Source organism: Caproiciproducens sp. NJN-50 (assembly GCF_004103755.1).
GTDB lineage: Bacteria > Bacillota > Clostridia > Oscillospirales > Acutalibacteraceae > Caproicibacter.
The window spans coordinates 2,175,666-2,288,241 of sequence record NZ_CP035283.1; the positions used below are offsets into that span (position 1 = coordinate 2,175,666).

120 protein-coding genes, 5 pseudogenes, 3 riboswitches and 2 other annotated features (2 of these 130 only partly in view) are annotated in these 112,576 nt (G+C 51.3%); of the genes and pseudogenes, 37 read left to right on the top strand and 88 right to left on the bottom strand.

Annotated elements, in window-relative coordinates; genetic code table 11:
- The 28 genes from EQM14_RS10425 to EQM14_RS10555 all read right to left on the bottom strand — a co-directional run.
- Positions 1–309: the beginning of a penicillin-binding transpeptidase domain-containing protein gene (locus tag EQM14_RS10425; protein ID WP_128742912.1), read on the bottom strand. 1,902 nt of this gene lie to the left of the window's left edge; the window shows 309 of its 2,211 coding nt (coding positions 1–309); the start codon lies at positions 307–309; its stop codon lies off the left edge, out of view.
- Positions 310–455: 146 nt separating this feature from the next.
- Positions 456–950, bottom strand: coding sequence for a hypothetical protein (locus EQM14_RS10430; RefSeq protein WP_128742914.1), 495 nt, complete (start codon positions 948–950; stop codon positions 456–458).
- 2 nt (positions 951–952) lie between these two features.
- Positions 953–1,900: a 16S rRNA (cytosine(1402)-N(4))-methyltransferase RsmH gene (gene rsmH, locus EQM14_RS10435; RefSeq protein WP_128742916.1), complete on the bottom strand. Its 948-nt coding sequence runs from the start codon at positions 1,898–1,900 to the stop codon at positions 953–955.
- Positions 1,901–1,912: 12 nt separating this feature from the next.
- On the bottom strand, positions 1,913–2,332 hold the full coding sequence (gene mraZ / locus EQM14_RS10440; RefSeq protein ID WP_128742918.1) for a division/cell wall cluster transcriptional repressor MraZ: 420 nt from the start codon (positions 2,330–2,332) through the stop codon (positions 1,913–1,915).
- 235 nt (positions 2,333–2,567) lie between these two features.
- The gene (locus EQM14_RS10445; protein WP_128742920.1) at positions 2,568–3,041 is read right to left on the bottom strand and encodes an ATPase; all 474 of its coding nucleotides are present in this window, start codon (positions 3,039–3,041) and stop codon (positions 2,568–2,570) included.
- On the bottom strand, positions 3,038–3,532 hold the full coding sequence (coaD, locus tag EQM14_RS10450; RefSeq protein ID WP_128742922.1) for a pantetheine-phosphate adenylyltransferase: 495 nt from the start codon (positions 3,530–3,532) through the stop codon (positions 3,038–3,040). Before coaD ends, EQM14_RS10445 begins: the two co-directional genes overlap by 4 nt.
- Positions 3,533–3,535: 3 nt before the next feature.
- Positions 3,536–4,081 (bottom strand): 16S rRNA (guanine(966)-N(2))-methyltransferase RsmD, encoded by a 546-nt coding sequence (gene rsmD / locus EQM14_RS10455; protein WP_128742924.1) that lies wholly within the window; start codon positions 4,079–4,081, stop codon positions 3,536–3,538.
- Positions 4,082–4,103: 22 nt separating this feature from the next.
- Positions 4,104–5,999 carry an excinuclease ABC subunit UvrC gene (gene uvrC / locus EQM14_RS10460; RefSeq protein ID WP_128742926.1) on the bottom strand — a complete coding sequence of 632 codons (1,896 nt, stop codon included), beginning with the start codon at positions 5,997–5,999 and terminating at the stop codon, positions 4,104–4,106.
- Between the two features lie 46 nt (positions 6,000–6,045).
- Entirely contained in the window at positions 6,046–6,501 is a 456-nt protein-coding gene (locus tag EQM14_RS10465; protein ID WP_128742927.1) for a GNAT family N-acetyltransferase, read from the bottom strand.
- Between the two features lie 194 nt (positions 6,502–6,695).
- On the bottom strand, positions 6,696–6,959 hold the full coding sequence (locus EQM14_RS10470; protein WP_128742929.1) for an HPr family phosphocarrier protein: 264 nt from the start codon (positions 6,957–6,959) through the stop codon (positions 6,696–6,698).
- A gap of 311 nt (positions 6,960–7,270) precedes the next feature.
- Positions 7,271–8,020, bottom strand: coding sequence for a tRNA (guanosine(37)-N1)-methyltransferase TrmD (gene trmD, locus EQM14_RS10475; protein ID WP_128742931.1), 750 nt, complete (start codon positions 8,018–8,020; stop codon positions 7,271–7,273).
- A complete protein-coding gene (gene rimM, locus EQM14_RS10480) occupies positions 8,010–8,525 on the bottom strand; it encodes a ribosome maturation factor RimM (protein ID WP_128742933.1) in 516 nt (171 codons plus the stop codon). Before rimM ends, trmD begins: the two co-directional genes overlap by 11 nt.
- Before the next feature lie 21 nt (positions 8,526–8,546).
- Positions 8,547–9,095 (bottom strand): folate family ECF transporter S component, encoded by a 549-nt coding sequence (locus tag EQM14_RS10485; protein WP_128742935.1) that lies wholly within the window; start codon positions 9,093–9,095, stop codon positions 8,547–8,549.
- A 57-nt stretch (positions 9,096–9,152) separates the two neighbouring features.
- A riboswitch (THF riboswitch) is annotated at positions 9,153–9,249 on the bottom strand.
- Positions 9,250–9,264: 15 nt separating this feature from the next.
- Positions 9,265–9,498, bottom strand: a complete 234-nt coding sequence (locus EQM14_RS10490; protein WP_128742937.1) for a KH domain-containing protein — start codon at positions 9,496–9,498, stop codon at positions 9,265–9,267.
- A 20-nt stretch (positions 9,499–9,518) separates the two neighbouring features.
- Positions 9,519–9,761 carry a 30S ribosomal protein S16 gene (gene rpsP, locus EQM14_RS10495; RefSeq protein WP_066647822.1) on the bottom strand — a complete coding sequence of 81 codons (243 nt, stop codon included), beginning with the start codon at positions 9,759–9,761 and terminating at the stop codon, positions 9,519–9,521.
- A gap of 62 nt (positions 9,762–9,823) precedes the next feature.
- Positions 9,824–11,152, bottom strand: coding sequence for a signal recognition particle protein (gene ffh, locus EQM14_RS10500; protein ID WP_128742939.1), 1,329 nt, complete (start codon positions 11,150–11,152; stop codon positions 9,824–9,826).
- An 11-nt stretch (positions 11,153–11,163) separates the two neighbouring features.
- Positions 11,164–11,526 carry a YlxM family DNA-binding protein gene (gene ylxM, locus EQM14_RS10505; RefSeq protein WP_128742941.1) on the bottom strand — a complete coding sequence of 121 codons (363 nt, stop codon included), beginning with the start codon at positions 11,524–11,526 and terminating at the stop codon, positions 11,164–11,166.
- Between the two features lie 84 nt (positions 11,527–11,610).
- Positions 11,611–12,270 (bottom strand): hypothetical protein, encoded by a 660-nt coding sequence (locus tag EQM14_RS10510; RefSeq protein ID WP_128742943.1) that lies wholly within the window; start codon positions 12,268–12,270, stop codon positions 11,611–11,613.
- Positions 12,271–12,393: 123 nt separating this feature from the next.
- Positions 12,394–14,772 carry an endonuclease MutS2 gene (locus tag EQM14_RS10515; RefSeq protein ID WP_128742945.1) on the bottom strand — a complete coding sequence of 793 codons (2,379 nt, stop codon included), beginning with the start codon at positions 14,770–14,772 and terminating at the stop codon, positions 12,394–12,396.
- A 129-nt stretch (positions 14,773–14,901) separates the two neighbouring features.
- Positions 14,902–15,429, bottom strand: coding sequence for a GNAT family N-acetyltransferase (locus tag EQM14_RS10520; protein ID WP_164919039.1), 528 nt, complete (start codon positions 15,427–15,429; stop codon positions 14,902–14,904).
- Positions 15,430–15,433: 4 nt separating this feature from the next.
- The gene (recO, locus tag EQM14_RS10525) at positions 15,434–16,198 is read right to left on the bottom strand and encodes a DNA repair protein RecO (RefSeq protein ID WP_128742949.1); all 765 of its coding nucleotides are present in this window, start codon (positions 16,196–16,198) and stop codon (positions 15,434–15,436) included.
- Entirely contained in the window at positions 16,149–16,313 is a 165-nt protein-coding gene (locus tag EQM14_RS16365; RefSeq protein WP_164919040.1) for a hypothetical protein, read from the bottom strand. The genes recO and EQM14_RS16365 overlap by 50 nt, the downstream gene beginning before the upstream one ends.
- 133 nt (positions 16,314–16,446) lie before the next feature.
- On the bottom strand, positions 16,447–17,370 hold the full coding sequence (gene era, locus EQM14_RS10530; RefSeq protein WP_128742950.1) for a GTPase Era: 924 nt from the start codon (positions 17,368–17,370) through the stop codon (positions 16,447–16,449).
- Positions 17,371–17,382: 12 nt separating this feature from the next.
- Complete coding sequence (locus tag EQM14_RS10535) at positions 17,383–17,868, bottom strand: diacylglycerol kinase family protein (RefSeq protein WP_326974590.1); 486 nt, start codon at positions 17,866–17,868, stop codon at positions 17,383–17,385.
- 2 nt (positions 17,869–17,870) lie between these two features.
- Positions 17,871–18,380 (bottom strand): rRNA maturation RNase YbeY, encoded by a 510-nt coding sequence (ybeY, locus tag EQM14_RS10540; RefSeq protein WP_128742954.1) that lies wholly within the window; start codon positions 18,378–18,380, stop codon positions 17,871–17,873.
- 2 nt (positions 18,381–18,382) lie between these two features.
- Positions 18,383–19,342 (bottom strand): PhoH family protein, encoded by a 960-nt coding sequence (locus tag EQM14_RS10545; RefSeq protein ID WP_128742956.1) that lies wholly within the window; start codon positions 19,340–19,342, stop codon positions 18,383–18,385.
- A 102-nt stretch (positions 19,343–19,444) separates the two neighbouring features.
- The gene (locus EQM14_RS10550; RefSeq protein ID WP_128742958.1) at positions 19,445–20,623 is read right to left on the bottom strand and encodes a sporulation protein YqfD; all 1,179 of its coding nucleotides are present in this window, start codon (positions 20,621–20,623) and stop codon (positions 19,445–19,447) included.
- A gap of 9 nt (positions 20,624–20,632) precedes the next feature.
- The gene (locus EQM14_RS10555; protein ID WP_243112494.1) at positions 20,633–20,881 is read right to left on the bottom strand and encodes a YabP/YqfC family sporulation protein; all 249 of its coding nucleotides are present in this window, start codon (positions 20,879–20,881) and stop codon (positions 20,633–20,635) included.
- Between the two features lie 106 nt (positions 20,882–20,987).
- On the opposite strand from EQM14_RS10555, the gene EQM14_RS10560 reads away from it, so the two are divergent.
- Both EQM14_RS10560 and EQM14_RS10565 read left to right on the top strand, forming a co-directional pair.
- Positions 20,988–22,049, top strand: coding sequence for a sporulation protein (locus tag EQM14_RS10560; RefSeq protein WP_128742960.1), 1,062 nt, complete (start codon positions 20,988–20,990; stop codon positions 22,047–22,049).
- Positions 22,050–22,097: 48 nt separating this feature from the next.
- The gene (locus EQM14_RS10565; RefSeq protein ID WP_128742962.1) at positions 22,098–22,319 is read left to right on the top strand and encodes a hypothetical protein; all 222 of its coding nucleotides are present in this window, start codon (positions 22,098–22,100) and stop codon (positions 22,317–22,319) included.
- 65 nt (positions 22,320–22,384) lie between these two features.
- Here the strand turns inward: EQM14_RS10565 and EQM14_RS10570 are convergent, their stop codons facing one another.
- Positions 22,385–23,563 (bottom strand): HD-GYP domain-containing protein, encoded by a 1,179-nt coding sequence (locus tag EQM14_RS10570; protein ID WP_128742964.1) that lies wholly within the window; start codon positions 23,561–23,563, stop codon positions 22,385–22,387.
- Between the two features lie 210 nt (positions 23,564–23,773).
- On the opposite strand from EQM14_RS10570, the gene EQM14_RS16370 reads away from it, so the two are divergent.
- The 4 genes from EQM14_RS16370 to clpB all read left to right on the top strand — a co-directional run bounded on the left by EQM14_RS16370 (position 23,774) and on the right by clpB (position 28,921).
- The gene (locus tag EQM14_RS16370) at positions 23,774–23,947 is read left to right on the top strand and encodes a hypothetical protein (RefSeq protein ID WP_164919041.1); all 174 of its coding nucleotides are present in this window, start codon (positions 23,774–23,776) and stop codon (positions 23,945–23,947) included.
- Between the two features lie 333 nt (positions 23,948–24,280).
- Positions 24,281–25,261 (top strand): D-2-hydroxyacid dehydrogenase, encoded by a 981-nt coding sequence (locus EQM14_RS10575; protein WP_128742966.1) that lies wholly within the window; start codon positions 24,281–24,283, stop codon positions 25,259–25,261.
- 339 nt (positions 25,262–25,600) lie between these two features.
- Entirely contained in the window at positions 25,601–26,275 is a 675-nt protein-coding gene (locus EQM14_RS10580) for a CopG family transcriptional regulator (RefSeq protein ID WP_164919042.1), read from the top strand.
- A gap of 33 nt (positions 26,276–26,308) precedes the next feature.
- Positions 26,309–28,921 (top strand): ATP-dependent chaperone ClpB, encoded by a 2,613-nt coding sequence (clpB, locus tag EQM14_RS10585; protein ID WP_128742970.1) that lies wholly within the window; start codon positions 26,309–26,311, stop codon positions 28,919–28,921.
- An 86-nt stretch (positions 28,922–29,007) separates the two neighbouring features.
- Here clpB and EQM14_RS10590 read toward each other — a convergent pair whose 3' ends face one another.
- The 14 genes from EQM14_RS10590 to EQM14_RS10655 form a co-directional block, all read right to left on the bottom strand.
- Positions 29,008–29,583, bottom strand: coding sequence for a TetR/AcrR family transcriptional regulator (locus tag EQM14_RS10590; RefSeq protein ID WP_128742972.1), 576 nt, complete (start codon positions 29,581–29,583; stop codon positions 29,008–29,010).
- Positions 29,584–29,765: 182 nt separating this feature from the next.
- Positions 29,766–30,233 carry a MarR family winged helix-turn-helix transcriptional regulator gene (locus EQM14_RS10595; RefSeq protein WP_128742974.1) on the bottom strand — a complete coding sequence of 156 codons (468 nt, stop codon included), beginning with the start codon at positions 30,231–30,233 and terminating at the stop codon, positions 29,766–29,768.
- Between the two features lie 143 nt (positions 30,234–30,376).
- Positions 30,377–31,216, bottom strand: coding sequence for an Mrp/NBP35 family ATP-binding protein (locus EQM14_RS10600; RefSeq protein WP_128742976.1), 840 nt, complete (start codon positions 31,214–31,216; stop codon positions 30,377–30,379).
- Between the two features lie 69 nt (positions 31,217–31,285).
- The gene (locus EQM14_RS10605; protein ID WP_128742978.1) at positions 31,286–32,239 is read right to left on the bottom strand and encodes an NAD(P)H-dependent glycerol-3-phosphate dehydrogenase; all 954 of its coding nucleotides are present in this window, start codon (positions 32,237–32,239) and stop codon (positions 31,286–31,288) included.
- A gap of 99 nt (positions 32,240–32,338) precedes the next feature.
- The gene (gene cysK / locus EQM14_RS10610; RefSeq protein WP_128742979.1) at positions 32,339–33,265 is read right to left on the bottom strand and encodes a cysteine synthase A; all 927 of its coding nucleotides are present in this window, start codon (positions 33,263–33,265) and stop codon (positions 32,339–32,341) included.
- A 180-nt stretch (positions 33,266–33,445) separates the two neighbouring features.
- A complete protein-coding gene (gene leuB, locus EQM14_RS10615; protein WP_128742981.1) occupies positions 33,446–34,519 on the bottom strand; it encodes a 3-isopropylmalate dehydrogenase in 1,074 nt (357 codons plus the stop codon).
- A gap of 24 nt (positions 34,520–34,543) precedes the next feature.
- Positions 34,544–35,026: a 3-isopropylmalate dehydratase small subunit gene (gene leuD, locus EQM14_RS10620; RefSeq protein ID WP_128742983.1), complete on the bottom strand. Its 483-nt coding sequence runs from the start codon at positions 35,024–35,026 to the stop codon at positions 34,544–34,546.
- A 1-nt stretch (position 35,027) separates the two neighbouring features.
- Positions 35,028–36,302 carry a 3-isopropylmalate dehydratase large subunit gene (gene leuC, locus EQM14_RS10625; protein WP_128742985.1) on the bottom strand — a complete coding sequence of 425 codons (1,275 nt, stop codon included), beginning with the start codon at positions 36,300–36,302 and terminating at the stop codon, positions 35,028–35,030.
- Positions 36,303–36,315: 13 nt separating this feature from the next.
- Positions 36,316–37,854, bottom strand: a complete 1,539-nt coding sequence (locus EQM14_RS10630; RefSeq protein WP_243112495.1) for a 2-isopropylmalate synthase — start codon at positions 37,852–37,854, stop codon at positions 36,316–36,318.
- Positions 37,855–37,930: 76 nt separating this feature from the next.
- Positions 37,931–38,181 (bottom strand) — a binding site (T-box leader).
- Between the two features lie 75 nt (positions 38,182–38,256).
- Positions 38,257–39,072, bottom strand: coding sequence for an ABC transporter ATP-binding protein (locus EQM14_RS10635; protein WP_442861461.1), 816 nt, complete (start codon positions 39,070–39,072; stop codon positions 38,257–38,259).
- Positions 39,050–39,955 carry an ABC transporter permease gene (locus EQM14_RS10640; RefSeq protein ID WP_128742987.1) on the bottom strand — a complete coding sequence of 302 codons (906 nt, stop codon included), beginning with the start codon at positions 39,953–39,955 and terminating at the stop codon, positions 39,050–39,052. Before EQM14_RS10640 ends, EQM14_RS10635 begins: the two co-directional genes overlap by 23 nt.
- Positions 39,956–39,985: 30 nt before the next feature.
- Positions 39,986–41,044: an ABC transporter substrate-binding protein gene (locus EQM14_RS10645; protein WP_128742989.1), complete on the bottom strand. Its 1,059-nt coding sequence runs from the start codon at positions 41,042–41,044 to the stop codon at positions 39,986–39,988.
- A 119-nt stretch (positions 41,045–41,163) separates the two neighbouring features.
- On the bottom strand, positions 41,164–42,546 hold the full coding sequence (locus EQM14_RS10650) for a TrpB-like pyridoxal phosphate-dependent enzyme (RefSeq protein ID WP_128742991.1): 1,383 nt from the start codon (positions 42,544–42,546) through the stop codon (positions 41,164–41,166).
- Positions 42,547–42,601: 55 nt separating this feature from the next.
- Positions 42,602–42,853: a binding site (T-box leader), on the bottom strand.
- 36 nt (positions 42,854–42,889) lie between these two features.
- Positions 42,890–43,285 (bottom strand): MmcQ/YjbR family DNA-binding protein, encoded by a 396-nt coding sequence (locus EQM14_RS10655; RefSeq protein ID WP_128742993.1) that lies wholly within the window; start codon positions 43,283–43,285, stop codon positions 42,890–42,892.
- Between the two features lie 149 nt (positions 43,286–43,434).
- Between EQM14_RS10655 and EQM14_RS10660 the strand changes: the two genes are divergently transcribed.
- The 4 genes from EQM14_RS10660 to EQM14_RS10675 all read left to right on the top strand — a co-directional run bounded on the left by EQM14_RS10660 (position 43,435) and on the right by EQM14_RS10675 (position 46,203).
- The gene (locus EQM14_RS10660; protein ID WP_128742995.1) at positions 43,435–44,070 is read left to right on the top strand and encodes a cytidylate kinase-like family protein; all 636 of its coding nucleotides are present in this window, start codon (positions 43,435–43,437) and stop codon (positions 44,068–44,070) included.
- Between the two features lie 53 nt (positions 44,071–44,123).
- The gene (locus EQM14_RS10665) at positions 44,124–44,645 is read left to right on the top strand and encodes a DUF1540 domain-containing protein (RefSeq protein WP_128742997.1); all 522 of its coding nucleotides are present in this window, start codon (positions 44,124–44,126) and stop codon (positions 44,643–44,645) included.
- 179 nt (positions 44,646–44,824) lie between these two features.
- Positions 44,825–45,730 (top strand): GDSL-type esterase/lipase family protein, encoded by a 906-nt coding sequence (locus EQM14_RS10670; protein ID WP_128742999.1) that lies wholly within the window; start codon positions 44,825–44,827, stop codon positions 45,728–45,730.
- Between the two features lie 5 nt (positions 45,731–45,735).
- The gene (locus tag EQM14_RS10675) at positions 45,736–46,203 is read left to right on the top strand and encodes a DUF4358 domain-containing protein (protein ID WP_164919043.1); all 468 of its coding nucleotides are present in this window, start codon (positions 45,736–45,738) and stop codon (positions 46,201–46,203) included.
- Between the two features lie 56 nt (positions 46,204–46,259).
- Here the strand turns inward: EQM14_RS10675 and EQM14_RS10680 are convergent, their stop codons facing one another.
- The 3 genes from EQM14_RS10680 to EQM14_RS10690 all read right to left on the bottom strand — a co-directional run bounded on the left by EQM14_RS10680 (position 46,260) and on the right by EQM14_RS10690 (position 49,485).
- Positions 46,260–48,041: a DUF6020 family protein gene (locus tag EQM14_RS10680; RefSeq protein WP_128743003.1), complete on the bottom strand. Its 1,782-nt coding sequence runs from the start codon at positions 48,039–48,041 to the stop codon at positions 46,260–46,262.
- 98 nt (positions 48,042–48,139) lie between these two features.
- Positions 48,140–48,991: a Cof-type HAD-IIB family hydrolase gene (locus EQM14_RS10685; RefSeq protein ID WP_128743005.1), complete on the bottom strand. Its 852-nt coding sequence runs from the start codon at positions 48,989–48,991 to the stop codon at positions 48,140–48,142.
- Positions 48,970–49,485, bottom strand: coding sequence for a flavodoxin domain-containing protein (locus tag EQM14_RS10690; protein WP_164919044.1), 516 nt, complete (start codon positions 49,483–49,485; stop codon positions 48,970–48,972). Before EQM14_RS10690 ends, EQM14_RS10685 begins: the two co-directional genes overlap by 22 nt.
- Before the next feature lie 321 nt (positions 49,486–49,806).
- Between EQM14_RS10690 and EQM14_RS10695 the strand changes: the two genes are divergently transcribed.
- The 3 genes from EQM14_RS10695 to EQM14_RS10705 all read left to right on the top strand — a co-directional run bounded on the left by EQM14_RS10695 (position 49,807) and on the right by EQM14_RS10705 (position 53,524).
- Positions 49,807–50,781 carry a DMT family transporter gene (locus EQM14_RS10695; protein ID WP_128743008.1) on the top strand — a complete coding sequence of 325 codons (975 nt, stop codon included), beginning with the start codon at positions 49,807–49,809 and terminating at the stop codon, positions 50,779–50,781.
- A gap of 208 nt (positions 50,782–50,989) precedes the next feature.
- A complete protein-coding gene (locus tag EQM14_RS10700; RefSeq protein ID WP_128743010.1) occupies positions 50,990–52,471 on the top strand; it encodes an MBOAT family O-acyltransferase in 1,482 nt (493 codons plus the stop codon).
- Between the two features lie 12 nt (positions 52,472–52,483).
- The gene (locus EQM14_RS10705; RefSeq protein ID WP_243112496.1) at positions 52,484–53,524 is read left to right on the top strand and encodes a hypothetical protein; all 1,041 of its coding nucleotides are present in this window, start codon (positions 52,484–52,486) and stop codon (positions 53,522–53,524) included.
- A 6-nt stretch (positions 53,525–53,530) separates the two neighbouring features.
- Here EQM14_RS10705 and EQM14_RS10710 read toward each other — a convergent pair whose 3' ends face one another.
- The 4 genes from EQM14_RS10710 to EQM14_RS10725 all read right to left on the bottom strand — a co-directional run bounded on the left by EQM14_RS10710 (position 53,531) and on the right by EQM14_RS10725 (position 58,617).
- On the bottom strand, positions 53,531–54,787 hold the full coding sequence (locus EQM14_RS10710) for an Nramp family divalent metal transporter (protein ID WP_128743014.1): 1,257 nt from the start codon (positions 54,785–54,787) through the stop codon (positions 53,531–53,533).
- Between the two features lie 262 nt (positions 54,788–55,049).
- Entirely contained in the window at positions 55,050–55,739 is a 690-nt protein-coding gene (locus EQM14_RS10715; RefSeq protein WP_128743015.1) for a hypothetical protein, read from the bottom strand.
- A 228-nt stretch (positions 55,740–55,967) separates the two neighbouring features.
- On the bottom strand, positions 55,968–57,770 hold the full coding sequence (locus EQM14_RS10720) for a polymer-forming cytoskeletal protein (protein ID WP_128743017.1): 1,803 nt from the start codon (positions 57,768–57,770) through the stop codon (positions 55,968–55,970).
- Positions 57,771–57,963: 193 nt separating this feature from the next.
- The gene (locus EQM14_RS10725; protein ID WP_128743019.1) at positions 57,964–58,617 is read right to left on the bottom strand and encodes a superoxide dismutase; all 654 of its coding nucleotides are present in this window, start codon (positions 58,615–58,617) and stop codon (positions 57,964–57,966) included.
- Positions 58,618–58,837: 220 nt separating this feature from the next.
- Between EQM14_RS10725 and EQM14_RS16705 the strand changes: the two genes are divergently transcribed.
- From EQM14_RS16705 to EQM14_RS10750, 4 genes are all read left to right on the top strand, one after another.
- Positions 58,838–59,857, top strand: a complete 1,020-nt coding sequence (locus EQM14_RS16705; RefSeq protein ID WP_243112497.1) for a CAP domain-containing protein — start codon at positions 58,838–58,840, stop codon at positions 59,855–59,857.
- Between the two features lie 649 nt (positions 59,858–60,506).
- Entirely contained in the window at positions 60,507–61,466 is a 960-nt protein-coding gene (locus EQM14_RS10735) for a hypothetical protein (protein WP_128743021.1), read from the top strand.
- A 174-nt stretch (positions 61,467–61,640) separates the two neighbouring features.
- Positions 61,641–61,910, top strand: a complete 270-nt coding sequence (locus EQM14_RS10740) for a helix-hairpin-helix domain-containing protein (protein ID WP_128743023.1) — start codon at positions 61,641–61,643, stop codon at positions 61,908–61,910.
- A 564-nt stretch (positions 61,911–62,474) separates the two neighbouring features.
- Positions 62,475–62,801 carry an LPS biosynthesis protein gene (locus EQM14_RS10750; RefSeq protein WP_128743025.1) on the top strand — a complete coding sequence of 109 codons (327 nt, stop codon included), beginning with the start codon at positions 62,475–62,477 and terminating at the stop codon, positions 62,799–62,801.
- A 143-nt stretch (positions 62,802–62,944) separates the two neighbouring features.
- Here EQM14_RS10750 and EQM14_RS10755 read toward each other — a convergent pair whose 3' ends face one another.
- The 5 genes from EQM14_RS10755 to EQM14_RS10770 form a co-directional block, all read right to left on the bottom strand.
- Positions 62,945–64,003, bottom strand: coding sequence for a sensor histidine kinase (locus EQM14_RS10755; protein ID WP_243112498.1), 1,059 nt, complete (start codon positions 64,001–64,003; stop codon positions 62,945–62,947).
- Positions 63,978–64,331, bottom strand: coding sequence for a hypothetical protein (locus EQM14_RS16710; protein WP_243112499.1), 354 nt, complete (start codon positions 64,329–64,331; stop codon positions 63,978–63,980). Before EQM14_RS16710 ends, EQM14_RS10755 begins: the two co-directional genes overlap by 26 nt.
- Positions 64,332–65,024, bottom strand: coding sequence for a response regulator transcription factor (locus EQM14_RS10760; protein ID WP_128743027.1), 693 nt, complete (start codon positions 65,022–65,024; stop codon positions 64,332–64,334). It abuts the gene before it with no gap.
- Between the two features lie 324 nt (positions 65,025–65,348).
- Positions 65,349–67,472, bottom strand: coding sequence for an urease accessory protein UreH domain-containing protein (locus EQM14_RS10765; RefSeq protein ID WP_243112500.1), 2,124 nt, complete (start codon positions 67,470–67,472; stop codon positions 65,349–65,351).
- A gap of 147 nt (positions 67,473–67,619) precedes the next feature.
- Positions 67,620–68,303 (bottom strand): class I SAM-dependent methyltransferase, encoded by a 684-nt coding sequence (locus EQM14_RS10770; protein WP_128743029.1) that lies wholly within the window; start codon positions 68,301–68,303, stop codon positions 67,620–67,622.
- A gap of 286 nt (positions 68,304–68,589) precedes the next feature.
- Between EQM14_RS10770 and EQM14_RS10775 the strand changes: the two genes are divergently transcribed.
- From EQM14_RS10775 to EQM14_RS10800, 6 genes are all read left to right on the top strand, one after another.
- Positions 68,590–68,862: a metal-sensing transcriptional repressor gene (locus tag EQM14_RS10775; protein ID WP_128743031.1), complete on the top strand. Its 273-nt coding sequence runs from the start codon at positions 68,590–68,592 to the stop codon at positions 68,860–68,862.
- 121 nt (positions 68,863–68,983) lie between these two features.
- Positions 68,984–70,840, top strand: a complete 1,857-nt coding sequence (locus tag EQM14_RS10780) for a heavy metal translocating P-type ATPase (RefSeq protein WP_128743033.1) — start codon at positions 68,984–68,986, stop codon at positions 70,838–70,840.
- 523 nt (positions 70,841–71,363) lie between these two features.
- Positions 71,364–72,527 (top strand): amidohydrolase, encoded by a 1,164-nt coding sequence (locus tag EQM14_RS10785; protein ID WP_128743035.1) that lies wholly within the window; start codon positions 71,364–71,366, stop codon positions 72,525–72,527.
- Positions 72,524–73,549: a methionine ABC transporter ATP-binding protein gene (locus EQM14_RS10790; RefSeq protein ID WP_128743037.1), complete on the top strand. Its 1,026-nt coding sequence runs from the start codon at positions 72,524–72,526 to the stop codon at positions 73,547–73,549. Before EQM14_RS10785 ends, EQM14_RS10790 begins: the two co-directional genes overlap by 4 nt.
- Positions 73,549–74,226 carry a methionine ABC transporter permease gene (locus EQM14_RS10795; RefSeq protein ID WP_128743039.1) on the top strand — a complete coding sequence of 226 codons (678 nt, stop codon included), beginning with the start codon at positions 73,549–73,551 and terminating at the stop codon, positions 74,224–74,226. The genes EQM14_RS10790 and EQM14_RS10795 overlap by 1 nt, the downstream gene beginning before the upstream one ends.
- A gap of 26 nt (positions 74,227–74,252) precedes the next feature.
- The gene (locus EQM14_RS10800) at positions 74,253–75,137 is read left to right on the top strand and encodes a MetQ/NlpA family ABC transporter substrate-binding protein (protein WP_128743041.1); all 885 of its coding nucleotides are present in this window, start codon (positions 74,253–74,255) and stop codon (positions 75,135–75,137) included.
- Between the two features lie 211 nt (positions 75,138–75,348).
- Here the strand turns inward: EQM14_RS10800 and EQM14_RS17010 are convergent, their stop codons facing one another.
- The 4 genes from EQM14_RS17010 to EQM14_RS10820 form a co-directional block, all read right to left on the bottom strand.
- Positions 75,349–75,723 (bottom strand): heavy-metal-associated domain-containing protein, encoded by a 375-nt coding sequence (locus EQM14_RS17010; protein ID WP_128743043.1) that lies wholly within the window; start codon positions 75,721–75,723, stop codon positions 75,349–75,351.
- Between the two features lie 235 nt (positions 75,724–75,958).
- The gene (gene feoB / locus EQM14_RS10810) at positions 75,959–78,091 is read right to left on the bottom strand and encodes a ferrous iron transport protein B (RefSeq protein WP_128743045.1); all 2,133 of its coding nucleotides are present in this window, start codon (positions 78,089–78,091) and stop codon (positions 75,959–75,961) included.
- A gap of 56 nt (positions 78,092–78,147) precedes the next feature.
- Complete coding sequence (locus tag EQM14_RS10815; RefSeq protein ID WP_128742000.1) at positions 78,148–78,369, bottom strand: FeoA family protein; 222 nt, start codon at positions 78,367–78,369, stop codon at positions 78,148–78,150.
- 21 nt (positions 78,370–78,390) lie between these two features.
- Positions 78,391–78,603: a FeoA family protein gene (locus tag EQM14_RS10820; protein WP_128741999.1), complete on the bottom strand. Its 213-nt coding sequence runs from the start codon at positions 78,601–78,603 to the stop codon at positions 78,391–78,393.
- 198 nt (positions 78,604–78,801) lie between these two features.
- Here EQM14_RS10820 and EQM14_RS10825 point away from each other — a divergent pair, with 198 nt between their 5' ends.
- Positions 78,802–79,176: a metal-dependent transcriptional regulator gene (locus EQM14_RS10825; protein WP_128743047.1), complete on the top strand. Its 375-nt coding sequence runs from the start codon at positions 78,802–78,804 to the stop codon at positions 79,174–79,176.
- 39 nt (positions 79,177–79,215) lie between these two features.
- Here the strand turns inward: EQM14_RS10825 and EQM14_RS10830 are convergent, their stop codons facing one another.
- The 3 genes from EQM14_RS10830 to EQM14_RS10840 all read right to left on the bottom strand — a co-directional run bounded on the left by EQM14_RS10830 (position 79,216) and on the right by EQM14_RS10840 (position 80,887).
- On the bottom strand, positions 79,216–79,644 hold the full coding sequence (locus tag EQM14_RS10830; protein ID WP_128743049.1) for a flavodoxin: 429 nt from the start codon (positions 79,642–79,644) through the stop codon (positions 79,216–79,218).
- Between the two features lie 32 nt (positions 79,645–79,676).
- Complete coding sequence (locus tag EQM14_RS10835) at positions 79,677–80,246, bottom strand: DUF3793 family protein (protein WP_128743051.1); 570 nt, start codon at positions 80,244–80,246, stop codon at positions 79,677–79,679.
- Between the two features lie 278 nt (positions 80,247–80,524).
- The gene (locus EQM14_RS10840) at positions 80,525–80,887 is read right to left on the bottom strand and encodes a VOC family protein (protein WP_128743053.1); all 363 of its coding nucleotides are present in this window, start codon (positions 80,885–80,887) and stop codon (positions 80,525–80,527) included.
- Positions 80,888–81,156: 269 nt separating this feature from the next.
- Between EQM14_RS10840 and EQM14_RS10845 the strand changes: the two genes are divergently transcribed.
- Together EQM14_RS10845 and EQM14_RS10850 are read left to right on the top strand one after the other, a co-directional pair.
- The gene (locus EQM14_RS10845; RefSeq protein ID WP_128743055.1) at positions 81,157–81,714 is read left to right on the top strand and encodes a MarR family winged helix-turn-helix transcriptional regulator; all 558 of its coding nucleotides are present in this window, start codon (positions 81,157–81,159) and stop codon (positions 81,712–81,714) included.
- A 99-nt stretch (positions 81,715–81,813) separates the two neighbouring features.
- The gene (locus EQM14_RS10850; protein ID WP_128743057.1) at positions 81,814–82,230 is read left to right on the top strand and encodes a metal-dependent transcriptional regulator; all 417 of its coding nucleotides are present in this window, start codon (positions 81,814–81,816) and stop codon (positions 82,228–82,230) included.
- A gap of 175 nt (positions 82,231–82,405) precedes the next feature.
- Here EQM14_RS10850 and EQM14_RS10855 read toward each other — a convergent pair whose 3' ends face one another.
- The 4 genes from EQM14_RS10855 to EQM14_RS10870 form a co-directional block, all read right to left on the bottom strand.
- A complete protein-coding gene (locus tag EQM14_RS10855; RefSeq protein WP_243112502.1) occupies positions 82,406–83,581 on the bottom strand; it encodes an MFS transporter in 1,176 nt (391 codons plus the stop codon).
- Positions 83,582–83,593: 12 nt separating this feature from the next.
- Entirely contained in the window at positions 83,594–84,130 is a 537-nt protein-coding gene (locus EQM14_RS10860; protein WP_128743059.1) for a Chromate resistance protein ChrB, read from the bottom strand.
- Positions 84,131–84,358: 228 nt separating this feature from the next.
- A complete protein-coding gene (locus tag EQM14_RS10865; protein WP_205703165.1) occupies positions 84,359–85,219 on the bottom strand; it encodes a DUF362 domain-containing protein in 861 nt (286 codons plus the stop codon).
- Positions 85,220–85,306: 87 nt separating this feature from the next.
- Positions 85,307–85,570: a hypothetical protein gene (locus EQM14_RS10870; protein WP_128743063.1), complete on the bottom strand. Its 264-nt coding sequence runs from the start codon at positions 85,568–85,570 to the stop codon at positions 85,307–85,309.
- 390 nt (positions 85,571–85,960) lie between these two features.
- On the opposite strand from EQM14_RS10870, the gene EQM14_RS10875 reads away from it, so the two are divergent.
- The 4 genes from EQM14_RS10875 (at position 85,961) to EQM14_RS10890 (ending at position 88,965) form a co-directional block, all read left to right on the top strand.
- Positions 85,961–86,182 (top strand): hypothetical protein, encoded by a 222-nt coding sequence (locus EQM14_RS10875; protein ID WP_243112503.1) that lies wholly within the window; start codon positions 85,961–85,963, stop codon positions 86,180–86,182.
- A gap of 700 nt (positions 86,183–86,882) precedes the next feature.
- A complete protein-coding gene (locus tag EQM14_RS10880) occupies positions 86,883–87,221 on the top strand; it encodes a PadR family transcriptional regulator (RefSeq protein ID WP_164919130.1) in 339 nt (112 codons plus the stop codon).
- Positions 87,196–87,873: a hypothetical protein gene (locus EQM14_RS10885; RefSeq protein WP_128743067.1), complete on the top strand. Its 678-nt coding sequence runs from the start codon at positions 87,196–87,198 to the stop codon at positions 87,871–87,873. The genes EQM14_RS10880 and EQM14_RS10885 overlap by 26 nt, the downstream gene beginning before the upstream one ends.
- 136 nt (positions 87,874–88,009) lie before the next feature.
- A riboswitch (ZMP/ZTP riboswitch) is annotated at positions 88,010–88,086 on the top strand.
- 92 nt (positions 88,087–88,178) lie between these two features.
- Positions 88,179–88,299, top strand: a riboswitch (THF riboswitch).
- A gap of 63 nt (positions 88,300–88,362) precedes the next feature.
- Positions 88,363–88,965 (top strand): folate family ECF transporter S component, encoded by a 603-nt coding sequence (locus EQM14_RS10890; protein WP_128743069.1) that lies wholly within the window; start codon positions 88,363–88,365, stop codon positions 88,963–88,965.
- A gap of 42 nt (positions 88,966–89,007) precedes the next feature.
- Here the strand turns inward: EQM14_RS10890 and EQM14_RS16885 are convergent, their stop codons facing one another.
- The 5 genes from EQM14_RS16885 to EQM14_RS10905 all read right to left on the bottom strand — a co-directional run bounded on the left by EQM14_RS16885 (position 89,008) and on the right by EQM14_RS10905 (position 94,309).
- Positions 89,008–89,298 carry a GNAT family N-acetyltransferase gene (locus EQM14_RS16885; RefSeq protein WP_326974605.1) on the bottom strand — a complete coding sequence of 97 codons (291 nt, stop codon included), beginning with the start codon at positions 89,296–89,298 and terminating at the stop codon, positions 89,008–89,010.
- 507 nt (positions 89,299–89,805) lie between these two features.
- The gene (locus EQM14_RS10895) at positions 89,806–91,239 is read right to left on the bottom strand and encodes a DUF4417 domain-containing protein (protein ID WP_164919046.1); all 1,434 of its coding nucleotides are present in this window, start codon (positions 91,237–91,239) and stop codon (positions 89,806–89,808) included.
- 318 nt (positions 91,240–91,557) lie between these two features.
- Positions 91,558–92,361, bottom strand: a complete 804-nt coding sequence (locus tag EQM14_RS10900) for a hypothetical protein (RefSeq protein WP_128743072.1) — start codon at positions 92,359–92,361, stop codon at positions 91,558–91,560.
- A gap of 258 nt (positions 92,362–92,619) precedes the next feature.
- On the bottom strand, positions 92,620–92,784 hold the full coding sequence (locus tag EQM14_RS16380) for a hypothetical protein (RefSeq protein ID WP_164919047.1): 165 nt from the start codon (positions 92,782–92,784) through the stop codon (positions 92,620–92,622).
- 313 nt (positions 92,785–93,097) lie between these two features.
- Positions 93,098–94,309: a hypothetical protein gene (locus EQM14_RS10905; protein WP_128743073.1), complete on the bottom strand. Its 1,212-nt coding sequence runs from the start codon at positions 94,307–94,309 to the stop codon at positions 93,098–93,100.
- 306 nt (positions 94,310–94,615) lie between these two features.
- Here EQM14_RS10905 and EQM14_RS10910 point away from each other — a divergent pair.
- Positions 94,616–95,988, top strand: a pseudogene (locus EQM14_RS10910) (IS1182 family transposase).
- A gap of 217 nt (positions 95,989–96,205) precedes the next feature.
- Here EQM14_RS10910 and EQM14_RS10915 read toward each other — a convergent pair.
- From EQM14_RS10915 to EQM14_RS10945, 7 genes and pseudogenes are all read right to left on the bottom strand, one after another.
- A pseudogene (locus tag EQM14_RS10915) lies at positions 96,206–96,340 on the bottom strand (Maff2 family mobile element protein); the annotation flags it as partial.
- Positions 96,341–96,378: 38 nt separating this feature from the next.
- Positions 96,379–96,633 (bottom strand): annotated as a pseudogene (locus EQM14_RS16720) (VirD4-like conjugal transfer protein, CD1115 family); the annotation flags it as partial.
- A gap of 194 nt (positions 96,634–96,827) precedes the next feature.
- Positions 96,828–98,150, bottom strand: coding sequence for an SIR2 family protein (locus EQM14_RS10925; protein ID WP_164919049.1), 1,323 nt, complete (start codon positions 98,148–98,150; stop codon positions 96,828–96,830).
- Positions 98,140–99,498 carry a hypothetical protein gene (locus EQM14_RS10930; RefSeq protein ID WP_128743076.1) on the bottom strand — a complete coding sequence of 453 codons (1,359 nt, stop codon included), beginning with the start codon at positions 99,496–99,498 and terminating at the stop codon, positions 98,140–98,142. The genes EQM14_RS10925 and EQM14_RS10930 overlap by 11 nt, the downstream gene beginning before the upstream one ends.
- On the bottom strand, positions 99,495–99,923 hold the full coding sequence (locus EQM14_RS10935; RefSeq protein WP_128743077.1) for a hypothetical protein: 429 nt from the start codon (positions 99,921–99,923) through the stop codon (positions 99,495–99,497). Before EQM14_RS10935 ends, EQM14_RS10930 begins: the two co-directional genes overlap by 4 nt.
- Positions 99,916–100,485: a hypothetical protein gene (locus EQM14_RS10940; protein ID WP_128743078.1), complete on the bottom strand. Its 570-nt coding sequence runs from the start codon at positions 100,483–100,485 to the stop codon at positions 99,916–99,918. Before EQM14_RS10940 ends, EQM14_RS10935 begins: the two co-directional genes overlap by 8 nt.
- Before the next feature lie 167 nt (positions 100,486–100,652).
- Positions 100,653–101,408, bottom strand: coding sequence for a DUF4368 domain-containing protein (locus EQM14_RS10945; RefSeq protein WP_128743079.1), 756 nt, complete (start codon positions 101,406–101,408; stop codon positions 100,653–100,655).
- Positions 101,409–101,452: 44 nt separating this feature from the next.
- Here EQM14_RS10945 and EQM14_RS17015 point away from each other — a divergent pair, with 44 nt between their 5' ends.
- Positions 101,453–102,418: an IS30 family transposase gene (locus EQM14_RS17015; RefSeq protein WP_128741414.1), complete on the top strand. Its 966-nt coding sequence runs from the start codon at positions 101,453–101,455 to the stop codon at positions 102,416–102,418.
- Between the two features lie 132 nt (positions 102,419–102,550).
- On the opposite strand, the pseudogene EQM14_RS17020 reads toward EQM14_RS17015, so the two are convergent.
- From EQM14_RS17020 to EQM14_RS10985, 8 genes and pseudogenes are all read right to left on the bottom strand, one after another.
- Positions 102,551–103,390: pseudogene (locus tag EQM14_RS17020) on the bottom strand (recombinase family protein); the annotation flags it as partial.
- A gap of 12 nt (positions 103,391–103,402) precedes the next feature.
- Positions 103,403–103,576 carry a hypothetical protein gene (locus tag EQM14_RS16725; protein ID WP_164919050.1) on the bottom strand — a complete coding sequence of 58 codons (174 nt, stop codon included), beginning with the start codon at positions 103,574–103,576 and terminating at the stop codon, positions 103,403–103,405.
- On the bottom strand, positions 103,573–103,752 hold the full coding sequence (locus EQM14_RS16730; RefSeq protein WP_128743080.1) for a hypothetical protein: 180 nt from the start codon (positions 103,750–103,752) through the stop codon (positions 103,573–103,575). The genes EQM14_RS16725 and EQM14_RS16730 overlap by 4 nt, the downstream gene beginning before the upstream one ends.
- A gap of 175 nt (positions 103,753–103,927) precedes the next feature.
- Positions 103,928–105,361: a MobQ family relaxase gene (mobQ, locus tag EQM14_RS10965; protein ID WP_128743081.1), complete on the bottom strand. Its 1,434-nt coding sequence runs from the start codon at positions 105,359–105,361 to the stop codon at positions 103,928–103,930.
- Positions 105,362–105,556: 195 nt separating this feature from the next.
- Complete coding sequence (locus EQM14_RS10970; RefSeq protein ID WP_205703167.1) at positions 105,557–105,790, bottom strand: DUF3847 domain-containing protein; 234 nt, start codon at positions 105,788–105,790, stop codon at positions 105,557–105,559.
- Between the two features lie 8 nt (positions 105,791–105,798).
- Positions 105,799–106,230, bottom strand: coding sequence for an RNA polymerase sigma factor (locus tag EQM14_RS10975; protein ID WP_128743083.1), 432 nt, complete (start codon positions 106,228–106,230; stop codon positions 105,799–105,801).
- Between the two features lie 90 nt (positions 106,231–106,320).
- A complete protein-coding gene (locus tag EQM14_RS10980) occupies positions 106,321–106,746 on the bottom strand; it encodes an RNA polymerase sigma factor (protein WP_128743084.1) in 426 nt (141 codons plus the stop codon).
- 440 nt (positions 106,747–107,186) lie between these two features.
- A complete protein-coding gene (locus tag EQM14_RS10985) occupies positions 107,187–107,444 on the bottom strand; it encodes a hypothetical protein (protein ID WP_128743085.1) in 258 nt (85 codons plus the stop codon).
- A 118-nt stretch (positions 107,445–107,562) separates the two neighbouring features.
- Here EQM14_RS10985 and EQM14_RS10990 point away from each other — a divergent pair, with 118 nt between their 5' ends.
- The 5 genes from EQM14_RS10990 to EQM14_RS11010 all read left to right on the top strand — a co-directional run bounded on the left by EQM14_RS10990 (position 107,563) and on the right by EQM14_RS11010 (position 110,355).
- A complete protein-coding gene (locus tag EQM14_RS10990) occupies positions 107,563–108,042 on the top strand; it encodes a hypothetical protein (protein ID WP_128743086.1) in 480 nt (159 codons plus the stop codon).
- Positions 108,043–108,161: 119 nt separating this feature from the next.
- Positions 108,162–108,791, top strand: coding sequence for a hypothetical protein (locus EQM14_RS10995; RefSeq protein WP_128743087.1), 630 nt, complete (start codon positions 108,162–108,164; stop codon positions 108,789–108,791).
- A complete protein-coding gene (locus EQM14_RS11000; RefSeq protein WP_128743088.1) occupies positions 108,791–109,321 on the top strand; it encodes a hypothetical protein in 531 nt (176 codons plus the stop codon). Before EQM14_RS10995 ends, EQM14_RS11000 begins: the two co-directional genes overlap by 1 nt.
- Positions 109,322–109,444: 123 nt before the next feature.
- Positions 109,445–109,810, top strand: coding sequence for a hypothetical protein (locus EQM14_RS11005; RefSeq protein WP_128743089.1), 366 nt, complete (start codon positions 109,445–109,447; stop codon positions 109,808–109,810).
- Positions 109,811–109,962: 152 nt separating this feature from the next.
- Positions 109,963–110,355 carry a hypothetical protein gene (locus EQM14_RS11010; protein WP_128743090.1) on the top strand — a complete coding sequence of 131 codons (393 nt, stop codon included), beginning with the start codon at positions 109,963–109,965 and terminating at the stop codon, positions 110,353–110,355.
- Positions 110,356–110,691: 336 nt separating this feature from the next.
- On the opposite strand, the gene EQM14_RS11020 is transcribed toward EQM14_RS11010, so the two are convergent.
- Together EQM14_RS11020 and EQM14_RS11025 are read right to left on the bottom strand one after the other, a co-directional pair.
- A complete protein-coding gene (locus tag EQM14_RS11020; protein ID WP_128743091.1) occupies positions 110,692–111,045 on the bottom strand; it encodes a TnpV protein in 354 nt (117 codons plus the stop codon).
- 121 nt (positions 111,046–111,166) lie between these two features.
- Positions 111,167–112,576, bottom strand: a pseudogene (locus EQM14_RS11025) (VirD4-like conjugal transfer protein, CD1115 family) (its annotated part continues 132 nt past the right edge of the window); the annotation flags it as partial.

The window sequence follows — 112,576 nt, forward strand, 5'->3', positions numbered from 1 at the left end:
GATTTTGGCAAGCCCGGCTGCAATCAGGTCCCGGTTTTTGTCGGTGATATAGGCGGGTTCCAGAACAACCTGCCAGACCGTCGCACTCTGCGCCAGGACTTTCATGTTTTGGTCATAGATCGTCCCGCGCTGAGCGGTCAGAACCGTATCCTTGACCTGGTTGTCGACAGCGCGCATCTTGAGCGTTTCGCCCTCGACAATCTGCAGCCGGACCAGGTTGAAAACAACGGCTCCGAACCCGGCCAGGATCATCATCAACAGAACAAAGACCGTCCTGTGCCACATTCTTATGGTTGTTCCCTTTGCCATGCCTTGTTCCTCCAGTTGCCTGAAAAAAGAATCCGAATCCAAAAATGAGAGTCAAGAACTTTTTCTCAACTCTCCTTTTATCAAACGGCGGAAGGCCTCACAGACGCCCGAACACGCTATTAATACTTATTGAACAGCCGCCTTCTTTATGACAGAAAGCGGCGCACGGAGTTGAGCAGCCGGGAAAACCAACCGTCGTTTTTGACCGGCAGCAGAATCTGCGTCTTGTCCCCGCTGGAAAGCGCTATGTTTTTCACTTGCTTCTGGTTGATTTTTTCCATGCCGAGCTTGTCCGCCGCATAGTTTTCCACAGCCTCAAGAGAGGTCTGCGCTTCCGATTTCATATTCATCTGCGTGTATACGCTCTGGTCTTCAGACAGCTGCTTTGTGACGGTTCCAAGGGAATCCGAAAGTTCGGCCAGCTGAACCTGGCCGTAAATGTAAGTGCCGGCCATGCCCGCAACAATCAGAAAGGAAAGGACGGTGGAAAGCATCTTCCAGCGGCTGTATTTCGGCCGGCGATTCTCTTCCAGCCGTTCCCGCGGAAGCTCAATGACATTATTTTTCCGCGCCGGTTCCTGCTCCGCGCGGCGTTTTGGTTCAAACATCCCAAAATCGTAAGCTGTGCCGCTGTTTGCCATGATCAGTCCGCTCCTTCCGTTTCTTCAAGTTTTATGCAAACTCTCAGCCGCGCGCTGCGGCTCCTTGGATTCTCTTCCAGCTCCTGCTCCGACGGGGAGATGCCCTTCTTATAAAGCAGTTCCGCCCTCGGCTTTTTTCCGCAGACACACACCGGGAAATCCGGGGGGCAAGTGCACCCGGTGCACCAATCCGCCATTCTTTTCTTTACCATGCGGTCCTCCAGCGAGTGAAACGTGATCACTGCCAGACGGCCGCCCGGCTTCAGGATGGAGAACGCCGCGTCCAGCCCCTCCGAAAGCCTGTCCAGTTCCCCGTTCACCCTGATCCGCAGCGCCTGAAAGGTTTTGCGGGCCGGATGCCCCGGTTTCCGGCGCACCGCGGCCGGAACGGAATTTTTGACAATGTCCGCGAGCTGCAGCGTCGTCTCGACCGGGGCCTCTTCTCTCGCCTTCACGATGCCGGCGGCAATTCTCCGGGCGTTGCTTTCCTCCCCGTATTTGTACAGAATCTCTTCCAGTTCCCTCTCGGAAAGGGAGTTGACCAAATCCCGCGCGGAAACCCCTTCCCGGCTCATCCTCATATCCAGAGGAGCGTCGGAATGATAGGAAAATCCGCGCGCCGGGTCGTCAAGCTGAAAAGAAGAAACCCCGATATCGAGCAGGACCCCGTCCGCCGGGACCAGTCCGAACCTTCTGGCCGCCTTGTCCATCAGTGAAAAATTAGTGCGGTAAACCGTTGCGCAGGGGTAATCTTTCAGGCGCCCGCCCGCCGCCTTGACAGCGTCCGGGTCCTGATCGATCGCCAGCAGCTTTCCGGTCTTCAGGCGTTTTGCAATCGCAAGGGAATGGCCGCCGCCGCCCGCCGTGCCGTCAATATAGATCCCGTCCGGGCGGATATTCAGGCTTTCGATGGTTTCATCAAACAGGACCGGTTTATGATAAAATTCCATAGCCGCGCCTCTTTACAGTTCCAGAAGGTCCATCGCCTCGGCGATGTTATCCTGCGTTAAAGTCGAATTGAAGCTGACCCAGCGGTCGGTATCCCAAATTTCAGCACGGCTGGAGGCGCCGATAAAAGTGACGTCTTTTGCCAGCTGAGCGTAATCACGAAGCGCCTGGGGCAAAAGGACGCGCCCCTGGCGGTCAGGCTGCGCTTCCACGGCCCCGGAAAAGAAAAAACGCTGAAGGCCGCGCGCTTTGGAAATCGGCATGGCGCTGATTTTCTCCTGGAGCCGGTCCCACTCTTTCGGCGAAAGGACAAAAAGGCAGCCGTCAAGGCCTTTTGTGACATAGAAATTATCCCCCAGGTCCTCGCGGAATCTGGCCGGAACAATCACGCGCCCCTTCGGGTCTATTGTATGCTGGTACTCTCCGATCAACATAATAGACGGTCCTCTTTTAAGCAAAAAGCAGAAATGGAAACCACATTCTGCTACTTGCCCCCACCTTTCACCACTTTGTTTTGATTATATCCTACCCGTTACAAAAATGCAACCTATTTTTTTGCTTTATGTCAACCGCAGATAGATTTTATTCAAGCATTTTGTATTTTGAGCGCTGCGAATAAAAAAAACGCCACAAAATCTTGTGGCGTAAAATTTTTCCTTTTTTATAAATCTATTCCATTTTATCCTGTCCGGACCGCTGGGAAGCACGGATATTCTGCCTGGTCCGCCGGAGTTCCGCCAGGATCTGGGCCAGGCTGTCGTCGGTGCGCTTCATCAGGTCGTCGATATAGTCGTTGCTGGCCTTTCTCATTTCCCGGATCTTTGCCTGGGACTGCGCAGTGGTCTCGTTCGCCTTCTGCTGCGCCTGCCGGACGATCTCGTCCTGCGCGATCAAAGCCTTTGCGCGTTCCTGAGCGACATGCACAACGGTTTCCGCTTCACGGCGGGCGTCGTCGAGAATCTGCGTGCGGTCCGCGACGATCGCTTTGGCCTGATGGATTTCCTTCGGCAGATTCTCCCGGATTTCATCCAGCACCTGTTTGACTTCCTCACCGTCAAGGACCGCACGGCCGCGGCTCAGCGGCAGACTCCACGCCTTGTCGACCATATCGTAAAGCTCGTTAATTAAGTCGTCCACGCTCATTTTCGTTTTCCTCCCACACACAAACGCTGTTCAATATCCTGCAAGATGCATTCAGGAACGAAATTGGAAATATCCCCGCCAAAGCAGGCCACCTGTTTCACGCCGCTGGAGCTTAAAAACATGTTTTCCGCCGTCGTGTTCAGATAGATCGTTTCCAGCTCGGGGTTCAGTTTTTTGTTGAAAAGGGCCATCTGAAATTCGTACTCAAAATCGGACATGGCACGGAGCCCCTTTACGATCGCCGCAGCGTCGCGGATTCTCGCGTAATCCGCGATCAGCCCGTCGAACCCGACGACCTCCACATCCTTCATGTCTCTGGCGCAGCGCTTCAGCATATTGATGCGTTCTTCCACCGTAAAAGCGGTATGCTTTTCCGGGTTGACCAAAACGGCGACAATGGTGTGGTCGAAAAGTTTTCTGGCCCGATTGATAATATCCATGTGCCCGAGCGTGACGGGATCGAAGCTGCCCGGACAAATTGCTATTTTCATGGCTTATGTCACGTCCTTGTGTTTATATAGGGTCAGCGCGATTTTGCCATAGCGATAGGAACGTCCCCGCACAAACTCCCCCGCCGACTCCGGGAGGGGTTCGTCGGTTGGATTTTCACAGACAATGGTGCCGCCCGGGTTCATATGACCGGCGACAGCGGGAAGGGCCCGCTGAAGCAGCCCGGTCCGGTAGGGAGGGTCAAGGAAAGCCAAATCAAACATCCCGCAGTCGCTCGAAAGGTAAAAAGCAAAGTCCATATGCCAGACCCTCGCCCGGTCTGAAAGGCCGGTGCCTTCCAGATTTTTTGCCACGACGGAGGCGGGCCGGCTTCCCGCGTCGACAAAGACCGCCTCCCGCGCGCCGCGGCTCAGAGCCTCGATGCCCAGCTGCCCCGAACCCGCAAACAGATCCAGGACGCGTCTGCCCTCGACCTGAAACTGAACAATGCTGAACAGCGCCTCCTTGACGCGGTCCGGAGTCGGCCGGACCGCATCACCCGCGCATACGGAAAGCTTTTTTCCTCTGGCGGAACCGGTAATGACTCTCATAGATCCTCCACCTCGATCCGACTTATTTTTTTATTATCCCATGAACCGGCTCGTCTGTCAATGCAGTTCGCACAGGTTCTTCCGGATGAAACGCAAAATATACCTTTTGCGCCGCCGGTTTCGTCATGCCGGGCGCGGCGGCAAGCTCTTCAACCGCGGCGTTCCGCACTGCGGCGACGGTTTTGAAATGCTTCAGGAGCGCCCTTGCCCTCGTGGGACCGATCCCCTCAATCATCGTAAGAGAAGAAGCAATAGCCGCTTTTTTCCTCGCCTGGCGGTGATATCCAATGGCGAACCGATGCACTTCCTCCTGAATGGAGGAAACCAGCGTAAACGCGCTCCGGCTGGAATTGATGGAAATTTCACCGCCGTCTTTCGCAATGGCGCGGGTGCGGTGCCTGTCGTCTTTTACCATGCCGAATAATGGGATCCGGAGACCGGCCTCTTCCAGCACGGGACGAACGGCGGAAACCTGCCCTTTGCCCCCGTCCAGAAGGATCAGGTCCGGCAGACGGCCGAATCCTTCGCCCGTTTCTTTGTTCTTCCAATATTCTTCCACGCGGCGGGTCATCACTTCCCGCAGACTGGCATAGTCGTCCTGCCCCGTGACAGAACGGATTTTAAATTTGCGGTAGGCAGACCGAAGGGGCCTTCCGTTTTCAAACACAACCATGCCCGCAACGTTTTCCCCGCCGGCCAGATTGGAAATATCATAGGACTCAATATAGGCGGGCGGCTCGGAAAGCCCGAGCAGACGGGCAAGCTCATCCAGCGCGGAGGCTTCCCTTCCGGTCCGGCCCATGGTCTGGGCGAGCTGTTCCGCCGCGTTGCTGCGGCACATTTCGACCAGCCGCGCCTGCTCCCCCTTTTGAGGGACCGTGACCGTTACCTTTCTGCCCGCCTTTTCCGTCAGCCATTGGGAAATCAGCTCGGCGTTTTCCACAGGACCGTCCAGCGCAATGCGGGGCGGGATCCGGCTGCGCATGGAATAGTACCGCTCCAGGAATTCGCTTCGCGCCTCTTTTGCGCCTCCGGTTTCCCCCATCAGAAAGGTTTCCCTGTCGCACAGCCTTCCATTCTGAAACCGGAACACTTCGAAGCAGCTTTTTTCCGCGCTTTGCGTCAGCGCGACGACATCCTGCTCCTTTACGCGGGAGGCGACGACCTTTTGCCTGTCGCTCATTTTCCGGATCGCCGCGATCCGGTCCCGCAGGCGGGCGGCGCGTTCAAATTCAAGACGCTCCGCCGCCTCGTTCATCTTTTCCGTCAGGGCGCGTATGCTTTTCGCGCTGCCGCCGCGCAAAAATTCCAGGGCCTCCGCCACAAATTCCCGGTACTCCGCCTCGCTGACTTTCCCGCGGCAGGGCGCGCAGCATTGCTTGATGTAGTAGTACAGGCAGGGACGGCCCTTGCCGATTTCCTGCGGGAATTTTCTTGTGCAGGACGGCAGACGGAAGATCTTGAGCGCCTCGTCCACCGACTGTTTCACAGACCAGGAACTGACGTACGGCCCGATGTACTCCGCGCCGTCGTCCGCGATCTGCTTCGCTTCCGAGATTCTCGGCCATGGGCCGGAACTGACGCGGATGTAATGATAGCCCTTGTCGTCCTTGAGCAGGATATTGTATTTCGGCGAATGCTGCTTGATGAGGCTGCATTCCAGCACCAGGGCCTCAAATTCGCTGTCCGTCAGGATATATTCAAAAGTATCGACGCTGGCAACCATGCGGCGCACCTTGGCGTCGTGATTTTTTTCGGAGCCGAAATACTGGCTGACCCGGTTTTTCAGCGCCTTGGCCTTGCCGATATAAATAATTTTACCTGACTTATCATGCATCAGGTAGACGCCCGGGCTCAGCGGCAGGCGCATGGCGCGGGCCCTGAGTTCCTTTTTATGTTTTTCCTGATCGGTCGGCATGCCCGCACCTCCTTTTTCGGTTCCTCCGGACCAATACGCACATGAATTACAGAATGGTTTTTTGCATACAGACTGAATCGGCCATATTTTTGTATGGCCCGTAGTTGTCAATCATTTCAAATCCTGTTTTTTGATACAGCCCCATCGCAGCCTTCAGCGGTTTTCCAGTTTCCAAAATAAGGCTATGATATCCCTTTTCCTTTGCTTTTTTCTCAAGAGCAGATAGTAACAGTATGGATATGCCTTTGCCTCGGTACTCTTCGCGGAGGAAAACACGCTTTACCTCGGCAACGCCCGCTTTATAATACTTAAGGCCCGCACAAGCTATGGGTAACACACCATCATAAACCAGTACAACGTCATGAATCTTTTCTAATGTGTTATATTGTGCATACTGGTTGCGCTGTTTTTCTCCCCCGACAATTTCATTTAGATAATCGTCCAGCATTTCACATAACAGAATGAAATCTTTATTTCTCCCATCCGCATATTTAAATTCCATTGTTCCTCTCCCTTTGACGTTATCAAGCAGCAAAACAGGTACGGTTTAACAGTTTTTCTTACGTATTTTCCCATACAAGTCGGCATTAGGACTGGAAAAGGCCCAACTTTCGCCAAACCGATCCGGTCGGCAGAATAAGGCTCTGCATACAAAAAAGGCACCGCACTCCAGCGGCGCCATGACGTTGCAACTGCTTATTCAGAAAAACCGGACTGCACCAGCTGAACCAAACCGTCCACAGCTTCCTGCTCATCCGCCCCGTCCGCAATAATCCTGATGTTTGTTCCGCCGACGATTCCGAGAGAAAGGACCCCCAGCAGGCTTTTCGCGTTAACGCGCCTCTCCTCTTTCTCCACCCAAATGGAAGACTTATACTCATTTGCCTTTTGAATGAAAAAAGTGGCCGGACGGGCGTGCAGACCCACCTGGTTCTGAACCAGAACTTCTTTTACATACATTCTAAATCCACTCCTACACAAAATATCCGAATGCACTCCGGACAGCAGAACACTTCCAATAGTTATCCTTATTATATCACGTTTGGACGAGCCGTCAACGCAATTGAAAAACTTTGGATTGATTGCCCATTGCAGCGTGCCGGGCTGGAACTCCTTTGTGCAATATAACGTAATTGTTGAAAGTTTTTGTTCTGTCTGCCGATTTCCGCATCCGAGCATGTTCAAAAGTAACGGCGGATGCCGGAAATTCCACCACAACACGGACACAAAACGTTCGCGCGAATATGCTCTCATATTTTATGCAGAAGAATTTACAATGTTTCTCCGGCGCCAGATCCGGAGACGGACTGCAAAAATTCCCGATCCTCCCCCGTCAGATCCGCGGAAGAAAGAAGCTCCGGACGTCTGACCGCCGTTCTTGCAAGCGATTGTTCGCGCCGCCAACGGCGGACCCTCTCGTGGTCCCCGCTGAGCAGGACCTCCGGGACCCGGCGGCCCCGCCAGTCCGCCGGACGGGTGTACTGCGGATACTCCAAAAGAGAATGGAAATGACTCTCTTCCGTGTAGCATTCGACGTCCGACAAGACACCCGGAACCATGCGGCAAACGGCATCGGCCAGCAAAAGGGCGGGCAGTTCCCCTCCGGTCACAACGTAGTCCCCGGCGGAGATCTCCTCATCGGCATAGGCCTCCAGCACACGCTCGTCCACCCCTTCGTAGTGCCCGCAGAGCAGCACCAGTCCATCCAGTTCCGAAAGCTCGCGGACCCGGTTTTGCGTCAGGGTTTTCCCTTGAGGAGAAAGATAGACGGTGTGCGGTTTTTTGCCCAGATGCGCGATCAGGTCGTCCATGCACAGGGCGATCGGCTCCGCTTTCAGCAGCATTCCCATCCCGCCGCCGAACGGGGAATCATCGACCGTGCTGTGCTTGTCCAGCGCATAATCCCGGATCTGGTGGCAGCAAACCTGCACCGCGCCCTTTTTGCGCGCCCTCCCTATGATGCTCTCCGCCATGACGGTTTCGCACATTTCAGGGAACAGCGTCAGCAGATCAATCCTCATCGTCAAAAATCCCCTTGATTGGCCGGATCATCATTTTTCCCTTCCCCAGATCAATTTCCCGAATGAACTCCGGAACCGCCGGGATCAGATAATTTCTATGGTCCTGAGCGGTAATCTGGTAGACGTCGTTGGCACCCGTGCGCATCACGCAGGTCAGCGCGCCGTAATACAGAAATGTGTCGGCATCGTAGACATCCAGCCCGATCAGGTCCTGCATGAAATAGCGGCCATCGGGGAGCGATACGTCATTCCGGTCCAGGTACAGGACCCTGTTCCGGTACGTATCCGCTTTTTCGACGGAGTCCACCCCTTCCAGCACCATGAGAAGGAGCTGTTTGTGCACGCGCGAGGAAATCACCCTGACCGGAATTTCCCCTTTGTCCAGATACAGGTTGGAAAATCGCATCAGAAATTCGGCGGAATCGCACCATGGCTGAACGCGGAGTTCTCCCTTCACGCCGTGCGTGCCCACGATTTTTCCGGCCTCCAGAAATTTCTTTTGCATAACTCCTCCCAAAATAAAAATTTATGTTTTTCTGATATGGAACAGCGCCTCTTTTTCCATTGCCTTCATCAATCCGTACAGCAACAGGATATCGATGGGCAAAAGGATCAGATTTGTCACAATGCGGGCGGACAAAACGGCAAAAAAAGCTTTTGAGTACAAGATAGAAAGCCAAAGCGGAGTCAAAAGAAGACTGGTCGCAATCGTGACGGCTGTTTTAGCCAGAAATGCTTTCAAAAGCGTGACATGCTTTTGATAAAGGAATATGCCATATAAAAAACCTGAAACAAATCCATTGATAGTAAACCCCGGAAAATACGGTCCCGTCGGGCTGATAAAATAGGACACGATATCTCCCAGCGCGCCGACCGCCCCGCCCGCCACTGGGCCGAACAGCATGCCTGCCGCCGCCACGGGAAGGAAGGAAAAACCGATCTTCAAAATCGGCGATACATTGAGGGTAAACATACCGAGGACCACTTCAAGCGCAAGAAGCATGCCGCACCCGGCAAGCAGCAGGACACCCGTGTGTTTTTGAGTCAGTTTGGCGGAGTTAAAAAAATTCTTCAAAGAAAAGACCTCCTTTTGTATTCACGCTACATAAAGGAGGTTTCCCCCAAACTATGTAGCAGCGGGATGCGGACTCTGCATCGCAAGTTTCCTTTTCGTCCGTCCGGCAACTCCCTGTCCGGTCGGCACTTAACGCGCAAAATCCTACTCTGCATTTTAAAAATCTGGATCAGTCGATTTCGACGGCCACCTTGCTGCCGTCCCGGGTAGCGGCGGCCCTCATTACGACGCGGATTGCCTTCGCGATCCGGCCCTGCCTGCCAATCACCCGGCCCATGTCGTTTTCCGCGACATGGAGATGATACACGACCGTTCCGTCCTCGGATGGTTCGTCAGCATCCACGCTGACAAGTTCCGGGGCCTCAACAAGGCCCTGGGCAATGGATAACAGCAGTTCCTTCATGGCAGCCACTCCTCCGTTTCTTAAAGCACGCCGTGCTTTTTAAACAGAACCTTAACGGTGTCGGTGGGCTGTGCGCCGTTGGCGATCCAGGCCTTGGCCTTCTCGGCGTCAACCTTCACGACGGACGGCTCTTCCAGCGGATTGTAATACCCGATTTCCTCGATAAAACGGCCGTCGCGCGGGAAGCGGGAATCCGCCACCACGATGCGGTAGAACGGAGCCTTTTTGGCGCCCATTCTGCGAAGTCTGATTTTCACTGACATTTGTTTCACCTCCACGAACCTTGCATGTATCTTCACCGGCCCGAAAGCCGGATGAATTCCACTTAAAACGGCAGTCCCATGCCGGCAAAGCGCCGGCGCGCGCCCTTCTTTTTGAATTGTTTCATCAGCTTCCGCGTCTGCTCAAACTGTTTTAAAAGCCGGTTGACGTCTTCCACCTTCATGCCGCTCCCCGCAGCGATGCGCCTTTTGCGCGACGGATTCATCAGTTCGGGCTTTTCCCGCTCCTGCGGCGTCATGGACAGCAAAATCGCCTCCGTACGGTCAATCTGGCGGTCGTCGATCTGCACGTCCTTGATTTGCTGGCCCAGGCCCGGCATCTTGCTGATGACGTCCTGGATCGGACCCATCTTCTTCATCTGGCGGATCTGGTCGAGCAGATCATTCAGATCCATCCGGTTCTGCATCATCTTTTCGGCCGCCTTTTGCGCGGCCTTCTGATCGAGATTCTTTTGGGCGTCTTCGATCAGCGTGAGAACGTCTCCCATCCCAAGGATGCGGGATGCCATGCGGTCGGGGTGAAAAACTTCCAAATCGGAAAGTTTTTCACCCGTCCCGGCGAATTTGATCGGCCGGCCGGTCACGGCCCGGACCGACAGCGCGGCGCCGCCTCTCGCGTCGCCGTCCAGCTTGGTGAGGACGACGCCCGTGATATCGAGCAGCTCATGGAACGACTTCGCCACATTGACCGCTTCCTGTCCGGTCATGGCATCCACGACCAGCAGGATATCGGTGGGAGACACGGCTTCCTTGATCCGGCGCAGCTCGTCCATCAGCGCCTCGTCGATCTGCAGGCGGCCGGCGGTATCGATCAGCACAAAATCGTTGCCGTAATCCCTCGCATGTTTGACGGCCTCCCGGCTGATTTTCACCGGATCGCCGGCACCCTGCTCAAAGACGGGGACTTCCGCCTGGCCGCCGAGGACCTGCAGCTGCTGGATCGCGGCGGGCCGGTACACGTCGCACGCAACCAGCAGAGGGCGGTGGCCCTGATTTTTCAGCATCAGCGCCAGCTTCGCGGCATGGGTCGTCTTGCCGGAACCCTGAAGGCCGCAGAACAATACCACCGCCGGCGGAGAAGACGGGCTGTTGAGGCGGGCCTCCCCGCCTCCCATCAAAGCCGTCAGTTCTTCGTTGACGATTTTGATGACCATCTGGGCCGGCGTCAGGCTTTCCATGACCTCGTTTCCGACGGCACGCTCGCTCACCTTCGCGACAAAGTCCTTCGCCACTTTGTAGCTGACATCCGCCTCCAGAAGGGCCAGGCGGACTTCCCGCATGGCTTCCTTCACGTCGGACTCGCTGAGTTTGCCCTTGGAACGCAGGCGTTTGAACGCCGCCGAAAGCTTTTCCGAGAGATTTTCAAACGCCAAGACAGTTCCTCCTATTCGCAGAGCCGGCGGGTAATTTCAAGAATCTGCTTTGCGCTTTCATCAATCTCCCGCGCGTAAATGTAATGTTCATTGTAATCCCGGATACGGTTCGCCGCCTCTTCGATTCTCTGAAAACCGTCCATCATTTCGCGGAACCTGCGGGCAAGGCCGAGCTTTTGCTCCATTTCCAGAAGCTGTTCTTCGGCGCGCTTGACAAAATCACGCACGCCCTGCCGGGTGATCCCCTCATTTTCCGCAATTTCGGAAAGGGACAGATCGTCATCGTAATAATACTCGACGATTCGCCTCTGCTTTTCCGTCAGCATCGAGCCGTAAAAGTCAAGCAGAAGCGAAATTTTCAAATCCTTCGCCATCCGACCGCCTCCGTTGCGGTGTAAAGTCATTTTCTTTACAGTAAGGGATTATACTATAAAAACGAAGGGCTGTCAAGGGGAATTTCACCCGTTCAGCCCCAACTTCAACTGGAATTTTAAAAGAAAAAGCCGATCCTGCAATTTTAACTCCGTCATTCTGAGTTGTACGGCCGCGCCGGCATAATCGGCCCGGAACAGAGAAGACGTATCGCAGAGCAGAGTGTTTCCCTGCCGGGAGAGCACGGACGGCAGCCTGCTTTCCATCAGGTTCATGGCCATTCCCACCGGAACCGGAAGACGGCCGACATGGACCGAATTGACGTCAAATTTCATCTGGTCCGCCGCGCTGTCGAAAGAGGGTGTGAGGTTCATCACAACGCCGAACGTTTTTCCCCTGTAAGCAACAGGGGCATAGACATCCGCAGTGCCGTCCTCCTTTGCCGTGACGGAAAGTGCCGAAAGCCCGGATCTGGATTTCACATCCGCATTTTTTTGGATCAGGGAATTCAGCCAGCCGGCGACTTCCTCCGGCGTCAGGCTGACTTCTTTGCCGGAAACAGAAGCCGCAACCACCTTGGAAACCGCGGAATCCGACGGCTGCGGCATGGACTTTCCGGCATTCGGGTCGCTGAACAGCATCCAGCTCAGGACGCACAGAGCCGCGAGAAACACGACAAGGACCGAAAGGACCGCTGTCAGGAGACGCGTCCCGGAATTTTTACCCTGCATATGCTTTGGATACATTTTATTTTTCTCCTTCAATTCGGATTCAGAACAGCAGGACCAACATGCCGGCGGCGGCAATGGTTTTCGGCGAAACCAACCGCGAACACGGCCCGGGACATAGCTTTCCCCTTTGCCGCCATCTTATTTCAATTCCACAATCGTCACGCCGGACTCTCCCTCGCCGAACGTGCCGAGCCGGAAGCTTTTCACGCTCGGATGGTTTTTCAGATGCTGCTGCACCGCCGCTCTCAGCGTCCCCGTTCCTTTTCCGTGAATCACCGTCAGCTGATCGACGCCGCTGAGCAGCGCGGAGTCGAGGAAGCGGTCCAGATTCAGCACCGCCTCGTCCGCCGCCTGGCCGCGCAGATCGCATTCCGTCGTCACTTTCGCGGTCGCCCGGGACGTCACATTCCGGGTAATTCCCCGGATCGGGGCACGGTGCGCTTTCTCCTCCAACAGCCGGAGGTTGGATACCGGGACCCGCGTCTGAAGGATCCCGGCCTGAATCAGCGCCTCTCCCGATTCTCCTTCGGGCGGGCGGATCACCGTGCCTTTTTTGTCGATGTCGAAAATCAGGACGGAGTCCCCGGCTTTCAGCGGGCGCGGAAGAGCATAGTCTCCGCTCTCCTTTTCCCGCACCGGGTCCGCTCCGCTTTCCAGAACTCGCATGCCGGCCTTCAGCCTCGCCTTCTGCTCGGCGGTCAGCATTTTATTCTTCTGCTTTTTTATTTCTTCCAGCTCGCCGATCAGGGAATCGGCCTGCGCCCTGGTCCGCGCGACCAGTTGAGCGGCCTTTTCTCTCGCTTTTTCCAGTTCCCCGTCCGCTTCCCTTTGGACGCGCTCCAGCTTTTCCTCCGCCTCGCGGCGCATTTCCTCGGCCCGTGTCCGGGCCAGCCGCGCCTCTTCCCGCTCGGCGTCCAGTTTCTGACGGCTCGATTCCAGGTCCTGCACCACATCCTCGAATCTTGTGTTTTCCTGTGAAACGAGGTCTTTCGCCCTCTCCACAACCGAGCCGTCCATTCCGAGCCGGAGAGAAATGGCAAACGCGTTGGAGCGTCCCGGTACGCCGGTCAGCAGCCGGTAGGTCGGCCGCAGGGTCTCGACGTCGAATTCGCAGGAGGCGTTTTCGACCCCGGGCGTCTGGAGAGCGTAGGCTTTCAGCTCCGCGTAGTGCGTGGTGGCCGCGATTTTCGCCCCCTTCGCGCGCAGGGATTCGAGGATCGCCTCCGCAAGCGCCGCCCCTTCCACGGGGTCCGTTCCCGCGCCGAGCTCGTCGAGAAGGATCAGGCTGTCCGGCCCGGCCTGCTTCATAATCTGTATGATATTGGTCATATGGGCGGAAAAGGTCGAGAGCGACTGTTCGATGCTCTGTTCGTCGCCGATGTCCGCAAGCACCTGCCTGAACACAGACAGCTCGCTGTTTTCCGCCGCAGGAATCATCAGCCCGCACATGGCCATCAGGGTCAGGAGCCCGACCGTTTTCAGGGACACGGTTTTGCCGCCCGTGTTCGGCCCCGTGATCACAAGGGTGTCGAATCCCGCGCCAAGCTCAATGTCCGTCGGAACGACGGCCGCGGGGTCGATCAGCGGATGGCGCGCCCTTTTCAGCACGATCCGGCCGCTGTCGTTGATCTTCGGGGGCGTCGCTTTCATCCGGTAGGCGAGATCCGCCTTTGCGAAAATCACATTGAGCTCCACCGCCGTTTGATAACCGCGGACGATGGTGTCCGCGAAATTTCCGGTCTCTCCGGACAGTTCCAACAGAATGCGTTCGATCTCCTTCTGTTCCTCCGATTGGAGCACCCGAACCTGGTTGTTCATCTCCACGGCGCTCAGCGGTTCCACAAACAGGGTGGAACCGCTGGCGGACGTATCGTGCACCAATCCCGGCACCTCGTTTTTGTACTCCGCCCGCACGGGGACGACGAACCGTCCCCCGCGGATGGTGACGATCGGGTCCTGCAGATATTTCTGGTAGGACGCGGACCGCGTCATCTTGTCGAGAACCTCACGCGCCTTGGAAGACGCGGTGCGGATCTTCCGCCGGATCGCCTGCAGAGCCTGCGAAGCGCCGTCCGCCATCTCCTCCTCCGAGAGGATCGCGCCGTTGATGCGGGCCTCCAGATACTGGTTCGGCATCAGCATGGAGAAACGGTCGTCCAGGCAGCTTCTGACCCCCTCGCTTTTGCGCCGCCAGTCCGCAACGGCCCGCAGCGTGCGCAGCAGGCCGGAAACTCTCAGCAGCTCCGCCATGGTCAGCATCCCGCCGGCCTGCGCCCGGCGCAGGGAATTGGTCACGTTCGTAAGGCCGCCGAACGGCGGCGCACCGAAACGGGCCATCATCACATAGGCATCATCGGTCTCCCGAAGAAGCCTTCCGACTTCTTCGGGAGATGTCGACGGCGATAGATTTTCCGCAATCTGCGCGGCGTCGCCGCAAGCTGTGCGGGACGCCAGCAATTTCAATATTTTGTCGAGCTCCAGAGCCCGCGCGTGTTTTTGCAATCCTGTTTCAGGCATGTGTTCTTTCCTTCCCAATTTGTCATCCGTCGAACCGGCAGCCGCTTTCCTGAAGAGCGGCGGCGCAACGTAATCTTTCCCTCTTCATTAATATGTAATCCGTAAAATCGCCCGCCACCCTTTCCAGGTTCATTTCAAGCCTTCCAAAAGTTTTTCATAACAGATAAAAGCTCCCTTGCGGAACGTTACGGTTCCGGCCCTTTGGTATCCGGCGGACTCATATAACCGGATCGCCTGCGGATTTTTCACGAAAGCATCCAGCCGTATACAGCGATATCCGCGCGAGAGGGCAAACCGTTCGGCGGCTTTCAGAGTCCGCGAGCCCATTCCCCCGCCCTGCGCTCCCGCGCTCACGCAAAGGCGGTGGATCACGCCGGGCGGACCCGCTCTGCAAATCCGCCAGCCAACCGACTCATATTCCGGCGATTGCTCCGCGTTTACCGCAACGGCGGAAACCGGCTTTCCGTCTTCCACAAGCAGCAGCATGTCTCGATTTTCAACATCCGCAGACAGCATTTTTCCGTCGGGATAAATCTCATCCCACTGGTCGATCCCCTCATCGCGCATTTTCTGGATTGCCCCGGCGTAAAGCGCGAGAATATCCTTAAGATCCGATCGGTCCGCCGTCCGAATGCTCAACTTCTCGGAATGTTCCATGTTTTTATCCTTTCCACCCTGTTTCTCCCGCCGTTGCATGGTAAAAATCCAAAGTGGCAAATCCGCGCCCCAGCGTGCTGAGCACATAGGCTTCCGCCGCCCGCGCCAGCTCTTCCGTCCCCTGCCGCGACAGGGAAAAGGAAAACGCCTTGCCCGGCTCGGCGTAAATCGTATGGCGCAGCCCGGCCATGGCTCCGCGTCCCAGCCGGATCGACGGCTCGCCCTGCGGGCAGCCGCATTCATTACAGACAATCCGGCCGGAAACCGGCAGAAACCACATCGGGTCGGACCCGAATTTTCCGCACTCCGCACATCCGACAAGATCCGGCTGATAGCCGGACAAAGCGAGCATGCGCATTTCCACGACCGCTTTGACAATGCCGTTCGGCCGGTCTCCCCGGCCCAGCAGATAAAGCGCGTTGAGAACCAGGCTTAGATACTCCTCCGCCGGCGCGTCCTGCGGGGCCAGGGCGATCGAAAGCTCGCAGAAATACTGCGCAAGCGAAAGGCGCCCGATATCCTTGCGGAGGTCAAAAAAAACCTCGATCGGCCGGGCGTCATCAATTATGTATTTGTCCCGCCCCTCAAAGATGGTGAAGCGGGAATAACTGAACAGCCGCGTGGCGGAAAGCCTGCCGTCTTTGGCCCGCCCGGGCCGCTGAACAAAAGCTCGCAGAATTCCTTTTCGCTTTGTCAGAATGGTAATCAGCCGGTCACTGTCACCCACGCATTTCTCCGTGATAACCAATCCCTCGGCATCCGTTCTCATCCCGGTCCTCCTTCATCTGGCTCTCCCGGTCCACCTGCCGCAACTGGCTGTAGATCAAATAGTCCTTGACACTTCCCGTATGTTTGAAACTGTCCCATGCCGTATTCTTATCCAAGATTACCGCTCCTTTTATAAGATACTGTTTAAAGTATTTGCCTTTCACAGGCATCTATGAGCGGTAAATAAATGAATTTATCCCATAAAATGACACAATTTTCACAGAAAATATGCTTGGCCGAAAGTTGCCGTCATGCGTCGAATCCAGAAGCGTCGTACCCCATGACCCTGAGCGCCGACTGCTGATTGCGCCAGTTTTCCTTGACTTTGACCCACAGCTTCAGATTGACCCTGCATCCGAAAAACTGTTCCATGTCCCTTCGCGCAAGAGTCCCTACCTGCTTGAGCATAGCGCCGCTTTTCCCGATAATAATCGCTTTATGAGCCTCCCTTTCACAGTAGATGGTCGCGAAAATATCCGTTATATCGCCGCCGGAGGCCCGTTCCGACATGTGCTCGACCACGACGCCGATGCCGTGCGGGATCTCGGCGCTCAAAAGGCGCAGCAGTTTTTCCCTGACGATTTCGGAGGCGATGACGCGCTCCGGCTGATCGGTCAGCGTGTCGTCGTCAAAAAAATGCCCTCCGGGTTCCGCAAGATTGGAAAGCTCCTGTTTCAGTTCCTCGATTCCGCTGCCAGTCCTGGCGGAAACGGGAACGACCGCCTCAAAATCGTAAAGCCTGCTCACACTCGCAATCTGTTCCATCAAACCGCTCTTGTCCCGCAGCAGGTCAATCTTATTGATGGCCAGCACCGCCGGCATGTTCTGCGACCGGAACCGGTCGATTAGCTCCTGCGCGGACCGGGAAATCTTTTTCCCCGCCTCGATCACCAGAAGGCAGGTATCCACGCCGGAAACGGACTCCACGACGGAACGCACCATGTATTCTCCCAGACGGTTGCGCGGCTGAAGCAGCCCGGGCGTATCGATAAAAACAAGCTGTGTCTCCCCTTCGGTCAGCACGCCCATGATGCGCGTGCGGGTCGTCTGCGGCTTACGCGAAACGATCGACACTTTCTGCCCGAGCATGGAATTCAAAAGCGAGGATTTTCCGACATTCGGGCGCCCGACGATGGCGATAAACGCAGATTTATTCTTCTCCTGGTCTGACAAAACAATCTCTCCCTATTTCCCATTTTTCCTTTTTCTTAAATGGTCCCGGATTCCGAGCGGCCCCAGCGCAATATAAAAGACAGCCGCCGCCGTGGCGGCCAGCAGCAGCGCAAGAAGGAGCGGATCAGCCAGAAAATACCGCAGAATCCCGCAGAAAACGGCGGGTCTCCAGAACAGGCAGAGACCGACCGCGACCGCGAAAACGGCATTGATCAAAACCGCGCCGGACGCCATGTCTTTGACAATGCGCACAACCGGATTAAAGCTCGCCGCGTTGAAATCGGAAAGCTCTTCCGCCACCGTATTGAACAGTTCCGCCGCAATCACCTGGGCAAAAGTCAGAAAAAGCACTGCGTATTCGGCCCGTGTCAGGTGAAAAAAAAACGAAAATACAAACACATACAGCGCTGTTGCCGTGTGTATCCGCATATTTCGTTCTGTATTAATGCAGTAGATAATCCCTCGGAACGCATACCGAAAGCTCTTTAAAAAGCGCAATCCTATTCCTCATCCTCATCCAGAACGTAACTGCTTGTACTTGGCAGTCCGAGCTGAACCATGACTTCCTCTTCTTTTTCCCGCATGCGCACGCGCGCAATGCCGCCTTCCTCATGGTCGTATCCCAAAAGATGGAGCATGGAATGAGCCGTCAGATACCCGACCTCCCGCTCCAGCGAATGGCCGTAACGCTCGGCCTGCTCCACCGCTTTCTCCATGGAAATGACGATGTCCCCAAGGATCTTGGCGCCTGTGGTGTGGTTGACATCGTAAACCCCGTTTTCTCCCATGGGAAAGGATAGTACGTCCGTTGGGATGTCCTTTTTCCGATACTGGGCATTCAGCTTCTGAATCTGACCGTTGTCAACAAAGATCACGCTGATCTCCGCCGGTCCCTCGAACTTTTCCAGCTTCAGCACGGCGTTGCAGCAGCGCCGCACCAACATGCGCAGCCCGGTCGGTATTTTTACCGCCTTTTGCTTATTGTCAATAATAACCCTGATTTTTTCCACTCTTATCGCCCCGCTTCTTCATTTTTCTCATATGCTTTGATAATGTCCTGCACCAAACGATGCCGGACGACATCCTTTTCTGAAAACCGGACCTGCGCGATATCGTCGATGCCCTTTAAAATATGAAGGACGTCGCGAAGGCCGGATCTTCTTCCGTCCGGCAGATCAATCTGAGTGATATCGCCGGTGATGACCATCTTGGAATTAAATCCAAGTCTTGTCAGAAACATTTTCATCTGTTCCGGCGTCGTATTCTGCGCTTCGTCCAGAATGATGAAGCTGTCGTCCAGCGTCCTCCCCCGCATATAGGCAAGAGGCGCCACCTCGATGTTGCCGCGTTCCACATATTTCTGGTAGGTCTCCGCTCCCAGCATATCGAACAGCGCGTCGTAGAGAGGGCGCAGATACGGGTCCACCTTCTGCTGCAGGTCCCCGGGCAGAAAGCCCAGCTTTTCCCCGGCCTCCACGGCCGGACGGGTCAGGATGATCCGATTGGCCTCCTGCGCCCTGAACGCCGTGACGGCGAGCGCCACGGCCAGATAGGTCTTCCCGGTTCCCGCCGGGCCGACGCCGATCGTGATCGTGTGGCTCTGAATCGCCTGGCAATAACGCTTCTGGCCCAGCGTCTTGGCTTTGACCGGTTTGCCCTTGGAGGTGATGCAGATGCAGTCCCCGGCAAGGGCCTCAATCTTGCTTTCGCTTCCTTCGTTTACAAGGGAGATGCAATAGCGGACGTTCTGCTCGCTCAACGCCTCCCCCCGGTTGATCAAAGTCAGAAGGCTCTCGATCGCGCGGACCGCCTTTCCCACGCCGTCCGGCTCCCCGGAGACCTTCAGCTCGCTCCCCCGGTAGACGATCGAAACTCCATACTCCTGTTCAATGATCCGGATATTTTCGTCAAAACTGCCGAAAAGCGCGACCGCCTGCTCCATGCGGTCTATATTGATTCTCTGTTCAAACATCCTATCACCTAAAACCCCGGCACTCAAATTTTCGCCGGATAGATTTTAGATTATTATAGCACAATTATAGGATTTCGTCACCATAAAATATACAAAAATAACCTATGATTTTATTAATATTTCCGACTCTTCCGCAATATTTTCCTCGCATTTTAAAGTAGCGGAATAAATCAGCACATTATTTTCCGTCCTGTTCGACGCGTTAACGCTTAAAACCTTCGTGCCGTCCGGCAAATTTTTTTCGTATCCGGAAAGTTTTTCCTCCGCCTGCCCGATTGCCTGCCGGGGGGAAATCACAACGGGCAAGGTGCGCACGCCGCTCCAGTCCTCCTCATACAGGCTGACCGGCAAAAGGGTTCCAAAAAGCCTCAAATCGGTCTGCGTTCCCGCGACCTCGTAATCCCCTTTCGGCTTGCCTTCAAACGTCAGAGGAAAGACCGCCCCGAACAACCGCAGGCTTTTGCGGACGACCCGGTTTCCCGTCGGTTCGCGGACATTCTGCGCGAGCGGAATCCGGATTTCGCAGGAGCGCGAAGTCTCCGCGACGATTTCCGCCGACGCGTGAACAAGCGTGGTCCCCCCGGAGGCGTCTTCGACCACGCCACTGACCAAAAGCTGCCCCTGCGCAACGGCGTCTCCCTTTTTCACCTGCGCCGTCCCCCCGTAGACACGTATCGCAACGACCTGGCCCGTAGCCGACGCCACTATATTGCAGGCCCCGTTTTGTTTCACAATCTCCGGCTTTTCCGTCTTTTCCCTGATGCAGACCTGCATGGTGCAGCCCTGCGTGTTAATCGTCATCCACCGGATCTTCGGAAACATCAGCATCAGTTTTTGCTCCACCTTTTTCGTGTCGACCTCCGAGATCCTCACCCCCGGGGAAAGCCCGTTTTCGGAAAGCGCCGAAAGAATCGCGCGCGAATCAAGCGTGGTGTTTCCCGTCACGTCGATGCACCAGACGCGCAGCGACAGAAGAATAAGGATCGCCGCAAACGCGGCGGCACCGTATAGAATTCCGCGGTGAGTCCGCGTTCTGCGAATGAGGAACGGCAGGCCGTGCCGCCCCTTGACCCGAAGCCGGCACCCGGCCTTGCGGGCAAAGGGGCGCAGGTTCCGGTACATGCCGGAAGAGACGCAGGCGCCGCTGGCTCTGCGCGAGGTGATATTCCAAAGGACGACGCCGGATCTGGCGCAATAGTTGAAAAAGCGCTCCGGGCTTCCCCCGATCACCGAAAAACGGACATAGCCCAGAATCCACCGGATGATTTTCAGCGATAACATCTCAGCACCTCAGACCAGAAATTCGATTCCGGTAAAATAGCCCGTTACCACCAGCGAATCAGCGGTGAGGCATTTGATGACGAGGCCCCTTCCGGTAAAGCGGACCACCAGCTTGCCCGTACGGATGCGGACGACATCCGTATCGTACTCCAGGACGCCGCTGCATCCGTCCACCACCGCTTCCGTATTCCCGTTTATTTCCATATGGGTCGGCATGTTGAGTCCGGCGCGATTCAGCAGACTGATTTTTTTTGCCAAAATGAATCCCCCGCTCCCATCGTGATTACACCTAATGCTATGCTGGAGCAGGGGTAAATATCCGCGGGAGGACATATACATAAAGGGATGGGAGGGATTCTTTGCCATGAAGTTCAGAACCGGAACGCTCCTTCTGGCCGTGCTGGCTGCCGCATGCTCGCTGCTGATTTTTCCCGTGCAGGCGGCGCAGGGCGCAAAAAACGGGATCGGTTATTGCCTTGAAGTCCTGATTCCATCACTTTATCCATTTATGGTTCTTTCCGTTTTCGTGGTGAAAAGCGGCCTGGCCCACAAAGTCGGAGGCCGCCTGGAAGGATTCACGCAAAATGTGTTCCGGCTGCCGGGCAGCGCGGCTCCGACCATCCTGATGAGCGTCATCGGCGGATATCCCGCCGGGGCGCGTTCCATCGCAGCCCTTTACGAAGACGGAGAGATCACCCAGCGCCAGGCGGAGCGGATGCTGGGCTTCTGCGTCAACGCCGGCCCGTCCTTCGTAATTACAGCCGTCGGAGCCGGATTTCTGAAAAGCCCGCGCGCGGGAGCCATCCTGTTCGCCGCCCAGGTGATCGTCTTCCTGCTGCTCGGCGTCGGGTGCGGTCTGTCCGCAAAGAGGGAAACTCCCACGCATGGGAAAGAGGAAACAAGGGAAACCGGCGTGTCTCAGGCGCTGATTCTGTCCGCAGCGGACGCGGCCCGCGCCATCATCAGCATGTGTTGCTTTGTGATTCTGTTCGCGGCGCTGATGAACCTGGTGAGGATGTTCTGTACTGATCCGGCCCGTTCCGCGGCAGTGTCAGCCCTTCTGGAGGTAACGGGCGGATGTTCGGATCTGGCACGCCTCGGAGTTCCTCCATGGGCGGTTTCCGCCGCGATCGGCTGGGGCGGAATCTGCGTCCACTTTCAGGTTCTGTCGACCCTGACGGAATTGCAGTTCAGCAAAGTGCGCTTCGTTTTGTTCCGCCTGTTGCAGGCGTTTCTTTCCGCCGCTGTTTCCTGGGGGCTGATGCTTCTGTTTCCTGATACGGAGGAGGCATTCTGCAACTTCGCGGGGCCGGTCAGCGGCGCCCTTTCCTCCACGCCGCCGGCGTCGGCGGCCCTTCTGGTCCTCTGCTCGGCGCTTCTGCTGTGCATTCCGCGCAAAAAGATGGAAATTACATCGGGGAAATGATATAATGAATGACAAAGAAGATTCGTTCATCAGACCGGAGGGGTTTTTGTGTTCGGACGGAAAAAGAAACCGCTTTTTGGAAATGAAATTACGCCGGACTGCAGCTACTGCGTTCACGGCCCCGGACCGGCGGAGGAATGCGCCTGCCGGCAATTGGGAGAAGACGAAACGCCCGCGTCCTGCCGCGCCTTTCAATACGATCCTCTCCTGCGGACTCCCTACGCGACTCCGCCGCTGAAAAAGCATGATCCAAGCGAATTTGAACTTTAAAGCGCAGCTGAAACCGCCTTCCCTTTCCATGGGGAAGGCGGTTTCAGCTTGATGGAAAAAAAGCGCTATGGAAAGATAAAATTGATATCCTCCACCACCGCTGGCTCGATCAGATGGTCCCCCGCCATATCCTCCATGATCCGGACCGCATCCTCATGCGCCATGCCCCGGCGGTACGGCCGGTCCTCCGTCAAAGCCTGATAAATATCCACACAGGCGAGAATCCTCGAATTGAAATCGAGCCGGTCCTCTATCAGGCCGTATGGATATCCGGAGCCGTTGAGCTTTTCATGGTGATTGGACGCCCATTCCGTGATATCCTCAAAACCCTTGATCATCTCAAGCACCTTTCGGGTATAAAACGGATGCGACTGAATGACGCGGAATTCCCTGCTGTCAAGCTTGCCCGGTTTGTCGAGAATTTCATTCGGCACCGCAAGTTTCCCCAAGTCGTGAAGATCGGCCGCAATCCGCATTTTCCAATAGGTCGTATCGTCAAATTCATAATATTGGCAGATCAAACCCACCTTTTCACTGATGCCCCGGGAGTGTGAGCCGGTAAACGGCGATTTTGCGTCGATAATATTGCTAAAAATCTGTGAAATGATTCGAAGGTTCTGAAAATCCAGCTCCCGGGAAACCTTCGGCAGCATGGAAGTCAGGGAATTCTGAACAAACATGTCGTCCATCCCCAGCCAGAATTCCATATGCCTGCTCATTTCCAGAAACGCTTCCCGGACGACGGGATCAAAAATGCGGGCCTCCTTGTTGACCTGCGAGATAATTTCATCCGGCGTGTAGCCGGAAGCGGACCGGATGGCCACCCGGTCCGCAAGGGAAACCACGCGGGAATACATGGGAATTTCCCTGCCGGAAACGCCGAAAAATCCACTTCCGTCATAATGCTCATGATGATATAAAATCACATTCCGTTCCCGTTTCAGAAAAGGAAATGTTGCGATATTCTTCTCGCCTTCCACGCAGTGCGTGGGGTTTGTCTCCGTGTTGAATTTCTCGCGGGAAGGAGATTCCAACAAAGCCTTCATAACGCCGTTATCATGAAGCAGCGAATAGGAAATGAGGTCAAACAGATTTTCATCCGGCATGGAGAGCGCAAGCGCAATTCTTCCGGCTATGTATGCAACCCGCATTCCGTGATTATAATTATTCCGGAGAACCCCTTTTTCCGCAAAATCCAGCGTTCTGGATAGAGAAATCAGAAGCTCGTTGACATTAATTCTCATGTTTTTCAGCATCCTAGCTAGATTTTTTATACGCAGAATTATTATAACAGTTTTTTCCTCGTGATTTTTCCATTTTAAAGATTAAACGACACTTTCACCAGGAACTAGAAAAATCCACCCGGGCAGCTGACCGCTCCGTTCCGACTCCTTCATTTTTCTATTTTATTTTCATAAACTCTGTTAATACTAACCAGCGAAAGGAGGAATTCGATGCAGCACTATGATAATCTGTACGGCTTGATTCAACAGAGCCAGGAAGCAGAGCGGTATTTCCACTCGCTCCCGAATTATGTCCGGGAAGCGATCAATCAGCGGGCGCAAAGTATCAATTCCATTGAAAGTCTCAGAGATTATGCTGAAAACCTGACAAGGGACGATGAGTAAGCTGGCGGAGCTTTCGCTCCGTCAGTTCTTTTAACATATTTCTTCTTCCGTAACGTATGCCGCTCCGAGGTGATTGCGGCATGATTCTTTCATTGAAAAAAGTTTGGCAGCTTTGCCCCCATGATTGTTTTCTTCCGGAAAATCAACCGGTCTCCCGCACTTCTGCAATTGCCTTACCTGCTCCGGGTCCTGTTTGCGGGGCATCTCCATCTGATGACTGCGATTCCGAACCGGACTTTCCTCCGGCTTGCAGCCAGAAATGATCAACCGTGTTTTGTTTTTTGAAAAGCCGTGATATAATGGGGAAAAATCATAGAATGGAGTATGGATGCCATGGAGAAAAAAACAATTCTCTTCGTTTTACCCGCCGGTTCCAAAGCTGACAAAATTCACCGGGAAAAGCTGCAGGAAACCGCCCCGAACGCTGAAATCATCTTTACGGACAGCAAAGAACTGGGACGGGATCTGATTGCCCGGGCAAATATTCTGATTGGCACGCCTCCCCGTTCCCTGCTGAAATACGCCGCCCGCCTTGAATGGTTCCAGCTGTTCAGCGCAGGGGCGGAACAATACATAGCCCCGGGTATTCTTCCCGAGGGAGTGACCCTCACCAACGCAACCGGAGCGTACGGAAAATCCATGTCCGAATATATGCTGTGTGCGGCACTCAGCCTTTTGCTGGATTTTCCGTATTACCGCGACAACCAGCGGCAGCACCTCTGGCAGGACAGAGACAGATCGAGGCATATTCTCGGCACCACGGCGCTTGTCATAGGGCTCGGAAACATCGGGAGTGAATTTGCCATGCGGTATAAAGCGCTGGGCGGAAAAGTGATCGGAATCAAACGCACGCCGGGAGAAAAGCCGGATTATCTGGACGAGCTATCCACTTCCGACCGGCTGAACGAATTTCTTCCCCGCGCGGATGTGGTGACACTGAGCCTGCCCTCCACCAGCGAAACGATGCATCTGTTCGGCAAAGACAAAATCAGTCTGATGAAACCAAGCGCCGTCCTGATCAATGTGGGCCGCGGGACGGCGGTGGACACCGACGCCCTTTCCGACGCCCTGTACGAGGGCAAAATTTACGGCGCCGCCCTCGACGTGACCGACCCGGAGCCGCTGCCCGCAGAACATCCGCTCTGGAATGCGCCGAACACCATCATTACGCCGCATATTTCCGGCGGCTGGAATGAACATGGAAATCTTGAGCGCATCTTTGAAATCATCTGTGCCAATCTTTCCCGATATTTCAGCGGCGAACCTCTGATCAACGTGGTGGATATGTCCACCGGGTACAGAAGGAACGGCTGAACATCCGCGCGATCATGGCCCGCCGGCTTTTGCCGGCGGGCCATTTGTCATTGGCAAGCATCCTATTTTTTCCTGCTTCAGGTCCTTTCCCTTTTCGGCTCCCTTCCACACGCCCGTTTCAATCAATTTCTGTGCACGGGAGGGATTTAGGAGTGAATATGCTTCCTCTAATAGAAAAAGCCAATTGCCTTTTAAAGGGCCGAAAGGAGAAATTGCATCTTTTTTGCTGCGGAAGCACGCCGAAAAATGATTGAAGAAAAAATAATAATTTGCAATGTATATTATATAAATTGATTGACAAATTATAAATGCGTGATTATAATTTATTGCAGAAAAGAGGTGGACGAAACGGACCGCAACGTTTATAGTATCGTGCTGTTGGAAGAGTTGGTCGGCGCGGTGGACCGGCTGGCCTGCGAACACGGCATGAGCAGAAGCGGAATGATCAACAGGATCCTGGCCGAATATCTCTCCTATGCGACTCCGGAAGAAAAAATCGGAGATATCTTCAGCTGCATGGAGCATTTCTTTTCTGAAGCCGAAAATTTCCAGGTCCGCTCGCGCCAGAGCGAAACCATGCTCACGGTGCGCAGCGCTCTGATGTACCGGTATCACCCAACCATACGATACGCGCTGGAGCTTTTTCGCCAAAGCGGCTCTGCCATCGGTGAACTGAGAGTTTCACTGAGGACGAAAAATCCCGGGTTGGAAGAACGGCTGACCGAATTTTTTAAATTCCGCAGCAGAATGGAAAACCGATGGCTTGAAACGTATTTCCCCTCTCAGCACGTGCCGTGCGAGATCGGCCCAGGGCGCTTTCACAGAACCTTCCTGACTCCGGCCTCGGAGCGGGACCGCGACGCGGAAGTCATTGCCAAGGCTATTTGCGACTACATTCAGGAATTCGACCGCGAACTGAAGCAGTACTGCGCCGGTTCGGAATCTCCTGTAAAAACGCAGGTGAAACTGGAGTGGGAATACCAAAACCATCTGAAAAAATCCATTATTATTTGACTGATTCGTTGGAATAGAAGGAGGCAGGCAAACATGGACACGCAGAAATTTACGCAGAAATCGCTGGAAGCAATACAGCTCGCCCAGAACATCGCAATCGAAAACAGCAACCTGCAGGTTGGACAGGAACATCTGCTGCTGTCGCTGATGACCCAGCAAAACGGGCTGATTCCGCAGCTGCTTAAAAAAATGGACATCGACACGGACGCTTTTTCGCGCGACGCAAAGGAACTGGTGGAAAAACTGCCCGGCGTGACCGGCCCCGGAAGGGAACCCGGGAAAATTTATGTTTCCGCCGGAACGGACGCCGCGCTGACCGAATCGGAGCGCATTGCAGAACGGATGAAGGATGAATATGTCTCCGTGGAACATCTGATGCTTGCGCTGATCGATCGTCCTGATCCGGACATCCGCACGATCTTCGACCGTTATGGGATCAACCGCAACTCTTTCCTTTCCGCACTTTCGACGGTGCGCGGAAACACGCGCGTGACCAGTGACAACCCGGAGGAGACCTATGATGCCCTGACCAAATATGCGCAGGATCTTGTTTCTCTTGCAAAGAATCACAAGCTGGACCCCGTCATCGGGCGGGATGAGGAAATCCGCAATGTCATCCTCATTCTATCCCGAAAAACAAAAAACAACCCCGTCCTCATCGGCGAGCCGGGCGTCGGCAAAACCGCCATTGCGGAGGGGCTGGCTCAGCGCATCGTAAGAGGAGATGTGCCGAACAGCATTAAGGATCATACCGTCTTTTCGCTGGATATGGGGGCATTGATTGCGGGAGCTAAATTCCGCGGCGAATTCGAGGAGCGCCTGAAGGCCGTCCTGAACGAAGTCAAGAAAAGCGAAGGAAAAATCATTCTTTTTATCGACGAGCTGCATACCATCGTCGGCGCGGGCAAGACCGAGGGAAGCATGGATGCCGGAAACCTCTTAAAGCCGATGCTGGCCCGCGGCGAACTGCACTGCATCGGCGCGACGACGCTCAACGAATATCATCAGTACATTGAAAAGGACGCGGCGCTGGAGCGCCGGTTCCAGCCCGTCATGGTCGAGGAGCCGACCGTGGAGGACACGATTTCCATCCTGCGCGGCCTGAAAGAACGCTATGAAGTCTTTCACGGCGTCAAGATTCAGGACCAGGCCCTGATTGCGGCTGCGGTTCTGAGCAACCGCTACATCACCGATCGCTTTCTGCCCGACAAAGCCATCGACCTGATCGACGAGGCCTGCGCGATGGTCCGCACGGAAATCGACTCCATGCCGACTGAGCTGGATGATATCTCCCGCAGAATTATGCAGAAGGAAATTGAGGAGGCCGCCCTGAAAAAGGATACCGATCCACTTTCCCAAGAGCATTTGGCGCAGATCCGGAAAGAGCTGGCGGACGACCGCTCCCTCTTTAAGGAAATGAAAGCCAAATGGGAAAATGAAAAGCAGTCCATCGGAACCGTGCGCAAGCTGCGCGAACAGATCGAGCAGGTCAACGCGGAAATCGAAAAAGCGGAACGGAATTACGACCTGAACAAGGCGGCGGAACTGAAATACGGAAAGCTGCCGGAACTCTCCAAGCAACTGAAAACCGAGGAGGAGATCGCCGAAAAAACACAGAACAACTCCGATTCGCTCCTGCACGACCGCGTCACCGAGGACGAGATTGCCCGCATCGTCGGGCGCTGGACCGGGATCCCGGTCTCCCGCCTGATGGAAAGCGAACGGGAAAAACTGCTTCGCCTGGCGGACATCCTGCATGAACGCGTGGTCGGGCAGGACGAGGCCGTCCAAAAGGTCACGGATTCCATCCTGCGTTCCCGCGCCGGGATTCAGGACCCAAACCGCCCCATCGGTTCGTTTCTGTTTCTGGGACCGACCGGAGTCGGCAAAACAGAGCTTGCCAAAGCGCTGGCGCAAACCCTGTTCGACGATGAAAAAAATATGGTCCGTATCGATATGACCGAGTATATGGAAAAGTTCTCCGTCTCCCGCCTGATCGGGGCGCCTCCGGGCTATGTCGGCTATGAGGAAGGCGGGCAGCTGACCGAGGCGGTGCGCCGCCACCCCTATTCCGTCGTCCTGTTCGATGAAGTCGAAAAGGCACATCCGGATGTCTTCAACATTCTGCTGCAGGTCCTGGACGACGGCCGAATCACCGATTCACAGGGCCGCACCGTCGATTTCAAAAATACGATCCTGATTCTGACGTCAAATCTCGGCTCCAGCCAAATTCTGGAAGGGATCGGTCCCGACGGTCAGATCAGCGAAGAAGCCAGAAATCAGGTCAATGTTCTGCTAAGGCGCCAGTTCCGCCCGGAATTCCTGAACAGGCTGGACGAAATTGTTTTTTACCGGCCCCTCACGCGTGCCGAGATCGACAAAATCGTCGATCTTCAGATCGCCGCGCTGCAAAAGCGCCTGAACAGCAGACAGCTCAGCGTTCGGCTGACGCCGGCGGCAAGAGAATTCGTCGTCAGCCGCGGGTATGATCCCGTCTACGGCGCGAGGCCGCTGAAGCGGTTTATCCAAAGCAAAGTGGAAACCCTGATCGCAAGGAAAATGATATCGTCTTCCCTCGCTCCGCAGACAGAACTGACCATCGACAGCGACGGCGAACACTTGACCGCAAACGAAAGCCGGTCATAATTTCAAGCCAATCCGATCGGGCAACGCAAAACAACAGGGACTCGGCGAAAGCCGGTCCTTTTTGTTTCAGGCACCCGCTCAAACGGTCAAGCTGAATTTCTGCACTCCCTGTTTAAAACATTTCCATTGTAAAGAAGGTGCTGAAGATACTCAAGCTGAATACGCAGCAGGTAGTCCTCTCCGATGACTCTGTCGCTGATGACAACGCTTAAAAGCAGGAGTAAAACGGCGGACTCCTCCGTATCGTGTGGAAAAGCTCCTTTTTCCAGACCCACCTGCGGGGAAGACAGGATCTTCCTGCTGAACTCATGAATAATCTGAGAGCACATTTTACTGTAATTTGGGCTGGTCAGCACCTGTATAATGAATTTTGCCTCTGCGGAAGTCTTGGAACTAAGCTGGACAAAACGGTCCATTCTGGTTTCCAAGGGCTCCCCTTCTTCTGCCAGAACCTGCAACAGCTGGCTCAATTCCTCCTCCATATAAAGCCGGACACAGTCGACGACGATTTCATCTTTGTTTTTAAAATACTGGTAAATCGACGCTTCGTTTATTTTTGCCGCGCCTGCAAGCTTTTTAATCGGAGTACGGTCAATTCCATTTTCGGAGAATGTTTGTATAAAAGACCTTAAATATTCCTTTTTTCTTTCTTCCCGGTTCATTTCATCCCCTCCATTTCATTCTTCTATTTTAACCATATGACAAAATAAATATTTTACAATTTAGAATTATAATCATATTTTTATATTTTTTTATCATTTTATTTATATTTTAATATTTTTCAAACCGATAACGAAAAAAAATGCCCAATGCGACCATTTTAGACGCATTGGGAAAGAAGATTTTATTCTTTATGACAAGCATCTCCGTCCTTCTCGCACAGGATCAGGCGAATCCGGTTAAAAAGGCGCCTGAGTTCCGCAGTATCCTCCGGCCCCAGTTTTTCCGTAATCTGATTGATCATCGACTGGCAGGATCTCGTGGACTGTTCCAGCTGCCTTGCCCCTGATTGCGAAAGACAGACCAGGATGACTCTCCGGTCTTTTCGGTCGGTGGAACGCCGGATCAAACCTTTCTTCTCCAATACCCTCACCAGTTGGGAAATGGCAGGCTTGCTCATACCGGCGGCCGAACCCAGCTCGGATATTCTGACCCCCGGCAAACTGCCGGACGGCTGGCGGTTCAGCTGATCGACCAGGTTTAAAAAAAAGATTTCCCGTGCCGTCAACCCGGTCCGCGAAGTGAAAAAAGCGCGTACTCTTCTGATTCTTCTAAAAGCTGCCAATACTTCGCAATAATCAACCGGCTCCACTGCAGCGCCTTCTTCCTGTTTTGATCAAATAACCGTCTTTTACTATTATTCACTTGTCGAAGCGATTTGTCAATCAGTGATTGAATGAGAAAATAATAAGTCCGCCTCCCCGACTGGAAAAGCGGACTTGATTCAGAATAAATTCAATCCTGTTTCAGATGTTCCACCGCATCGGCGGCGCCCGAAAGCCACGGGGCCTCGATCTTTTCCGCCTCTCCGGCGTCGCATTCGGCGGCGATCCGGGGGTCCAGCGGGCACCTGCCCAGCACCTTCAGGCCGAATTTCTCCGCCGTCTGCTCCACATGGCTTTCCCCAAAAACAGAAATCTCCTTTCCGCAGTCCGGACATTTGATATAACTCATGTTCTCCACAATGCCGATAATCGGAACCTTCATCATTTTCGCCATGGAAACCGCCTTGGAAACGATCATGGAGACAAGCTCCTGCGGTGAGGTTACAATGACGATCCCATCCAGAGGGATCGACTGAAACACCGTCAGCGGGACGTCTCCGGTTCCCGGAGGCATATCGACAAACAGATAGTCCACGTCTTTCCAGATTACGTCCGTCCAGAACTGCTTGACCACGTTCGCAATGATCGGGCCGCGCCATACGACGGGCGCGTTTTCATCCTCCAGCAGCAGGTTGACGGAGATAATGTCGATTCCCGTGCTGGTTTTCACCGGTACAATTCCCTTTTCATTCCCCAGCGCCTGCTGATGGACGCCGAAGATCTTGGGGATGGAGGGGCCGGTCACATCCGCGTCCAAAACTCCGGTGTGATATCCCCTCCGGTTGAGGCCAACGGCGAGAAGGGAAGTCACCAGGCTTTTTCCCACTCCGCCCTTTCCGCTGACAACGCCGATCACGCGGCCGATTTTGCTCTGCGCGTTCGGCTTTTCAATAAAACTCTGCGGATTTTCGCGCGACGGGCACGATTCCCCGCAGGAGGAACAATCATGGCTGCAGCTTTCTTCACTCATATCAAATAACTCCTTTGTACAACGTACGGACTTCTTTCCTATTCTAAGATTCTATACTAAATTTGTCAACTAAAATTCCATTTTGATGCTGCGCAGAAACAGGTCGGAAAGGACCCGGTTCGGCTCTTCTCCTTTGTTGATCACCCGGTCGACCGCGTCGCTGATGGGGAGCTCTTCCTGATATTGCCTTCCAAGGATCAGCATTGCCTTTGTGGTTTCGACCCCCTCCGCCAGCTCTCCGTAATTTTCCCCGCGGACAAACAGCTCGCCGAAGCGCCGGTTATGGCTGTACGGAGAAAATACGGTGGCCTCGTAATCCCCCAGATGCGCAAGGCCGTAAGCCGTGATTTCGTTGCCGCCCATCTTCCGGATCAGGCGGGCGATCTCCCTCGTGCCGCGCGACATCAGGGCACCCTTGAGCGCCGTTTTGTTCAGGCCGTCCAACATGCCGGCGGCAATGCCGATCACGTTTTTGGAGGCCGCGCCGATCTCGTTGCCGAGCAGGTCGTCGCCATAATAAAATCGGATCAGTTCGCTGGAAAACGCTTCAACCAGATTTTTTTTCACCTGCATGGAGCGGCTGTCGATAACCATGCAATTTGGAATGCCGCGTGTAAAATCCTGAACGTGGCCCGGCCCGACCCAAATGGCGACCGGCGTTCCCGGCTGATACTCCTCAAAGATCTGCGTCAGACGCTTTCCCGTTCCCGATTCCAAACCCTTCATGCAGAGAACAGCGGTCTTTTTCTCAAGGTGATAGGAAGCCAGCTGACCCATCAAAGAACGAAACGACTGCGCGCCGACGGATATGATCAGGATCTCAGATTCCACCGCTTCCCCAAGGTCTGAAGTCAGCGCGACACGGTTGTTCAGGCTGACAAGCCCGTTCGTTCCGCTTTGCCGGAAAGCGGCAAGCCTTTGGGACCCTTCCCGGCCGTACAGCGTGACCCGGTGCCCGATACTGTCCAGATACCACGCCAGAAAGCCGCCCCAGCGGCCGCAGCCGATGACGGAAATCCGCAATTTAATCCACCTCCCGGTTTTTAGTATATCAGTATCATAGCAAAAAAAACGGGGGCGGACAACCGTCCGCCCTCATTTTCCTGAAAGCTCAGATAAAAATCAGTCAAAGACTCCGGTGGAAAGGTAACGCTCTCCTGTATCCGGCAGAAGGGCGACAATCAGCTTTCCGCTGTTTTCCGGCCGCTGTGCCAGCTGAGCGGCGGCAAACACGGCCGCTCCGGAAGAAATGCCGACAAGCAGCCCTTCGCTCCGCGCCAGATGCGCCGTAGTCGCATAAGCATCCTCGTTTGTGACCGTCAGCACTTCATCCAGCAGCTTGACGTCGAGCGTTTCCGGGATAAATCCGGCGCCGATGCCCTGAATCTTGTGCGGCCCCGGTTTGCCCTGGGAAATGACCGGAGAGCCCGCCGGCTCGACGCCGACGACCTTGACCTCCGGGTTGTGCGCTTTCAAAGCGCGCCCCGCCCCCGTCACCGTTCCGCCGGTGCCGATTCCGGCTACAAAAATATCGACTTTTCCGTCCGTGTCCCTCCAGATTTCTTCGCCGGTCGTCCTGCGATGCATTTCGGGATTCGCCGGGTTGACGAACTGCCCCGGAATCAGCGAGTTTTTAATCTGCTCATGCAGCTCATTGGCTTTTTCGATCGCGCCCTTCATCCCCTTGGCCCCTTCGGTCAGAACCAGTTCCGCACCCAGCGCCCCTACCAGACGGCGGCGCTCCAGGCTCATGGTTTCCGGCATGGTCAGGATCAGGCGATAGCCTTTCGCGGCGGCGACAAAGGCAAGGCCCACGCCCGTATTGCCGCTGGTCGGCTCAATCAGGGTGGTATCCTTGTCGATCAGCCCCTTTTCCTCCGCGTCTTTGATCAACGCGTAGCCGACCCGGTCCTTGACGGACGAAAGCGGGTTGAAGGATTCCAGCTTTGCGGCAACCTTGGCTTGCAGGCCCTTTTCACTCTCGAAATTGGACAGCTCGAGCAGAGGCGTATTTCCGATCAGCTCCGTCAGGTTCTTGGCAATTTTCATTGATAATCACTCCTAAAATTTATTTCATAGTATTCATACATAATTTATATGTTTATGTTAATTCTATTATATGCAATGCCGGCGCAGATGTCAAGCATTTTTTAGTTGTTTTACTGACACAGAAAGCGGGATGGCCCTTTGCCATCCCGCTTTCTGTGTTCGGCATTACTGGACGAAGCCTCAAACGGCTTCGGCAACGATCTGAGACATCCGCCTGCAGCCGATTACGGCCTGTCCCTGCGCGGCAATATCGCGGGTGCGGCAGCCGCTGCTCAGGGCCGACTGGACCGCCGCCTCCACCGCACGGGCCTCCTCGTCCATTTTGAACGAAATGCGCAGCATCATGGCGGCGGAAAGAATTGTCGCCAGCGGATTCGCTGCATCCTGTCCCGCGATGTCCGGAGCGGAACCGTGGATCGGCTCGTAGAGGCCGCGGGTTCCGTCACCAAGCGAGGCGGAAGGCAGCATCCCGATCGAACCGGCGGCCATGCTCGCCTCGTCGGAAAGAATATCGCCGAACATGTTCTCCGTTACGATCACGTCAAACTGCCCCGGATCGGATACAAGCTGCATGGCGGCGCTGTCCACCAGTTGGTCACGGTATTCGACCTCCGGGTACTGCCCGCTCAGGCGGTGCATCACATTCCGCCACAGGCGCGAGGTGTCCAGCACGTTGGCTTTGTCGACGCTGACCAGCTTCTTCCGGCGCATCATCGCCTGTTTGAAAGCGATCTCCCCGATGCGCTCGATCTCCTCCTCACTGTATTCCATGCGGTCAACCGCGGATCTTTTTCCGTTTTCCTTCGTCACCGTTTCGCGCTTTCCAAAATAGATGCCGCCCGTCAGTTCGCGCACCATCATCAGGTCGATCCCCTCCGCGACACGATCCTCCTTCAGCGGACATGCCCCGGACAGTTCTTTATAAAGATAGGCCGGACGCAGATTCGCATAAAGCCCCAGCGCCTTTCGAATTCCGAGAAGCCCGCGCTCCGGGCGTTTTTCTGCGGGAATCGGATCCCACTTGGGACCGCCCACCGCGCCGAGCAGGACCGCGTCGGCCTGTTTGCAGACCGCGATCGTCTCCTCCGTCAGCGGCTTGCCGCAGTCGTCGATCGACGCGCCGCCGAGCAGGGCCGGCTCCATGCGGAACCGATGTCCGAACTTTTCCTCCACTCTTTTCAGGACTGTAACGGCACCGTCCACGATTTCCGGTCCGATGCCGTCTCCCCGAAACAATACGATGGTTTTTTCCATTCTATTGCCCCCTTTATTTATGAATCATTTGCTTAACGAATTCAGCAGTCCGTCGGCATGGATGATATTCCGGATAAACTCCGGGAACGGCTCCGCCTGATAGGTTTCGTTCCTGGTTTTGTTTGCAATCACGCCGGTGTCGAAATCCACGGAGATTTGGTCCCCCTGCCGGATCTTCTCAGCGGCCTGGGGGCATTCGAGGATCGCTAGGCCGATGTTGATCGAGTTGCGGTAAAAGATCCGGGCGAAGCTCCTGGCGATCACGCAGGAGACACCGCTCGATTTAATGGCGAGCGGCGCGTGTTCGCGGGAAGAGCCGCAGCCGAAATTGCTGCCGCCGATAATGATGTCACCCGGATGGACTTTCTTCGTGAAAGAGGCATCGATGTCCTCCATGCAGTGCGCTGCGAGATCCTTCGGATCGGAGCTGTTCAGATAGCGGGCCGGGATAATCACATCCGTATCGACGTTGTCGCCATAGACAAAAACTGTTCCGTTTGCCTGCATTTCAATTCTCCTCCTGTTCCAGTTCTTCCGGTGATGCGATTCTTCCAAAAATTGCGGAAGCCGCGGCGACGGCCGGTCCGGCGAGGTAAACCTCGGATTCCGGGTGTCCCATTCTTCCGACAAAGTTCCGGTTTGTCGTCGCAACGGCGCGCTCCCCCTTCGCCAGGATGCCCATGTGCCCGCCGAGGCACGGCCCGCAGGTCGGCGTGGACACGGCACAGCCGGCTTCGACGAAGGTATCAAGATATCCGAGTTTCATCGCTTCCCGGTAAATATGCTGTGTTGCAGGAATGACGATCACGCGGACATCTTCCGCGACCTTTCTTCCCTTCATCAGCTCTGCGGCGATTTTCAGGTCGCTCAGCCTGCCGTTGGTGCAGGAACCGATCACCACCTGATCGATCTTCACATTTTTTACCTCATCAGCCGTCCTGGTATTTGACGGAAGGTGCGGACATGCAACGATCGGGCGAAGCTCCGACAAGTCGATTTCAACCGTCTCATCGTATTCCGCATCCGGATCCGGCTCGTAGATTTTGTAATCGCGGTTCACGCGCCCCTTCATATACTCTTCTGTTTTTTCGTCCACGGGGAAAATGCCGTTTTTGGCTCCCGCCTCGATCGCCATGTTTGCGACGGCAAAGCGGTCGTCCATAGATAGACAGGCAACGCCTTCCCCCGTGAATTCAAGGGATTTGTACCGCGCGCCCTCCACTCCGATCTTTCCGATCAGAGCCAGCACCACGTCCTTTCCCCCGATCCATCTGGACGGTTTTCCCGTCAGGCGCACCCGAAGGGCGGACGGGACCTTGAACCAGCATTCGCCCGTCGCCATGCCGGCGGCCATGTCGGTGGAGCCGACCCCGGTGGAAAACGCGCCGAGGGCCCCGTAGGTGCAGGTGTGGGAATCCGCCCCGATGACGGCCTCTCCCGCGGCGACCAGCCCTTTTTCCGGCAGAAGCGCGTGTTCGATCCCCATGTCGCCGACATCGTAAAAATGGGTGATGCGCTGGCATCTCGCAAACTCGCGGCACTGTTTGGACTGCTCCGCCGCCTTGATGTCTTTGTTCGGCGTGAAATGGTCCAGCACGATCGCGATTTTGTCCCCGTTGAACACCTTTTCGAGTTTGTGCTTTTCAAACTCGTTAATCGCGACGGGAGTCGTGATGTCGTTGCCGAGAACCAGATCCACTTTCGCGCGGATCAGCTGCCCCGCGCGCACCTCCGAAAGGCCCGCGTGATCCGCCAGAATTTTCTGCGTCATTGTCATTGCCATTTTTGATTCCCCCTTATTCCATCCGCGCTTCCATACGGTTCAGCGCGTTGACATACGCCTGAAGGCTCGCGCCGATGATGTCGACGTTCACTCCCCTGCCGCTGACAATCGTCCCATTGGAATTTTTCAGCCGGACGACGACTTCTCCGAGCGCGTCGTCCCCCTCCGTCACGGCCTGAATTGAAAAATTCTCCAGCGTGTATCCCTTTCCCGTCACCGTGTCGATGGCGGAGAGCGCGGCGTTGACCGGACCGGACCCAATGCCGGTCCCTTCCACAATTTTTTTGCCGTCCGGGTGTTTCACGCCCAGTTTCACCATCGCGGAAGCGGAATTGACGGAACTCGTGTTGACCACATAAGATTCCAGCGAGTAAATTTCTTCCAGCTCCATCTTTTCCGCTCCGGAAAGCAGGGCTTCCAGGTCCCGGTCCGTCACGTTTTTCTTTAAATCCGCCAGCTTTTTAAAGTCGGCGAACGCCTCCGCAAGGGCCTCCGCCGAAAGGGTATAACCGAGAGATTTCAGCCTCTCATCAAATGCATGCCGGCCGGAATGCTTGCCCAGAACCATCGTGTTGTGAGAAATTCCCACGCTTTCCGGCGTCATGATCTCATAGGTCAGCCGGTCGTTTAAAACGCCGTGCTGGTGGATGCCCGCTTCATGCGCGAAGGCGTTTGCGCCCACGACCGGCTTGGTCGGACCGATCGGAACACCGGTGATCGCGGAAAGTTTCTTGCAGGATTTATAAATCTTTGTCGTATCCACGCCCGCCGCGGCATCATAATACGACTGCCGGGTGCGCAGCGCCATGACGACCTCCTCCATGGAAGCGTTCCCGGCCCTCTCCCCGATGCCGTTGACCGTGCATTCCACCTGTTCTGCCCCCGCCTGCACGGAGGCCAGTGAATTCGCGACCGCCATGCCGAGATCATTGTGGCAGTGTACGGAAATTTCCGCGTCATCGATTCCCTTTACATTTGCCTTCAGATACGAAATCAAATGGAACATCTCGTTTGGAGTCACATAACCCACTGTGTCCGGCACATTGATCACGTTCGCCCCGCTGGCAATCGCCGTTTCATAGACCTTCACGAGAAAATTCCAATCCGTGCGGCTCGCGTCTTCCGCGGAAAACTCGATGTCCTCCACAAGGCCCTTTGCGTAACGGACCATCTCGGCGGTCTGCCTGAGCATTTCTTCCCTTGTCATGTGCAGCTTGTGCTGCAGGTGAATATCGGAGCTCGCCAGGAACACGTGAATGCGCGGCTTTTTTGCCTCTTTTACGGCATCGAAAGCGACGTCGATGTCCGATTTTGTCGCACGCGCCAGGCTCGCCACCGTCGTTTTTTGTAATAGTGCCGAAATCTGCCGCACAGATTCAAAGTCTTCCGGAGAAGAGACGGCGAAACCCGCCTCGATGATATCAACTCCCAATTCCTCCAGCTGTGCCGCCATTTCCAGTTTTTCCCCCAGATTCATGCTGCACCCGGGGCTCTGCTCGCCGTCGCGCAGGGTTGTGTCAAAAATCTTGATTCTTCTCATGGACTCCGACATACGATTACCTCCATCATTCGAAATGATTTCATCACGATTTGCAGAATCGGGGAAAAACAAAAAACACCGCCGTCTCAAAAGAGACGACGGTGAAATCCTGTCGCGGTACCACTCTTTGTTGGCATTTTTCAAAATGCCCACTCGGCCTGCATCCAACAATGCAGTTCTCCTTTAACGGGGAGAGGCCGTTCCGCTCTACTGGGTATACAAAACCTTTCGGCGGACTGCTCTAAGGTGAGTTATACATCTGCCCGGCACCGTTTCGCAGCAAACAACGGCTCTCTGAAACTCAAATGCAGACGCTTTGATCCCTATCAACGCATTCCGTGATTCAATTTAATTGGTATTGTACCGTAGAAACAGCGCGGTGTCAAGTTTTTTCGCAGTTTTTTTCCGTCGAAGTCACAAATCGTTTCCGTCTTCAATGCTGATCTCATTGAATCGGTCGGTCAGATCGCGGAGCTCCAGCGCGTCTTTTTCCCCGTCGCAGACATCGAGAACCGTTTTCCCGCGGTGCATCATCACAAGCCGGTCGCCGTAGGCCAAGGCAAAGCGGAGGTTGTGGGTCACCATCATCACCGTGATCCGTTTTTCGCGCACCAGCTTCCGCGTCAGCCCCATCACGTTTTCGCTGGAGGACGGATCGAGCGCCGCAGTGTGCTCGTCGAGAATCAGAAGGTCGATCGGCGTCATCGTGCAGATCAGAAGAGAGAGTGCCTGCCGCTGGCCGCCCGAAAGGTTCGCGACCGGCAGGTCGAGCTGATCTTCCAACCCAAGCCTCAGCAGCTCCAGCCTCGACCGGTATTCATCGATCTTTTTCCGGCTGACGCCGCGCGAAAGGCCGTACCGTTTTCCCTTGTGATCGGCGAGCGACAGATTTTCCAGAATCGTCAGCTGCGGGCAGGTTCCCAGAGCCGGGTCCTGAAACACGCGGCCGATCCGCCGGGAACGGACATGCTCCGGCTCATGGGTAATGTCTTTTCCGCCGAGCAGAATCCGCCCCCCGTCCGGCGTTTCGCCGCCGCACACCAGATTCAAAAGGGTCGTTTTGCCGGAACCGTTGCTGCCGATGATGCAGACAAACCGCCCGCGGCCGACGGACAGATTGAAATCCTCAAACAATTTGATTTCACTGACCGAACCGCTGTTGAAGGTTTTATCAATATGGCACACTTCCAGCAGGGGAGCGCCGGTTTCAGACCTGATTTCTGATGACATGCTTCTTTCTCCTCCCCGTTTCGTATGCGACCAGAACAGCGGTGAGCAGCACCGACATTAAAAGCTTCATGTAGTTGGTTGGCAAGCCCATCTGCAAAGCGGCGACCAGCACCCCGCGGTATAGAACCGCGCCCAGAACCACCGCCGTTGTGGGCCGCAAAAACTTCAGTCCGGAAAAAATATTGACCCCCACAATGACGGCCGCAAGCCCAAGCACGATCATCCCTGTCCCGCTGTAGATATCGGCGGACTCTTCCCGCTGGCAGAGGATACAGCCCGAAAGCGCCGCCAGGCCGTTGCCCAGCATCAGGCCGAGGATCTTCATATCGCCCGGATCTTTTCCCAGCGACACGACATACCGGGAGTTATTCCCCGCAGCGCGCAGCAAAAGGCCGGACTTTGTTTTTAAATATTCGTCGAGCAAAAGCTTAACAAGAACGCAGAATACGAACGCCACGGCAAGCGCGCGCAGGCTGTTGTATGAATCCGGGATCAGCGCCGCAAGACCGACGGTGTAAACGGTCGGCTGGTTGTAAAACGGCGCGACCGCACTGCCTGAGGTAACCGCCAGGTTGACGCTCCACAGCGCCGTCATCACCAGAATTCCGGAGAGCAGGTCGGTGATGTGCAGCTTGACATGCAGCAGACCCGTCACGCCCCCCGCCGCCGCCCCGCAGGCAAACGCCGCAAGGCAGGCCAGCCAAGGGCTCAATCCAGCGGAGATCATCACTCCGGCCACACAGGAACCGAGCGGGAACGTGCCCTCCACCGAAAGGTCCGGAAAATTCAGCACCTGATAGGTCACGTAGATTCCGAGCGCCATGATGCCGTAGACAAAGCCCTCCTGCAGCACGCCGGTCAGAAGTCCCAGAAACACACTCATACCATCGGTCCCTCTCTTTTCCGCCGGCTGTTATTCGGCAACGTTTTCCGCATTGGAGTAGTCTTTGGGAAGAGATATCCCCAGCTGCTTCATCACCTTTTCGTTATAAACCGGTTTGCCGAAATCGACGGTATAGACCGGCGTCGTCGCCGGATCCGCCGTTCCATCCAATACTTTCGCGGCCATCTTTCCGGTTTCTTCTCCCAGTGCGACGAAGTCGATGCTCACGGAGGCGAGGCAGCCGTCCTTGACCTGTTCCACCTCGGAACCAAAGATCGGGATCTTGGCCTCGTTCGCTGCCTGAAGCAAGCCGGGAAGGTGATTGACGACGTTGTTGTCCGTAAAGTTATTGATGCAGTCAACGCCTTTGGAGATCAGTGTTTTGACAGACGGTTCCACGTCGGAGGAGCCCGTCACGCCGATTTCGACCACCTCAAACCCGTATTTCGGCGCAAGGCTCTGGAATTTCTTCAGGCAGGCCGTGGAGTTCGGCTCGCTGGTCGTGTGCAGCACGCCGATCTTCTTCGCGTTCGGCAGGAACGCGCGGATCAGCTTGAGCTGATCTTCCAGAGGCAGAACGTCCGAAGAGCCGGTGCAGTTGACGCCGGGCTTTTCCAGCGACTTCACGATTCCAGAGGCGACCGGGTCGTTGACCGATGTGAAAATCGTCGGAATATCCGTCGACTTCGCGGCGCCGTACAGCGCCATCGCCGCCGGGGTCGCGATGCCCATCACCATATCGTATTTTTTAGCGACCATCGTCTGCGCGATCGTTTTCGCGTTATTCGCGTCCGCCTGCGCATTCTGAAAATCGACGGTCAGGTTTTCGCCCTCTTTGTAGCCTGATTCCTCCAGGCCTTTCATAAAGCCGGTATGGCAGTTGTCAAGCGACGCGTTGACCGCGTACTCGATGATTCCGATGCTCTTCGCCGCCTTTGCCGCAGAACCGGAAGATGCCGGCGTCACGGAAGACGCGGACGAAGTTCCGGCCGCGGAAGATGCGGAGCCGGAAGCGGAACAGGCGCCGAGCGCGCCGGAGACAAGAACGGCGAGAGCTGCCGCAACGATTTTTTTACTGATGTTTTTCATGACGAATCCCCTTCTGAAAATAAAATTGAGTAAACAAGAAATAAAATTATATGTTCGCCACCAGCCGTCCGGCATCGGAACCACCTCTTCTCTTTCGGAATCTCATGCGGTTTTTCTATTTACTCCTGAACTCCGGGAATTTTCGGCAGGCTGTCAAATCCGCGCTGAAGCTCCTCGTCGGTCGGAATCGTGTCCGTCATGGTCCCGTCCAGATAGGAGGAATAGGCCGCCATATCGAAATAACCGGTGCCGGTCAGTCCGAACAGAATCGTTTTCTTTTCGCCGCTTTCCCTGCAGCGGATCGCCTCGTCCATCGCGACACGGATTGCGTGCGCGGACTCCGGCGCGGGCAGGATCGTCTCATGCTTTGCGAAATAGACGGCCGCTTCGAAGACCCTGCTCTGCTCCACCGCGCGCGCTTCGTCCAGATACCCGTCGTGGTACAGCTTTGACAAGATCGGCGACATGCCGTGGTAGCGCAGTCCGCCCGCGTGATTCGCGGACGGGATGAACCCGCTGCCGAGCGTATACATTTTCGCCATCGGGGTCACCTTGCCGGTGTCGCAGAAATCGTATGCGTATTTCCCGCGCGTGAAAGACGGGCAGGAAGCCGGCTCCACCGCGATGAAATGCGGATTCGCCCTGCCGGTCAGCTTGTCGCGCATGAACGGGGCGATCAAACCGCCGAGGTTGGAGCCGCCGCCCGCGCAGCCGATGACAAGATCAGGATATTCGCCGATCTGTTTCATCGCCGTCTCGCATTCCAGGCCGATGACGGACTGGTGCAGCAGGACCTGGTTCAGAACCGAGCCGAGCACATAGCGGCATCCCTTCGTGGTCACGGCGCGCTCCACCGCCTCCGAAATCGCGCAGCCAAGGCTGCCGGTGGTCTCCGGGTCCCTTGCGAGGATCGCGCGCCCGGCGTTGGTTTTGTCGCTCGGGCTCGGAATCACCTCCGCGCCGAAGGTGCGCATCACGTCTTTGCGGTACGGCTTCTGCTGATAGGAAACCTTGACCATGAACACGGTCAGCGGGATTCCGAAATAGGAGCAGGCCTCGGCCAGCGCCGTCCCCCACTGCCCCGCGCCCGTCTCGGTCGTCAGGGAAGTCATCCCTTCCTTCTTTGCGTAATACGCCTGCGCCACCGCGGAATTCAGCTTATGGCTTCCCGACGTATTATTCCCCTCAAACTTGTAATAAATTTTCGCCGGCGTCCCCAGAGCCTTCTCCAGATTGTACGCGCGGATCAGCGGGGACGGCCTGTAAATTTTATAAAGATTGACGACTTCCTCCGGGATCTCGACATAGCGCGTGCCGGAATCCATTTCCTGATGCGCCAGCTCCTGACAAAACACGGGGTACAGATCCTCTTCCGCCGCCGGCTTCATCGTCGCCGGGTTGATCATCGGATCGGGAAGCTCCTTCATATCCGCCCGCAAATTGTACCATTGCCTTGGAATCTGCTCCTCGGATAGGGTAAGGCGATACGGTATTTTGCCCATGACAATTCTCCTTTCAGTCGGTAAAACAAAATAAAAAAACCCTTGCCCCTGCAATTACAGGGACAAGAGCCTAAACTCCTGCGGTACCACCCACATTGGCGAAAAATCGCCCGCTTTCTTCCATACACCACCATGTACGCTTCCTTGGTAACGGGTGAAGATCCCGTCGGACACTACTCGGCTCGTTCGCCTTTCGTCCCGCCCTCATAAGTCCATTCGTCCGGAACAGTCCCGCCGCAATCCCACCGCCTGCGGCTCTCTTTGGAAAATGTCAACCCGGAGTACTACTCTTACTCGCCGGTTTTTTATGTTGATAGTATTATATTCCGTCCTGCTTTTTTTGTCAATACTTTCTTTTCCGCTTTGGGAGCGTGCACCGGTAACTTGCGTCAATCCACGAGCGCAGCTCCTTATCCGGCACGCTGCCGTCCAGCAGCACGCCGATCCAGTGCTCCTTGTTCATGTGATACGCCGGGATCACGCTGCGGTAAACCCCGCGCAGGAAGTCGGCCTCGGCGGGATCGCATTTTAAATTGAGGTTGAGAATGCCGCCGTGTTCAAAAATCAGCGCGAAACTTCTCCGGTTCTCCAAGTGCCGCATGACCGTCCACGCATCCGGGGAAGACGGGTCGTCGTCAAACGGATAATCCTCGTAAGCCCCCGGCAGACGAAGGCAGTATTCAACCAGGGCCTTTCGGGCCGGTATTTCGGCTTTTTCCTTGTTTTTTGGGCAGTTCATCCTCAGGATCCTTTCCGAATTCAAACCTAATATAGCCCGTTTTCCGGACAAAGTCAAGAATCCCCGGTGCACAAAAAAACCAGCGCAATTTATTCCATTCCATGATATAATAGAAAGAATCGAGTGCGACGGAAGCGGAGGGAAACAGTGTGAAAATCGTGATTACCATTGCAAGACAATACGGGAGCGGAGGCAGGGAAATCGGCCGAAGGCTGGCGAAAAGGTTTTCCATCCCGTTCTACGACCGGGAACTGATCGCGGCAGCGGCAAAACGAAGCGGACTGAGCCGCGAGATCCTGGAGCAGGCGGATGAAAAAGTCGGGAGCAGCCTTCTTTACGCAATGATTATGGGAAATTACCCTTACGTGGACAGCGGCGCCATGGCGGCAGGCCGGTTGCCGGTTAACGACCGGCTGTTCCAGCTGCAGGCAAAACTGATCCGGGAAGCCGCGGGAAACGGTCCGTGCGTCATTGTCGGCCGCTGCGCCGACGACATCCTTCGCGGCAGGGAAAATGTGTTCAGCGTCTTTCTGTACGCCGACCTCACCTTCCGCAAAGAACGCGCCGTAAAAGAATACGGGGTTCAGCCGGAAAGCGCGGCGGGTTGGGTTGCCAAACAGGATAAACAGCGCGCGGGATACTATCATTTTTACACGGACGAAAAATGGGGAGAAACCGGAAATTACCATCTCTGCGTCGACTCCTCCTGCTTCGGCATTTCAGGAGCGGAGGAACTGATCGCCCGCGCGGTTCTGCTGCGCGAAAATCGGACGGGACAAGAATAAACCCACGCCAGCGGCACATAATAAGAAAAATTTAAACACCGAGGTGCCGTATTATGACGAATTTACACTGTGATGTGACAAACTGCGGCAATAACAAGCAACGCAACTGCTGCAGACCCGACATCATGGTGGGCGGCCCGCGCGCGAGCGCGAGCACCCAGACCTACTGCGCAAACTTCATGGATGCAAAAGACTGCAGCGGGATGCCGCAGAATGCGATCGACCATGATTCCCCGAATCCCTCTCTCGACGTTCACTGCGAAGTGACCAAATGCGCCTACAACGAACGCAGGTCCTGCAACGCCGACCGCATTGATATCCGGACAACCGAAGTCAACGGCGGCCAGGTCAAAACGGAATGCGCAACGTTTGAAAACAGGAGCGGCGGCTCCGGCGGGAGAAATTCCAGGCAGGGCCGGGAAAGAAACTCCGGCGCGGACGGCGGAAGGAGTTCCGGCCAAGGCGATGGCCTGAATTTTAAAGGGTATCCCCTGGGAGGCCTGATGGATACGGACCCGGAATCCAGCGCCAGCAGTCCGAACACGCGGGGCGAGGCCCCCAATCAGTACCATTGAACCTCTCTCCGCATCCGGCATGGCTGAAAACAGCCATGCCTTTATTTATGCCTTTCCATGGGAATTATTTCCATGGAAAGCGTCATAATATAATTATTACGATTGTGATACAATGGTTGAAACTGGATTTCAGTCTATGCTATACTACACTAGGATAGATATATCCTGGGGAAAGAAGGATGAAAATGCAGCGGTGGGCCTTTTCCGTCCTGATGATTGCAGGACTGCTGACCGGCTGTCAAAGCTCACAGGCCATGACTATGGCGGTCCCCGATTCGTCTTCCGCGGCGGCTTCCGTCAACAGTTCCGCCGCGGCGTCTTCCGAAAGCCAGGACGCTTCCTCTTTAAATCCTATCTCCGAATCATCGTTGTCCGGTTCCGCTTCCGTTTCTCTGAAAATGCCTTCTGCTTCCGCCCCCTATACGCCGCCGGTTCTGAACTGCGTTCCCGAAAGCGCGGAGAAAGACCAGTCTTTCCTGAACGGCGCGGTTTTTGTCGGCGACTCCGTTACGCTGAAGCTGAAAAACTATGTGACCCAGAAGAGAAAATCCGAACCGGGCTTTTTCGGTACCGCCGCTTTTCTCGCCGCGGGAAGCATGGGCAGCGGAAACGCTCTGCAGCCGCTCAGCGCCGATTCCATCCATCCTTATTACAACGGAGACAAGGCCCTGCTGGAAGACAGCGCGGCCAAAATGGGAGCCGACAAGGTCTATCTGATGCTCGGCATCAACGATGTCGCGCCTTACGGTGTGGAGGGCGCGGCAAAAAATCTGGAAATATTGGCAAAGCGCTTCCGCGATCAAGTTCCGGGAATCAAGATTTACATTCAGTCCGCGACCCCCATGCTTCCAGAAAAGCAGAAAAAGACGCTGAACAATCCGAATCTCGAACGCTACAACCAATTGGTATCCGAATTCTGTGAAAAGGACGGATGGCATTTTCTTGACGTCGCCTCCGTGATGCGGGACGGCACCGGTTCGCTGAAAAGGGAATACTGCAGCGACCCGGACGACTTGGGCCTTCATTTCACAGACGCCGCCTGCGAGGTCTGGATCCACTATATTCTGACACATACCGGAGGCTGATGCCGATGAAACGGATACTCCTTTTTCTCCTGACAATTGCCGCAGCCCTTTTCCTTTGGACCGGATGCGCAAAAGCGCCTCCGAAAGAGGCAAATCTCGCCAAAGTGATGGATTCCATGAAACAGAAAATCACAAATACCGAGATGATGGACCTTTCCTCGAAGGACCTGAAACCAAATCTCGGTGTCGACGCGAAAGATGTCAAACAGTTTGCCGCCTATGTGGATTCCACGGGCACCAAGGGCGATGAAATTCTTCTTTTCGAAGGGACCGATGACGGGGCCGCCGACCGGATTGAAGAAAAGCTGAACGACCGCTACCGCCAGAAAGAAACCGAAATGAAGGATTACCTGCCGGAGGAGTATGCGATGCTGCAGAAATGCAAAGTGGAACGGGATGGGAATTTTGCCGCGATGATCGTGTCTCCGCAGTACGAAGAGCTGGAACAGATCTACCACAGCGCATTGAAATAGTCAAGATTGTTTGAACGGCGGCGAAGGGATACCCTCTCTTCGCCGCCGTTCCTGTTTTATGAATCGGATTCCCCTGGCCCGGATCTCCCCAGAATAAAAAACAGCAGGAACGGCGCGCAAAGGAAAATGGAAAACACGTACCGGAATTCGCAGTAGGTGGGGGCCGCGGCCATGGTGGACAGCCACAGGCCGGCAAGCGGCGCAACCGCGGCCAGTTTGCCGTATCTTCGGCGCGCCAGCGCGTAAACCGCCAAAAACGCCGTCAGCCAGACCGCCACGCCGATATTATTGCTCATCCCCGTCGGTGCGAAATGCTCCAGATCGTCGTTCCAGTTTTCAATGTAAGGCTTTAAGCTCACCCCTGTCAGTGTTCCGAACAGATTATACGGAACGATTCCGTACGTCTCGTCTCCCCAGGGAGTGATTCCGGGCGCCACAACCCAGTTTCCGGTGCCGATGTGCCAGTACCCCAGCGTCAGCATCAGATGTGCAACCGCGTACTCCTTTCCATTTTTGACGAGCATGCCCGCCCAATCCTGAAAGAATTCCCGCTTGTTCCGCGCCAGGTACGTATAATCGAATTTATGGCTGAATTTGACCGGATCCACCGTAAACGGATTATAGGACGCTTTGATGGCTTCGATCGGCATCATTCGGTTCAGAAAAGTCCTCTCCCGCTCCGACATCCGCCCGTCTTTCGCGGCGACCCGCGCCATCTGCTGCAGCGGAACGCCAACCGACTCGTCAAACCGGTTTTGCGGGATGCCCGCCGCGCGGTACACCGGGCCCTGAATGACCAGAATGGCAGCGAGGACGGCAAGCAGCGCAGGCCCGATTCTTTTGATCCGGACGCGGCAGAAAACGGCCAGCATCACAAATGAGAACAGAAGAACATAGACCCCGTTGTTGCGCAGAAAGGCAACGGCAAAGGAAATCAGCGCAAAATGGATCATCCCTCCCCGGGTCAACAGGTTTTTCCCCCGCTTTTCCGCCGTATCCGCGAAAAAAAGAGTCAATAAAAGCATCGCGCCGCCAAACAAGACGTCTTTCCACATGGTGACCGCATATTTTCCGTAAATGGGATTCAAACCAAAAAACAGCGCCGTCACCCACAGATACGGCATGGGACAGCCACGCCTGCGGCACCAGTACAGCGCATACCCCAGGACGGACGCCATCAGCAGCATCTGCGTCAGAGAGTACAGCGCCACGCCGCGGTTGATGCTCCCCAGCAAACCGCCGGCCCAATAGAAGATGCGCAGAAAAAGCTGATAAAGTACCGGCTGCTGATTGTTGACCGGCGCCCACCCGGCCGCCCTGACCAGACAGGCAAAGGAATCCCCTGTCATCAGCCCCGGGTAATAAGTCAGGAAATACGGCAGCCACGCCGCCGCCAAAAGGGCGCTCCACAGCGCCCAGGAGGCAAGCCGGCTCCGGAAATCGGCCGGAGCCGGATGTTTTGCCACAGGAAACGGATGAAGCGCCAAAAAGCGGAACAGGGACAGGACCGCCGCCCAAACTAACAGGCACAATCCGGCAAACGGAAAAACATCATTTTTCCCAATCCCTGCGAAAGCGGGGGGCTGGACCATAATGCGCGATCCGACCAAAAACATGGCGGATATTGCCGCCGAAAAGGCTCCGGAACAAAAAAGGGTCCTGCGGTCTCCATACCCGGCCGTATACCTGATGCAGGCCGCAGCTCCCGCGGCCGCCAAAAGCCATGGCAGCCAGTGCCGGTACCAGACACCGAACACGCTGAAAGCCGCGGAGGTAAGGACAGCCCCCGCCGCCACACAAAACCAGACCTGACTTCTCACGTGGCGCAGCCAGTTCATTCTCTTTATCCCCTTCCCTGATTTTGGTTTATCTTATTAGCATGTTCTGGCATATAGCGAATATGTATGTGCCAACCGCGTTCCTTCTATTTCCAAAATCATCGTTCCGGCGAAAGAATCAACTTTTCAATGGCCTGCGCCACGCCGTCCTCCTCGTTTGTGCTGGTCACATAATCGGCCTGCCGGAAAAGGCCCGGTTCGGCGTTCCCCATCGCGATGCCAAGCCCCGCAAACCGCAGCATGCTTCTGTCATTGTCCCCGTCTCCGAACGCCGCGACCCGTCCGGGCTCAATTCCGAGGATATGGCAGAGGTGAAGCAGGCCATCCCCCTTGCTGGCTTCCGCGTCGTTGATCTCAAGGTTGACGGACCCGGAGGACGTCACGGAGTACGGCCCCATTGCCAGGACCTCCCTCGCCAGCCGTTCTTTCTCCAGAGCGGGGACATAGGGAACATTCACCTTTTCGAGCGGAGCCCCCTTCCGCTCCAGAAAATCCGGGAGGCTGCCGACAAACGTCTGGGAAGCGTCAATATAGCGGAAAAAGCGATCCGGAAGACCGGCTCCGCGGAGCGCCGGCAATGCCGCGGCGTCCGCATAGGAAACCCCGCCGCAGTACGCTTCCACAAAAAAGCCACCCGACGCAAAAAAGCGGACGATCCTCAGGGATGCATCCAATGCCATCGGGCGGGAATACACGACGGACCGGTTTTTGAGGTCGACGACGCTCGCGCCGTTGGAAGTCAGGACATATCTGGTTCCGGGCAGCTGAAGCAGCTCGTCCGGCACCATTTTGGCAACCCGCCCCGTGGCAGGTACGACCCGGATTCCCAGGGAAGCTGCCGCCTTCAGCGATCCCAGCGTGCGCGGCGATATGGTCTTGTCGTCCCGGAGAACCGTGCCGTCCAGATCGAAGGCAATCAGTTGAAACCTCATCGCGGAACCTTTTCCCATTCCGTCATCCGCTCCGCAAATTCCTTCATTTTTTCTTTTGAAAGGCTGACATAATCTGTTTTTCCGTCAGTTTGCTCGCCCTGCGACTTTAAAAATCTGTTCAGAAGCAATTTGGAGATGTTCCGCTCCAAAAAATTCATTTTTGTAAAATAGATTGCTCCTCCCGGCGCACAAAAGGAAGTGAGATGGCCGGCAAGCTCAGCCGGAAACCCGCTCTCCAGATACCGGCGGATCTCCGCTTCCTCCCGGGACAGGCAGGTTAAATAAATTCCAAGCGGCTTTTGAAGAAGGATGCCCAAATATCTCTTGCAGTAACTGCGGACTTCCTGTTGAATCTGGCCGCCGTAAACAGAGCTGCCCAGAATGACGCAGTCGAAAGGCGAAGGGTCGACCGTGCGTTTTTTCAAATCAACAATCTCAGCTCCATTCAACATCTGTTGGAGCCAACCGGCGCATTCGGCAGCCGAACCGTGGGTGCTGGAATAAGCAATCATAGTCTCCATCCTGTTTTCACACTCTTTTCCATCCTTGAATTTGCGCGGCGCTGCGTAAAATTGGAATTGATAAATCAATTCCGCATGGATAAGCTAATGTCGGCAGAGAAAATATCGTATTTTTCAAAACATGCTTTTCGCATGGATATTTTTCCTGTTAGGGCGGGCCGAAAGCCCGCCCGGTCTTTTTTCTTGCCTTTATTGATTGTAACGGGTAAAAAATCCGATGTCAAGAAATACTCCCCACGACATATCCATTTACAGATTTCGCATATCGTGTTATACTGTTATGCAATTGTTGGAAACACGAGGTCTGTATCATTGAAAAAAGGGTATCTTTACATTCTTCTCGCTACATTTCTTTTCAGCACAATGGAAATCGCCTTAAAACTGACCGCTGGGAACTTCAACGCAGTCCAGCTCACTTTCCTCCGCTTTTTGATCGGCTCGCTGATTCTGCTGCCTCCGGCTCTCAAGCAGCTGAAACGGAAAAGACTTTCCCTGCGCGCCGGAGATTTCGCTTTTTTCGCGCTGACCGGCCTGATCTGTGTCGACATCAGCATGATTCTATACCAGATGGCGGTGCTGTACGCGCCCGCCTCCACCGTCGCCGTTTTATTCAGCTGCAATTCGGTGTTCCTGATACTGTTCGCCTTTTTCATGCTGGGTGAAAAAATCCGGCTGAATACTGCGGTCTGCATCGTTCTGAGCCTGCTTGGAATGGCGGTTATGATCAATCCGTTCCATTTTGCGGGCGGAGCGGCCGGCACCGTCCTTTCGCTTGCCGCCGCCGTTGCTTTCGCGCTCTACAGCGCAATCGGGCGCTTCAGAAGCGCCCGATACGGCGGGGTCGTAATGACCTGTTTCAGTTTTTTGTTCGGGTGCGCGGAAATGCTGGCGCTGATTTCCCTCACTCATCTTCGCCCCGTGAGCCTGTTCCTGCGGAATGCGGGCCTTGCACAGTTTGCGGACGTCCCGGTCTTCTCCGGCATAAGCATCCCGTCCCTGCCGGGTCTCGCCTATGTCGGTATTTTCGTGACCGGCTGCGGTTTCGCCTTTTATTTTCTCGCAATCGAAACCGCCGGGGCCTCGAAAGCCGCGCTGGTTTTTTTCTGCAAGCCTGTGCTTGCCCCTCTGTTTTCCCTCGCTGTTCTCGGAGAACCGATCACACTGCAGATGGTTGCCGGAATCGTCCTGATTGTGGTCGGGTCGTTTATCACGTTCCTCCCGGAAACAGCACTGCACAGACATGCGGTTCCAGCGAAAACCGCCATCCAGAGGCCGCCGGATGACTGACGCGGCCGCCTTTCGCTCTCTCAGAGGCCGTCCACTTTCGGGCGGCCTATTTTGGGTCCATTTGCACTCGTGAGGATGGATTCTCATATGATTCTCATAAGAAATATGAAAAAAGATTGAAATCGGTAACAATTGATTTATAATTACATGGTTAAATAAGAGATATACACCGGCCGGACGAGAGGGCCGGATTTAGGAGGCAATCTTTTTGTCATTCGTATCCATCCAGTTTCTCCTGTTCTTCCCCGTTGTTACCCTCGTCTATTTTGCCCTTCCGCATAAGCTGCGGTGGTTTTGGCTGTTTTGCGCCAGTTATTTTTTTTACATGAGCTGGAATCCCGCTTACGGCCTTTTGCTTGCCGTTTCCACCGCCATCACGTATTTGAGCGGTCTTCTGATTGGAAAGGCGGAGCGCCTTTCCGACAAGGAGAAGGCCGTGAAAAGGAAAAAGCTGTGGGTTGCGGCAAGCTTTGCTCTGAATCTCGGCATCCTGATCATCTTTAAATATCTGAATTTCTTTGACGAGATCTATATCGGCATCACTTCGTTCCTGGGAATGCCGGCCGGGCCCATGAAGTTCGACCTGCTGCTTCCGGTCGGCATCTCCTTTTACACCTTTCAGGCACTCAGCTATACGGTGGATGTCTATCGCGGGGACCTGAAACCGGAACGGCATTTCGGGAAATACGCCCTTTTTGTCTCCTTTTTCCCCCAGCTTGTTGCCGGGCCGATAGAAAAATCAAAAGATCTTCTTCACCAGTTCAGCGAAGTACACCGGTTTGATTACGACCAGGCCAGACGCGGCTTGCTGCTGATGCTGTGGGGATATTTTCAAAAGGTCGTCGTTGCCGACCGGCTTGGCGAGCTGGTCAACACGGTCTACAGCAGTCCCGGCAAATACGGCGGGGCCGAGGTCGCCCTTGCCAGCATTTTCTTTGCCTTTCAGATTTACTGCGACTTCGGCGGCTATTCCAACATTGCGATCGGAGCCGCGCAGGTGCTCGGCTTTTCCCTGACGACCAATTTCAACCGCCCCTATTTTTCCCTTTCCATCAAGGAGTTCTGGCGCCGTTGGCACATCACGCTCGGCGCCTGGTTTCGCGACTATCTTTACATCCCTCTGGGCGGGAACCGCTGCTCTCTCGCCCGGCGCTGTTTGAACCTGTTCATCGTTTTCGCCGTTTGCGGCCTCTGGCACGGCGCTTCTTTTACTTTTGTCATCTGGGGAACCCTGCACGGCCTGTATCAGATTTTCGGCCTGCTGTTGAAACCAGCGCGTCAAAGGGCGGCCGGAATTCTGAAAATCGACCCGGACTCGCGTCCAAACCGTTTTCTGCGGGCCGTTTTCACTTTTATTCTGACAGATTTCGCCTGGATCTTTTTCCGTGCCGACACGGTGCAGGACGCCTTCGCGTTGATCGGCGACCTGTTCCGTCCTTCGGATCTTTCAAATGGGGGCATTTTCACTCTCGGGTTGACGGCGCCTGAATTCTTCACTGCTCTGGCCGGCATCGCCATCATTCTGGCCGTGGATGTTCTGAGCCTGAAAACCGACCTGAGGGCCCGGCTGCTCAAAAAGAAGCCCGCTTTCCGTTGGGCCGCCTATCTTTCCGCCGCCCTCGTCATTTTGATTTTCGGGATTTACGGATCCCAGTATACGGCTCAGCAATTTATTTACTTCCAATTCTGAGGGGAACCGATTTTGAAAAAACTGATTTGCAAGGGATTCCTGTTTTTGTCCGTTATCGCGTTCATATTGGCCTCTTTCTCCAGCGTTTTCATCTACAAAATCGATCACCGCGGAAAGCTGCTGGAGGGACTTTACCATTCGGAGGATCCATACGACGTGGTCCTGATGGGATCGAGCCACATGAACGGCGGAATCGATCCAAACGTTCTGTGGAAGCAGTACGGAATCACAAGTTTCAATTACGCGACCGGCGGTCAGCCGATCGACGTTACGTATTATCTGCTGCAGGAAGTGCTGAAAAAACACACTCCTTCCGTCGTCGTGGTCGATCTCTATTATCTCGGTATGACGACCGAGTACGGGGCGACGGGATTTACCAGCAACGCCCTCGACAACATGCGGTTTTCCTGGAACAAGCTGAAAGCCATTGGCAGCTGCACTCCGCCGGAGGAATGGATCAATTTTCTTCTGCCGACGCTGAAATACCATTTTCGCTGGTCCTCCCTGACCGCCTCCGATTTTACATATGACAGCTCCGATATTTATTACCTGAAAGGGTTCAGCGCCGGTACGCAGCAGTATGGGAAAGAAGATATCTCTTATGCGGACACGGACAAGAAAGCGGATATTCCTGAAAAGAACCTCTCTTATTTTTACAAATTCATCGAGCTCGCCAAGGAAAAGGGATTCCAGCTGGTTTTTGTCAACATGCCGTGCGACTACACCGAGTCTGATCAGTCGGACGGATGGGTGAATGACTGCGAAGCAATGTTTAACACCGTCGCCGATCTGTCTCAAAAGGAGAATGTTCCTTTTGTGGACCTCTGCGACCAGATGGACGAAATAGGGCTGGACTTCGCAAAGGATATGAATAACTCCGGCCATCTCAACGTCTGGGGCGCGTACAAGACCAGCTCCTATTTCGGCAGCTATCTGAAAGAGAATTACACCCTCTCCGACCGGCGGAGCGACGCGGAGCTCGCGGCGCGCTGGAACGAGGATTACAGCCATTCCCTCGCAGCCTCCGTCGAGAATGGAACAGCGGGGACGTAAAATCTGTTAAAGCGCACTGACGAGAAGCGCCAGATTTAAAGCAGTGACGATTCCCCCCGTGGTCCAGAGCAGGACGCGGTCCATGGGCGAATTGACGTATTTGCCCATGACCCTTTTGGATGAAGTCAGATAGACCTGCGTAAAAATCGTAATCGGAAGCTGAACGCTTAAAAGCATCTGGGAATAGATCAGCCCCTGGAAGGGGGAAGAAATCAGGAAAATCACCGCCGCCGCGGGCACCATGGTCAGCAGGACGCCGGCTTTGGAGTGGCTGTCCGAAATATCGTACGGCTCCGAAAAAATTCCGGCGAAGATGCTTCCGCCCGCCATGCCCGCCGTGATGCTGGAAGAAATCCCCGCGAACAAAAGCGCCAGCGCGAAGACAATGGAAGCCGCGTTTCCCAGAAGAGGGCGAAGCATCTCCTGCGCCTGATCCAGTTCGTCCACCTGCTGCGAATGCTGGAAAAAAGTCGCCGCGGCCGTCAGAATCATCGCGCTGTTGATCGCCCAGCCGATCAGCATGGAAAACAGCGTATCTCCAAACTCATATTTGAGCTGCCTGCGGATCACAGTTTCGTCCTGAAGGTTCCATTGGCGGCTTTGAATGACCTCGGAATGCAGGAACAGATTATGCGGCATCACAACCGCACCGAGCACGCTCATGATGACCGGCATGGAGCCGGCGGGAAAAGCCGGGGTCACCCAGCCGATCCCCGCGGCGGTCCAATCGACACGCACCATATGCAGCTCATAAACAAAGGCAAATCCAATCAGCGAAACAAAGGCGATGATGATCTTTTCAATTTTCCGATAGGAATTTGTAAACTGAAGCCAGAGGACAAACACAAGGACCAAAATGGCTCCGGCTTTGACCGGAAGGCCGAACAGCATCTGCAGGGCGATGGCGCCGCCGAGCAGCTCCGCCATCGCCGTGGAAACGGCGGCGCCCATCGCGCTGATCAGGATGACGTTTTTCAGCGCGGCCGGAAGGTATTCCGTCGCCGCCTCCGACAGGCACTTCCCCGTAACGATGCCGAGGTGAGCCGCATTATGCTGAAGCAGAATCAGCATCAGCGTGGAAAGCGTAACCATCCACAAAAGGCCATACCCGTACCCGGACCCGGCCGCGATATTGGAAGCCCAGTTTCCCGGGTCGATAAACCCAACCGTGACCAGCATCCCGGGACCGATATAACGAAAGAAGTCAATCGCCGTCAGCCTGGGGTGATGATTCCCTGAAAACCATTTGGAAAAAAGATGCATAACCAGCCTCCTTCTGTTTAACTATACACTCTTTCAGGCTTTCCTTCAAGCACAAAACGGCCCCGCCCAACCGGGCGGGGCCATAGCTTTGCCGGATTCAGTTGTTTTTGTTCAGACCGACGGCATTCAGGACGATCGTTCCGATCCCGCAGATGGTCACAACAATTCCGACGACAAGACCGGATATGCTGAGTCCCTTCGACATTAAAATCACCTCTGGTCCATTTTACCCCAAAATAGATCCGGTGTGCAAGGCTTGCGGTCAGCTCTTTGCACTTCCGCCGAGAATCACAACAGCAGAAAGTGTTTGACCGTCCGGCTGATAGACGATCTTCAAAATCGTTCCCTCCTGAATATCCGACAGGGAGGCCGTCGTTTCACCGGTTTGCTGTGATGCCGCAGAACTTTCTCCGGATGATGTTTCCTGGGAACCGCGTTCCCTTCCCATCTCCTGTTTGGACAGAACGCTTTCATCGGAGACGGTGATGGTTTTTGTTTCACCCGTCAAAGTCAGCAGGTTGTCAAAACCGCCTTTTGGGTCAGACCCTGATGCATTTCCCGTTCCGGAAGCCGCACCCTCCGGACGCGCTCCGCTTTTCCCTTCCGGCAGGCTGCCGCCGGACCCCTGACGCTCCCGGGAACCGCCGGGAGCGGATCCGCTTGCGTCCCCGTTTCCCCCGTCAGGCCCTTGGCCGCTGCCGGCCTGATCCTTCGGTCCGCCCCGTACGTTCAGCGTCCCCACTGATAAAGTGATCTTTTCTCCGTCAACCGCAGTTACCTTTCCATAAATCGTATTCTGGTCCCCGGAACTGGTGGAGGCGCTTTCGTCCGCCTGTGTGGAGGACGCCGCGGATGAGGCGCTCGTCTGTGCCGAAGAGCAGGCACTGGTGCCAATCAAACAGGCAAAAGCCAAAAGAAGGGTCCCGGTTCGAAAACGATTCCATTTTTTCATTGTTACAGCTCCTATTCACAGGTAAATTTTTCCTGAATTCTTTCACAAGAATACAATCCGGTTATGAAAGACGGATGAACAGACCCTGAGAGTTGCATGAAAAAGGAATCATCGGGCAAAGTTCCGAACTCGGCGGCATGATTCCGGCCCGGCCCGGCCCGATTCCATAAAAAACTCCCTCCGAAGAAACTTCGGAGGGAGTTTTAAGCGAAACCACCTGCGATGAACTTACGCCAGCGCGACAAGTCTGGCGCTGGTTCCCCCTGCTTTGGCACCGTTTTGCACCGTTACCTTCGTGCAAACGTTTCCGCCGCCGGATACGGAAAAGGTGACGGAAGCCGTTCCGGCCGCCTGGCCCGAGATCCTGTACAGAAGCATATTTCCGCTTTTCTTCAAAAACTGCACGGAAACACAGGACTGATCGGAAGAAGCCCAGATCGTATTGTCACCGACTCCCTTCGCCGTGACCCCTATGACATAAGTTCCGCCTGGAGCCATGGTATAAGACGATGTATCCATTGTGATGCCCGCCGAAACATCGGCAATCATCTTCTGCCCGCCGATATCGATCGTCACCTGGCCTTTTCCCGTCCCTGTGACAGGATAAATCCACGCGGGATTCCCGGCGCCGTCTTTCACGGCTGTTCCCGCGCCGACGGTTGCGACGGACGAATTATAGGACAGCGCGTACGGGGCGGTCGAAGAGGAGGTCCGCGCAAGCACGCAGTACCGGTCCCCCGTTAAAATGGAAACCGTCGAAGTGTCAAGCGCGACCGATCCGTCGGAACTGCTGTTGGAATCATCCGAATACCCGGTCGAAACGACACAGGAATCGGATTTGTAATCCCCCAAACGATCTCCGTGCGCATCCACCAGATATGCGATCAGCGTTGCCTTGTACATTCCCTTGGCGGAAGACAGGGCGGTCACCTTGCACGAAAGCCCGCCGGAATCCGTCGACTTGGAGAAAGCGGAGGTATCCCCATACAGCTCCCAGACCAGCTTCGTGCCGGTTGCGAAATCCGAGAAATCCGGCTCAACATGCGCTTTGACCGTCGCGGATTCGCCGCTGTCCAGCGACAGCGACTGGTTGCTGAGCGTGATTCCGTCCGTCAGCGCGTTGGTCAGCACAAATCTGTCCTCCGCCCCGCTGTCTTCCTTTGCTTCCAAACCGAAATCATAGAGGCGCACGCTGTCTTCATCGACGGAATCACTGTCCGCATAAAACGCCGTGTCCCCCTTGCTGACATGATTGCGGAAAATCAAAAGCGGTTTCCCTTCGATTGAACCGTAAACGGTCAGTTTTCCCGAAGGAAAATACAAAGTGCCCGGCCCCGTTAAGGTGTCCAGCTCCAAGGAAGAGCTGGTGGCGAATTCCGCGCCGTCCGTGATGTATAGTTCCTCCGCTTCAATTTTTTCATCCGCGGTCGCGACAGTATCGTCCTTTACGACGATTTTTTTCAGATTGCTCAGCGTCGGCAGAGTGTCCGTGTATTTGCTGATATTCAGGGTCCCCGTGTCGTCGCCGTCGATCCCCTTGGTTTTCAGCGTGCATTTGTTCAGCTCGATGCTCTCCTCCGCTTTGATGGTCCCGGTAACGCTCGCGTTGACTCCGGAAGAAACGGTGATCTCCTTGGATTCCAGGCTGCCGCCGATCTTCACGGTACTGCTCAGCGTAACCTCCTCGTCGCAAAAAACATCATGCCGGATGTTTCCTCCGCTGATTTTCAGATCGCCGCCGGCATCGACGGATTTCATGTCTCCCCCTTTAATTTCGGCGGCTCCGCTGCAGGAAACATCGTCCACCGTTCCGTTCTTCACCGTCAGGCTTCCGTTATAGGTCACGTCTTTCCCGGTCACATCTTCAAAGTTATCCTCGTCCCAGGTCTTGCCCCAAGCGGATGCGGAGCCAAGGTAGGTTTTCGCGCCGTGCATATCAACGACGGCCGCAGAAGATGTTGCCGCGAGAGTGTGCGGTGTGGATAAAAGCAGAAGAAATAACGGCAAAAAAACAGCGGTCCATTTTCTCATTCTCATCCCCCCTGATTTCGGGATGAATCCGCTTCCTGAGTCTGTGGGAGAGGATTCTTCATTTCCCGTTTATAATATAAATTATACCTTTAGAAGGAATATATTTCAAGGAAGATAAGAGAAAAGAAAGAATATTTTGGTGAAATTTAAGGATATCTCTACCTATAAAAGTAAAAATTTTGAAAGCAAATACCTACTTTCTGCTTTGGCGCGTCATCGGCCGTTTGAAACAGCGAAGGTAATTTTCCTCTGCCGCTTCCCAGTTAATCAGATGCAGAAACGCATCCAGATACTCATCGCGCCTGTTTTGGTATTGCAGGTAATAGGCGTGCTCCCACACGTCCACAAGAAGAACCGGACAGAAGCCGCGCGGCAGCGGAGTATCCTGATTCATGGTGCTCAATATTTTCAGCCTGCCGCGGCAGTCTGCCACCAGCCATGCGTAGCCGGAGCCAAATTGGCCGAGAGCGCAATTTTTAAATCGTTCGTCAAATTTCTCCATAGAGCCGTACGACGCGGCAATCGCGTCCTTCAGCTTTCCTCCCGGCTGCTTTCCGCCGGGATGCTCCATCAAATTGAAATAGAGATCGTGATTGTAGACGCCGCCCGCATTGTTCCATACCGCCGTCTGCACTTGGAACGGAAGCCGGTAATTCTCCCGGATCAGCCGTTCCAGCGTCCAGCTCTGATAGGCCGGCAGTTTTTCGAGCGCCTGATTCAAGTGGTCCACATACGCTTTAAAATGCTTGTCATGGTGAAATTTCAATGTTTCGGAGTCGAGATACGGCTCCAGGGCATTGTATGGATAAGGAAGCGGAGGAAGCTCAAACGGATAATGATCGTTCATGACAATCGCCCTTTCTTACAGTTCTTTTCAATTTATATTCCGTTCTCCAAGGGGATAGTCGGCCAAAAAGGCGTTTCTTTGAAAAGTTGGAAGAAATTGAGGGATTGCCTTTTTTCCATTCGAGTGCTACGATAGGGACATGAAAGTTACAAATTGTAACAGTTTACGTAATACTGATTGCATATTTGTAATTAATAAACTGTTTTAAAAGGAGTAGTTTATGAAAGGTAAATTGTTAGCGCTGCTTTTAAGCCTGATCGTCAGCGGAACAGCCGGAGTCTACGCCAAAAGCGCCGCCGCGCCGCAAAATACATCGGAAACATCCGCAAGTTCTTCATCCGTAGAAGCAGTCTCTCCGGTGTCGGCTCAAAACTCGGATGTCGTCAAAGCGGCTTCTCAGGCTGCTGCGAAACAAACGTGCAGCACGGCCCCCGTTAAGGTTTCCCCGTCCGCCAACTCCTCTTCGTGCAGCCAGTTTTCCAAGAACAGCGCGGCAGCCAGCTCCAATTCAGCAGCCGCAACAGCCTCCCAGAAGAGCAATGGTTCCACTTCCTCCGGGAGCTGCAGCCAGAATACTTACTGCGCATCCAATTCCGCCTGCGAATCCACAAAAGGCAACTGCACCCAGAACTCCTGCGTACCCGGTACCTATCAGTACTATTGCACTTCGAATTCCAACTGCAGCAATTCCGTCAACAGCTACCTGAACGACATGATCAGCCGCCTGACCGGCAAAACCTGCCCTTCATCCGGCAGCGCATCCTCTTCTCCGGCCTCCACATCCTCTAAGCCCTCGTCAAAGCCCTCCGGCAGTTCCAGTTCTTCCGCATCCTCAGGGAGCGCCGCGACAGGGACTTACGCGGATTTCCAGAATCAGGTCGTTCAACTTGTAAATCAGGAGCGCACCAGCCGTGGTCTGAGTGCCCTTTCCGTAGACACGGCGCTGACCAAAACCGCCACGCTGAAATCTCAGGACATGGCAAAGCTCGGCTATTTTGACCACACCTCTCCAACCTACGGCTCCCCGTTCGATATGATGAAACAATTCGGTATCAGCTACCGGACCGCTGGTGAAAATATTGCAATGGGACAGACTTCTCCGCAACAAGTTATGACCGGCTGGATGAATTCCGAAGGCCACAGAGCCAATATTCTGAACTCCTCGTACACCAAGATTGGTGTCGGCATTGCTCAGAACTCTAACGGTCAGTATTATTGGACTCAGCAGTTTATCGGCTGACAATGGGCGCGCGCAATCAAAACCACGCGTCGAACTGTACAAACCCTAAAAGGCATAGTACTGAAATAATTTTACCAGCCGCGTTCCAGGCCGCCGTCAAGGCGGCCTTCTTTTATGTCTTCGATTCCTTGCCCGCCCGTAAACGGGTCACGGAAAACTCCACGGGCCGTTCGTATGCCCGGCGGTGAACGAGGGCGCCGCGCCCGACCCGCTCATGGTCGCTTTAAACGTGTACGCTCCCCGGGCTGGAGGGAAATAAGAAATTATTTGATATTCCGGCAGAAGAATATGAAAAAGCGTACATATGTGATATAATGTGTACTAATATATATAATACAGATAACACAGAAAAAGGAGCGATCCATGCAGCCGGTTATCGAAGCCAAGGCCTGAAAAGAGATTGCGGAACGGGCGATACGACGGTTCAGGCGCTCGAATCCCGCTCCATCCGGATTTTCAGCCGCGAAAAAACCGCCGTCATGTTACCAGCGGGTCGGGGAAATCGACCCTGAGCCCCGCGCATGACGTTCGGCCGCCGGCTGCCGCACGATTCAGGACGGGAGAAAACGCCGCACTTTTCATCAGAAAGAAAATTCATGAATCAAACCGATGCCTGTTAAAATGATTTTAAGGGAGGGCAAGAGAAAAAATGAAAAAGGAAACCATATTCACCTTGTCTGCGATTCTGAGCGTCGCATTACTTGTCCTGATCGTATTCAGCGTCCTTTTTGCCGGCGCAGCCGACACATATGCGGATCGAGGCAGCTCCGCTCCCACGGGAAATATGAAAATCATTTCCTTTTCCCCGAGCTCTTCTTCGTCGCCGGCACCCAAAATATGGGCCATTTCCACGCTGGAGAAGGAAACTGTTGCCAACGCGATGCTGAACAGCGTCGACTATTATCAAAGCGCCGAGGGAGAATTCACGACTACTTCCCTGCATGACCACCAGGAGACGACGGTCACTTACAAAACGGATCTCACGGGCGGAAGCTCCTATCAACATATTTCGGATTCCGAGACGGATGCCGAACAATTTGTGAAGGACGGAGCCCTTACGAAATATGACAACAGGACGAAATCGTATTCTCAAAGCTATGTCCCGCAGCCGTACGAACCGGCGAACAAAACCGACCAGAATTTGGAGGCAAGAATCACCGTTGGTTCGGACGGCATCAAGAATTACTATTACCGCAACGACGCCACCCATACCGGAATCGCGACGATGAGCCTTTTTCCGCAGGAAATGACCTTCGGTCTGCTGTCCGATACCGATCTATGGGAGATCACCAGAGAGACGGGGTATCTCGGAAGATCATGCGCCGTTCTTTCGGGAAAAACAGCTCCCTCTTACGGGAGCAAACTGAATATGGAACGTTTTACCCTATATGTGGATGAAGCGACCGGGATCCTGCTGAAATTCGAGGGGTTTTCCAAAAAAGGCCTGCTCACCCAGTCCATCGCGACGAAAAACATCTCGATCGATACCGACGGTCTTGCCGACCGGATCGATCGGTTTGTCAGCTCTCAGGTCTCCCGGGATAAATATGGAAGCTATACTGAAATCAGGAGGACCGGGTCGCCAAAGCTGACAATCCAGGGAAGCTGACCGCCAGCTCAATAAGGATTCCAATGAGCGGCAGCGGGCCTGGGCGCTTTGCCCTGCGAAAAGCGAAAACGGGAGTGTCTGTATGATAGCATTTTAGCTCCACGTATGGTAAAATGTCTAAGGAACCGTCTTGCAAACAGAAATTTGAATTGTAATTCTTGAGGGAACGGAACGATGAGCGATTTAAGACAGATTCCGGGTGTTGGTGAGAACATAGAACAAGATTTAATAAACATAGGATATGACAGTATTGCCTCGCTGATCGGTCAAGACCCAGAAGATATATATCTAAAAGACTGCCTTTATAAAGGCTTTCGGGAAGACAAATGCCAACTGTACGTTTTCAGGCTGGCTGTTTATTATGCGGAAAATGAGACACATGCTCCAGAAAAATTAAAATGGTGGTATTGGAAAGACAAAGAATATAAACCCAAAGGCAAATGAGTAATTGGTGTCACAGGATTCAAACTGATGTAAAAGCTATTGCTCGGTTAACCGAAAACAATGAAAAAAGAATTGGATTTTGTGATGCTACAATCATAGTTGCGGCATATGCGGAAAATTTGTGCGTCGATAAAAATCATATAAAATCCGTCGTCGGGCGGCGATCCATCTGGGACTTCTCGGCATGGGGATGTCCTCGCTGCTTTGCGGCCCGTTGCCCGCGGAAATGGTTTGGTTCTGGGTGTTTGCAGCGTTGTGTGCGCTGCTTGGAGCCCGCTGCAACCTGTAGAACATCCCCTATATCGCCTATATGCAGGAAACTATAGCCCCGGACCGGATGGGGCGCGCTTTTTCTCTGATCGGCAGCCTCAGTTCGGCGACTATGCCTTTGGGATTGCTCATAGCAGGCCCAATTGCTGAAAACCGGGGTGTGCCGCTGTGGTTTTTTGTTTCAGGGATCGCAATGCTGCTGCTTTCCCTTGTCAGCGCTATGCTCGTCCTTCCGAATGACAGTTTGATTTCTATCCATCGGAGAGACAAAAGGGATCCGTGGGGGTTGAGAAAATGATTATTGATAATAATCCAAAAGAACTCGAAGCAATGGAAGCATTTCACCGTGGGGATAGAAAAGAAGGATTACGATTACAGGAAGAATTTGCTTCCGCGTTTCGGGAGGAATTTAAAAGCAAAGACCATTGCCCGTGCAAAAAAGCCTGCCGCTATCATGGAAACTGCAAAGAATGCGTGGCTATTCACAGGGCGCACCAGGAACATGTTCCAAATTGCATGAGGCCGATGATAAACAGGAAAATCAAGCTATTATCAGAACTTACCGAGCACACCGTTTCCTATGAAATTGAGCCGCCTAAAAAAATATTGAGAAAAGGGTAGATCTTTGTTCACCGGGAGATGATGAGCATAATCGGCAGTCAGTGAGATTCGTATTGATACGATTTCAATTTAGAGGCGGTCTGATCTCAAGCGGACCGAAGTTTACTAGAATTGTTTTGAAAGGATAGTAAAAAAACAAGTGATCAGTTGCCGATCGGGATGCTGACAGTAACCATGGTGCCTTTCCCAGGTTCGCTTGTGACGTCGATCTTCCCCTTGTGGGCATCGACAATCGCCTTTGTGATCGAAAGTCCCAGCCCGGAGCCTCCCGTCCGCCGGTTGCGGGATTTATCCGCCCGATAAAACCGTTCAAAGATATTGGGCAGGTCTTCAGGCGGAATGCCGGCGCCGTTGTCGCCGACCGACAGAGTCACGGTACTTTCAGCGCTTTTCACGCCGATATCGACACGCCCCTCCTCCGGGGTGTATTTCAGCGCGTTGGAAAGGAGATTGGTAATGACCTGGCTGATTTTATCCCGGTCCGCCCGGATGACCGCCGCATCACCGGTCAGGTTCAGCTTTACTTCCTTTTTGTAAAAATCAGGTTCAAAGTTATGGGCGATACGCCGGGCCAGCTCTGTCACGTCGAACTCCGTGAGATTCAGGACGGCATTCTCGGCCTCCGCCCGTTCCAGATTTTCAATATCGCCCACGAGCCTGTTCAGGCGCAGGATCTCCTCATGACAGCTTTCCAGCCTCTCGCCGCTCGGTTCCCATACCCCGTCGATCATCGCTTCGAGGGAACTTTGCAGGTTCGCGAGCGGCGTCCGCAATTCATGGGACACATCCGCCGCCATGGTTTTTCTGAGCTTCTGCTGTTTTTCGAGGGACTCCGCCAGATCGTTGACGGTGGCGGTCAGCTGATTGATCTCACTCGTCGTGGATTTCTCCTTGATCCTCTGCCTGAAATTCCCCTTCGAAATCTCCGACGCGGCCCGCACCGCTTTGGAAATCGGGCCGCTGATCCTTCCGGACATGACCGCCCCCAGCAGCAGAGCCACGGCAAGCGAAACAATTCCCACAATCACGAGAATCGCATTGACCCCATTCAAAAAAGTGACGTCGTTGCTCGTATAGTAATACGGGCCGTAATAACCGATGTCCGCTTCCCCGATTTTCTTGAAATTTTCCGTCAGGTCGTATCGGTTCTGGACATATCCGCCTTTTAAATAAGGATTATGGCTCTGTGTGTATTGCTCCATACGGCGCAGCATCTGCACGCAGAGGCCGTTGTTGTGGACAAACGGTGCTGCCCGAAAGGTCCTTCACCTTCAGAATGATCCCTTGTTCCAGCGCTTCCATTCCGATGTTCTCAACGGCGCCAACATTCCACTTTTCGGTTGAGGCGTCGTACTGCCTGTTGACAAGATTCACGATATTCTGGTTGTTCTGCTTTTGCTGCGCAATGACATAATCGTTGAACCGGATCCTAAAAAAATAATTGATCAGAAGGCTGATGACCCCGACAAGCAGAAGAGCCAGCATCGCATAGGTAAGGGACAATTTGGAGCGCAGGCTTTTGCTTTTCATCTAAATCCCTCCAAATTTGTAACCCAGTCCATGAACCGTAAGAATATACCGAGGATTCTTTGTATCCGTTTCAATTTTCTGCCGGATATTCTTGATATGCGAGTCGATGATTCGGTCAAATCCCTCGAAATCGCCGCCCATCGCGGAGGCAATCAGCTCTTCCCGCGTAAACACCTTTTTCGGGCGGCGCGCCAGCGTGCTGAGAATTCTGAATTCGTTCGGCGTGAGGCTCACGGGTCTGCCGTCCTTTTTGACTTCAAAGCCTTCCAGGTCGATAGTCAGTTCGCCGCCGCGAAAGACAAGCACGGACGCGGCTCCGCCGCCGGAACGGCGCAGCACGGCCCCGACCCGTGCGACAAGCTGTCTGGGGCTGAACGGCTTGGCGACGTAATCGTCCGCGCCGAAACGGAATCCTTCCAGAACTTTCTCTTCCTCCGCGCGCGCAGTCAGCATAATGACGGGAACCTTCGACCTTTTCCGTATCGTCCGGCAAATCTCCTCCCCGCTGATATCCGGAAGCATCCAGTCGAGGACAATCAGGGACGGACTTTCTCTTTCAAATTTCTCCAGGGCTTCCCTGCCGTCGTATGCCGTGAGCACGATATAACCGGCCCTTTCAAGGTAAGATTTTACCACATCCACGATTTTAGCCTCATCGTCGACAACGAGGATTCGTTTTTCATTTGCGTTCACGAAAACCACCCGAATCGAAAGACAGAAGCCCCCCTTGCGGAGCTTCTGCTCTTTTTTACTATGATAGCATGAATTCCGTCAGAAGTCGATTTCATCGTGCCCCTGGCCCTCAATCGACCGCAACGATGCGCCGGCCGGCTTTTTCGCCGGCATTGGGAGCCGATTTTATCAGCATTTCAAACGTCAGCGGTCGGCGGGCGGCGTTCCTGAAGTCTGACGCGGCCTGCGCCCGCCAGTTGGATTTTTTGCTCTTTTTCCGGGATTATACCGTTTCAGGCTCCGCGAATCTGCAACAGCGGAAACGGAACACCATGATCTCCCCTTCTATTGGCAGCAGGACATGCCGCCGGCAGACACGTAATTTTCCGCCTCGTTTTGAATCGCGTTGATGTCGATCTGACTGATGTCGTCCACAACCTTGACATAGCCGCCGAGCATTCCCATCCCGCACTGGAAGGAAAAATCGGATTGCGGGGTGAAAACGGGGGTCTCCGTCCGGCTGCTCAGATCGAGCTGGCTGTTGAGTTCCGGAAACACAACGTACTCATTGCAGGAAGTCAACCGGGTTGGATTAAATTTGATTTTCGCGGGAATGCCCTTCTGCAGGACGAGGATAGGCGGCGAATAGCCGTTGCCGCCGACCGATACGGCGACCTCCTGCTCGTTCCCGCTGATTTTCGCAACGCCGACCGCATCCGCGGAATTGCTTCCGCCGGTCCCGGTTTCCGGCTGCTCGCCGGAAGCGGGCGGAGCGGCTTCCGAAATGTCCTCGACGACCGAGATCGTACTGGTGATCATACCCATGGAGCAGGTGTAAGTGATCACGCCGGTTTGCTTCGGGGTAAAATTGATTTCATTGTCGCCCGGCTGCAACGTCTTCGCAATATTGTACTGGGGGATCGTCACCGTCCCGTTGCAGCCGTTGATGGCGCCGGCGTCCGCCCGGATCGTCCACTTGACCGGGATGCCTTTCTGTACCGTGATCGGCGTGTAGCTGTTTGCCTGAAGCTGTGTCGTGATCTCCTGCTCATCGCCCTTTACGGTTGCCGCATTGCTTTGGCTCGCGGCTTTCGCCGTGATCAGGCCGAGCGGATTGATCCCCGAAAGGGAGAAACCCCTGTTCAGCATAACGACGCCGAGAACCATGACAAGCGCTGCGCTGACCCTCATTATTTTATGGGTGAATTTACTGCTCAGAAAGGAACTGACCGCGCCAAACCCGAACATGAGCGGAACCGTGCCAAGGCTGAATACCAGCATCGACAGGGCGCCCTTCACGGGGCTGCCGGTGCCGAGCGCATAGAGCTGCATGGCCTGCAGCGGCCCGCAGGGCATCAGCCCGTTGAAAAGCCCGACAAAAAACGGGCCGTGCTCTCCGCTCATGTGGAACTTCGTGACGAATATCTTCGGCATGTGGGGGATGAAACGCCTCAGCCAAGGGAAAATGTTCAGCATGTTCAGCCCCATGATCACCATGAAAATACCCGCAGTCATAGAAACGATTCCTCTCGCCGTTCCCGAAAAGCTGACCGCGGAACCGAGCGCGCCGACAATGCCGCCGATCATGGTATAGGAGAGCACCCGCCCCGCGTTATACAACAGGCTCGGCTTCAGCGTGGCGAGTTTGCTTTTCCTTTCCTGTTCAGAAAATTTGTACGATACCGCCTGGGAAAGATTGATGCCGCCGCACATCGCGACACAGTGCAGGGAAGTAATCAGTCCCACCACGAACAGAAGGCCATACCCCATGCCCTGCGTGACATTCGGAATAAAGTTGAATCCGACTGTATTTTTGAGGACCTGATAGGCAGCGAGAATGATGATGCCGATGCCGAGCAGATGGTTGATCGGAATTCTGTCATCGTTTTTACCCTGTCTCCCATTCTCTGTGCTTTTTGGTTCGGGACTGCCGGCCGCCTGATAGCCGAGTTTTTCAATCACCCCGGCGATTTCGCTCCAGGGGACGATGCGGGGATCATAGGTGATCTCCGCGCTTCCGGCGGCATAGCTGGCCCTGATCCTGACAACGCCCTTTACCTTTTTAAGGCGGTTTTCGATCCGCATTTCACAGCCGGTGCAGAACATGCCGCCGATTTTCAGCGTCTTACGGATCAGCCCGTCGGAGGACCTGTCCGTCGCGGAACGGCTCTGCAGCGCCGGAGCATCTTCCGGCAGGATGATCATCGGCGGCGGCGGGACCGGTTTGCTCTCCGGACGCCTCGTCGCCTTTTCCGAGGAAATATAACCGGCACTGTAGATTTCTTTTGTTATTTTCTTGAGTTTTATCTTCTCCGGATCATAGGAAAACCGCACATTGGATTCCACGCTGCTCGCCTTCACGTCTCTGACGCCGTCCAGTCCATTCAATGCGAGCTCCAGTTCCGTTTCATCGGTTTCCAGCATCATTCCCTGAACCCAAAGTTGTTTTTGAATCCACCGCTGAGCCATCCGATCACTTCCAAACAGGCAGATTTCTGAGAGAAGTCCTCTGACTTCTACAGCATTTCAAATGCTATCAGCCTGTTGTGAAGATTTCATGAAGATATCTTTTTCCTTCTCGATCAACCTGCATCGTTTTTGCGTAAAAGCCCTTTATCATTCCGCCTTTTGGCAGCAAAAGCAAGCCATGGATTTTACCGTACCCAGATTTGCGCTTTGATAAAGGACCGCCAGTCGTGTTCTCAGACTCTCCTCTGTCTCAAACGGAGAACTGAAAAATCCCTTCGGCTCATAAAAATGCCGCACGAACCAATCGGTGCGCCGGATTTCGCCCCGGATATAAAAACAGCCGCAGAAAACGCCGCCGCGTTTAAGCACCCGGAAGGTCTCCCGGTAGGCTGCTTCCTTGTCCGGAAAAGCGTGGAAGCCGTTCAGGGACAGCACGATATCAAAGCTCCCATCCTCAAAGGGGAGTGCGCCGACATCGCCCTGCAGAAAGCGGACGTGCGGCAAGCCCAGCCTGGCCGCACGCCTCCGCGCCGTCGCCATCATCTCCGCCGAATTGTCCAGGCATGTCACATCCGCGTTTGCCAGCTTTCGGTAGACCGGCATGGTAAGCACCCCCGTACCAACGGGGACTTCCAGCAGCCTCCCGGAAAAGTCCTCCGGGATTCCGGAAAGGGCCTGTTGAAGATAGCGGTCGTTGTCCGCCTTGTCCATATCCCAGACCAGTTTGCAAACGATCCTGCCAAAGGCCGTAGAGCAGGTGATCATACCATCATAGGCGGTTGCCTCCCGGCCCAGTATCTGATAGGCTTGCCTGATTTCTTCATGCGCCATGCGAAAAATCTCCTTTCCTGCCGCCGGACCAAGAACATATCACATTTAAATAGCATTCATCGATCAGAAACGCACAAGAACCTTCCGATCATCTTTCAAAACCGGTTAGATATTGCTAACCTATATTGTATTATAGCATAGTGACTCGGCAAATAAAAGAGCGGGAAAACGTATCTCACAGAAAAATCAGGCATATACGGTTCACCGTACCGGCGCCGTGTTGACGCGGATGCCCCTTGATGCTATACTTTATTTTACCCTATAGGGTATTGAAGGAGGAGTTACGATGCGCCAGTGCATGGATTCGGATAACCTGCATAGACGGCTCAGCAAAATCATGGGGCAGGTTAAGGCGATTGACAAAATGGTTGACGAGGACGTCCCGTGCGAGGACGTTCTGATTCAAATAAACGCGGCGAAAAGCGCCTTGCACAAGGTGGGCGAAATCGTTTTGGAAGGTCATCTGAATCACTGCGTGCGCGAGGGGATCGAGCACGGAGACGCCGACAAGGCAATTGCGGATTTTGCGAAAGCGATCGACCATTTTTCAAGGCTGTGAGCGGAAAGAGAAACCAAACGGGACGGCTGCTTTACGGCAGCCGTTTTTTATTGACAAAGCATACCCCTTGGGGTATTATATACCTATACTAGGTATAAGTATATAAAGGGGGAATGTTCTCTTGCTACGGTTCTGGAAAGATGGAGAAAAACCAACCATGCTGATTCTTGCGGTTTCTTTCGCATCCCTGATCGTCAGCTTCTTCAACATTGGAAATCTGCCGGTTGACGCCGCATGGATCGCGATTCTGCTTTGTGGAATCCCTATCGTAAAGGAGGCAGCAGCAGGATTGGTGACAAAATTTGATATCAAGGCAGACGTGCTGGTTTCCATCGCGCTGATCGCGTCAGTCATCATTGGAGAGACCTTCGCCGCCGGCGAAGTCGCCTTTATCATGACAATCGGCGCATATCTGGAAGAACGAACGGTTGCAAAGGCGCGTTCCGGAATTGAAAAGCTGGTGCACCTCACTCCCGCTACGGCGAGGCTGGTGCAGGGTGATCGGGAATCGATCATCCCCGCCGAGCAGGTAAAGCCCGGCGATATTCTGCGCGTCCTGGCAGGCGAAACCATCGCCGTCGACGGCCGGATCACAAAGGGAAAAACCTCGATCGACCAATCCGTCATGACGGGAGAATCCCTTCCTGTGGATAAGGCGGAAGGCGACGAGGTTTTCAGCGGCACCGTCAATCAGTTCGGTATTTTTGAAATGACGGCGCTGAAGGTCGGCGAAGACAGCTCCCTCCAGCAGATGATCCGGCTTGTGAAATCGGCGGACGCCGGAAAGGCCAAAATCGTAGGAATAGCGGACCGGTGGGCGACATGGATCGTAGTGACCGCGCTTTCGGCGGCAATTTTAACATGGCTTTTTACCGGCCAGATCATCCGTTCTGTTACCATCCTGGTGGTCTTCTGCCCCTGCGCCCTGGTATTGGCCACGCCTACCGCAATCATGGCTGGAATCGGAAATGCCACGAAATACGGCATTCTGGTCCGCGAGGGCGACGCGCTGGAACGACTTGCCAAAGTGAAGCGGATCGCCTTTGACAAAACCGGTACTCTGACTTACGGAAAACCGACCGTAGTCCGTGTGGAAAGCTTTGATCAAGATTTGAGCAGCGACAGAATTTTAGAACTCGCCGCATCCGCAGAGTTAAGGTCAGAGCATCCGCTCGGGAAAGCGATTCTTTCCTGTTATCACCAAAAAAAAGACCGCTTCCCTGACGATCCGGAAGCATTCGAACTGTTCGCGGGCCGGGGAGTACTCGCGGTCATAAACGGAGACGAGATCCTCGCCGGGAACGAGGCCCTGCTGGCCGAGCGGCAGGTCGGCTTGCCGGAAGCATTCCAGTCGTCCGCCGAAGAGGCGAAAAAGGAAGGCAGCACGATCATTTATCTGTGCCGCAACCAAAAACCCGCCGGATGGATCGCCCTGTCGGACACGCTGCGCCCCGACGCCGAAGAAACAGTCAGCGCAATTCACCAGATCGGCATAAAGACAGTCCTGCTGACCGGGGATGCGTCCCCGGCCGCAACCCATATGGCAAATATGGCCGGCATCAGCGACGTGAGGTCGGGCTGTCTGCCGGAGGGAAAACTGACGGCCATCGCTGAGTTTCAAGAAAAGGGGCAGCCCGTCTGTATGGTGGGCGACGGAATCAACGACGCCCCCGCTTTAAAAGCGGCGCAGGTTGGCATCGCCATGGGCAAAATGGGAAGCGACATTGCGATCGACGCCTCCGACATCGCCCTGGTAAGCGACGGCATCAAAGAAATCCCGCATCTTCTTTTACTGTCGCAAAAAACGATGCAAACCATCAATATCAATCTGATCGCATCGATGACGCTGAATTTTATCGCGGTTATACTCGCGATCATCGGCGTGCTGAATCCGGTCGTCGGCGCGCTTGTACATAACGCCGGTTCGGTCGCCGTCATTATAAACTCATCGCTGCTATTAAAATGGAGGAAAGCATAAAAGCGAACCAGCTCACTGCAAGCATTCCTGCCTCGCACACTTCTGAAACACCGTTCAAAAGCCTCGGGTCCATCGCGATACAGCTCCGGCGAATCCCACGCGGGATCTGAATTTTCGCATTGCAGAACCGAAAGATGGTTTCCCTGTTCTCATACCGTCCGCCGGCGGCCTGACCGCGGCGGCATCGCCCCGCTCTGAAAGACTGATCCCTGTACGATGAAATTATCTTGACAAATTGCAAAAACGGGGTTACAATATACTCATATAAAACATATATTGTTACTATTAATTGAGGAGGGAAAGGGTTACGATGAAGTTTTGGGCAAACGGTTCCATGAACTGCTTGATGCGCATGTTGTGCGGAATCATGTGCTGCTGTATGCCCAAAATAAAACGTGACCGGATCTTTCTGCCTTTATAGTCTGCATTTGCAGGACAGAACAAGGAAGGCTGACAGGTCACATGATCTGCCGGCTTTTTTTGTTTGTATTTCACCGCATTTGAATTTTGGGGGCTTAGAACTATGAAAACTAATGATTTTGCACTGGACGAAACGAAACTGTTTCAAACCTTTCAATGGCTCCACCGGCACCCGGAGCTCTCTTTTCAGGAGTTTGAAACCACAAAAAAGATCCGGGAACTGTTGTGCGCGGCGGATATCGAAATCCTGGATCTGCCGCTCGAAACCGGTCTGGTGGCGGAAGTGGCCGGAGCGCGGCCCGGACCGATTATCGCCGTCCGCTGCGATATCGACGCGCTTCCGATTCAGGAGCAGACGGACCTTGACTACAAGTCTGAAAATGACGGCATCATGCACGCCTGCGGCCATGATTTCCACACAGCGGCCATGTTTGGGGCGGCGCTGCTGCTCAAGCGGCGGGAAAAGGAGCTGCAGGGGACCGTAAGGATCATTTTTCAACCAGGGGAAGAATCTTCGCTCGGAGCGTTGAAAATCACGGAAAGCGGCGCACTGGATCACGCACAGGCGATCTTCGGAATCCATGTGATCCCCAATATCCCGGTCGGCACGGTCGTGATCTCGCCGGGCGCCATGACCGCGGCGGTCGACCGGTTTGAAATCACCATTTCGGGAAAGGGCGTCCATGCGGCGTATCCGCAGGACGGAATTGACCCGATCGTGACGGCGGCGCAGTTCATTTCCGCCGCGCAGACCATCGTCAGCCGGAACACCAACCCGTTCCATCAGAGCCTCGTCAGCATCACGCATGTCGCCGCTGGGAGCACCTGGAATGTGATTCCTTCCTCCGCGTTCTTGGAAGGAACCGTCCGCACGCTGCAAAAGGAGGACCGCCAGTCCATCCCGAAGCGTCTGGAGGAACTCGCCGGAAACATTGCGGAGGCTTTTCGCGCCAAAGCCGATTTCCGCTGGATCGCCGGCCCCCCGGCGACGGACAACGATCCGCGCTGGACCGCGTTTGCGGCGGAAACGGCGGAAGACGCCGGCCTGAGAGTCGTTCCGGCGATCCCGGCGCTCGGCGGCGAAGACTTTGCTTTTTATCAGCAGACCCTCCGGGGCGTCTATATCCAGATCGGGACCGGAGAGTCCGAACCGAACCACAACCCGAAATTCCGCGTTGACCCGAAGGCGCTGCCGGCCGCATCCGCCTATGTCGCTTCGCTTGCCGAAAAGGCCCTTCAAACCCTGAAAAGCGGTGGAACGGTATGATCGTCGTTCAAAATGTGAGCAAGACTTTTCCCGGCAGATCCGGAGATGTGGAAGCCTTGAAAAACGTTTCGATCCAGGTTGACGACGGGGATATCTTCGGCGTGGTCGGTTTCAGCGGGGCGGGAAAATCGACCCTGATCCGTACCGTGAATCTCCTGGAAAGGCCGGATTCAGGGAAAGTGATCATCGACGGGATCGACGTGACGGACCTGCCGAAGCGAAAACTGCGCGGGGTCCGAAAGCATATCGGCATGGTATTTCAGCAGTTCAATCTTCTGAATTCCAAGACCGTGCGGCAGAACGTCGCCATTCCTCTGATCCTGGAAAAGAAACCCAAAACAGAAACCGAGGAACGCGTCCGCGAGCTTTTGAGGTTTGTCGAGCTGGAAGAGAAGAAGGACGTTTACGCCGAAAATCTTTCCGGAGGCCAGAAACAGCGGGTCGGCATCGCGCGGGCGCTCGCGACCAGCCCGTCCATCCTGCTGTGCGACGAGGCCACCAGCGCGCTGGATCCGAAAACGACGGAATCCATTTTGCAGCTGCTGAAAAAAGTCAATCGGGAACTGGGAGTCACCATTTTGCTGATCACGCACCAGATGAACGTGATCAAGGAAATCTGCAACCGCGTCGCGGTCATGGAAAGCGGCGAGATCGTAGAACAGGGAAACGTTCTGGACGTTTTCGGCAACCCTCAGCACGATATCACAAAAGGATTCGTCAAAACGGTGATCGACGACACGGTCCCGGAGAGCATCCGCAAATCTATCCTGGAAGACAATAGGCAGGGAAAAATCCTCCGGCTGAAATTCACGGGAATCAGCGCTCAGGATTCCCTCCTTTCACGAATTGATAAAACTTTCAACGTGGAGACGGCCATCCTGTCCGCCACGGTAAGCGAACTGCAGGGCACGGTGCTGAGTATCCTGAAAGTTCGTCTGACGGGGCGGAATGATGAGATTGCGAAAGCGGAACAGTATATCGAAAAATCCGGCGTGGAAGTAAAGGAGGTGACTTTGGAATAATGGAAAAGCTGATTGAGCAATCCCTCGACATCTCCTCCGCAAAACTCCTGCTGGCGGCGGAACAAACCATCTATATGCTGTTCTGGGCCCTTTTGATCGGCACGCTGATCGGAGTCTCGCTGGGCATCCTGCTTGTCCTGACCAGACCAGGCGGCGTCCTTGGAAACAGAATCGCTTTCAGCCTTCTGAATGATCTGATCAACATTGTCCGTTCGGTCCCCTTTATCATTCTTCTTGTCTTTATCATGCCCCTGACCAAAGGGATCGCGGGCACAACGGTCGGGACGAGAGCCGCTCTGGTTCCGCTTGTGTTTTACATCAGCCCGTATCTGGCGCGGCTGGTGGAAAGCTCCCTCTTAGAGGTCGATTCGGGAATCATAGAGGCCGCCGAGGCAATGGGCGCTTCGACTCTCCAGATCATCTGGCATTTCCTTCTGCCGGAAGCCCTGCCGTCCCTCATTCTGACGCTTACGACGGGGACAATCGGACTGTTGGGCGTCACCGCCATGGCGGGAGCGATCGGCGCCGGGGGCGTCGGCGACCTTGCCCTCACCTACGGGTACCAGCAGTTCAATACGCCGCTTATGACCGCCACAGTCGTTGTGCTGATCCTTTTCGTTCAGATGATCCAGTCCGTTGGAAACCATTTTTCCAAGAAAGTCCGCACCCATAAATAACTTGATTTTGAGAAGAGGTAAGTAGTATGAAAAAAGTATCCGCAGCTTTAAGTCTACTGGTTCTGTTATCCGTCGCGTTCACAGGATGCGCCGCACCGGGCGAAAACACGGCGGCATCGCCTTCGAGTGCCGGGCAGGCAAATTCCGCCGCGTCGGACCAGTCCGCATCGTCTTCCGGCAAAACGGTTTTGAAATACGGAAAATCGCAGGGGCCCTACACGATCCTGTTCGAAGAGGCCATCAAACCGATTCTGGAAAAGGAAGGCTATCAGCTGAAGGCGGTGGAATTTTCCGACCTTCTCCAGAACGACACCGCGCTGAACAACGGGGAAATTGACTTCAATGTGGAACAGCACACCGCATACGCCGAAAATTTCAACAAAGCCTACAAGGGCGACCTGACGCCGATCAGCCCGATTCCAACCGTGCCGGCGGGGATTTTCTCCTCCAAGCACAAATCGCTGAATGAAATCAAGAAAGGCGCGGTCGTAGCGGTTCCGAACGACGCGTCGAATACTGCCAGAGCCTATGTGCTTCTGCAAAAAGCGGGCTGGATTACCCTAAATAAATCGGTCGACCTTTCCAAAGTGAAACAAAGCGATATTGCTGAAAACAAATACAACCTGTCTTTTGTCGAAATGGATTCTCTGAATATCCCTCGCTCTCTGGATGACTTCGATTACGCGGTCATCACCGGCAGCATCGTGTATAACGCAAAGATCGATCCGTCCACCGCTCTTTTGCAGGAGGACATTCTGGACCATCTGATTCTTCAGGTAGTTGTCAAGGCGGAAAACAAGGACGCGAAATGGGCAAAGGATCTTGTCGCGGCTTATCGTTCCGACGAGCTGAAGGCATACATGTCGAAGAACAACAAGGGACTCTGGTTTATTCCGAAGGAACTCCAGTAGCTGCCATGGGATCAAATACGCGGATCCCGGCGAGACGGGCCGATGTGGGATCTCGGCCAGGCGATTCCGGATTAAAAAGAACAGATACTTAAAAGTGAAAAGGCAGTAAAATGAGGAGCGCTAAAGCGCTCCTCATTTTACTCAGATCCTCAATTTTACAAGAATACCTTTTTCTTCTCATGGTCAGGAGAGACCACAATGGATGTATGCTTTATCCCTTTCTGTAGGTTCTGCGGATTTCATCCACCTTATATCCCGCAGCAGAAATCAGGCGGGTCAGCTGATCGTCGCTGACTTCCGATTTCATCAGAACCGTTGCGGTCTGCTTATTTAGATTCACCTTCGTCCAGACCCCTTCGAGCTCATTCAAAGCATTTTCCACATGGATCGCACAGTTTCCGCACGACATCCCACCGATTTTAAGTGTAGCTACGAATGAATAGTGCTTTTTATTTCTGTCTTTTACAGGTTTTCTGCGCAGTGTGTCTCCACTGCCGCAACAGCCGGAAGACATTCGTTTTAAGAAATTCTTGATTCCAAAGATAATAAATAAAAACAAAATCAGGCATATAACGGCTGTGGGCATCCTATCACTTCTTTTCAAATTAAAACAGATGGCGATTGATCTAATCGCCAGCTAAAACGACCGACATTGCGCATATTTCGTTTCTTTTTCCGCAGGAGCGGGACCCACATTGGAATGTACGATTTCCCTGACAGGAGGGACACAGACAACCAACATCCGCGCCCCTTTCCCGCTGTTTCGGGCAGCATGTCCAGAGCAGGAGCAACCGCCTCCGCAGCCGGAATTGAAAACCATGTCAGGCATGCACCTTGGTCTCCAGGTATTGCGTGCTGTCCTTGCGGGCCGGACGGGCGATCAGGTAAATCACCGCCGCCGCGACGAGAACGGCGACAATCTGGCCGAATCCAAACGATGCGCCGAAGAACAGGCTTCCAAGCTGGTAGCTGACGAAAGCGAGAAGATAGCCGACCAGCGCCTGATAGCCGATGGCGATCCAGCCCCATTTTTTACTGCCCATCTCACGCATGGTCGTCGACATCGCGACAATGCAGGGAGGATCGAAAATATTGAGGAGCATGAACGAGAACGCGCCCATCGTTGTGAACATGGAAGCGATCCCCTGCGAAACCAGCGCGTCGTTTTCCGCGTCCGCGACCCCGTTCAGGACCGCCAGCGTGCTGATCGCCTGTTCCTTCGCCATCTCCGCGCTGATCGTCGCCACCGCGCCTTTCCAGCTGCCGAAGCCGAGCGGCGCGAAGAACCACGCGATCGCGTTGCCGATGTTGGCCAGAATGCTCTGCTCAATATCGACCATCCGCATGTTCCAGCTGAAATTGGAAAGGAACCAAATGATCACACAGGCGGTGAAAATAATGGTGCCCGCCTTGATGATGAAGGCGCGGGAACGTTCCCACATGTGAATGAGCACACCCTTGAGCGACGGGATATGGTAGGCGGGAAGCTCCATGACGAACGGAGCCGGGTCCCCTCCGAAATAGCTCGTCTTTTTCAGCGCGATGCCCGAGAGCACAATGATGGCGATGCCGAGAAAATACATGGCCGGCGCGATCAGCACCGAGCGCGGGAAAAACGTCGAGACGATCATGCCGATGATGACGGTCTTCGCCGTGCACGGAATGAAGGTGGAAAGCATGATGGTCATGCGGCGGTCCTTTTCATTCTCGATCGTCCGGGCGGCCATGATCGCCGGCACGCCGCAGCCCGTTCCGATCAGCATCGGGATGAAGGATTTTCCCGAAAGCCCGAACCGGCGGAAAATACGGTCCATGATGAACGCGACCCGCGCCATGTACCCCGAATCCTCCAGAACGGAAAGAAAGAAGAAAATCAGCAGCATCTGCGGCACGAAGCCCAGCACGGTCCCCACGCCGCCGATGATGCCGTCGATGACCAGCCCCTGCAGCCAGTCCGCCGCGCCGATCGCCTGCAAGCCCGACGTCACCGCGTTCGGGATCCAGTCCCCGAACAGCGTGTCGTTGACCCAGTCGGTCGCCATGCCGCCGATCGTCGTGATCGAGATATAGTACATCAGGATCATGACGGCGGCGAAAATCGGGAGCGCCAGAAACCGGTTGGTCACGACCCGGTCGATCCGGTCGGAGGTCGAAAGGGCTCTCTGCTTTTTGTGCAGGCAGTTCGCCGTCAGCCTGGAGATGTATTCGTAACGCGCATTGGTGATGATCGTCTCGCTGTCGTCATCCAGCTCCTTTTCCGCCTCGCTTACGACTTTTTCCAGCCGCCCGCGTTTTTCCTTCGTCATGGAGAGCTCCGCGAGCACCTTTTCATCCCGCTCGAACAGCTTGACCTCATACCACCTCGCGCGCGGGGCCTCAAGAGTCCCCTCAAAAAGCTCGGAGATCTTTTTCAGCGCGTCTTCGATCTTCGCGCTGAATTCGCACTGGAAATGAAACTCTTTCTTCTCCCGCGCAAGGCGGATCGCCTTTTCGGTGACCTCCCGCAAGCCGGTCCCTTTCAGAGCGGAGGTTTCGACAATTTCGCATCCCAGCGCCGCGCCAAGCTTCTCCGTGTCGATCCGGTCTTTGGATTTCTTGACCACGTCCATCATGTTCAGGGCAATCACAACGGGGATCCCAAGCTCAAGAATCTGCGTCGTCAGGTACAGGTTGCGTTCCAGATTCGTCGCGTCGACCAGATCGATGATGGCGTCCGGCCTTTCATTGATCAGATAGTTGCGGCTGACGACTTCCTCGAGCGTGTAGGGCGAAAGAGAATAGATCCCCGGCAGGTCGGTGATGACCACATCCTTATTCCCTTTCAGCTTTCCCTCCTTCTTTTCGACCGTGACCCCCGGCCAGTTCCCGACATATTGGCTGCTTCCCGTCAGGCCGTTGAACATGGTCGTTTTGCCGCAGTTCGGGTTGCCGGCAAGCGCTATTTTTATCCCCATCTGTGAAAAACCCTCCTTCAATTAATTAGCCTCTGCTAACTTCCCCGCAGAAAAATTTACGCTACTTCGATATGCTCTGCCTCATTCTTCCGGATGGACAGCTCATATCCGCGGACCGTGATTTCGATCGGGTCCCCCAGCGGCGCCACCTTGCGGACCGAGATCGCCGTCCCCTTCGTGATGCCCATATCCATGATACGCCGCCGCAGGGGGCCGGTCGCGGTAAGCGTCTTGACTGCAACGGTTTCTCCCGGTTTTACTTCTTTCAGTGTTTTCATAGCATTGATCGCTCTCCTCTTTCAAATCATGATCCGGTTCGCCATGCTTCTGTCCAGCGCGATGCGGCTTTCCTTCACCTGAAGGATGAGATTCCCCGCCAGCTCGCTGACCACCGTCACCAGGCCGCATTCCACAAAACCCATCGCGGCCAGATGCTGCCGTGTCTCGTCCTTTCCGTTGATCTTCCGGATCGTCACCGTATCCCCGGCTCTCGCCATCGTCAGAGGCATCATATCCTTTTCCTCCTTTAAGTTAGCATCGGTTAACTCTTGCCCTTTTTACAAGAGGTTAGGTCTCGCTAACCTCTTTCCTGATTTTAGTTTACCACCGCTAACCATGCCTGTCAAGCGTTTCTGAACACTATTCTTGCCAAAGTGGTTAGTTTGTGCTAATCTATAGCATAATAGATTTACCACACGGAGGGATATGCGATGGAAATTCATGAATCGGCGGAAGATTATCTTGAGACGATCCTGATGCTCAAAGAACGGCAAGGGCAAGTCCGGTCCATCGATATCGTCAATGAGATGGGTTACTCCAAGCCGAGCATCAGCGTGGCTATGAAGCGGCTGCGAGAAAACGGTTATATCGAGATGAGCGACGACGGTTATATCACTCTGACAGAACCTGGAATGAAAGTAGCACAGCGCATCTACACCCGGCATAAGTTACTGACGAAATTTCTTGTCAGTCTTGGGGTGGAAGAGAAAACCGCCGCGGCTGACGCCTGTAAAATGGAGCATGACCTGAGCGACGAAACCTTTGAAAAATTAAAAGAACACGCAAGGAAACATTTGCGGGAATAATGGCGCGGACAAAGCAGGGTTTTCCCTGCTTTGTCCTGCCTAAGCCTGGGCCAGCGCCTTGCCCAGCGCTTTGCACGCTTCGGCGTCAAGCCCCTCGGGAGCGCCGTTCACCGTCACTGGCTCCGCTATCATGCGGCAGCCGGCCGATTCGCAGTCCACGGCCCAATTCCGCATCCATTCGCCGTCGCCCCAGCCGTAGGAGCCGAATAGCGCTACCGTTTTTCCGCCGAGTTCTGATTTTACGGACTGATACATGGGCTCAAACTCAGATTCTTCCAGCTGCTCCGACCCCATGGACGGACAGCCGAAAGCGATGGCCGTGTAATTCTTCGCTTTGTCGGCCGTGAATTCGCCAGCCGTAAACAAATCGGCCTGTCCGCCCGCCGACATGGCGCCATCCAATACGAGATTCGCCATGGCCTGCGTGTTGCCGGTACCGCTCCAATAAACAATCGCAATTTTAGTCATCAATATTTCATCCTTTCAATAAAATACTACCGTTAAGCGGCCACGATGAGCCGCGAAATCGGTGTCCCGTTTTCAAACATGCGTTTATAGATATAAGTGCATTTTCGGTACTGACCGGAACGTTTCCGCGCCCCGGCGGGGTTGAAATAGGCTTTCCAATAACCGCAGAAAGCGTAATTTCTGCCCTTGTGCTCCATGAAACTAATCACATCAAACAGAGGATAGCCCAGAAAAATTCCGATCTCATGAGGAAATTCCCGTTCCAGGCACAGGCGCCCGGAAAGCTGCCGCAGAAGAGCGTCACAGCCGCGCGACGTGTCATACCCAAGCGTCCGAAGAAAGGAGCAGGTCATTCGCTCCGAAAGGACCCGTGCAAGCCCCGCTTTCCGATAGACATAGACCAAATAGGAAGATTCACATTCGCATTCTTTTACGACGCACACCGACATCGCATAGGGGGCAAGCTCCCGGTCCCAACGCGCGATGTCACTGTAAACCGATTCCCGGTCTTCAGACTGATACAGGAACAGATTTGCGGGTTTCATCCCGGCCAGTGTCGGGGCGCATTGCTCCACAAGCGACGCCTCAAAAGATTTTTCCATCACCATTACCTCCCTGGCAGTATTTCGTTTTGGTTAGTTGTGACTAACTCTTGGCGATAAAATTACCGTTTTTATAAGTCACAGCATAACTTTTGATACAAAAATTTTTGTGTCTGGAACGCCAATAGCTATTACAGTCGGTTAGCATTGACTAACCGACTGTAATATTAGCACATGTTGCAATTTCTGTCAAGGCCTGAAACGTACATTTCACCTTCATGCAAAAGGCTGCCGGAGGTCCCCGGCAGCCCCGTGTTCTCCATCGGGACAGGAACCAATCAACGACGATTCTCCACAAACTGTATGGAGACGCCGTTTGGGTCCTTCACAAAAAAGAAAGAACAATCCGGCACTTTTACGGGTCCGCCGACCACAGAAATGTTTTTAGACTGGACTATTTTCAGCATATCCGTAAGCGAATCCACCTCAAATCCCAATGAAATTCCCTCTTTTGCGGTACCGGTGGCATTGCCGTTCTGCAATAGTTCAATCTTGAAATTATTCTTGTCCTCCAAAAATACGATTTCCGTACCCGGGGCGGGGGAAAATCGCCTTACAGGGGTGAGCCCGACAATTTCCTGATAGAATTTCACGGACTCTTCCAGCTTTTCCGTTGTAACCGTGCACCAGCAGCAATTCATAGATTTTTTCATTCCTTTCAGTAAATCAAAATCAGCTTTAAATTCAGAATATCATCGATGAACCACATTGTAAAGGGTACGGATGATTTTACCCTTGGGTTTGGAGGCCCCTCGTACAGCCGCATGCGGCATGTCCTTATTCTTCCGATTATAAGCCATAGGGCGCTCGATTTTTAATTAGGAGCCTAAATTAATGCTTGACAATGCTCCCCCGGAGTAGTATAACACAATCAGTTAGGTGCCTAAATTAAATTTGGAGGTATGAAATAATGAGGAACGATTCTAATAATTCGCTGAAGCTCTTCACCGCCCTTCACCGCCTTGGCCGGCAGATGCATCGGTGCGCGCACCATATCGGTCACGCAGGCGGCTATTATCGCGAACAGTCAAGGCTGTTGCTTCTCATCGCGGAAAACGACGGGGTCATCCAGCGCGATCTTGCTGAGGAAATGGATGTGCGGCCTTCTTCCATGACGGAAATGCTCGCCAAAATGGAACAGCTTGGCCTTGTGGAGAGAAAACAGGATGAAAAGGACCAGCGCGTCATGCATATTTTCCTGACGGAGCAGGGAAAAAGCGCTGTGAAAGAATCGCAGGATGCCACAAGAAAAATGACGGATACTTTGTTTGGAGGATTGTCCGGGGAGGAAATCAGCCAGATGCTGATCCTCACCGAAAAGCTCTGCACCCATTTGGACGCAATCGATTCGGCCGGACTGGAACAGGAGGCCATGCACCACGGGCATCACCGAGGCTTTGGGGGATGCCGCGGCTTTGAGGAACATCTTGACTTTGAAGGACACCACCATGGATTTAATCATTTCTGAAGCAAATTCCAGGCAATATTCTTAATCCCACGGATATTTTTGTCAGTACCCTACGTAAACACAGGCACAGAGTGCCAGAAGACAGGCAGGTGAAAACAAGTGGATGGAAAGAACTTGTCTTATTCCAGCCGGAACTATCTGGACTTCATTTACCGGCAAAGCACGCAAACAGGATATGTGCGCCCGGTTGATATATCGAACGGCCTGCACGTTGCCAAGCCAAGCGTCACAAGGGCGGTTAAAATTCTGGAAACCGAAGGTATGGTTCGGAAAGATCCCCGTGGAGGAATCGGCCTTACGGTCCTGGGAACCGCCGTCGCCAGAATTTCGCGCAACAAACGTGAAATTCTAAGAATATTCTTTGATCGGACCATCGGGGACAGATGCACATTATCCGATCAGGAAATGAACAGAATCGCCTATTCCATCAGCGACGAGGCGATTCGGGCAATCGAGGAATACCTGCAAAAAGCAGGGCCTGAGAACAGCATCATACAAAAAGCCGCTTTCCGTTAGCCCCCGCCAGGAGTCCCCGCTGCCTCGCGATGGGCGTCCCTGCCTGTTTTGATATCTCCGATCGTCTCATTCCCTGCGCCCCGGCCAGATTCCAAACAGGCCGGTAACTGTCGGTCCTGCCTTGCTTCCCCGCCCCTCCCCGGGACAGTTAAATCAAATGTTTGACACCCCGGTATCAGCACGATTCCCCAGCGCAATTATTTCCCCTGAGTATTGTTCCTATTATGACGGCTGAAACAATTCCCAGAACGCCGCCGAACAGGAATGGAACGTCGGAATTTATTTTATCCCACAGGAACCCAGCTATGATGGACGACAATAACAGTCCGAACCCCTGCAGCATGCCGTAAATTCCCAGTACGGTCCCCTTGAAGCCCGAAGGCGCGTTCTCGGCGATAAAAGCCCTCTCCGCTCCGCTGATAAACGCGGTGTATGCGCCGTATGCGATGAATAGGACCAGAATGGCGGGCTTCGACGTCAAGAGCGCAAACCCGAGATAGACAAGACCGTAGATCAGGTATCCCGGCACAAGGATTCTGCTTCTTCCAAATCGATCGGACAGCTTTCCGGACGGAATGGCAAGCACGGATGCGGCGACATTGAAAACCAGATACAGTAGAAGAACCTGCGAAGCCGAAAATCCCCTCTCCTGTGCTTTCAGAAGCAAAAAGGTGTTCGATGAGTTTCCGAGGCAAAAAACAAAGATTGCAGCAAGATATAATTTCAGTTTTCCGTCAAGCTTCAGCCCTTTCAGCGTGAGCTTTTCAGATACCATACCGCTGTTTTTGTCTTCCCGGACAGAAAAAATGATCAGGATTCCTATTACTGCAGGGATGATGGAAAGCAGGAACGCCCTGTGGAATCCAAAGCTGGTGGCAATGAAAAGATAGGCAAACAGAGCGCCAAGCGAGGAACCGGCCATGTCCAGCATTTTATGTAATCCGAACGACCCGCCGAGCTTTTTGCCGTCGCTTGATTGCGCCACAAGCGCGTCGCGCGGAGCGGTTCGGATGCCTTTCCCCGTGCGGTCGATCACCCTTGCCACTAAAACGCCGGGCCAGGACACAGCCAGAAGAAGAAATATCTTATAAATAACAGACGCGGAATATCCGGCAAAAGCGAGGCGCTTTTTATTGTGGCGCACATCACCGATGTAGCCGCTGAACACCTTGAGAAGCGAGGCTATGCTTTCGGCAATTCCTTCTATGATTCCGACTATGGCAGGCGACGCCCCAAGCGTTGCCGTTAAAAAGAGCGGGACCAGAGGGTAAACCATTTCGGTGCTCATATCGACAAACAGACTGACAAGCCCAAGCAAAACAATATTGGAAACAGCAAATTTCTTTTTCACTATGGACCCTCCCTATGTTTTATCGGTAAACTCGTATACCTTATCGCAGAATTTCTCAAGTGCTTCGGCGCATTTCGAGAGCGTTGCACTTGAGGTTTTCCCCAAGGAAGCTCCGAAAGTATCTCTCGCTTCTATTTTCGCGTACCATTGCTTCAATTTATCGAGCTCTTCTTCGTTCTCTTCTATCTCCGCAAATGTAAAGTTTTCCCGGGCAATTTCCTTGTCGATCTCCTTGAAAAATTCTTCACACTGCTCAAGAAGCTCCCCGTATTCCTCATTCCTTGCCGAGTTGAACCGCTTGATAATATTTTTTTGCCCGTCTTCGTCTACAGAAGATTTCATGACGAACGCCTCGCCGTTGTTCTGGACAACCTCGCTTTTGATATCGTTGAACAGGCTGAAATTCTCATCCGTCAGAGGCAGAATCCACATCGATTGCTGGATATTGACCGCTCCTATCTTTTTCAGCTTGCGCCATAAAGAGACGCGAACCCTCGAGGGTTCCCTCGGCAGTGTATAGTTGACGACAGCCCAATCGTTTTGATTCATACAAACCCTCCGCCAAAATGTAATACTGGTTACAAATTAAATATATCACATTGTAATACTGGTTACAAGTGTATAAGTAAAAAAAGAGCACTCCTGCGCGGGTGCATAAGGATCTGTCGTCGAAACAGACGGGAGGCCGTAGAGAAGATTCTCTTCTCTACGGCCTCCCGTCTGGATTTGCCCGTATAGGGGCACGGCCCATGAGCATGCCCGCTCTCAGATCCCGGCTCAGCTAACAGCGTTCAGCTCGTATTTCCTGCTGCCGAGCCCTATTGCTTCCGCATGTTCCAACGTGTGAATCCCATGCCGGGACTCTATGCGCTCAATCAGGTCTTTGCCGTCGGGCGCGGCATAGACGAGATCCACGCAGGCCTGGTCGAGTGCCACCGGATCGAGCGAACCCAGAATACCGATGTCCGCCATCGTCGGTTTCGCCGGATGGCTGTCGCAGTCACAGTCCACGGACAGGTTGTTCATTACATCGATGTAGAGAATACGGTCCTTCAAATAATCCGCGACGCCCTTTGCGGCCTCCGCCATCGATTCTAGAAAATCGTCCTGCGGCGTGTTGACGCCGAATCCCACCGTTTCCCTGCCCGCGCTGTGGATCAGGCTTTTCCCCGTTGAAGACGCGATGCCGATGGACATATTCTTGATGACGCCGCCGAATCCGCCCATGGCGTGCCCTTTGAAGTGCGCGAGATTGACAACAAAATCGTAGCCGGCAAAATGAGAGCCGACCACGTCCTCCTTGAGGTGCTTTCCGCCCGAGATGGGAAGATTCATGCCGCCTTCCGCGTCCATCACGTCCACCGGTGCGATAGCCTTAAAGCCGTGCTGCTCCATCGTGCGGAGGTGGCTTTTCGTATCCGCGCGGCCTCCGCCGTAGGCGGTGTTGCATTCCACGATCGTGCCGCTTACTGCTTTCACCAGCGGTTCAATCAGCTTGGGTGAAAGGAAATAGTGCCCGCCCGGCTCGCCGCTGGAGATTTTCACGGCGACTCTGCCCAAAGCCCCGCGGCCCAAAGCCCTGTAGATCCTCATCAGCCCATCAGAACTGATGTCCTTTGTCATATAAACGATTGCCATCCCAAAGAATCCTCCTTCATTCATCTTGATCAAATCCGCATCGTTTACAGCGTACAACCTGAAGTCGAGTCCAAGTCAAGAAGTTTATTAAAACTTTTTTGAAAAATGAGAAAATCCCATGGCAAAAGAGGAAAACATCTTTGCGGCGGGCGCCGTTTCGCCGTCAGCCTTCAATCGTTTCAGTATCTGAACTGCGATATCATTATCACAAGCTATCCGCCACAAGGTACCATTGTTCGGCGGGGTCCGGCGGGCATTTTGCATTTGGCGGGAACCCCGGTGATCTTTATTTGCCGTAATTTCGGATTTGAAAGCATACCTTGTTGCCAGCGACGGGTCAAGCCCGCCCATAAATTGGCAACAGCCTCTCACTGTTTTTTAAACTCGAATTAGCGCTATGTTCACATTGGATTTATAGACTTAAAGCGTGCTATGAGATATGGAGGTGGTCTTCGTATCAGTCGGCGGTTCCCGCTAATTAGGGCCGCCGCTTTTATTGCACCTCTTCCGGCATTGGTGCAAATGCATCCAGTGGATGATATTTTTGCCTGTTCGGATCTTTTGAGCAGTTTGCTTTTTGCATTAATTTTTTTGCTAACAGCGTCGGTTTTTGGCTTATGTGATGATTTTTATAAATATAATTTTATTCGACACTTTTCACTGTAACGTGTGTTCATAATAAAGACTGCTTCTAAGAGAAAAAGGTGCATTAAGTCACCTAATAAAGAAAGGATGCTAAAATTGGTAAAGATTATTGTAGACAGAAAAATGCTGAAGGAAAGGCTCTCACGGGTAAAGGATGGGCAATTAATTGAATTGGCCATTATTCCATCCCAAAACGACTGCGGAGACTGCATGCCGGCGTTCCTGCATTTTGCAGCAATACATAGCAATGGCACTTATGAGGACTTAGAGAGCATCGATGAATCCGCCGTGGAGGTGCGCGAAAAAGAGATAGCATGACTTTTCCATGGAAGGATGCCCTTTCCCCGAACCGATTCCGGTGGGCTTAGAACAGCCGCTTCCGGCGACGCCGGAAGCGATATTTTGCATTGACATTTCCTTCCAACCGGCTATAATATAAATATCTTCTTTTTATACGCATCGTTTTGCACGGCCGCACTGGAATTCCGATTCCAGCGCGGCTATTTTTGTGCACGGACAATTTTGTGCGGGCGCGCTTCCTTCGTGCGGCATTCCGCAAGGATGGCTAAGATATGATCAGTTCCTGCCTTTTTCCTTTCCATAAATTACGTTTGCAAAATAGTTACAAATTTGTTACTATTTAAATATTCCAAATACATAAGGAGGCTATGGACATGTGCTTTTCTGATCTCATGAACTATCTGTATCAGTGCCTTGGCTTTGGAACCTGCAATCAGTGATGACGCGCTTATATGCCGAAATAGCTTTTCTTTTCCGCCGTCCTCCGGTGTCCTCCTGGGGGCGAAGGGGAAACAGCACATAAGAAAAGCCGCATGAGCTACTGAATAATTCAGTAGCCATGCGGCTTTTCTATTTTTTTGTGCGATTCGCGGGCCCACTGTGTTTACTGATCAGTATAATGTTCTTGACAGTTCATCTATCATGTATTACAATATAGCAGGTGCATTGCAAGACATAATAGTTCCGAAAGAAGTGAACCTGCTTGCTCTCATCACAAATGCTGAAAGGGACATTGGAAGGCTGTATCCTCAAAGTTATCAGTCATAAAGAGACTTATGGCTATGAAATTTCTCAGGAGCTGCAAGAATACGGCTTTTTAAATATTTCAGAAGGAACCATTTACCCTCTTTTATTAAGGCTTGAAAAGAATGGACTGATTACAGCACAATACCGGGAATCCCCATTGGGGCCTAAGAGAAAATATTTTTCCATTTCGCCAGCGGGAAGAAAGGAATTGGATGCCTTTTATTCAAATTGGAGGGAGCTAGAAGATGCCGTAAACATGCTATTTAAAGATGGAGGGCAAAAGGATGGACAAACAAACGAAAGAACTTAACCGGATCAACAACGAATTAGACAAACAGGTAAACACTGAAAACCTGGATGCATTTACCAATATTATTTGTTACCTGCGGGGAGCAAATATCTCTGAGCATAATCAGGAGGTAATTCGACAGGATTTACTGGAAATGGTCTTGTCCGCACAAAAAAGAGGCGAAAATATCAAATCCGTCGTTGGGGAAGATTACAAAGTTTTTTGTGATGACATCATCGCAAGTTTGCCCCCAAAAAGTATGGCAGAAAAAGTTTTGGAGTTTTTTGATATCATTTGCTGGTGCCTGTCTATTCTTGGCGCAATCAATATCATTATCGCAGATGAGACAATCGCTTTGGTATGTGATCTTGCAACCGGGAGACCTCTTAATTTTGAGATTTCTATCTCTGTGGGAAGTATGATCTCTCTAGGCCTTACGATTGTGTCCGCCTTTATCATCGTCGAGGTCATATTAAAAAACCCTTTTAAAGCAGGGAAAAAAGAAGACGTGAGTAAAACAAGAACTTTTTTTATAGGTGCAGGTATTATGGCGGTTTTTCTATTCATTGCATGGGTCGGAAAGACTACGCTTTTTACCGTGAATGTATTCGCTGCATGTATTTTTACTCTTGCGCTATATATAGCTCACAGGGTACTTGCAAAAATTCGATAATTACTCTAACTCTTTGCTTTCTAAGTTACATTTCTACGACGTACCAGCCGCTGCCCGGATAAGGACGATGGATAGATTTTATACTTTCTCATTCAAATTTCTTGACAAAAGGCTGTCAAGGGCTTATCATTTAATTTAAGAGTCATATGACTGACGGATGTGGAGTACCACAGGGGAGTATGACAGAAAAGGCCGGCCGTCTGGGCGAACAGTCCAGATAGCCGGCCTTTTTTGCATGGTAGCGGAAAGGAGGAATTCCGCCGGTTATTATTTAATTTCGTTTTGCATTCAAATTTTAGAAAAATGGCAGAGTAGATAATTGTGGGTTATGTGCCCGAGAAACGGGGAGTTGATCTCGGGACGGAAACATTTCGTTATGGCACAAGCAATACGAAAGTTGCCGTACAATTATCGCATCCCGCTGCCGCATATAGGAGCGATCCTCCTTTATGTGGCATTGAGTCTTGCCATATTCAAGGAGGTTTTTTCATGTTAAAAAATAAAATTCGCTCAATCTTCACGCCAAAATACTGGATTACCGCTTGTTCCGAGTTTCGAAATCCCCGCTCACTTGTTTTCGCGGGATTGACCATATCTCTCAGTACAGTCCTGAGTTCACTTTATATCCCGGTAGGTGTAAATCTTCGCATTACCACCGCTTTTTTGGCTCTTGCTCTCGGTTCGATGATTTTCGGCCCGGTTGTCGGCTTATCCGCCGGATTAGCATACGATTTAATCGGTTACCTGCTTATCCCCGCCACCGTCTTTTTTCCGGGATATACTTTGTCGTCCATGCTTGAATTCTTTATTTACGGGATATTCCTCTACCAGTGCAAAATTTCTGTGTTACGGGTATTCGTTTGCAAATTGATCATCGATTTTGGCATTCATGTCGGATTAGGATGCCTTTGGAGCAGTATGCTATATGATAAAGGGTACTACTACTTTTTTGTAAAAAGTCTTATAAAAAACTCAATTATGCTCCCTCTTGAAGTTGTAATGCTTGTCGCAGTGCTGCAGGTATTTCTTCCTGTTCTTGCGCATCAAGGCGTCATCCCAAAGCAAAAAAGTAAATACATACCTCTGATTTAATCATTTCGTTTCCGTGCCAAGAATATAAGACGTCCGGATATGTCAAGGACATGTTGAATCCGACCGGGATTCCTTCTGAAATTGTGGCTCTACCAATCCAAAATTCGGTTTCAACGAAGCTATTTTCTTTATATGCGATCCGCCTGATTGTTTCAAACTTCTTTTCTGATAAAAAAGGGTTTTTCTTTTTGAAGTTAATATGCAAACACCTGATTTCCCTTGTTTTTTAGCATCATCAATACAGTAGCTGAGCAGTTGCTTTGCATATCCCTTGCCCTTAAAGGCCCCGGATACCCAGGCAATAGATATAAATCGCCAGTTACAGGAACCCAAGCTATTTCCAAAGGCACATATTCTATAAAAACTTTTCCCCTTTCGTCAAGCTTTCTGAAAATATGACCTTGTGGTATCTGTTCCTTGAGCCATTGTTTTTTATGCTGGCACCTTGCTGATGCTTTTTGTCAGAAATAGCACAACAAAATGTTCGTTATCAATGTTTTCAAGCAATATATTCTTAAAATCTTCAGCCATTGTATTTTCACCTTCTGTTCTATAAAGAACCTGAAATTCAATAGATGTTTATCTGATATTATTTCTAAAGTATAGCATGAAATAACATAAAAAACAGGCTGAGATAGATACATCTTGCATCTATCTCAGCCTGATAACTATGGTGCGGGTGTTCTTACAGCATTTATTCAAGAAAGCCAGTAATATCAAGGACCTATAGGCAGTTAAAAAGCAGTATTTACCCCTAAAAGAGCACTCAAAGCTGCATAGAACAAGAGCATTTTGCCGTACAGTCAAAATTCAAAAAAGCAGAGCACAGATCGGGGGACGTTATAATGTCCTGTCGATAATTTCCGCCTGCGTAATAATATCCCGCAGCCTGTCGCCGCCGACTTTATATTCCAGAAGTTCATCCACGGTAGCGTAAACCATACTGTCTTCTTCCATACCGTTACTCGGTCCAGCCGAAAATTTCATTTTTCCGTTCGGCCAGACTGAACTGATGGTGTAGTCAATTCCTTTCCACTCAAACTCCACATCCCCGCCTCTTGACATACTGCTTTTGAATTCACTCAGCGTTTTGAACTGATAGGCGTCTCCGTTAACTGTCAATTTCATAGGGATTTCTCCTTTATATTTGTAAAACTTAAATTCAGGTGCTCCGTTCGGATATTCTTCCGGCGGATAGTTAATATCACCATTTGAGAAATCCGGCGTTCCGTTATTCGGATTCCAGTTAATAATTTTATCGTGAGGGTCCGTATGCGCCCACGATTTGTTGTGGTCAGTATAATGACGAACTTTAATTCCCCAACCTCTGCTGTCGTATTTTACAGATACCCAGTAACCGTTTGTTCCTTTTCTGTTTTCTACATAATATTTCTGAATCGTATTTGGCGGACCCCATAAAATTCTTTCGTTTGCTTTGTCTGGGTTTGGTTTCCACATTGCGCCGTAGGCGCTACCCATGCCGGTCTGAATAATGTTATTATAGTACTCATCATTCCCACTTACAACATATCCGCTTTTAATAATGAGATTACTCCCTACCGGAAGGGACGCTTCGCCGCAGATGTATTTCGCATATTTGGATGGTGTGTATGGGTCTTCGTTCATGTACTTCCACGAACTTAGTTCATAGTCGACAAACACGATATCGCCCTGCATCTCGGGGAATGGTGTATTGTAGCAGATGATTTTCTCCGGTTCGATCCGGCGGAGCATCTCGTTATAGCCCTTTAGAAAAAACTCTTTCTGGTCCTGGCGGTTGTCATGCGCCGACACCATATAGGTGGATACTGCAACCGTGGAGCCTTTTTGAATTCCATCAAAGCAGAATTCGAATGTATTCTCATCACCCCAACTTACGGTTGGAACGACACGAATTCCCTTTGACGCAAAATAGGCACCACACCAGCGATTCCGGAATGTGTTGAAGATCTGCAGAACCGGCGCCATTTCGACATACATACTGAAGTCGGGAGAAAGCACCGCACGATATCGTTTCAGCTTTTCCAGATCGGTATCGGGATTTTTCCAGACACGCTCAAATTTATAGTCATACAGAAAAAAATGAACCATCCGGTTGAAATGCTTTGTGTCATTAAGATCCATCCTATCAAATCCTATGAGAAGCAAATCACTAAAATCATCTGCTTTCACTTTGGATTTCGGAATTACCGGAATTTGCAGTTTCCCTTTCCCTTTGAACTGATCGCGAAGGAAAAGAGGACTTGTTCGATACTTATAATTTTCTTCCGTCATTGAACTACCTCCTAAAAACATCTTCTACTTATAGGCGGTATTCAGTCAGATATTTCCCTATTTAATGCAACTATTCACAAAGTTTTAAAATATTTTTATGTGAATGGCTTCGAGTGTTCTTACAGCATTTATTTATCAAATAAGGCAGCTTTAGCGAGTAAGCCGAAGAAAATCCGAGAAAAAGAAAACAGAGCCGTCAAATTCGACGACTCTGATAGTGGTACGAGTGTTCATAACGACAAACTTGGGAACCCGCATAAAATAAGGTTTTCGGCATCAGGCAGACGAATATTACAAATATAAACATGCTGAATCACATTAAAACCATTTCTTGTCTATAAGAAGATACTCACGTATTTCCTTACGAATATCTTTGATCGTTGGAGAATGAGATTTGCTTTCATAAATAAAACTATTATAGATTGCCTGATAAGAAATATGTAAAGGGTTTTCTTCACTTGAATTAAAAGATTTGGCTTGCAAAATAAATTTTTTCAATTCAGGTATCATGTAGTTCTTCAAGTTGAAATCAATATCTGCCAGTAACGTTTCTAATAAGTTAATGATTTTTGTTGGCATAAAAGGGTTAGCAATAAATTCATTGATTTTCTGTATTGTTTTTTGATGTGTTTTAGTAAGATATAGTTTTTCCATTCTTACTACCCCTTTTTCTATCTGATCATTTAATTCTTTTTTGTAATTTTCAAACTCTTTTTCATCATCAAACAATTGCTCATGAAAAGGTGAACGATGGACTTTAAAAGTTTTAGTAGGCCCACTATCTTCAAGTAACATAAAACCACCAATATTTTCTTGAACCTCTTTGCTAATTTTATCATCAGTTAATTTAAAATTGTAAGTAGTTAACAAATCGAAAGCATTGCAAGCGGCTATCCCCATATAATCAAGGTCAAAATAGAATTCACCTTTTTCAACAGAAACAAAATCCAACAACTCAACAAGAACTTCTGTCTGTCTTTTCACAACTTCAGATCGTAAAGGTTGTAAGAGTGTATACCTTGCACGTCTATATGTTAAGATAGCAAGCAATGTTGCTATCAAAGTAAACAGAACCCATAAGACATCTTTAAGCCAACTGATATTGTTTATAACCCAATTCATTATTTATCTCCTTGACCGCCAAGTCTCAATGTCTGATAAACTTATTATAGCACATAAAAAATCGTTTCTAAAGAATGATTACTCAATTCCTTTAGAAACGATTTTGGTACGAGTGTTCATAACGACAAACTCGGGAACCCGCATAAAATAAGGGCTTTCGATGTCAAGTGAACGAATATTACACTTGAATCGAGTACATGAGCTTTTCTCTCTTCGATAGAACAAACTACAGTTCATAATTGCCTTAGAAATTCTTAATTATTTTTTTTCACCGTTTTGCTTTTCTAATTCATCTCTCAAAGTTCCTAAGAGTTTGTCGCTTCGAGTATCCCTACCGTCCGGATTTCTAAAAGATCCCGCAGGGATTTCCAACTTCTTTTCAAGATTTCCAATCTGGATATCACTTCTAATCTTCCTTTCCATATTTTCACCCCCCTTACGACAAACTTGGAACCCCGCATAAAATAAAGGCTTTAATCGTCAAGTGAACGAATATTGCACAGCTATATATCTTAATCGCAGTCGTTCTCTTTAAAAATGTATCCAATCCAACTGATTTAACTATATGTCTAACATCATGTTGGGTAACAAAATTCAGAAACAAATCATCGTCCGAATATGATATTATGCTAAAAGTTCATATGGAGAAATTAAAAAAGACTTGTAAACACTATCAAGATAGACGTAATTATTATCATAGTCTTCAATCTTAACATTACTCACATACTCATTAGTTTTATTTATGGATAGTGTTTATAGTTATTTTAGCTTTTGCCATATATGCTGAAATTGGATTATCCAAAGCCTCAGGATTTTCAAGTAACTGTCTTACTTGTCTAGCAATAGAAGTTTTATAGGTATCCAACTGGGGAACTAGAGTATATATGCTCGATGTATCGATTGTAATGGTCCTAAAATTATTTAAATCAAAAGGAATATTATCACATTTTCTAATTAAGTGTATTGTCGGTAAATTAAACGTATGTCTTAATGATAATTCATAGAAAACATTTGGATTATGATATGATAAATCTGCGATAACAAGTTTTGCATTTATTATATGTTCAATTATTTGTGATGTAATCATACCAGGTGCACTAATATTATCAGCCCTGACTACTGAAAGGTCAAATTCATTTAAAGCTGGTTCAACAATGCTGCTTAAAAACAAATCAGAGTGTTTTCGTTGCTCAGAACCTTCTTCACCAATTGGAGTAATATAAAAGCACATCTTTTCCCATTTGTCATGTTGAGCGTTGACAGTTTCGGCTGGTAAAGAATTGCCATAATTACTTTCAATAGTAGGAATTATTGCTGGAAGTATAGCTTTTTCAACAACTTGGGGTGTCGCAGAATTTATATCTTCAATTACCTGCTCAATTGTGATTATCCTTTCAGAACCAGCTAACACCTTTATTAAACCGATAAATTTTGCATTTATTATAAATAGTTCAACGCCTTTTTTACATTCTTCTTCTTCAAGTCCTTGTTCCTTAAGCGAATCAGCCAACACTGAGTTTGCTGGAACTTTCATGTTTTTAAATTGATTATACAATCCTGACAAATATGTATTGCTTCCTATAGCCAATTTAAAATTGGCTTCTGCACGTCGAGAGAGTTCTTCCTCTGGGTTTGTGGCAACTGATCCATCTGGAGTTAGTTCTATATAATCGGCTTGGTATCCACCCAAAGTTATACCATACTTTGCAGATGAAGTGACTAGAGTCCTGCTAGGCCCGCTTTCAGGAGCTTTGCCAATTTGATCGAATAAAGTTATTCTCCTAATTTTTTGGCCAGAAGCATACTGCCAGATTCCATTTGCAATAATCAGACTTTCTTCATAGGATAAGGCAGGGAAAGCACGAATAGCTCTTTTTCTTTTCCCTTCTGCTTCGGTGACTGTAGTTTGAGACCTTGCATCTTCTTCTATTGTAACTTCATCAGCCATATCCTGTTTCCTCCAAACATAATGTCACATTTTTCTTTCTAAATAATAATACACCTAAATATACCAAAAATAAAGATGCTATCCGACTAAATATGTCATTTATTATATCTATAAGAACTCCCCTTACGTTGAAAATAAAATGAATACTTGCCTAAGAATGAAGTACCGCCCACATGGACTATATGGGCGGTGTTTTTGTATATAGAAGTCACTTCGTGCCAAGTTCGAGGTGTTGACAAAGTTCCAAAAGGAGAGGCAAAAATGGTATAATGTAGGCAAAGAAAAAGCAGTGGGATGTGTTTGGGAATGCTGACGGAGCGAGACGGGATACAGATAAAAATGCATTGTGTCACCCTTGAGGACCTGGTGCCGCAGGAGCACTTTTTGCGCAAGCTGGAAAACGCCGTGGATTTCAGCTTCATCTACGACGAGGTTCGGGATTTGTACTGCCCGGATAACGGCAGGCCCGGAATCGATCCGGTAGTGCTGGTAAAATATCTACTGGTGGGATATCTGTACGGTATCGAATCGGAGCGTCGCATTGAGCAGGAGATTCAGGTGAATATGGCCTACCGGTGGTTCCTGGGGTTGGATTTGGATGATCGGGTGCCCGATCATTCTACAATTTCCCAGAATCGGCGCAGACGGTTTCATGGAAAAGAGGTGACCGTCACCTGTTTGAACATATTTTGCATCTATGCATGGAAAAGGGATTGGTGGATGGAAAGATCATTCTGACGGATTCCACGCATGTAAAAGCGAATGCCTCATTTAAGGCGAATACAAAAGTACTGGCCCAGCGCGAGACAACGGACTATATGGAACGGCTGGATCAGTATGAAGCGGAGGAACGTGCGCGGCTGGAGTCATCCGGCGCCATCAAGCCGCAGCGCGCGGGGCGTGAGAAAAAGGAAAGCGAAAAGGTGCAAAAGACGGTCAGCACCACCGATCCGGACGCTGAAATGCTGCAGCGGCCCGGAAAACCGGAAGGAATGCATTACCTGGATCATCAAAGCGTGGATGCCGCTCACGGAATTGTGGTGGATGTGGCAGTGACACCGGGAAATGTGAACGATTCGGAGCCATACCTGGGACGCATTGAATACATGCGGAAGCATTTGGGACTGGATATTCAAGCAGCCGGCGCGGATAGCGCCTATGGCACCAGCATGATTTACCGGGCGATGGACGATATGGGCATCTGGCTGTACACGCCCGCAGCAACGGGCGGGGCAACCTACAAGGTGGAGTTCAGGCGCGAGAATTTTCAGTATGATGCGGAAAAGGACTGCTTTATTTGCCCTGCTGGAAAACAACTGACCCTGCGGAATCTTGAGAGGGAGCACTACAACGTCTGCCGGGTATACAGAGCCGAAAAGAAAAACTGCCGGGCCTGCCCGATGCTAAGCAAGTGTGTAAGTGGCAGCCATCAAAGCCGCGCGATCCGAAAGAATATTTTTGAGGAATCCGTAAAAAAGCAGCGGGACACGGATGGTACATTCACCCACAAACATATCCTGAGTCTGCGCCAGATTTGGTGTGAGGGCAGCTTTGCGGCCCAGAAATGGATGCACAACTTAAGACGTCTGTTCAGACGGGGAATCGAGGCGGCGGAAGATCACTGCCTCTTGTCGGCAACCGCCTTAAACCTAAAGCGCATGGTTAAGTGCCTGGGATAAGTCCCAAGGCGCTTCTTTTTTTGCCTGTTCCCCCTGGATTTCTCATGGCTTCGTCCCGAATGATGGGGTTTGTCAACACCTCGAACTTGGCCCGAAGTCGGCGCTCCGCGCCTGTTGTTGCGTCATGTCACTATCACTTTTGATTTATAAAGATACAGTTACCATCTGTTGACTGCCTATCTCAGTTTTATTGGTTTTCTTAGTTGCTTCCTTATGAGCCCTGCGCATTCGCACCCGGATTGTCGTTGCCGTAACCTTCCAACAGGTTGATCGCGCCCCAAATGGCAAGGCCCGCGCCGAGGGCGATCACAAGGGTCTGGAGAACGCCGATTGCGGAATGAAAGAAACTCATAATACTACCTCCATTTTTTAAGTTGTATATATAAACCGCTATTCTGCGGCTTTTGGGTTCCCGGAGAGGTCAACGGAATACGTGTTGAACACATCGTCCGGTTTCGGTTTTAATTTTGTGGACAGAAACTTCTCAATATGGAAAGCGTTGCGGGGATCATAGTCGGACAGGTACTTGTAGTTCGGATGCTTTGTGATGTCGTACTTGTCCGAAAGGAAAGGCCGGACACCGCGAAGCTGGAGGATACATTTGCCGCCGTCAAGAACAGACAGCTCATCGACCGAAGCGAGATCACTGCAACATTGTCAAGGGGTAAATTAAAACCATAAGCTAAAACCGTGTCCAATAAATCACGGCTTTAGCTTATGGTTGTTATGTGCAATTTAATATTAAATTAAAACTGCCAGTACTGTGATGATGCGTTATGCAGGGAATTAACACCCAAAATAAGAGGTCGAACTATGTTGCTAAGAAGCAAAATAGTTTATTAAATATTTCTATTAAAGTAATTCTCAAATCCATTGTAATAAAAGTGTGGATTATTTCGTTTGAAAACATCTAAATATCTTTCCTCGGGTAACAGATATTTTAAATGTTGATCTCGCTTTGCTATTCTCTGAGGATTATCAGTATAGTGTAAAACCACATCAATTTCTGCATTTTCAGAAATGTTCTTCTGTAGTAACATTCGAAATTCATAGTCGGCTAAAGGAAATGAATAGCCAATAAATATTATTTTATCTGCATTCATTAGTGCGAAGCTTGCGGATTTCCATAAATTTCTATAGAGTTGATTATCAATAGATTTTATCATGGTAGGAGTTATTATTTCTGGCTGAATTAACACAGAATTTCCTTTAGAGGATTTCTTGCATATCAAACATTCTTCAGAGGATGAATCATCAAACAAATATTTCCCATATGGTTGTTTCTCAATTATAGAGAGCCCTCCGCAATCTAAGCATCTGAACCAGTTAATGGAACCATGCAGCTTAATTAGTTTTACGGACTTATCTCGTGAAACTCTCTCTTCCTTTTTTGAATCAAATTTGTAGTATTTGTCATTCAAGCACAAATTATAATTTATCCCACTTTTATTTAAATAGCCTTCCCAAAGCGTATCCCAATTTGTTGAAACTATAGTTATATTATCTAAATTTTGAGATACAAAGCTTATTACTCTTTGGTATGCAGGGTGTTTAAAAGAATGTTCCATTGTTTTTTTCCCAAAATAATATGTAAATAGACGTAAAATTGAATGCCGAACGCTATCCATATCTAAATAGGTATACTTATTATTATGCTCCTTTAAAATAATGGCTTTATCAAAAGATGTAAATACATCTTCCAAACTTACGTTAAGATGAATATCAACAAGTTTTTGCCGTATTTGTTCTTTTAATATTTCCAAATTTTTAAAATAATCGTTTAAATCTACGATGTATTCTGGCCTCTCAAAAAGTAATGAATGCATTTCTTTCGTAGCCAATTCAGCATCTGTACCCTTTAGTGTTGTAATTTCGCCCCACTTTCCGAGAAAATTATTAATTGCTTCAAACCGAGTTTTTGCTTCCAGAATGTTGATATAGCTCTTATGATATATATCGTAAGAGTCCCCATAAGAGTATAAAAGATATAATCCTACTTCAATGAAAGCTCGTAAAAACTTAATACTTTGAGGCTCTGCCTTTATATCAAGAATAGACCGTTTTTCTGGAGCCAACATTGCATCGATGATTTTATTTTGTATTGGCAATTTTGCTGGGGCTGAGAAACCAGCTCCAGTAACAATAACAATTTTATCTGGCATAAATTTCACACCATGATTTGATATTTTGATACCATTCAGGAGCATATACACTTACTGCATTAAGAAAATCTTGGATTAAAGAGTTCAACGGTTTAGTATTTACCTCATTCCATTCTCTAATTTTGCAGTATAAAAAATGTATTGCTGCAATTAAACTAGCATCTGTGGTTGGTCTATTACGGGACACAATCCCATACCTTGTTTTCATAGTAAATGGAATAGAGTCGTTATAATTACTAAAATTGTTAATATCATTTTTTATAGTGATATAGCATTGCTTACAATCGCAAATGTTATCAAAATAGTCTTTAACATAATCAGAGGAAGATTTTTTTCCACTAAAGTAACCTTTACTACTTAAAATGCTAGCAGCTTCATCAAACCTTAATCTTCTATGAATAGGGTAAAAATAATATTTATTGACCGGTAACCCACCACCGACTGGAGTTATATTCCTCGCTTCACCATACCCAACCGATTGTGCCACACCATATAATCTGTGAGTAATTTCAGTATTACAAAGAAGTATAGAATCATATCCGCCATATGCCATAATCGGTTTTTTCCCTATGGTATCAAATACTTTTAAAAGTTCGTAAAATGCTTGTCTTAAATCATAATTGGCATCAAAAGAATCAAAATCATCAATCCAAATAAACAGATAATCATACCCATTGACATTATATGTACTTTTTATCTGCTCTAAATATTCTTTTTTAAGTAAGGATTCTTTGTCCAGAACCAATTGGGCAGCTAAGTCATAAGTCTTTTCTCCAATATTTAAAGAAACATATTTTTCAATGCAGCTCTTGTTAATACTTAGCCATTTAAGATTAGTATTTCTATCATATTCATTTTTTATCATAAAATATGGTGCAATGAGGAATCTAGGAATTGGTCCAACTTTAGCAAATTTTAAATATTTATCATATTCTTTTGTTTTAATAAAACTGTCAACATATGAAGTTTCAAATTCCCATACTTTTTTAACCAATTCATCAATTTCACTTTCAACTTCATAAACTTTCGGTGTCCGTTGCTCATCAATTATAATATTAGCAAGTGCTTCCGGCATGCAATTAAGATATTTCTCAATGGATTTTTTTAAGTGCATTCTTCCCTTTTTGTTTTTCGCTTGAAGGGCTGAAATGTCATGTTGAAAAATATGGGTTTGAGGGTCAATAATATATTGCCGTTTATGTACCGAAACTAAATCTGCAACTGCCGCCCCACTATAAGCTACAATGGTAGCATTAAAAATGACTGCGTCAAATTCATTTTTAAATTTGACAAAAGCCTTTTTATCTGTTCCAGTATTGTATCTGAGAATTCTTAATGGTGAATTCATATTGTCACCCCCTTAATATAATTGATAACACTGGCTTTTTGAACGGTCCAAACATCCTCTATGTGTTTTGGCCTCAATACATATTCAAAAAAATCGTTTTCATAATTGTAAAAATATAATCCTATGCCCTGCTCAGTACAAGAATTTACAACTGTATTTATTGCTCTATCAGTTTTGGGCTTTGGAATACATATTTCAAGATAGTCAAAGCATATTCCTACACGTAAAGCTTGCTTAATAGCTCTTTTCCAATCCGATAGTTTGAATTCAATAGCAGATACTTCATGTGAAATATTGTTGTATTTTACAACATCAATAGAACGGCTAAACACAGGGACTTCACAGATAAGTTGCTGATTTTTCTCTTTGAAACTTTTCAAGAAGGATTCCCTAAGTTCTTCTTCGCTATAAGCATAATTAGTCATCACGCATTACCTCATCTTTAATCAAGGAATTTGTGGTATACTTCGGATACTTTGTATATACATATTTGAGTATTTGTTTAGGATATAATGATATAATCTTTTTCTTAAATATCTCCAGTATGGACAACTGATCTGGATCTAATGGAAGTATTTCTTCTTCCACGTATTTAATTCCTTGAGTTGCAATCTCATACTTCATATACTTCCCATCTTCTCTCACGTGACTTTGGCTTTGTTCTGTCATCTCATCAATAAACGCATCTTCTTGCCAATCGTCTACCTCTCCCATCTCTTCTGAAGCATTTATATCAGTCACTTTAATAAAGCCAAGGCCCCGGAAAAACTCTATTTGGTCATATAATTCTTTCGAAAAAGGCCCATAATTATATGCAAAGAATTCCGGCAATTTGTCAGAGTTTAATCCTTTCTTTTTCAATAATGGTGCTATCTCCTCATTAAATAAGAACATCATTTTTGTTAATCGAATAGCGCCTTTAATTGGCTTCTTGTTATCCAAATACAGTAAAAGTAATAAGTAATCCGATCCTATTAATTTACTCATATTCTATCTCTCCATACATAAAAAATTACGCAGATAATACCATTGGTAAGTGGCGAACAATATACAAATTTTGCTGCTTAAATTCTCAAATCTATAATAGCCCAATAACTGCCAATGTTCAACCACAAATTTTAAAACTTCTCTATTGAAAAAAGTAAGCGGTATTCTCATGTCGTTTCCTTTTTAATTTCACCGACGAAATTATACACGATTTTGACCCGTTGGACTTTTTCGCCGTTCTCAACATGGATTTGACCTATCACGATTTTGTCAATCAGACGGTGAACAATCGCTTCGTCCAATTCTTCAACGGCTGCGTACTGGCCGATTTCCTCAATAAAAGTCCGAACATCCTTGCTACGATCATCGACGCGGCTGAGTGTTTCCATGATTTCCTGTGTTCGAGTCTTGCCCTGTGTTTGCTCCTGCTCAAGTTGCTCTGTCATCACGACAAAGCGATGCTCCGTTAGAATGCCCTTGGATTTATCTTCATAGAGGCTCATGAACAGCTGATCAATTTCCTGATTACGCGCTGTCAAGGCGTTCAGCTCTTTCTTGAGCGACACTTCATCGACGTTTTGTTTCTGTTCCAGCTTTTTGGTGAGTTGGGTATAGAAAGCATCTGAATCCTGCAAGGCTTTCCGGGCATGTTTCTGAATATCGGCTAATACAAGGTTATATAGGTCGCGAGCTTCAATCTTATGGCTGGTACAGGCGTTTTTCCCCAACCGGTTATAGGTTTGGCAAATGTAATAGGACTTGTCGATTGGCTCCCGCTTTTCCTTGGTGACGCGGTTAATATCCATACGGCCCACCTTTTCATACCGCGCCTGCATGGATTTCCCGCAGGTTTCGCAATGAGGTGAATTAAAATAGCAAGTGCAACAGGAGGGTAGAAAGAGTCCACAAAAAGCCAAATCCATGATACAGTAGGAGTTGAAAAGACACCACTGAAGGAGAGGCTTTTATGGACTACCACCATCTTACACCAAAAGAGCGCGCATTGATAGCCCAATTGTGGAATAACGGGATCAGTATGAGGCAGCTTGCACGCAGGTTGCAAAGGGATCCGGGCACAATCAGCCGGGAGATCAAGAGGAACCGTTCGGGACAAAAATATCTTAGCGTTCCGGCACGGGCCCGGTACCTTGAACGGCGAATGGAATGCCGCCGGAAGAGGCTGTATCAAAACCCACGTCTGACAGCTTACATATCCGAAAAGCTTGAATTGTCATGGTCGCCCGAACAAATTGCCGGAAGAATCCGGTTAGACTATCCGGATGACCGGGACATGAAAATCTCGCACAGCAGCATATATCGGTCGCTACGCGCGGACTTGCTGCCACGTTCCGTACAACTTACGATGAAACTGCGTCACTATGGCCGTCAGCATGGAGAAACTCGTGGGTACAAGGCCGGGGCGCGGGAAATCCGGGAGAGAAGCAAAGAAGCTCTACGCAGAAAGAGACTTGGAGACTGGGAAGCTGACACGATCGGGTTCGGACAAGCAAAACGCGCTTATTTGCTGAATGTGACCGACCGAAAAAGTCGATACTGCTGCCTGGCCGTCCTGCGCAACATCAGACGGGAAGAAGTCATGCGGGGCTTTGAGTTCTTCTTTGAAGGCGGAAAGGTTCCGCTCCGCACGGTAACGTCGGATCGAGGGATCGAATTCAACTGCCACCGTGAATTTGAGAGCCGCTTTGAAGCGTTGTATTATTACACTCGCCCAGCCTCTCCGTGGCAGAAGCCAACTGTGGAAAATACGAACGGATTGATTCGTCAGTTTTTCCCCAGAGGAACCCGTTTTACAGAACTTACCCCAGAAGCCGTGGCATTTGTCATGGAGCGTCTCAACGACCGCCCGCGTAAATGTTTGAATTGGAAAACTCCTGCTGAAGTCATTTCTTCTTATCTGTTGCACTTCACTTGACAATTCACCATGAAGCAAACCGTGAAACAGATTATAGAAGGGACAGGCGTTGCCTTTCATGATGGGCGGGCGATGATCGATCAGCTTTTGCACCCGTTCCCACTGCTCTTTACTGACTATGGCCTCATGACAGTTTTCGATGATTTCCCATTGGTCGCGAGGAATGGCATTGATCGTATTGGAACGGATCGCCTTCTGGTGAGTTTTACAAACAACATGAGCACCGTAGTAAACAGGATTCCGAAGAATCATGCTGATAACGGAACCGCCCCACGAGTAGTAATTAATGTCTGGATTGGCTTTGATTCTGCACCGCGTAATCGGTATTTTGCGTTCCAACAGATATTTAGAGATACGCATGTTGCCCCATCCGTCCGAAGCAAGGTCATAAATCTTTTTGACGATGGGCGCAGTCTTCGGGTCGATAATCAAATGCCCATGATCCTTCGGGTCACGTATCAGACCGTAGGGAGTGGTGCCGCCTAAAAACTTGCCCTGCCGGGAACGCGTCATCCATCCGGCTAAAACCTTTTTGGAAATATCCCGGCTGTAGAGGTCATTTAGAATGTTGCGGAATGGAGTAATGTCCAACTCCTGCTTGTTTTGACTGTCCACACCATCCGTAATGGCAATATAGCGCACATTATGGCGCGGAAAGTAGATTTCGATGTAGCTGCCCGCCTCGATATAATTGCGTCCAAGGCGGGAGAGGTCTTTGGTAATCACACAGTTGACTTTGCCCGCCTCGATGTCGGCAATCATCCGCTGAAACCCGGGACGGTTGAAATTGCGGCCCGTATATCCATCGTCCACATAAAAAGAATATTCGCCCATGCCGTTCTTTTCCGCGTAATCCTTCAACATTGCTTTCTGGTTGCTGATGCTCATGCTTTCGTTATCGCGCCCGTCTTCCATGGAAAGACGGCAGTACAGGGCGGTGGTCGGATAGATCAAATTGTTTTTCCTGCTCATTTTACGTTCTCCTTAAATGAACAGGGACACGATACCTAAAGTGTACCATGTCCCCGCCGCTTTTTCAACGCCTTGGAAAGCGTCTTGCATACTCTGTTTTCCGCTGTATTCGTGAACGATAATGTAACGGGGTTTTGCTCCTTTCGATTTACTGGAAGAAGCCACAGATTTTTCGCAATGATTCATAGGCGAGCCTCCTTTGAACGTTTGGATTGAAAATTCGGGCAATCCATTACGACGGCCCGGAAACTCTGCTTGCAGCCGTGGACGCATTTCCGGCAAAGTGAGTTGTATGTCATACGGTTTCGGTGATTTAAGAAAAGCTGCCATTCCAGCTTGTGTTTTTTGCTCATTCTCGGCATGAAAGCCACTCCTTTCGTCGCTCAAATGGATAGATGAATTTTCTGTAGCTTTCCGGTGCTGTTTTCGGGAAAAATCGGCCCTGTAAGCCCTATCTGTGAAGCGGGGCATTATGGGGATAGGGGTAGGACAGGCAGACATAAAATGTTGTGTTCCGGTATTGTTTCGGTGCGGATTTTATCGCTCATGATTGCATCCCCGATCTCTGGACTTCTCCGGCCGGGCAAGCTCGTCGGCAGTCTTGCGGATTTTCTCTATAGCCTGAATATCCGTTCGCATGGCTTTCATTTGTTGATACAGGGCGTTGCTTTGGGCAGTTAGGCGTTCCACTTCGGTCTGCCAATGCTTCGGCATAAGCTTTTCACCAGACACTTTCAGATCATCCAAATACCGTATGGCAGCATCATACAATGCAAGTTCAACACTGTGCGCGTCCTGAAATTTTTCACGAGCTTGCGGTTTCAGGGAGACAAGCCGCTGACGAACCGGTTTGTTGTCGGTGTACTGTTTCCACATGGAAAGCCGCTTATTCAATCCGTCGGTCTGGCGGGCAGTGGCAGCAATCTCGCCGCGCACACCATAATATTCCGTTTGCATGGCAGTCACTTTCGCGTGAAGCTCCTGCATGGAAGAAATGTTGTTTTCCTGTAAAAAGTTGAACAAAGCAGAGCTCTCTTTGAGGGCTTTGACCTTGCCGTACCGGGTAGCCGGTCTAATTGTGTCCTGCGCCTGCTGAAACTGCTCCCAAATGCTCGGTTTTTGTTTCGGCTTGGCTGCCTGTTGCTTCGACCAGTTGTAAAGGCGGGTGATACGTGCCTTGATTTCTTTGAGCAGCCGGTTCTGTGCGGCAATTTCCCGATTGACGGTGCCTTTTTCAGTGAAAATCCCCCGGTACTCCATCTGCGTGGTCGCGACGCCCATATGAACGGTAGGAATCTTCTGTACGCCCTGACGGACATAGCTGCGGTGGTCGATTCGCTCCGGCTTGCCGATCTGCTCCAACGTGCGGTTACAGGTATCAGCCCAAGCTGCCCGCCACACTTCGGCTTTGCCCGGATCGTTCCAATCAGTAGTATCAACCCGGTGGCTTTTGAAACCGCCACTGGGAAGTGGAATACGCTGACCGCGCGCATCAAGGTCATATTTCTTCCGGCACTTCGCGCCCCATTCGCCGCGCTCAGTCAGCGGGCGCAGGATGAGCATGATATGCGCGTGCGGGTTCCCGTTGCCTTTATCGTGAATAGAAAAATCCGCACACATGCCGGAAGCTATAAAAGTATCCCGGACATAGGCGCGAACAAGTTTGATTTGCATATCCCGGTTAAGCTCTGCTGGCAGGGCAATTTCGATTTCACGGGCAAGCTGGGCGTTGCGGCTTTTTTCGATCTGCTCCACGCTGTTCCAGAGGGTGGAACGGTCGGAAAATTCGGGTGGGGCATGGGCAGGAAGAAGAATTTCCGAATAGACTACGCCGCCTTTTTTCGTATAATCATGGGTGATGCTGTCCCACTCGTTTGTGAGCTTTTGCCCGCTGCGGTAAGCGGCGGCGGCAACGGCACTTCGGCCTTGGCTTCGCTTGATGATTTTGATGCTGCAATGGTAGATTGCCATAGGCAAGAATCCTTTCATTACAGATATAACAAAACCTCACGCCGGGTCGGATTCTCCGCAGAGAATTCGACCCGGCATGAGGTTGCACAAGAGGTTTGGAGGGCGTAGCCCCCATCGCGCCCGTCAGGGCGCAACGGCCTCGCAGAGCGCACGGCACCCGCAAGGGTGTATAAGTGCGCCCTTGTCCCAAGGGAACTATCCGCTGCCTTTGTGGGAATCTCGTTTTCCTTGAAGAAACGCTTTGACCTGTTCGCCTGTCATGGGGACGATTTCGGGAAAGATGCTTTCCAGAATTGCTCCACGCTCAATGAGGCGGTGAGTTCGTTCTTTGCGCTTCGAATCGGTCTTCCGGTTCAGCAAAATTTTCTGCCGGTTTTCAAGCTGGCGGATTTTCTCCCGCACAGCTTCCGGCTCCTGTGACGATGGCATAGTATCAATCACTCCATCCATTTCTTTTTTTCAAAATAGTGCCTGAGATTTTTCACGCCTTTTCTCACGGAATCGCATACGCCGCTGCTGTTTACGCCTTCGGCGCGGGCAATATCCACTTTCTTCATGCCAAGTATGTAATGAGCGTACACGCGCCGCGCCTGAATGGGCGGCAGGTGGTCAAGAGCTTCATAAAGCTGTTGCATTGAAACTTTTTGCATAAGGATTTCTTCGGGCGACGGCTCCGTGTGAAGAATGCTGTTTTCAATGCCGTCGCCGCGATCCAGAGAATAGTAGGCTTTGTGTCGATATGTTCTTTGACGGTAATTGTTTTCCTGACGAGTAGCTAAAAGAATGGCTTCAGCAACCTCGTCGCTAACTTCAATAAAATGATCTTCTGTAAGGAGCGGGTAATACTTGCGCAGATTGATTGTAGGCATACGGCTAACCTCCAGACAGCGAACGGGACAGACAGATTAAACCTGCCTGTCCCGTTTACTCATGTGATAGGGCAAATGCCCTTCACTTGATTAGCCTGAAAATTCCTTTCCGTACGGTGGGTACGCAAAAAAATTCCTGCATTTATTGCGTACTGCTTCAATGCTGTCCTGAACGGCAGATTTGGAACAATTGCAGAGTTTTCCAATCGCTGAATAGCTTAGTCCATGCATCGCAAAGAGAAGAAACCGCTGTCGCTGAATCTTTGTGCAGCTTTCCAACACTGACATGATTTCCTGCAAGGTTTCTTTTCGGCAGAGCCACTGCTCCGGCGTTTCGGAATAACAGCATCCCTCACGTGCGACTATGTATTCATCGAATTCCCGCCTGTCCCAATGACGGCGCTGTTCATGGGCAAGATTTTCGACCTTATGCTCGGCTTGGTCAAGATATTCACAGATCTCAACGGTAACTTCAACGGGCACGGCTTGTCCGCTGATTTTGATAGATACCTCCATGATTTTCTGTCCTTTCTGAAAGATTTGAAATTTCAGAAAGGATTGGGAGGCGAGCGACAATGCGGAAAAACGAGTGCAAAAAAGCTCACTTGGACAGAATCCAGATGAGCTTTGAAAGGGAGAGGAAATGTGAAGTCCTCTTTAATATGATTGATTGATTCCTGTTGATAGGCAGGGTTATCCTTAGAACCGCACAGGCTTTTTTTGACAGATTACTTATTAGAGCGACGCATAACAGATAGATGTCCGCTTCATCACGCCCGACCGCTGACTATCAGCGGTCGCCTGTAGTTCATGGAACATTGAACACATATAGAAAAGCCCTCCAAACTCGTAAGTCTGGAGGGAAGGGAAAAAGCGTTTATTCAAGCATAGGAATAGACCCACCAAATTTACGTTTTTTTTATTTGGCGGGTCATTTTTATGATAGGTCGAGTGGGTTATGCTGGTGTCCATTCTCCAACCCATCGCCCTGTAGTGCGGTTAAATTGTCTTTTGTAATACGCTCCATTGATTTTTTTAACGAACCAAACATATTGTGTTGCTTGTGTTGTCATTATTTGGTCAGCAGCAGAGGATATCCCTTTGGCAGATACTGTTGAAGCTTCCGCAGTGGTACACAAGGCTCCGCTCAATAAGGTTTGAAATAGCAAAGCTAAGGCTATAACTTTTGTTAAGGTTTTCTTAATGGCTTTCATTTTCTTTCCTCTCTTTCTTTTATTGGCAAATTCTTATATGGCTCTTCGAGTCCTTTTATAGTAGTTAAATATCCGGCGTTATGTAAATAAACATGCATTTGCAGCCACTACAAGTAATGTGGATGCAGATATCGCATCCAGCAAAACAACTTCCATAAAGGATTCTGACCTACAATATTTAGAAACGGCATTCAGCATTCTTATGGAAGCTCCCGATGAGTTTCTGAAAACAGCCAGCGATACGGAAATCCGTGACTACTTTAAACTCAAGGGATTAGAGTTTAAAACTCAAAAAGAACTTATGGTAAGCTCCAATGAGATTACAACACAAGATTTTTGGGATGGAGCTAAATGTGCGGCTGCTATTACGGTGGTTATTGGTGGAACCGTATTTGCAGGTGCCAAGCTACTCAAAATCAGGAAATATGTTAAAGCTATCGGTGGTGTAAAAAAAGCCGCCGCCGCTCTGATTGCCTATGCCAAAGCAGGAAATGCTATACCGCCAAATGTGAAAGCAGATGTCGGTAAGTCAATTCAGAAGCTAGCCGAAGAAGTCCTCGGAATCGCAACTATACAAGAGTATTGTTTCGGCGGGTAAACAAGTCGTTTTTCGTCAATAAAACGTACTTTTTAGGTTGGGAAGATATACAATGGCTAAATATTCTAAGATTCGCAGGGAATGAGTGCATAGATATTTAAAAGAAAGAGGTATACAATATGAATAAGCAGTTCAGAAGGGTAATTAGTTCCATATTAACGTTGGCATTAGTTTTTTCCACCTGCGTATCAGCTTTTGCAGCAGAATCAAAAGTGTCATCTAGGAAGACAGCATCTGTTACAATTGTGGAACAGGGAGTTTACATCAATGGGAATTATTATAGCCAAAACGAATTTATATCGTTACTAGACAAAGCTACCCCCGTATCGCAAGGTCAAATTAGACCTGCGGTCGCCGGTGCAGCAATTGCTGCTGGAGCTTATTTTATTCCCGGCGTGGGAGAGGTGCTTATTACAGCCACGGGAGCTATTATAGTTGCCGGAGTTATTGTAACAGCTGGCACGTGGCTATATAACACAGTAACCCACTGGTTTGCAGAACAACGCGCTCTTCAGAGTGTTATTGATAGTATCCCATCACGATTGAGATCAGGAAACAGCGTTGACTTAGGAAAATTCAATCAGAAAGTGTCTGGGAAATCAGTAAAATACAAAGAAAAGGGGGGATGGACTATCGAAAAGGATAGAGCAGGAGATAATTCGCATGGTGGGAGCGAATGGAAACTTAAAAATCCAAGTGGAGAAAGAAAAGCTACTTTGGACAAAGACGGAAAGGTGTTAAGAAAATAGTGGATAAAGGTGAACTTATTGATGTCGATGCGATTAATCAAATAAATCAAGTAACAGAAGGGATGATACAATCTCCGCAGTGCGATATTGTAGATATTTTTCCTGAGCAAATACCTAAATCTACCACATGGTATGGTGATGTGGAACAGTACTTTCTGAAAACTGAATTTCAAGACTATTTAAGAAAATGCTTTCGAATCATACTGAAATTCATCTGTTACTATCCCTACACCGTCATACAGTCTGAGTTTCCTCAACAGGTTCCCGGTACGGATCAATATCGAAATACGGAGAAAACTTATCAAAGAATTTCTATTGATGAAATGGAGTCTTTGCTATTTGATACAATAGGAAAAAACGGATGCTTTTCTATTTATTTTCGAGAAATATCCATCCTTATCGTCATTGAGTCTGAATCTTTTAGCACAGTAGTATATGGCTTAGATCAATCTTCTGAAATTTCAAATTTATTATCCGATCTGGTGCATAATGAAGGGCTTTTTCTGAGACATTGTTTTAGACAATTCTAATTTCAACAGAACAAGCGCGGAGAGTTAACTGCAGTTCTGCTTCTCTTTTGTATCACCTCAGAGGGCGGTAATCAGGATACACACTGAACAATAAATGTTGCTTATACAAAAAAGGTGAAAGCTATGCTGAAACATAGGGTCATACTTACATTTTACACCGCTTTGTTTGTAACGGTATATTTCACTAGTTTTATACATGAATTTCCAAGCTTTCTTTTGATCGTAAGTATTTGCCTTTCAATATTTCTTTTCATTTATGACGGATTAAGAGGTATCGGTGTTAAAGGAGTACTTCCTACGGCAGTCTATGTTTGCCTTGCCATTATTACTGCTATCTTGTTGGCGATTATCGAAGAGCATGCAATTATTGTAAAAGATCCAATGATTTTAAAGCAAGCTTGGATTCATAGCGCAATGTTCTACGTAATACCATTTTTGGTGACCGACATGGTTTCAGCTTTTTTCGTTAAGCAAAACCAGAAAAGTTGAGTATTGTTCAATCAAATGAAGAGGCTATTACAAGATGAAAGTTTTGTAGTAGCCTTGCTCATTAACTAGGTAAGATGGAACAATCTTGAATAATTCGATAAGAATATTATGCCCATACCATGAATTTTGGTAAACTTAGTAGGTGATCGTTTATGAATCAGACCGCAAAATGTATTGCCCTGATAATATCCATCTTATATCATGTAGCTTTTATATTTGTTTGGTCAGGAGAATTGGCTCTGCAGTTAAATGCACCGTTCCTTTGGCTTTTTCTCTTGTTAGGAGTCTTTGTTCTTATAGCGACTTATAAAGCCGTTCCAGACAGTATGAATCAAAATAAAAAACAATTTGTAATAGCCATTTTAGTATCTATTGTCTTGTTATTCATCGTCAGTGGAATAGCAGAAACAATAACTGGTAAGGCTTTTTCATACCCTAAGGGAAGATGGATAGACAGAATCTACTTCCTGTTCATTCCGGAAGCATTATTGGGAATATATAATTCAATAAAGTCAATTATCCATATTAAGCGGAATGATTCATAGTAGGGTTACGTCTTCCTTCAAAAGCATTTGTAAAATGTTCATGCAAAATGGTCGGGGTACCTGCATCGAATGGTGTTGGCTACTCCGGCTTTTCGCGTTTCATAACGCGATGTTCTAAGCAATACCATTTTTGGTGACCGATACGGTTTCAGCTTTTTTCGTTAAGCAAAACCAGAAAAATTGAATATTGCTCGATCAAGTCAGCGGGAACAAGCCATGGTATTTCCCGTTTCTTTTAGCTCCCTTAAACCGTCTGGCAGAGCAATGGTACACTACCATTCTGTCTGTAATTCCCAAATTTTTCGCTGCTTCTTTTGTCGTAATATAATCCACCCATTATACATAGATTAATTCTGACAAGATTATTTCTTCGGCCTGCGCCCTTAACGTGTTCATCAGGCCAACCCATTTCATGGGATCGCTGGCTTTCAACCGCTCTGTTACACCTACTGATTTCATCAATTCCGGCATTATTCTTTCAAGCCTGCGGTTTGCCGTTTCGTCGATTTCCAGTAAGTGCGGGTACAGTTTTTCGCTCAAAATCAGGCTGCTATACAAGCAAGGGCGGTGTTCTCGCAAATATCGTTTTCTCATGCGCCCGTATTTGCCGATAGGCTTGTCCGGCTGACCGGTAAGAGCCAAGTCAGGAATGTAGAAATCTCCGCAGCGGGAATAGGCCAGATCTGCCATTGCGGTCACTCCTTTTCTTGTTGGTATGCCGTTCTCTTTAGCACCTCCGCGAAGAGTCCAATTGATCGTGTCCCTGTCCGTAAATTTTGTGGGCAACCGAACTCTTCACGAACAAGTATGGCACATCCTTCCCCAATTTTTGATAATTGAGGCTGTGGGAAACCTCACGACCCCGGCTTTCGCCGGTGTTGTAAGTGTCGATCGTCTCTTTCCCAAGAGATTCGGTCAGTTCCTTCAAGGTCGTGCGTTCCTTGCCGCCGAGGAAAATGGCGCTGTCGCAGTTGCCGATGATCGTGTCGGCGTTGTCTTTATACAGGGCCTTGAGTTGGCTCTGCGCCTGCAAAACAAGGCAGGCCGAGATTTCACGGCTTCGTATGGTGGCAATCAGCTTTTCAAACTTGGGGATCTGCCCGATATTGGCAAATTCGTCGAGCAAACACCTGACGTAGACGGGCAAACGCCCGCCGTACACGTCGTCGGCCTTTTCGCAAAGCAGGTTGAAAAGCTGCGTGTAGGCCATCGAAACTAAAAAGTTAAAGGTGTCATCAGTATCTGAAATGATGATGAACAGGGCTGTTTTCCGGTCGCCCAGAGTGTCCAGCTCCAACTCATCGTAGGCCGTCAGGTCACGCAGCTCCTGAATGTCGAAGGGGGCCATTCTTGCTCCGCAGGAAATAAGGATACTTTTTGCTGTTTTGCCCGCCGCCAACTTGTACTTTTTATACTGCCGAACAGCGAAGTGATTCGGATTTTCTTTTTCCAGCGCCTCAAACATGAGATCCACTGGATTTTTGAATTCCTCATCATCTTCCCGGACCTCCGAAGCGTTGATAAACTCGATCAGCGTGGCGAAATTCTGTTCCTCGACCGGAGCCTCATAGTGAATGTAGCCGATGAGCGCCGTGTAAAAGAGAGTTTCTGCTTTTTCCCAGAAGTCATCTCCGGATTTGCCGTTCCCCTTGGTGTTGGCGATGAGCGCCGTGACCAGCTTCAAGATGTCCTTTTCCGAATGGATGTACGCGAAGGGATTGTATCTCATGGACTTTTTGAAGTTGATGGTGTTGAGAATCTTGATGCGGTAGCCCCTGCGCCGCAGGAGATTTCCGCACTCCACGACAATGCTGCCCTTCGGGTCCGTGACAACGAAGCTTGTCGGATAATCCTTGGAATCGCACTGCATCAGGTTCGGCTTGATGAAAAATCGCGTCTTGCCGGAACCGGAGCCGCCGACGACCAGCACGTTTTTGTTCCGGGAGGTCTTGGGGTCCTTCGGGCGGCTGTTCATGGTGAGCCGTTCCGTCTGCGTGAGAATGACGTTGTTTTCAAAAACAGGGTCGATGTACGGCTTGATGTCCTCGGCTTTGCCCCAGCGGGCCGAGCCATATTCCACGTTTTTACGAAACTTTTTGGCGTTCCGGCCCTTAAAATAGACCGCCAGCCGGAGGGCGGCGGCGAGAAGGACGCCCACGCCGAGGTCGGCCGGATAAAAGCTCGGCAGCGGGGAGGAAAACGCGGCGGTAAGGCCGTCCGT

Bases quoted from the DNA above. Each gene is read 5' to 3' on its own strand.
- EQM14_RS10430 (WP_128742914.1), bottom strand. From the start codon at position 950: ATGGCAAACAGCGGCACAGCTTACGATTTTGGGATGTTTGAACCAAAA.
- rsmH (WP_128742916.1), bottom strand. From the start codon at position 1,900: ATGGAATTTTATCATAAACCGGTCCTGTTTGATGAAACCATCGAAAGC.
- mraZ (WP_128742918.1), bottom strand. From the start codon at position 2,332: ATGTTGATCGGAGAGTACCAGCATACAATAGACCCGAAGGGGCGCGTG.
- EQM14_RS10445 (WP_128742920.1), bottom strand. From the start codon at position 3,041: ATGAGCGTGGACGACTTAATTAACGAGCTTTACGATATGGTCGACAAG.
- coaD (WP_128742922.1), bottom strand. From the start codon at position 3,532: ATGAAAATAGCAATTTGTCCGGGCAGCTTCGATCCCGTCACGCTCGGG.
- rsmD (WP_128742924.1), bottom strand. From the start codon at position 4,081: ATGAGAGTCATTACCGGTTCCGCCAGAGGAAAAAAGCTTTCCGTATGC.
- uvrC (WP_128742926.1), bottom strand. From the start codon at position 5,999: ATGCCGACCGATCAGGAAAAACATAAAAAGGAACTCAGGGCCCGCGCC.
- EQM14_RS10465 (WP_128742927.1), bottom strand. From the start codon at position 6,501: ATGGAATTTAAATATGCGGATGGGAGAAATAAAGATTTCATTCTGTTA.
- EQM14_RS10470 (WP_128742929.1), bottom strand. From the start codon at position 6,959: ATGTATGTAAAAGAAGTTCTGGTTCAGAACCAGGTGGGTCTGCACGCC.
- trmD (WP_128742931.1), bottom strand. From the start codon at position 8,020: ATGAGGATTGATCTGCTGACGCTGTTCCCTGAAATGTGCGAAACCGTC.
- rimM (WP_128742933.1), bottom strand. From the start codon at position 8,525: ATGCAAAAGAAATTTCTGGAGGCCGGAAAAATCGTGGGCACGCACGGC.
- EQM14_RS10490 (WP_128742937.1), bottom strand. From the start codon at position 9,498: ATGAAGGAACTGCTGTTATCCATTGCCCAGGGCCTTGTTGAGGCCCCG.
- rpsP (WP_066647822.1), bottom strand. From the start codon at position 9,761: ATGTCAGTGAAAATCAGACTTCGCAGAATGGGCGCCAAAAAGGCTCCG.
- ylxM (WP_128742941.1), bottom strand. From the start codon at position 11,526: ATGGCGAAGGATTTGAAAATTTCGCTTCTGCTTGACTTTTACGGCTCG.
- EQM14_RS10510 (WP_128742943.1), bottom strand. From the start codon at position 12,270: ATGTATCCAAAGCATATGCAGGGTAAAAATTCCGGGACGCGTCTCCTG.
- EQM14_RS10515 (WP_128742945.1), bottom strand. From the start codon at position 14,772: ATGCCTGAAACAGGATTGCAAAAACACGCGCGGGCTCTGGAGCTCGAC.
- EQM14_RS10520 (WP_164919039.1), bottom strand. From the start codon at position 15,429: ATGGAACATTCCGAGAAGTTGAGCATTCGGACGGCGGACCGATCGGAT.
- recO (WP_128742949.1), bottom strand. From the start codon at position 16,198: ATGAGAACGGATGCCGAGGGATTGGTTATCACGGAGAAATGCGTGGGT.
- EQM14_RS10545 (WP_128742956.1), bottom strand. From the start codon at position 19,342: ATGTTTGAACAGAGAATCAATATAGACCGCATGGAGCAGGCGGTCGCG.
- EQM14_RS10550 (WP_128742958.1), bottom strand. From the start codon at position 20,623: ATGTTATCGCTGAAAATCATCCGGTGGATTCTGGGCTATGTCCGTTTT.
- EQM14_RS10560 (WP_128742960.1), top strand. From the start codon at position 20,988: ATGAAGTTCAGAACCGGAACGCTCCTTCTGGCCGTGCTGGCTGCCGCA.
- EQM14_RS10570 (WP_128742964.1), bottom strand. From the start codon at position 23,563: ATGAGAATTAATGTCAACGAGCTTCTGATTTCTCTATCCAGAACGCTG.
- EQM14_RS16370 (WP_164919041.1), top strand. From the start codon at position 23,774: ATGCAGCACTATGATAATCTGTACGGCTTGATTCAACAGAGCCAGGAA.
- EQM14_RS10575 (WP_128742966.1), top strand. From the start codon at position 24,281: ATGGAGAAAAAAACAATTCTCTTCGTTTTACCCGCCGGTTCCAAAGCT.
- clpB (WP_128742970.1), top strand. From the start codon at position 26,309: ATGGACACGCAGAAATTTACGCAGAAATCGCTGGAAGCAATACAGCTC.
- EQM14_RS10590 (WP_128742972.1), bottom strand. From the start codon at position 29,583: ATGAACCGGGAAGAAAGAAAAAAGGAATATTTAAGGTCTTTTATACAA.
- EQM14_RS10600 (WP_128742976.1), bottom strand. From the start codon at position 31,216: ATGAGTGAAGAAAGCTGCAGCCATGATTGTTCCTCCTGCGGGGAATCG.
- cysK (WP_128742979.1), bottom strand. From the start codon at position 33,265: ATGAAAATTGCCAAGAACCTGACGGAGCTGATCGGAAATACGCCTCTG.
- leuB (WP_128742981.1), bottom strand. From the start codon at position 34,519: ATGGAAAAAACCATCGTATTGTTTCGGGGAGACGGCATCGGACCGGAA.
- leuD (WP_128742983.1), bottom strand. From the start codon at position 35,026: ATGCAGGCAAACGGAACAGTTTTTGTCTATGGCGACAACGTCGATACG.
- leuC (WP_128742985.1), bottom strand. From the start codon at position 36,302: ATGGCAATGACAATGACGCAGAAAATTCTGGCGGATCACGCGGGCCTT.
- EQM14_RS10630 (WP_243112495.1), bottom strand. From the start codon at position 37,854: ATGTCGGAGTCCATGAGAAGAATCAAGATTTTTGACACAACCCTGCGC.
- EQM14_RS10635 (WP_442861461.1), bottom strand. From the start codon at position 39,072: ATGTCATCAGAAATCAGGTCTGAAACCGGCGCTCCCCTGCTGGAAGTG.
- EQM14_RS10640 (WP_128742987.1), bottom strand. From the start codon at position 39,955: ATGAGTGTGTTTCTGGGACTTCTGACCGGCGTGCTGCAGGAGGGCTTT.
- EQM14_RS10645 (WP_128742989.1), bottom strand. From the start codon at position 41,044: ATGAAAAACATCAGTAAAAAAATCGTTGCGGCAGCTCTCGCCGTTCTT.
- EQM14_RS10650 (WP_128742991.1), bottom strand. From the start codon at position 42,546: ATGGGCAAAATACCGTATCGCCTTACCCTATCCGAGGAGCAGATTCCA.
- EQM14_RS10655 (WP_128742993.1), bottom strand. From the start codon at position 43,285: ATGAACTGCCCAAAAAACAAGGAAAAAGCCGAAATACCGGCCCGAAAG.
- EQM14_RS10665 (WP_128742997.1), top strand. From the start codon at position 44,124: ATGACGAATTTACACTGTGATGTGACAAACTGCGGCAATAACAAGCAA.
- EQM14_RS10670 (WP_128742999.1), top strand. From the start codon at position 44,825: ATGAAAATGCAGCGGTGGGCCTTTTCCGTCCTGATGATTGCAGGACTG.
- EQM14_RS10675 (WP_164919043.1), top strand. From the start codon at position 45,736: ATGAAACGGATACTCCTTTTTCTCCTGACAATTGCCGCAGCCCTTTTC.
- EQM14_RS10680 (WP_128743003.1), bottom strand. From the start codon at position 48,041: ATGAACTGGCTGCGCCACGTGAGAAGTCAGGTCTGGTTTTGTGTGGCG.
- EQM14_RS10685 (WP_128743005.1), bottom strand. From the start codon at position 48,991: ATGGGAAAAGGTTCCGCGATGAGGTTTCAACTGATTGCCTTCGATCTG.
- EQM14_RS10690 (WP_164919044.1), bottom strand. From the start codon at position 49,485: ATGATTGCTTATTCCAGCACCCACGGTTCGGCTGCCGAATGCGCCGGT.
- EQM14_RS10710 (WP_128743014.1), bottom strand. From the start codon at position 54,787: ATGCATCTTTTTTCCAAATGGTTTTCAGGGAATCATCACCCCAGGCTG.
- EQM14_RS10715 (WP_128743015.1), bottom strand. From the start codon at position 55,739: ATGAAAAAATGGAATCGTTTTCGAACCGGGACCCTTCTTTTGGCTTTT.
- EQM14_RS10720 (WP_128743017.1), bottom strand. From the start codon at position 57,770: ATGAGAAAATGGACCGCTGTTTTTTTGCCGTTATTTCTTCTGCTTTTA.
- EQM14_RS10725 (WP_128743019.1), bottom strand. From the start codon at position 58,617: ATGAACGATCATTATCCGTTTGAGCTTCCTCCGCTTCCTTATCCATAC.
- EQM14_RS16705 (WP_243112497.1), top strand. From the start codon at position 58,838: ATGAAAGGTAAATTGTTAGCGCTGCTTTTAAGCCTGATCGTCAGCGGA.
- EQM14_RS10735 (WP_128743021.1), top strand. From the start codon at position 60,507: ATGAAAAAGGAAACCATATTCACCTTGTCTGCGATTCTGAGCGTCGCA.
- EQM14_RS10740 (WP_128743023.1), top strand. From the start codon at position 61,641: ATGAGCGATTTAAGACAGATTCCGGGTGTTGGTGAGAACATAGAACAA.
- EQM14_RS10750 (WP_128743025.1), top strand. From the start codon at position 62,475: ATGATTATTGATAATAATCCAAAAGAACTCGAAGCAATGGAAGCATTT.
- EQM14_RS10755 (WP_243112498.1), bottom strand. From the start codon at position 64,003: ATGGAGCAATACACACAGAGCCATAATCCTTATTTAAAAGGCGGATAT.
- EQM14_RS16710 (WP_243112499.1), bottom strand. From the start codon at position 64,331: ATGAAAAGCAAAAGCCTGCGCTCCAAATTGTCCCTTACCTATGCGATG.
- EQM14_RS10765 (WP_243112500.1), bottom strand. From the start codon at position 67,472: ATGGCTCAGCGGTGGATTCAAAAACAACTTTGGGTTCAGGGAATGATG.
- EQM14_RS10770 (WP_128743029.1), bottom strand. From the start codon at position 68,303: ATGGCGCATGAAGAAATCAGGCAAGCCTATCAGATACTGGGCCGGGAG.
- EQM14_RS10775 (WP_128743031.1), top strand. From the start codon at position 68,590: ATGCGCCAGTGCATGGATTCGGATAACCTGCATAGACGGCTCAGCAAA.
- EQM14_RS10785 (WP_128743035.1), top strand. From the start codon at position 71,364: ATGAAAACTAATGATTTTGCACTGGACGAAACGAAACTGTTTCAAACC.
- EQM14_RS10790 (WP_128743037.1), top strand. From the start codon at position 72,524: ATGATCGTCGTTCAAAATGTGAGCAAGACTTTTCCCGGCAGATCCGGA.
- EQM14_RS10795 (WP_128743039.1), top strand. From the start codon at position 73,549: ATGGAAAAGCTGATTGAGCAATCCCTCGACATCTCCTCCGCAAAACTC.
- EQM14_RS10800 (WP_128743041.1), top strand. From the start codon at position 74,253: ATGAAAAAAGTATCCGCAGCTTTAAGTCTACTGGTTCTGTTATCCGTC.
- EQM14_RS17010 (WP_128743043.1), bottom strand. From the start codon at position 75,723: ATGCCCACAGCCGTTATATGCCTGATTTTGTTTTTATTTATTATCTTT.
- feoB (WP_128743045.1), bottom strand. From the start codon at position 78,091: ATGGGGATAAAAATAGCGCTTGCCGGCAACCCGAACTGCGGCAAAACG.
- EQM14_RS10815 (WP_128742000.1), bottom strand. From the start codon at position 78,369: ATGAAAACACTGAAAGAAGTAAAACCGGGAGAAACCGTTGCAGTCAAG.
- EQM14_RS10820 (WP_128741999.1), bottom strand. From the start codon at position 78,603: ATGATGCCTCTGACGATGGCGAGAGCCGGGGATACGGTGACGATCCGG.
- EQM14_RS10825 (WP_128743047.1), top strand. From the start codon at position 78,802: ATGGAAATTCATGAATCGGCGGAAGATTATCTTGAGACGATCCTGATG.
- EQM14_RS10830 (WP_128743049.1), bottom strand. From the start codon at position 79,644: ATGACTAAAATTGCGATTGTTTATTGGAGCGGTACCGGCAACACGCAG.
- EQM14_RS10835 (WP_128743051.1), bottom strand. From the start codon at position 80,246: ATGGAAAAATCTTTTGAGGCGTCGCTTGTGGAGCAATGCGCCCCGACA.
- EQM14_RS10840 (WP_128743053.1), bottom strand. From the start codon at position 80,887: ATGAATTGCTGCTGGTGCACGGTTACAACGGAAAAGCTGGAAGAGTCC.
- EQM14_RS10845 (WP_128743055.1), top strand. From the start codon at position 81,157: ATGAGGAACGATTCTAATAATTCGCTGAAGCTCTTCACCGCCCTTCAC.
- EQM14_RS10860 (WP_128743059.1), bottom strand. From the start codon at position 84,130: ATGAATCAAAACGATTGGGCTGTCGTCAACTATACACTGCCGAGGGAA.
- EQM14_RS10865 (WP_205703165.1), bottom strand. From the start codon at position 85,219: ATGGCAATCGTTTATATGACAAAGGACATCAGTTCTGATGGGCTGATG.
- EQM14_RS10870 (WP_128743063.1), bottom strand. From the start codon at position 85,570: ATGGGCGGGCTTGACCCGTCGCTGGCAACAAGGTATGCTTTCAAATCC.
- EQM14_RS10880 (WP_164919130.1), top strand. From the start codon at position 86,883: ATGCTGAAAGGGACATTGGAAGGCTGTATCCTCAAAGTTATCAGTCAT.
- EQM14_RS10885 (WP_128743067.1), top strand. From the start codon at position 87,196: ATGGACAAACAAACGAAAGAACTTAACCGGATCAACAACGAATTAGAC.
- EQM14_RS10890 (WP_128743069.1), top strand. From the start codon at position 88,363: ATGTTAAAAAATAAAATTCGCTCAATCTTCACGCCAAAATACTGGATT.
- EQM14_RS10895 (WP_164919046.1), bottom strand. From the start codon at position 91,239: ATGACGGAAGAAAATTATAAGTATCGAACAAGTCCTCTTTTCCTTCGC.
- EQM14_RS10900 (WP_128743072.1), bottom strand. From the start codon at position 92,361: ATGAATTGGGTTATAAACAATATCAGTTGGCTTAAAGATGTCTTATGG.
- EQM14_RS16380 (WP_164919047.1), bottom strand. From the start codon at position 92,784: ATGGAAAGGAAGATTAGAAGTGATATCCAGATTGGAAATCTTGAAAAG.
- EQM14_RS10905 (WP_128743073.1), bottom strand. From the start codon at position 94,309: ATGGCTGATGAAGTTACAATAGAAGAAGATGCAAGGTCTCAAACTACA.
- EQM14_RS10925 (WP_164919049.1), bottom strand. From the start codon at position 98,150: ATGCCAGATAAAATTGTTATTGTTACTGGAGCTGGTTTCTCAGCCCCA.
- EQM14_RS10930 (WP_128743076.1), bottom strand. From the start codon at position 99,498: ATGAATTCACCATTAAGAATTCTCAGATACAATACTGGAACAGATAAA.
- EQM14_RS10935 (WP_128743077.1), bottom strand. From the start codon at position 99,923: ATGACTAATTATGCTTATAGCGAAGAAGAACTTAGGGAATCCTTCTTG.
- EQM14_RS10940 (WP_128743078.1), bottom strand. From the start codon at position 100,485: ATGAGTAAATTAATAGGATCGGATTACTTATTACTTTTACTGTATTTG.
- EQM14_RS10945 (WP_128743079.1), bottom strand. From the start codon at position 101,408: ATGGATTTGGCTTTTTGTGGACTCTTTCTACCCTCCTGTTGCACTTGC.
- EQM14_RS17015 (WP_128741414.1), top strand. From the start codon at position 101,453: ATGGACTACCACCATCTTACACCAAAAGAGCGCGCATTGATAGCCCAA.
- EQM14_RS16725 (WP_164919050.1), bottom strand. From the start codon at position 103,576: ATGAATCATTGCGAAAAATCTGTGGCTTCTTCCAGTAAATCGAAAGGA.
- EQM14_RS16730 (WP_128743080.1), bottom strand. From the start codon at position 103,752: ATGCCGAGAATGAGCAAAAAACACAAGCTGGAATGGCAGCTTTTCTTA.
- mobQ (WP_128743081.1), bottom strand. From the start codon at position 105,361: ATGGCAATCTACCATTGCAGCATCAAAATCATCAAGCGAAGCCAAGGC.
- EQM14_RS10970 (WP_205703167.1), bottom strand. From the start codon at position 105,790: ATGCCATCGTCACAGGAGCCGGAAGCTGTGCGGGAGAAAATCCGCCAG.
- EQM14_RS10975 (WP_128743083.1), bottom strand. From the start codon at position 106,230: ATGCCTACAATCAATCTGCGCAAGTATTACCCGCTCCTTACAGAAGAT.
- EQM14_RS10980 (WP_128743084.1), bottom strand. From the start codon at position 106,746: ATGGAGGTATCTATCAAAATCAGCGGACAAGCCGTGCCCGTTGAAGTT.
- EQM14_RS10985 (WP_128743085.1), bottom strand. From the start codon at position 107,444: ATGAAAGCCATTAAGAAAACCTTAACAAAAGTTATAGCCTTAGCTTTG.
- EQM14_RS10995 (WP_128743087.1), top strand. From the start codon at position 108,162: ATGAATAAGCAGTTCAGAAGGGTAATTAGTTCCATATTAACGTTGGCA.
- EQM14_RS11005 (WP_128743089.1), top strand. From the start codon at position 109,445: ATGCTGAAACATAGGGTCATACTTACATTTTACACCGCTTTGTTTGTA.
- EQM14_RS11010 (WP_128743090.1), top strand. From the start codon at position 109,963: ATGAATCAGACCGCAAAATGTATTGCCCTGATAATATCCATCTTATAT.
- EQM14_RS11020 (WP_128743091.1), bottom strand. From the start codon at position 111,045: ATGGCAGATCTGGCCTATTCCCGCTGCGGAGATTTCTACATTCCTGAC.